Source organism: Shewanella sp. VK101, assembly GCF_056497865.1.
This window is the reverse complement of record NZ_CM151402.1, coordinates 2178089-2293431: the sequence shown is the minus strand read 5'-3', so window position 1 is coordinate 2293431 and position 115343 is coordinate 2178089. Positions and strand designations below refer to the sequence as shown.

Genomic DNA, 115343 nt, shown 5'->3' with positions numbered 1-115343 from the left:
CATGCTTTCTGAACAATCGTTGCAACTTATCGATATTGTTTCTCACCTTGGCAGTTTCACCGCCGCAGCCAACAAGTTGCACAAGGTGCCATCCGCCGTGAGTTATGCCATTAAGCAGATTGAAGAAGAACTGGGAGTCGTGCTGTTTGAGCGTCATCACCGCAGCGTCAGTTTGACGCCCGCCGGGGCTCACTTTGTCAAGGAAGCCAGGATTATGCTCAAGCAACTGGACGACCTGAAACGGGAAACCCAGCGGGTAGCCAATGGTTGGCAGCCGACTCTGTCCATCGCTTTGGACAATATCGTCAGGGCAGACAGGATCAGTGTGTTGATTGCCGACTTCTATCGTCACTTCACCGATGTGGAGCTGATCATCCGTATTGAGGTGTTCAACGGCGTCTGGGAAGCCTTGTCTACCGGTCGCAGCGATGTTGCCATTGGCGCCACCACTGCCATTCCGGTCGGCGGCGCCTACCATCACAGAGACATGGGCGATATCGAGTGGGCATTTCTGGTGAGCAAGTCCCACCCTTTGGCCGCTATCGACCGGCCACTGGAAGATGAAGAGCTCAGGCCCTTCCCTTCTATTTGCCTGGACGATACTTCAAGAGAGATCCCCAAGCGCCACACCTGGTTACTGGACAATCAGCGCCGCTTGGTGGTGCCGGATTGGATCCGCGCCATCAACTGCTTCCGTGAAGGCTTGGGGATAGGTTATATGCCGGTACACCTGGCCAGCCCCTTTATTCGCGCCGGTGCCCTGGTGGAAAAACAGCTGGCCACTCCTCTGGCTGCAAGCTCCTGCTGCCTGGCGTGGAATGCCAACAAGATGTCGCCGGCGCTCAAATGGGTACTGGATTATCTGGGCGATACCGAAAAACTGCACAGAGAGTGGCTCGCCTGACTTTAATTCATAAAAGATTCAGTGTTTAATGGCACAATCTATAACAGGAAACCTGCAGCGGAACCATATACGGTTTAAACTGCTCTAACATGGAAACTAGTCGGGTCGCCAACCCGGGCTATGTCAGTCAACCTTCGGAGAAGCAAATGACTCAGCAAACCCTTTATTCGAGCCAAACTTCCACTATGGAAGTGAACAAAATGCTCAGAAACACCTACATGCTGCTGGCAATGACCATAGGGTTTTCAGCCGTATGTGCCGCCATCGCCATGGCGATGGGGATAGGCCCCATGATGTCACTGGGACTTTCCATCGGTGGCTTGGTGTTGCTGTTCGTCACCCTGAGAAAAGCGGAGTCTGCCGCCGGGATCTTTTGGGTATTTGCCTTTACCGGTATGGAAGGCGCGTCTCTGGGTTATATCCTCAATCATTACGCCGGTATGAGTAACGGCCCTGAGCTGATTATTCAGGCCTTTGGTCTGACATCAGCCATCTTCGTCGCCCTGTCGGCCTATGCCGTGACCACCAAGAAAGATTTTTCCTTTATGCGTGGTTTTTTGATTGCCGGTCTGGTGGTCGTCATTGCCGCTGCGGTGATCAATATCTTTGTCGGTAACGGCGCGGTATTTATGGCAGTCAATGCGGGTATCGCCCTGCTGATGACAGGTTTTATCCTGTTTGATACCAGCCGTATCGTCAATGGTGGTGAGACCAACTATATTCGCGCTACCATTGCTTTGTACCTGGATTTTCTCAACCTGTTTATCAGCCTGCTGCACCTGATGGGTGCCGGTGGTGATGACTGATCCCCTCGGGATGGAAAATAGGTTAAAATGGCCCTAATTCAGGGTCATTTTTTTTGGTATGAGCAAACTTATTATTATGGTGAATGGCAGTGTCTACGGCCCGGCGGCTGGCTTCCATGCACTCAAATATACCCGGGCTGCGCTGCAAGCGGGCCATGAGATTCGCTGTGTATTCTTTTATCAGGATGGGGTGAGCCAGTCCAATGCGCTATGCGCGCCGGCGTCCGACGAATTGGACTTAACTGCCGCCTGGCAGCAGCTGGCAAAGGAGTGGCAGCTTAATCTAGTGAATTGCGTCTCTGCCGCCCTGCGCCGCGGTGTGCTTTCAGCACAGGATGCCAAGGATAACGCCAAAGCGAGTGCCAATCTCGCCGCTGGATTTACCATGGGGGGGCTTGGCGAGTTGGTCACCGGGCTTGAAAAGAGTGATCGTCTGGTGAGTTTTTAATGAAGAAATTAGCCATTATTTTTCGCCGAGCACCGCATGGGTCGGCTTCCGGCCGCGAAGGCCTGGATCTGGCGCTGCTGAGCGCCAGTTTCGAGCAAGAGGTGAGCCTGATATTTACCGATGAAGGCGTGCTTACGCTGCTGAAGCAGCAGCAACCTGAGCTTATCGGTTGCAAGGACTATATCGCCACCTTGGGTGCGCTGCCCCTCTATGACATAGAGACTGTACTGGTCTGCAAACAATCGTTGCAGGAGCTGGGACTTGGCCGCACCGAACTGGTTATTCCTGCCACCATTTGTGATAACGAGCAGATCCGCCAGGCCCTGCTGGATGCCGATGAGGTCATGGTTTTCTGATGATATTACACCAAATACAAACATCGGCGGCGCGCGACACTGCGCTGTCCTGCGCACTGAGATATGCCGGCAAGACAGACGTGTTTCTGCTGGCAGGCGATGCAGTAAGCGCCCTGCTGAAACGTCAATGGGCCATGGCACTGTCCCCCTTTAAAGTGGTGCTGGTGGCCGATGACGTCAAAGCCCGCGGGCTCGAGGACTTTCTTGGTAATTATGAACAGTTGGATTATCCGGCGCTGGTAGCGCTGACATTGGCTCATACAAAGGTTATTTCGTGGTAGATTTCATTCAATTCAATGACAAGCAGATAGCGACCGATCCTCAAGGGTACTTGAAGCAGGTTTCCGATTGGACGCCCGAGCTGGCGCCTGTCATCGCCGCAGGCGAAGAGATAGAGCTGACCGATGCCCACTGGGAAGTGGTTAACTTTGTGCGTAACTTTTATCTTGAATATAAGACCAGCCCGGCTATTCGGGTATTGGTCAAGGCTATCGGCCAGGCACTGGGGCCGGAGAAAGGTAACTCCAAGTACCTCTACACCCTGTTCCCGATGGGGCCAGCCAAGCAGGCAACCAAGATTGCCGGGCTGCCCAAGCCGGCCAAGTGTATTTAAAGCGACTCGATTCTGCACACAAAAAAGCCCCGGTTCTCGGTAATGCCGATCAGTTAAGACAGATCGCTTGACGATCTCACTGAAAGGATCAAAATCCGATGACCCCATGTCATCGGATTTTTTTATGCAACTTTCAGAAGCTTTGGCGCGTACTCATATCAATCGTCTTACCGAATTCACCTGTCTGGCCGATGTACTTGAGCCTGAGTTAATTCAGTCGTGCCTTGATTCACATGGTGTTGCCAGTTTAAGACGACGTAAGTTACCTATGGATGCCATGATTTGGGCGGTGATTGGTATGGCTCTGTTCAGAGGCGAGTCCGTCCGTTCACTCATCAATAAGCTTGATATCGTCTTACCGCAAGAGGTGGATTACGTTGCGCGCAGTGCTGTCACGCAAGCGCGTAAGCGATTGGGCTCTGACGTTGTTCAGGATGTGTTTAAGCGAAGTGCCAAGACCTGGCATGAAAGAGCAGAGCATCCTCATTGGTGTGGGCTCAACCTCTACGGTGTCGATGGTATCGTATGGCGAACACCTGATAGTGAGCAAAACAATCAGGTGTTCGCCAAAACCGCCAACGCTTCTGGTGATGCTGCCTATCCTCAAATTCGCATGGTTTGCATGATGGAGTTAAGTAGCCACTTGGTATTGAACAGTGCCTTTGATTCTGTTGCTGTCAGTGAAATGAGTTTAGCCGCTGAACTGATATCAAGCATACCTAATAACAGCCTGACGCTGTTTGACAGAGGCTTTTATTCGTTGGGACTTTTGCACGCCTGGCAACAGGCTCAACCGAACAGCCACTGGCTGCTGCCGTTGAAGAAAGGGACGCAATATGAAGTGGTACGCTCTTTAGGAAAACACGACCAACTGGTGCAGTTAGCCACCACGCCTCAAGCCAGAAAGAAGTGGCCTATGCTACCTGACAATATTGAAGCTCGCTTACTGACAAAGACGATAAAAGGTAAGTCGGTTTCCATTTTGACCTCATTAACGGACCCATTGCGTTATCCGGGGGCAGAGATAGCGGATTTATATGCCCATCGATGGGAGATAGAAGTGGGCTATCGGGAGATGAAGCAGCATCTTCTGGAGAGTCGCTTTACGTTGCGTAGTCAATTGCCAGAGTTGGTTATCCAAGAATTGTGGGGGGTACTATTGGCCTATAACCTCATCAGATACAAGATGATGTTGATGGCTAAGAGCTTACCGTCGTTACATCCGAACCAATTAAGCTTTAGAGATGCATCGAGTTATATCATTTTTAAACTGACTCAACTGTCATCTCAAACGCCTGGAAATGTCCCGAGAGAGGTCTTGGACATAGTGCGTAATGCGAGGCAGTTCAAGCTTGATGGGAAACGGGATAGAGCCTATCCACGTGCGTTAAAAATGAGTAAAAACAAGTATCCCATTAAGCCTAAGAAAAATGCCGTTCACACTAAGTGAACGGCATTACCGGTTCTCGGGGCTTTTTACTATTTGAATAACTATTTTAAATTCTCATATACCAGCATGGCTGCCTTGCCGAGCGTGGCTAAAAACAGGGCAGAAAAAACTGCGATGACGGCCACGTAGGCAAGCCAGCGCAGGTAGCGCTGACCTTTATCCATATGACCTCACCCATCAACCTATTTTTTCAATGCCACCCATATAGCTGCGCAGGGCTTCAGGTACTGTGACACTACCATCGGCATTTTGGTAGTTTTCCAAAATGGCCACCAGAGTACGACCAACCGCCAGTCCTGAACCATTCAGAGTGTGGATAAGCTTGGGCTTGTTGTCGTCTTTGGCGCGATAACGGGCCTGCATGCGCCGCGCCTGGAAGTCACGCACGTTGGAGCAGGAAGAGATCTCACGGTAGGTATTTTGAGCCGGAACCCAGACTTCAACGTCGTAGGTCTTGGCGGCACCAAAGCCCATATCACCGGTACACAGGACGACAGTTCTGTGCGGCAGCCCCAGCTTCTTCAGTACATTTTCAGCGTGACTGACCAACTCTTCCAATGCAGATTCCGAATCTTCCGGCTTCACCAACTGCACCATTTCGACCTTGTCAAACTGGTGTTGGCGTATAAGGCCGCGGGTATCTTTACCGTAAGAGCCGGCTTCACTGCGGAAGCATGGTGTGTGAGCGGTCAACTTGATTGGCAGCTCGGCTTCATCCAGTATGGTATCGCGGGCCAGGTTGGTCAGCGGCACTTCTGCGGTTGGTATCAGGCTAAGCCCCTGACCTTCCTCTGTGGCCGGTTTGGTGTGAAACAGATCTTCACCAAACTTGGGCAGTTGGCCTGTGCCCTTGAGGCTGGCTTCGTTGACCAGTAAAGGCACATAGCATTCCGTGTAGCCGTGCTCCTGGGTATGCAAATCCAGCATGAACTGCGCCAGAGCGCGGTGCATACGGGCAATTTGGCCCTGCATAAAGATAAAGCGTGAACCCGTTACTTTTACGGCACTCTTGAAATCCAGTCCTTTGAGCTGTTCACCGAGATCAACATGATCTCTTACCGGAAAGTCAAACTCTCTTGGCGTGCCCCAGCGGCGGATTTCCACGTTGTCGTTTTCGTCTGCGCCCACGGGAGCAGATTCATCCGGCAAGTTGGGAATGCTCATGGCAATAGCGTCCAGCTCTTGAAGCAGTGCACTCAGCTCTTGTTTTTTGCTGTCCAACTGGCTGCCGAGATCACCTACCTGCGCCATGATAGGGGCAACGTCCTCACCGCGGGACTTGGCTTGACCTATGGACTTGGAGATGGCATTGCGACTGGCCTGCAGCTCTTCGGTTTCCACCTGCAGCGACTTGCGCTTTTCTTCCAGCTTGGTCAGCCTGTCTACATCAAGGATAAAACCGCGGGTCGCCAAACGCTCCGCAGTTGTTGCGAGTTCATTACGCAGATATTTTGGATCTAACATGTCTACTTGTCTTATCAGTTATACACGTGAAAAAATCAGCTGTTGTCCCAGGTAAACCATGGCCAGGCACAGTCCCAGGTTCAACGCCACATTCAGAAATGCCTTTAGCAACTCACCTCCCTGTATCAGCAGTAAGGTTTCATTTGAGAAAGTTGAGAAGGTTGTCAGTGCACCAAGAAATCCGACACCGACCAGCGCCTTGATCTCAGGGCTGATATGACTGAGTTCCCCCAGTGCATAGATCATCCCCATCAGAAATGAGCCAAGTACATTAACAGCCAGTGTACCAAAAGGAAAACCACTGCCAAATAGCTGGAGCACAAATATCGATATCAGGTAGCGCAAAACTGCGCCGGTTGCACCACCAAGGGCGACAACAGTCAGATTAATCATACCTTTTGTTCTCACTTTGGCTGTCGAGTTGGCAAAGCTGCGCCAACTTATCGCGGATCCGTTTCTCAAACCCCCGCTCGGTCGGATAATAAAAACGGCTATCGGCCAAGGCTTCGGGGAAATAACATTCGCCGGCGGCGTAGGCATTGGCCTCATCATGAGCATAACGATAGCCTTCTCCGGCGCCGATGGATTTCATCAGCTCGGTCGGCGCGTTTCTCAAGTGCATGGGCACAGGCTGCTGGCCGGTTTCCCGAGCCAGTTGTCTGGCCGCTTTAAAGGCTGTATACACCGCATTGCTCTTGGGCGCCGAGGCCAGATAAACAATCGCCTGCGCTATGGCGCGCTCGCCCTCTGCCGGGCCGACCCGGTGGAAACAGTCCCAAGCGTTGAGAGCAACGGTCATCGCGGTAGGATCGGCATTCCCCACATCTTCAGAAGCTATCGCCAGCAGGCGTCTTGCGACATACAGAGGATCGCAGCCCCCTTCCAGCATGCGACAAAACCAATAGAGCGCCGCATCCGGCGCCGAGCCGCGAATCGATTTGTGCACGGCTGAGATCAGGTCGTAGTACTGATCGCCATTCTTATCGAACCCCGCCAACTGCTCACCGGCCACCTGCACCAGCATGGCTTCGGTAAAACTACCGCCATCCGGCAGCATGTCACTCATCAGCTCTACCAGGTTGAGAACCTTGCGGGCATCGCCATCGGCGAGAGTCGCCAACTTGGCCATCAGCTCAGGTGGCATCTGCAACCGGCGTTTGCCTAGGCCACGCTCTTCATCAGCGAGGGCCTGGGTCACTATGGTAGCAATCTCGGCTTCATCGAGACGCTTAATCAGATATACCCGCACTCTGGAGAGCAAAGCGTTATTGATTTCAAACGAAGGGTTTTCTGTGGTGGCGCCGATAAAAATTACTGTGCCATCTTCAATAAAAGGCAGAAAGGCATCCTGCTGGCTCTTGTTGAATCTGTGTACCTCATCGACAAACAGCAAGGTGCGCTGGCCGCGCGATTGCGCCACGTTTTTGGCGTGTTCTATCGCCGAGCGGATCTCTTTCACCCCGGATGTGACCGCAGATATTCGCTCCACGTGGGCGTTGGCATAATGAGCAACCAGCTCTGCCAGCGTAGTCTTGCCGGTACCCGGCGGCCCCCAGAACATCATGGAATGGGCCTTGCCGGCCTCCAATGCCAGTCTCAGCGGTTGCCCAGGTCCCAACAGATGTTGCTGACCGACGTACTGCTCCAGCGTCGCCGGGCGCATTCTTGCCGCCAGGGGCCGAAAGTCGGGGGCAAAATCAAAGCTCAGGCTGGACAAGGTTAACCTTCCTGCCCCGGGCGCTGATCGTCAATGGAAACGCCTTCGGGAACCTCAAATTGGAACAATCTCTTGTCGCTATCTGTCAGCGGCTTTTGTCCACTCAGTTTGAACTGACTGAGATTACCCTGAGTGTCTTTCAGTGCCAGTTGGGTCAAAGTGTTATCGTTGAAACAGACGCTGACCTGTTGTACTCCGGCCTCTTCAGTCTTGGGCGCTATCTGGAAACACTCTTTGTCCAGAGTGATGTTATAGCGAGCCCAACTGGCCTCGTCGCGGCGCACCAAAAGCGTCATGGGCGAAGCGGCAATGGCATTTTCCAGCGCCAGTACGCTCACTTCCTCGGCGAACGGGTTATAAATCCAAACGTCTTTGCCATCTGCGACTATCACAGATTCATCCGGCTGCTGCAGATGCCAGTAAAACTGATTCGGCTGCGCCAAGGCGAGCTCGCCACTGCCTTGCTGAATAAGCTTGCCATTGATATCTGTGACTTGCTGTTGGAAGTCGGCTTTCAAGCCGGCGATGGCATCCAGTTTTTCTCTGAGCACACCGGCATCATCGGCCATTACAGGTAGGCTGACGGCCAGAGCAAGAAACATAATGCTTTTATTCATCTATACCTCAAATCTGTCTTATCTTGGCGGTGGTGGAGCCAATACTTCGCGGTTACCATTATGCCCCTGGGCACTGACCACCCCTTGAAGCTCCATCTGCTCTATGATGCGGGCGGCGCGGTTATAGCCTATCTTGAACTTGCGCTGCACACTGGAGATAGAGCCGCGGCGGGTTTCGGTAACAAAAGCAACGGCTTCATCGTAGAGCGCATCCAGCTCTTCATCGCCGCCTTCAGGTGCTTCACCGGGCAGTAACACCTGCTCGCCGTCGCTGGCACCCTGCAGTATTTCATCAATATACTGAGGCTTACCGCGGGCATGCCAATCGGCAACCACGGCATGCACTTCGTGATCGTCCACAAAGGCGCCGTGAACCCGGTTAGGCACGCCGGTACCAGGGGGCAGATAGAGCATATCGCCCATCCCCAGCAAGGTTTCGGCGCCCTGCTGATCCAAAATGGTGCGCGAATCGATACGGGAAGAAACCTGGAAAGCGATTCGAGTGGGGATGTTGGCCTTGATAAGGCCTGTTATCACATCCACAGACGGGCGCTGGGTTGCCAGAATAAGGTGAATACCGGCGGCGCGGGCTTTCTGGGCGATACGGGCAATCAGCTCTTCCACCTTCTTGCCGACTATCATCATCATGTCGGCAAATTCGTCCACGACAACGACGATAGAGGGCAACTTGTCGAGCTCAGGTGCCGTATCTTCCATGCTTTCATTGGACTTCCACATAGGATCGTAAATCGGCTCGCCGGCAGCCTTGGCCTCGGCGATTTTGGCATTGAAGCCCTTGAGGTTACGTACCCCGAGCGCTGACATCAGTTTGTAACGCCGCTCCATCTCGCCGACACACCAGCGTAGCGCATTGGCGGCCTCTTTCATATCCGTGACCACTTCACACAAGAGGTGCGGAATACCTTCATAGACAGAAAGCTCCAGCATCTTGGGATCTATCATAATAAAGCGCACATCTTCAGGGCCGGACTTATACAGCAGACTGGTGATCATCACGTTGACCCCAACCGACTTACCCGAGCCTGTGGTACCTGCAACCAAAAGGTGAGGCATCTTGGCCAAATCCACCACGACCGGATCGCCGGCAATGTCTTGTCCCAGCACCATGGTGAGATTGGATTTACTGTCCTTGAACGCCTGGCAGTCGAGCACATCACGCATAAATACGGTTTCGCGGAACTTGTTGGGCAGTTCCAGCCCCACATAGGCCTTACCCGGAATAACCTCAACCACCCGCACGCTTTCTGCCAGCAGCGAACGCGCCAAATCTTTGGATAGGTTAGAGATTTTTGAAGCCTTGACCCCAGGGGCCAAGTCCAGCTCAAAGCGGGTAATCACAGGACCTGGATAGACACCAACCACTTGCGCGGTAATGTTGAAGTCTGCAAGTTTGCTTTCCACCAAACGCGCTACCTGATCCAGCTCTTCTTCACTGATAGGGTTTTTCTTGCGGTTGGGCACATCCAGTAGTGAGATACTCGGCAAAGGATCCATGGGTTGCTTACTCTCCTTTGCAGCTCCCTCTTCACCGGGCAAAATGATAATGCCGTTTTCGACTCTGGCCTTCTGGGCCTTCAATTGCCGCTCTTTATGGCTGATGGCACCGGTTGAGACCCGCTTATCAAAGTCGATAGTCTCGCTTCCTTCTGCTTCATCTTGCCAAGGTGGCGTGTCTTCGGCATTGTCCGAAGAAATGCCCGCAGCCTTGGCAGTCGCACTTCCGGCAACACCTGCAGAAAGCACCGGCTCTACCCTGCCCTGACGCTTAGGCTCTATGTCGACTTTGTCATCGGCAATCGCCGCTTCACTCTCTTGAACTTGCTTATCCTTTTTACGGAAACGACTCAGCAGCCCGGGTTTCTTAACGGGGGCTTCAATAACCTCTTCATCGTCATCCTCCTCGAGCAATTCTTCCGGTTCGACTTCATCGCGCTCGCGACGGAACTTGTCCACTACCGACATAAAACCGCGGGTATCTTCGGTTTCTTTCGGGCCTGACAGACGTGCAGGCAACTGCTTGAGCTTGCGAAAACACCAGATAGTTGCCAAGCCGGTGAGCTCGACTATGGTAAGCCAGCTTATTCCCGTCAGCAGGGTAAAACCCGCGCCGACAAAGCAAAGCAGCAGCAGTGTGGTGCCCAACTGGTTGAAGTAAGGCAGCATCGCCTGAGCTATTACATCCCCGGCCACACCACCGGCCGAAAATTCATAGATATCGCCGGCATTCATACTGGCCAAGGCAGCCAGACTCAGCACCATCAACAGAAAGCCAATCAGGCGCAAGCCGACCGAGAAGTAATCCACTTCCAGCAGTCTATGGGCACGCCTGAAGATCAACCAACCGCTTCCGGCAATGATGATCGGAATAAGATAGGCGGTATAGCCAAAGAAATAGAACAGGACATCGGCCAGCCAGGCACCTACGGCACCGGTGACATTTTCGATCTCCCCTTGATAGTTAGACTGACTCCAGCCCGGATCACCGGGATGAAAGCTGCCCAGCGCCAACAATATATAGATGGCGACCATGCAGCACAGAATAAGCCCCCCCTCCAGCAGACGTTGCAGGCCGCTGAGGGTTCTGACGCTATTTCCCTGAGACAAATGCGATTTCCATAAGCAAACGAAAAACAGATGGATTTAAGATACCAGAATCAACCTGAATGTGCAGCGAATAAGCCTTCGAAAGCCCCTAAAAGCAAGTGGATAGCGGCATTTTTTTACGCCGCCTCGCCGCCTGGGATAAAAAATAAACAACCTAGATCAAAAAAGGAGCCATTGTGGCTCCCTTTTACCCTCGTTAACAATCGAGGTTTAGGCTTCAGCAGAAATACTGATGGCTACTTTGCTGGTCTGCTTCACCTCTTCCATTACCACGTAGGTACGGGTGTCGGACACTGAAGGCAGCTTCAGCAAGGTTTCGCCCAGCAATTTACGATAGGCAGACATATCGGATACCCGTGTCTTCAGCAGATAATCGAAATCGCCCGATACCAGGTGGCACTCCTGAATATCATCCAAAAGCTGCACGGCGCGATTAAACTTATCGAAGACTTCCGGAGTATCCCGGTTGAGGGTGATCTCGACAAATACCAACAAGGATGCGCCCAAAAAGTGCGGGTTAACCAGTGCGGTATAGCCGTTAATATAACCTTGTTTTTCGAGACGCTTGACGCGTTCAAGGCAGGGAGTTGGACTCAAACCAACACGTTTGGAAAGCTCAACGTTGGAAATGCGACCGTCAATTTGCAGTTCATTAAGAATGTTACGATCGATACGATCCAAGTCTTTTACAGGACTCTTTTTATTATTTACCATATTTTTAACCTTGTTTTATCACTAAAACAACATTTAATTTTGCGTATGTCGGAAGTTTAGCAGCATAATCTGCCCGGGCAATACTATACTGGACTTTCCTGAATTGATCACGTTCAGGTCACTATAAAATAACAATTATGCCCATTAAAAGTGGGTTTTTTAGTATATTGAGGCTCGAAAATGATAATTGGTGTTCCAAAGGAAATCAAAAACCATGAGTATCGTGTGGGTATGGTACCTTCCAGCGTACGCGAATTGACTATGCATGGTCATCAGGTTTTTATCGAAACGAATGCTGGTAATGGGATTGGGTTTACCGATCAGGACTATATCGATGCCGGGGCGTCTATTCTGGACACGGCCGCCGAGGTTTTTGCCAAGGCTGAGATGATAGTCAAAGTCAAAGAGCCACAGGCCGTAGAACGTGCCATGCTGCGCCATGACCAGATCCTCTTTACCTATCTGCACCTTGCCCCCGATCTGCCCCAAACTGAAGAACTGGCCAACAGCGGCGCTGTTTGTATCGCTTATGAAACGGTTACCGATGACCGTGGTGGCTTGCCTTTGCTGGCCCCGATGTCAGAAGTGGCCGGACGCATGTCCATCCAAGCCGGTGCCATGGCGCTGGAAAAATCCATGGGCGGCCTGGGCATGTTGCTCGGCGGTGTCCCTGGGGTTGAACCGGCTAAAGTTGTGATTATCGGCGGCGGCATGGTAGGTACCAATGCGGCGCAAATGGCGGTGGGCATGGGTGCCGATGTAGTGGTGCTCGATCGCTCCATCGACGCGCTGCGTCGTTTGAATGTTCAGTTCGGCTCCAAGGTCAAGGCTATCTACTCGACGGCCGATGCCATTGAAAAGCATGTATTGCAGGCCGATCTGGTCATAGGTGGCGTGTTGATCCCCGGCGCGGCAGCGCCCAAGCTGGTTACCCGTGAGCACATCAAGAAGATGAAGCCTGGGGCCGCCATAGTGGATGTCGCCATAGATCAGGGTGGCTGTGTGGAAACCTCTCATGCCACAACTCACCAGGATCCTACCTATATCGTCGATGATGTAGTGCATTACTGCGTAGCCAATATGCCGGGCGCCGTGGCGCGTACTTCCACCTTTGCCCTGAACAACGCTACCCTGCCCTACATTCTCAGGCTGGCCCGTCTGGGTTACCGCGACGCGCTCTTGTCTGACAAGCACTTGCTGAATGGTCTTAACGTGATGCACGGTAAGATCACCTGTAAGGAAGTCGCCGAAGCCCACAATATGGCTTATACCGCTGCCAGCGAACTGTTACAGTAAGCAAATCAACTAATCGCTTTAAAGGAGCCTCTGGGCTCCTTTTTTTCGATTAAGTCAATCTTGAAGATTCTATTCCTGGCGCTTTACCCTTAGGGGTAAATTACCTACAATCGCTGCAATTTGCCAAGGCACGGAGAATAAAATGAGCCAAGCCAAACATTGTAATCTTTTGATCCTGGGATCAGGCCCCGCAGGCTATACCGCAGCCGTTTATGCTGCCCGCGCCAACCTCAAGCCTGTGATGATCACAGGTATCCAGCAGGGTGGCCAGTTAACCACTACGACCGAAGTCGAAAACTGGCCCGGCGATGCCGAAGGCCTGACAGGTCCTGCGCTGATGGAACGGATGCAAAAGCATGCCGAGAAATTCGATACCGAAATTATCTTCGACCATATCAATGAAGTTGACCTGCAACAGCGCCCTTTCACCTTGAAAGGTGACAACGGTGAGTACACCTGTGATGCGCTGATCATAGCCACAGGCGCATCCGCCAAGTACCTCGGTCTGCCATCTGAAGAAGCCTTCAAGGGCCGTGGTGTATCTGCTTGTGCCACCTGTGACGGTTTCTTCTATCGTAATCAGAAAGTGGCCGTTATCGGCGGTGGTAACACGGCTGTTGAAGAAGCACTCTATCTTTCCAACATAGCTGCCGAAGTACACCTGATCCATCGCCGTGATACCTTCCGCTCTGAGAAAATTCTTATCGATCGTCTGATGGACAAAGTCGAAAACGGCAACATAGTTCTGCACCTGGACAAGACATTGGACGAAGTGACCGGCGATGCCATGGGCGTGACCGGACTCAAGATGAAGAGCACCAAAGACGGCAGTATTTCCGATTTGGAAGTGGCCGGGGTGTTTGTCGCCATTGGCCACAGCCCCAACACAGGTATTTTCGAAGGCCAGTTGGAGATGAATGGCGGTTATATCAAGGTCGAAAGCGGCCTCAATGGCAATGCCACCCAGACCAGCGTCAAAGGCGTATTCGCCGCCGGCGATGTGATGGATCAGCACTACCGTCAGGCCATCACCTCAGCCGGAACCGGTTGTATGGCGGCTCTGGATGCCGAGCGCTTCCTGGATGCTCAGAAATAAGCTCCGCCGATATACTGAAAAGCCAGTCATTGATGACTGGCTTTTTTGTCTGAGGCATTAAAGCATAGGCAAATCACAGGTATGAAAAAAGGGACCTTAGGTCCCTTTTTAACAGCAACTACAACTTATCTCCTGAGAGATTAGTTTGCCAGTGCTTCCTTCGCTTTTTCTACCAGAGTAGCAAACACTACTTTGTCGAATACAGCGATGTCTGCCAAAATCTTACGATCGATTTCGATAGACGCCTTTTTCAGACCGTTGATGAAACGGCTGTATGAAAGACCATTCTGACGAGAAGCCGCATTGATACGTGCAATCCACAGTTGACGGAATTGACGTTTCTTCTGGCGACGGTCACGGTAAGCATATTGACCTGCTTTGGTTACGGCCTGTACCGCTACACGGAAAGTACGTGAACGGGCACCATAGTAACCTTTGGCAAGTTTAAGAACTTTCTTGTGACGAGCTCGTGCAGTTACACCACGCTTAACTCTTGGCATTTTTCAATTCCTCCTAATTAAGCGTATGGCAGTTGGCGTGCAATCATAGGCACGTCAGCTTTGGCAACTAAACACTTGGCGCGCAGATGACGCTTACGCTTGGTGCTCTTCTTGGTCAGGATGTGACGCAGATGGGCTTGCTTACGCTTGAAACCATTGGCGGTTTTCTTAAAACGCTTCGCTACACCCTTGTCGGTTTTCATTTTAGGCATTACTAAAACTCCGCATTGGGACATTAATAAAACGCAAGGCGAGCAAAGGCCTATAGACCTTTGCTACTTTTCAGGATTGCCCTGCTATTTCTTCTTGGGCGCCAGCACCATGATGGCTTGTCGACCTTCCATTTTCGGGAAAGATTCAACAACCGCATACTCTTCCAGATCACCCTTGATACGGTTCAGAAGATCCATACCCAGGTTCTGGTGTGCCATTTCGCGTCCGCGGAAACGCAGCGTAACTTTCGCTTTGTCTCCATCTTCCAGAAAACGAATCAGGTTGCGTAGTTTTACCTGATAGTCGTTTTCATCAGTACCAGGGCGGAATTTAACTTCCTTCACCTGGATCTGTTTCTGCTTCTTCTTCTGTTCTTTCTGGGCTTTTGCCTTGTCGAACAGATATTTACCGTAGTCCATGATACGGCATACAGGCGGCTCAGCATTAGGACTGATCTCAACCAGATCCAGACCTGCCTCATCGGCTACTTCCTGAGCCTCTTTGATGCTGACGATACCAATGGCTTCACCATCCACGCCATTCAAACGTACCTCAGGTACGCCGGTAATTTCTTCATTGATTCTATTCGGGGCCGCCTGACGGCCTGCTGATTTTTTGATCTTTATGACCTAATCCTCCAACAATTCAAGACTACGGAGTGAAATTTGTTGCTTGACCTTAGCGGCGAAATCATCGATTCGCATCTTGCCTAAGTCCACCCCGTCTCGGGTACGCACAGCGACTTCCCGATTTTCCATCTCCTGATCACCTATGACCAGCAAATAAGGAACCCGCCTCAAAGTGTGCTCGCGTATTTTAAAGCCTATTTTTTCATTCCTCAAGTCTTTAGAGGCGCGTATGCCCTGTTCCTTGAAGAATTCGACTACTTCTTCAACATAATCAGCTTGTTTGTCTGTTATGTTCATAACAACAACCTGCATAGGAGCCAGCCAGGTTGGGAAGCGGCCCGCGAACTCTTCGATGAGGATACCGAGGAATCGCTCCAAAGAGCCCAAAATCGCACGGTGGATCATCACAGGAGTCTGACGGCTGTTGTCTTCGGCGACATAAGTCGCGCCCAGGCGTCCCGGTAAGGCGTAATCGAGCTGCACTGTACCGCACTGCCAGGCGCGATCCAGGCAGTCATGCAGAGTGAATTCGATTTTAGGGCCGTAGAAGGCACCTTCACCTGGCAGTATTTCAAATTCGATATCGTTGCTGCGCAGCGCTTGTTTCAGAGCTTCTTCTGCCCGGTCCCACATGGCATCGTCACCGATACGCTTCTCTGGACGAGTGGAAAGCTTAACTACGATATTACTGAAGCCGAAAGTGGAATAGGTGTCGTACACCATCTTGATACACTTGCTGACTTCGGATTGCACCTGCTCTTCAGTACAGAATACGTGCGCATCGTCCTGGGTAAAACCACGAACCCGCATCAGACCGTGCAAGGCACCCGAAGGCTCGTTACGGTGACAACAGCCGAACTCGGCCATCCGTAGCGGCAGATCACGATAGGACTTGAGGCCCTGGTTGAAAATCTGTACGTGGCCGGGGCAGTTCATCGGCTTGATGGCGTATTCGCGGTTCTCACTGCTGGTTGTAAACATCGCCTCGGCGTATTTATCCCAGTGACCGGAACGCTCCCACAACACGCGATCCATCATCAGCGGGCCTTTCACTTCCTGATAATCGTACTGGCTCAGCTTCTGGCGAATAAAACGCTCAAGCTCAAGGAATACGCTCCAGCCGTCGTTGTGCCAGAACACCATACCAGGAGCTTCTTCCTGCATGTGGTACAGATCCAGCTGCTTGCCGATTTTACGGTGATCACGCTTGGCCGCTTCTTCGAGACGGGTCAGGTGAGTCTTGAGCGCTTTCTTGTCGGCCCAGGCAGTACCATAGATACGCTGCAACATCTTGTTGTCTGAATTACCGCGCCAGTAGGCACCGGCAACATTCATCAGCTTAAAGAAATGGCAGAAACGCATGTTGGGCACATGGGGACCACGACACATATCTATGTATTCTTCGTGGTGATACAGCGCCGGCGTGGCATCACGGCTGATGTTCTCATCCAGGATCGCCATCTTGTAAGGCTCGCCGCGAGACTCGAAAGCATAACGGGCTTCCTGCCAGCTGACCACACGCTTGACCACGTCATAGTTGGTCTTGGCCAGTTCCAGCATGCGTTTTTCCAGCTTCTCCAGATCTTCCTGGGTCAGTTTATGCTCCAGGTCGATGTCATAGTAGAAGCCGTTATCGATAACAGGACCAATCGCCATCTTGGTTTCAGGCCACAGCTGCTTGATCGCATGACCCAACAAGTGTGCGCAAGAGTGACGAAGGATTTCCAGCCCTTCTTCATCTTTGGCCGTGATGATCGACAGTTCTGCATCTGTTTCGATCAGATCACAGGCATCTTTTAACTCGCCGTTGACTCGTCCGGCAATACAGGCTTTCGCCAGACCGGGACCAATATCAGCAGCAACATCGAGTGTAGAGACTGGGTTGGCAAACTCACGTTTGCTCCCATCGGGAAGTGTAATTACAGGCATGAAAATTCCTTGTCCAGTGGTGACCCACACGTAGGGCCACTTGGTTATCAATTAAAAAAGAGTGTTTAGCCCTTGGGTTAAGGCAGTACAGGAGCCTTAAGGTCTCCGCCGGGCAGGCTGGCAATTTTACGGGATAAGCCCTTGCCTGCGCAACCCAAAAACACTCAAGGGACAAGCTTTTGCTCACAGCCTGGGGCTATACTTGAACTGTGTTGTGATATGAGGTTCTATCGTCCAAAGGGCATAACGCTACCGGACAAAGGAGGAAGCCATGCAACTCAAGAGTCAGACTATCTGCTGCCCCCATTGCGGCCACCATCAAAAGGTGGAGCTCGATGCCAGCGGCGGCGATCAGGAGTTCTATAATGATTGCCGGGTATGTTGCAACCCTATCCATATGCGGATGCATATCAATGACCAGAGGCACATGATAGAGCTGTACGTCGATGGCGATGACGAACAGCTCTACTGAAAGCTCTAATGAATATGACAAGCCAGCTTCGGCCCAGTTAATTTTACCGGCTTATACTTGCCTGCTTATATAAGCACAGTCGCCCATAAAGCGTGACAGGTTTTATCAGGCCAGTTGTCGCTGGGCCAGCACCCGCTCAACCGTATCCACTATCGTTTGGGTCTGACTGTCAATTTCGATATTCAGCCAATCCCCTTCCCGATAGTCCTCTAGATTGGTCAGTCTGAGAGTCTCAGGAATGAGATGCAGCATAAAGCGATTGCCTTTGACCTCGCCAACAGTGAGGCTACAACCATTGATACCGATAAAGCCTTTATAGAAGATGTACTTCAACCACTCTTCGGCCACTTCAAGCTGCATATTGTAATGGCTGTCACTGATATCCAGATGTACCAACTGCGCCTGGGTATGCACATGGCCGGAAAGAATGTGACCCCCAAGCTCGGTACCAAACTTGAGTGACCTCTCAATGTTAACCTTGTCACCAACCCTTAGTCCGACCAGATTAGTCACCGCCAGAGTCTCTTCCATTACGTCGAAAAACGCCCTATCATCAGCAAGCTGGGTTACCGTCAGGCAAACACCGTTGTTGGCAACACTCGCTCCTATTTCCAATCCCTCGCGCAAGGCGGGAGGCAGAGCGACTTCGAGGGTATTTAGCCCGGGCTTTTTCTCGATCGCCAAGATTTCACACTTGGCTTGAACAATACCTGTAAACATTTTCTCACTCGCTTAGTTGTTAGGGCTGCTTTCATGAATCACACCGGCTTTCAGGCCAAACGCTTAGTTCAACTGGCTTTACCTGTGCTTATTGCACAACTTACCCAGACAATGATGGGGTTTATCGATACCCTGATGGCCGGCAGAGTCAGTGCTGTCGACATGGCAGCCGTCGCTGTCGGAACCAGTCTCTGGCTACCGGCCATTCTGTTCGTTCAAGGCCTATTGCTGGCATTTACTCCCATGTTTGCCCATCATCACGGTGCAAACAACCAAAAGGCGATTCAACCGCTTGCCTTTCAGGCTGCCTATATTGCCATAACCGGCGCCTTGGGTGTGATGCTGTTTCTGGCATCTGCGCCACATATTTTGGATTGGATGGAACTGGAGCCTGAGCTCAAGCGCCTGACCATAGGTTATCTTGACGGCATTCTCTGGGGGGCACCGGCCTTTGTGCTCTACCAGGTGCTCAGGGGCTGCAGCGAAGGGATCTCCTATACGCTGCCGACCATGATCATAGGTTTTGTCGGCCTGGCGGTGAATATCCCGGCCAACTATATCTTTATCAATGGTCACTTTGGCATGCCCGCCATGGGCGGCGCCGGCTGTGGTGTCGCTACCGCTTTGGTGTTTTGGGCCATGCTACTGGCCATGGCCATCTATATGCAGTGGCATAAACGCTTTAGCGAGTTGGCTCCCTTCAAAGCGTTTCACAAACCCCATTTGCACACCATTATGGAGATGACCAAGTTGGGCATGCCTATTGCCATGGCGCTGTTCTTTGAAGTCAGTCTGTTTGCGGTGATCGCCTTGTTACTGGCGCCTCTCGGTGCCACTGTCGTGGCCGGGCACCAAATTGCGCTGAATTTCTCCTCGATTGTATTTATGTTGCCACTCTCCATCGGCATAGCCGTTTCTATTCGGGTCGGTTATTACCTAGGCCGGGGTCAGAGTGATGTGTCGGCACTGGTGACCAAGGTGGGATTGGCTATCGCCTTTTCTCTGGCCATGCTAACCGCGGTGGCGACTGTGGTATTCAGGTATGAGATTGCCCTGCTCTATAATGACAACCCAGAAGTGGTCACTCTGGCAGGCAGTCTGATGCTGATGGCTGCTCTATATCAGTTGTCAGATTCGGTACAAGTGGTTGCGGCCGGTGCCCTTCGTGGCTACAAGGATACCCGCAGCGCCTTTTTCATCACCTTGTTTGCTTATTGGGCTGTGGGGATGACCCTGGGTTATGTATTGGCGTATACCGATTTTCTGGTACCCGCCATGGGAGCACACGGATTCTGGATTGGGCTTATCGCCGGCTTGACCGTAGCCGCGATACTCTTTGCTATCCGTCTGAGATATATCCAGAAAAGTGGCAAACAGTTCGCGGTTATCTCTGATGAGAGCACGAATTAAGCCGAATGCGATCAAAGCTGCAGCAAGTTGTGCAGCAATTCGCCATTCAATAAAAATTTGTGTTTTTTTACTTGCAACTGGCGGCTGCTCGCCCTTAATATAGCGCTCGTTCGAGGGCGACAGCCTGAAAAACGCAATACACCCGTAGCTCAGCTGGTTAGAGCACTACCTTGACATGGTAGGGGTCGGTGGTTCGAGTCCACTCGGGTGTACCACTCTCTTCAGAGTGCCAAAAATGAAAATCATGCAATACACCCGTAGCTCAGCTGGTTAGAGCACTACCTTGACATGGTAGGGGTCGGTGGTTCGAGTCCACTCGGGTGTACCAAGTAACCTGCTTTAAGCAGGTTTTTTTATGCCTGAAATTCCCCTTTCCCGCCATTCAAGTTCGCGTTTCCTCTTGCTCTTGTCTTTTCATTCCCGTTGAAAGAGTAAACACCTCTACTGCATGGTATTTTTGTAAATCAAGCCCGACTTTTTGCATATTGCTTACTTTCACCGGCCATGGAATCATGGAGCATAGACAAGGTCCTTTGCCGACAGGGAAATTCATGAGCCAACGTACTCTGCACACGCTGTTCAAACCCGGGTCCATCGCCGTCATTGGCGCGTCCAATCGCGACAAGCGTGCGGGCAATGTGGTAATGAAAAACCTGCTCTCGGGGGGCTTTGCCGGGCCAATTATGCCGGTAACGCCCAAGTATAACGCGGTTATGGGCGTGCTGGCCTATCCCAATATTGAGTCTTTGCCGATCAAACCTGACCTGGCCATCATCTGTACCCGCGCCTCCAGCGTACCGGCGATAGTGGAAACCCTGGCACAATTTGGCTGCAAAGTGGCGATCATCATGGCCTCCGGTATGGCCGATGAATTAAACGAACAAGGCGAAAACCTGCTTGAACTGACTCAAGCCAACGCCAGACGTTACGGCATGCGGATCCTCGGCCCCAACAGTTTGGGGATGATGTTGCCGCCCCAGGGACTCAATGCCAGCCTGGCCCATGCCGGTGCCCTGCCCGGCAAAATAGCCTTTGTATCCCAGTCTGCAGCCATCTGCACCACAGTACTCGACTGGGCCAACAACAAAGGGATCGGCTTCTCCTCATTTATTTCCCTCGGTGATGCCACAGACATAGACTTCGATGAGCTGCTGGATTTTCTCGGCCGCGATTCCCGCACCAGCGCCATCATGCTTTATATAGATTCGGTCAATGAGAAGCGCCACTTCCTGTCGGCAGCCAGAGCCGCGGCCCGGCATAAACCTATTTTGGTGATCAAATCTGGCCGCAGCGCCGAGGGTGGCAATGCCGCCAAACTGCACACAGGTGGCATTGCCGGTAATGATGCCGTATATGAGGCCGCCTTTCGCCGCGCCGGTATGCTGCGGGTCACCGACTTGGTTGAGCTATTTGCAGCGCTCGAGAGTCTGGCTCACCTCAACCCGCTCAATGGCGAGCGCCTGTGTATTTTATCAAATGGCGGCGGTCCCGCCGTGCTGGCGGTGGATGAATTGGTGCTCAAGGGTGGCAAGCTAGCACTGTTGTCCGACACCACTGTGGAGAAACTCTCGCAGCTGTTGCCCTCTACCTGGTCCGGGCAAAACCCAGTGGACATCATAGGTGATGCCGGCGCCGAGCGTTACAGCCAGGCGCTGTCGGTATTAATGGACAGTGATGAGCTGGACGCCATCCTGGTATTGCACTCCCCTTCGGCCCTTGGCGAAAGCGTCACCATAGCCGATGCCTTGATTGACACCATCAAACAGCACCCGAAACGTAACCGGGTGAGCATCTTAACCAACTGGAGCGGTGAAGATGCCGCTTACCGGGCTCGAAAACACTTTTCCAAGGCGGGGATCCCAACTTACCGCACACCCGAGGGCGCCGTGCGCGCCTTTATGCATATGGTTGAGTATCGCCGTAACCAAAAACTGCTGCAGGAAGTGCCGCAATCTATACCTGACACTATCCCAACAGACAGCACTACCGCCAGAAGTCTGTTGCAGCAAGCCATAGCCAAGGGCAAACGGGTGCTGGAAACCCATGATGCCCGCAACATACTCAACGCCTATGGCTTGGATACCATAGATACCTGGTTTGCCAGGGATGCGGCCGAAGCCGTGGCCATTGCCGAGAAGGCAGGTTATCCAGTGGCATTGAAAGTGCAATCACCGGATATTTTGCATAAATCGGACGTTCACGGGGTAATGCTGAATCTGACATCGGCTAACGAGGTCAATCAGGCCGCAGCGGCCATAGTCGAACGGGTGCACGCCTCCAACCCTGCAGCCTCGGTGGAAGGCATGATAGTGCAAAAGATGGCGCTGACCGCCGGCGCACAGGAGCTCAGAGTCGCGGTAATCAACGACCCAGTGTTCGGCCCAGCCATCATGCTAGGTGAAGGCGGCTCCGAGTGGGAACCCACCCGGGATGCGGCCGTCGCCTTGCCGCCACTGAATATGGCACTGGCACGTTATATGGTGATCCAGGCGCTCAAGACTCAAAAGATCCGCGATCGTCACTTACCCCAAGGCTTGGATATGCGAGCCTTGTGCCTGATGTTGACCCAGATTTCGCAGCTCATTATCGATTGCCCCGAAATCGAGAGCCTGGATCTTAATCCTGTATTGGCTGCGGGCGAGAAAATTACCCTCTTGGATGTCAATCTGCGCCTGAACCCGGAAGTTACGGATAACGCCGGGCGACTGGCGATTCAACCCTACCCCAAAGAGCTGGAAGAAAAAGCCAAACTGCGTAACGGCCTTGAGGTGATGTTGCGGCCGATACTGCCGGAAGATGAACCCAAGCATCTGGACTTTGACAACTCGCTGACAGATGAAGACAGATACAAGCGCTATTTCGGGGTGCGCTCGCGTATGACCCACGAAGAAATGGCGGTACTGACCCAAATAGATTACGCCCGTGAGATGGCGTTTATCGCCACCATAAGAGATGAAAATGGCGAAGAGGAAACCTTGGGTGCAGTGCGAGCCTCTATCGATCCGGATAACACAGAAGCGGAATTTGCCATGGCGGTTCGCAGTTCCCATCAGGGGATCGGCATAGGTAAGTTATTGCTGGAGAAGCTGATTAACTACTACCGCACCACGGGCACCCAGGTGTTAACCGGTTTCACCATGTTCGAGAACCGCAATATGGCCAGTCTTGCCAAGAGTCTTGGCTTTACTGTCACCTTTGATATGGAAGAACACCTGATCAAGATGCACATGGAACTGGCGGGCAAGGACACATAAGCACCTCCCTATTGGAGGTGAACAATCGCACCTCAAAACCAAGAACCCGGCCAATGCCGGGTTCTTTTGATAATTTGAGCGACTCGCTCAACGGCGACAAAGGGCAATCAAGTCCAACTCAGGCCGGTAAACCTTGCTGCTGACATCGAAGAGCCCCAACAGCGTATCGAACAGGTTGTCGTGGGAAACACTCTTGGCGGCGGCTTCCTTTGCCAGGCAGTCATCATTCAACCCAAGTTGCTGCTTGAATTGCTTGGAAAACCAAGCCATCCAAGGCACCCTGGTTTGTTCACTCGGCGCTATGGCATAGGGTGATCCATGCAGGTACATGCCCTTTTCGCCCAGGGACTCACCGTGATCGGACAGATACATCATTGCCGTATCATAATCGCCACTGCGTCCCTTTAGCTGCTCGACCACCTGAGAGACGATATAGTCGGTATACAGAATCGTGTTGTCATAGGTATTGGTGAGCTGCTCGCGGCTGCAGTTTTGAATGTCACTGCGCTGGCAATCCGGGGTAAAACGGCGATATTGTTCCGGATAGCGCAGATAATAGGTAGGTCCGTGACTGCCGATGATATGCAACACTATCAGGCGATCCTGGCCATTGTTTGGCTGCGACAAGGCTTGTTTGAGCTCATCAAGCAGCACCTGATCCTGACAAAACTGGCCATCACACAGCTTGGGGTCGGCGTTCAGTGCTATCAGCTTGTTTTCCACCCTGTCACACACTCCTTTGCAGCCACTGTCGTTATCAAACCACTGCACTTTCACACCGGCGTGGTTGAGCACATCCACAGCGGTATCCTGAGCCTTGGCGGCGCGGGAGTCATAATCTTCCCGGCTCATTCGGGAAAACATACAGGGTAAAGAAACTGCCGTGGCCGTGCCACAAGAGCTGACATCGCTGAAGATCAGCGGTGAAATCGCCTTGGTGTAGACATTGGTTGGCCTGTCATAGCCATAGTATTGGTAATTTTGCGCCCTGGCGGTTTCACCGACCACCAGCACCATCAGTCTGGGTTTAGTTTCACCGGCTGGTTTTACCTGCTTGGCATCTGTACCCAACTTTTGATATTCGAGCGGCTTTTGCAGGTAGTGCTGATTGATGTATTTGGCCGCCGAGCCGACAAAATAGGTGGGCACAATGTAACGTTTGATTTCATCATTATTGCGACCAAAAGCCAGATAATTCTGCATATAGAAAAAGGCAATTACCACTATGATGAGGACGTTCGCTATGATGTACAGCGCCTTGTACGCCAGCTCCTTGCCCATGGGCTTATAGGCGATCTGGGTACGATACAAGAGCGCTGCCGGCAGCACCCCGGTCAACAGCAGATTTAACATTGATGCCCAGTTCACATAGGTCAAGGCTTCGGCGCTGTTGGTCTGAAAGGTATTCTCTATCATGCCGGTATCGAATACTACGCCATATTTGAACGCGGCAAAAAATACCCCCGATGAACACAGCAACAGCACAATAAAAAACGGTTTGAGAATATATTTAAAGCTGAACAGGGAAAACAGTATCCCCAAAGCCGAGATCAAGAAGATGGGAATGGTAGCCACAAACAAAGGAGCCACATGCGCTTGGTTCTCGAGCCCCTGTTTGACTATGGTAAAAAAAGGCACATTGAACACGGCCACAAAATACAGTGCCAGTACAAAGGTCAGGCGATTGACAGAGATGGGATTCAACACACTCATTCCTAAATGACGGTTAAAATTGATGCAAGGCTCAGCAATTTCAACTTATGGTTAACTAAATGTTAATATAACAATTTTATCTTAAGGTTCCCTTATCGGTTCCGACATCGCTCATGGGGCCGAATTAAGCTTTCAGACTCTGTGCCAATGGGAAAGTTCGCGATGCACCATACGCTAAAACTGCGGTATAAAAGGTTAAAAGAGTCGTTTGATAACTCAAGAGCCGTTTTGCATGCAAATGTCCCGCAATTGTAAGTTGGAGGCGCATTAAGCTTGGCAAACCGGAAGTCGCCAAAATGTCTCTGAGAGTAAATTACGGCAAGTTTTATTGTGCTCTTCCATGTTCCGGAGAAAAAGAAAGCGCCTTTTAAAGGCGCTTTGAGGTTTTATATCAGGGTAAACAATCGCAATTAGAATTCGCTGTTGAGCCGATTGAAGAACCCAAGCAGTTGCTCCAGCTCAGCGTCACTGAATTTCGCGGTCATCTCTCGGGTTAACTGCAAATGCAGGGCATCATGCTCTTTAAACATCTGCTCGCCCTTTTCGGTTAAGGATACCTGGATGGCGCGCCGGTCATTTTCCAGCGGCTGACGTTCGGCCAGGCCCGCCTTAACCAAACGTTCAACCTGCACGGTCAGGGTTCCTGTGGTAATACCGAGCTTTTCCGCCAGTTCCTTCATCTTCATAGGGCCGTGAGCCCCCAGGATCTCCACTGTATGGATCTGCGCCAGTGAAGCGCCTTGGTCTCTGACTACGCTCTGCTCCCATGAGGACAGACGCTCATAAAACTCTATGATGGCGTGGTTGATTGACTGTTGCAGCGAATCCTGCCGCTGTTGCTGTTTCATCTATTCTTGCACCTCAATGATGATGGTGATGATGTCCTGTCTGTGTGTGGCTCGCTTGCTCACATTCTTTGGCTCTCGGCATCGCCGCTTTATCGCAGTCGGCACATTGATTGACTTCAATGGTCAGATGATCTATGCGACTGAAATCCGCCAGCAACTCATGATAATAGTCGGTACTGTGGGGAGCGTGGCTCACCAAAGAGATCATGGCTGCGTGATGATCGGCGCTGACCGGCCACACATGAATATCGGTTACCTTGTGGTCTTTTTCGGCTTCTATCCGTTCCACCAGCTTACGACTGAACTCGGCTTCAACACCTGCGTCAAGCAAAATGGGGCTGGTTTGGCTGATAAGTCCCCAAGCCCAGCGACTGATGATAACAGCTCCGACAATGCCCATCACGGGATCCAGCCAATTCAATCCGAAATATTTACCGGCCAACAGCGCGCCAATTGCCAACAAGGAGGTCAAGGCATCGGCCAATACATGGAAATAGGCTGCGCGCAGATTATGATCTTTGTGTCCGTGGGAATCCCCATGGTTGTGGTCATGTCCGTGCTTGTGGCTATCTGCCTGGCTATGGCTATGTGCATGGTTATGCCCATGACTGTGGCTGTGGCCATGATCGTGACCGTGATGATCCTTGAGCAGAAATACACTGACGATGTTGACGGTTAAACCTATGATGGCCACCAGAATCGCCTGGTCAAAATGAATATCTTCCGGATACAGGAGTCTGGAGCCGGACTCTATCAGCATCAACAGTGCCACCAAACCGAGTGCAATCGCACTGGTAAAACCACCGAGTACGCTGACTTTGCCGGTACCAAAGGCAAATCTCGGGTTGTTGGCATGTTTCCTGGCGTAAGAGTAAGCAAACAATGTCAGCATAAATGCAGCGGCATGAGTTCCCATATGCCAACCATCGGCCAACAACGCCATGGAGCCGTATATAGTACCGGCAACAATCTCGGCCACCATGGTGACCACAGTCAGCAAGAGCACCCACTTGGTACTCTTCTCTCCCTGTTCGTTATGGTGGGTAAAATTATGCTTATGCTGCCAGCGCGTGATGGTGTGAAACTCTGAACTCATAGTTAGCCTGCTGTTATACTTTGATATTCAAACTATTTGATTGACGAAATATCTCTTTTTCCTGACACAATTTCAAGCATTGCGACTGAAAAAAATCACAAGTGTGACCATGGGATTAACAAACTTCATCCTAAAGTCGGGGGATTATGTCTTATTTGTGTCACCTTTCAGTTATCTGGCTGTCATATGGCGTCATTAGTCTTTGCGTCGCATTTGCAATTCCTATAACGAGATAGAAGATCACGGAGTGAAATCTTATGAGCAAGGCGACTTTCGATCCGACGCGTTATAACAAGAGTCAGAACGAACCTTTTGCCCAGGTACTGGATAAACACCTTTCCCGGCGCAATTTTGTAAAAAGTGGCTTGGGCGTCAGTGCCCTGACTGCATTCGGCGGCTTCGGCCTTGCCGGCTGTGGTTCCGACAACAATAACACCTCTGGCACACCGGATCCTGTGCCCCCTACTCCGGTTCCTCCCAGCCAATCCAGTGTTACACTCGGTTTTGAGTCGGTAGCCGGTTCTCGCCTTGATGCAGTGGTTATCCCTGAAGGTTACCGGGCTCAGGTCCTGGCTCCCTGGGGGACTCCGCTGAACAGTAAAGCGGCCGATTGGAAGGCTGATGGCAGTAATACCGCTCAGGATCAGGCCAACTCTGTGGGTCAAAACCACGACGGCATGCATTTCTTCCCGCTTAATGAAGCCGGAACCGATGGCCTCTTGTGTATCAACCATGAATACATTGAACAAGATGCCCTGCACCCCAACGGCCCGACTATGGATGCCGATACCGGCCTGAGAACCCTGGTCGATGAAGTCCGTAAAGAGATCAATGCTCACGGCATGACTGTGGTACGCATCAAGCTTAACGACGGCAGCTGGGAAGTAGTCAAGGACGACAAACACAATCGCCGCTTCACCGGTGCTTCCACCATGGATCTCAGCGGCCCGGTAGCCTACACAGACAAAGTCGTAACCGCCTTCTCGCCTGATGGCAGCCAGACCCGCGGCACCCTGAACAACTGTGGTAACGGTTATACCCCTTGGGGGACTTACCTCACCTGCGAAGAGAACTGGCCCGGCTACTTCGTCAATAAGGGCGAGATGACTCAAGCCCAAAGCCGTATCGGTGTCAGCAGCAGTTCTACCCGCTATGGCTGGGCCGATCTGGCCGGTCATGCCGAAGAGCGACTGGATGAATTTGCCCGTTTCGATGTCACCCCCAAGGCCAGCGATGCCATGTATGACTATCGCAATGAAGATAACGGCTATGGCTATATCGTCGAAGTCGATCCCTACAATCCCAACTCCCGCGCAGTCAAACGCACAGCCCTGGGGCGTTTCCGTCATGAAGGCTGCGCCTACGGCAAGCTGACCGAAGGCAAACCACTGGTATTCTATTCGGGCCATGACTCGCGCTTCGAATATCTGTACAAGTTTGTTTCGGCGGCGCTTTGGGATCCCAAGGATGCAGACAGCAGCAACCGCCTGGCAACCGGTGCCAAGTACATGGATGAAGGTACCCTGTATGTGGCCAAGTTTAACGAAGGTGGCGTAGGTGAATGGTTGCCGCTGACCATGGATGCCATGACAAAGGACGGCAAGACCCTGGCCGATACATTTGCCAGCCAGGCAGATATCATCATCAATACCGCCGGCGCCGCCGATTTGGTTGGCGCGACACCAATGGACAGACCCGAGTGGTGTGTTGTGGATCCTTTCACCGGCAGTGTCTATCTGACCCTGACCAACAACTCCAAGCGGACTGAAGCCAACGCCGCCAACCCAAGGCTTAAAAACAACTTTGGCCATATCATCCGCTGGGATGAAGGTGCCAGTGATACCGAGTTTAGCTGGGATATCTTCCTGTTCGGTTCTCCGGCCGACGGTGACGACGCCACCAACCTCTCCGGCCTGACTGAACTTAACCAGTTGGCCAGCCCGGACGGCCTGGCGTTCGATGCCCGCGGTATTCTGTGGATCCAGACAGATAATGGCGCCAAAGAGGTGACTGAGCACACCAACGACCAGATGCTGGCAATAGTGCCATCCAAGATGGTCGATGGCGACGGCAAGCCTCTGACAGTTACCGCCGACAATCAAACCGAGCTGAAGCGCTTCTTCGTCGGCCCCAATGGTTGTGAAGTCACAGGTTTTGCTATCTCGCCGGACTACACTTCGGTATTTGCCAATATCCAGCACCCGGGGAATTGGCCGGTATCGGCCAATGCCGCCGAGGAAACCCCCATCGGCACCAGCATACGTCCGAGGGCAGCGACCGTGGTACTGCGTAAAGTCGATGGTGGTGAAGTCGGCATTTAAATAAACAGCTGTGTTTAAACGAACAGCCGGTTCACACGAACCGGCCTGAACTGACAACGCCCGCCAGACTGAACCTGGTGGGCGTTTTGCCTCTCGATAACTTGAATTAAGAGCAAGCACATAGCTGGTACTATTTTGATTTGTATAGCAATACAAAATTATTTATGATTTTTTTGAAAATAAATAACCCTTTCTCAGAAGCTGGCCGTTTAACTCTACAGAAGCGCAATCATACACAGCGCCAATCCAATAATTGATTTCAGCCCATAGCGGGCCCATAAGGAGAAAACCTATGCTTAAGTCCGGCAAACTGAAACTGGCACTTATCGCTTCCGCTTTGTTATCTGCCCAGGTTTTGGCAGTCAGCCCGCCGCATCCACAGGGATACAATCAGAACATGATTACTGCAAACCAATTTGATGCCAACAGCTATCAGCCGCAGGATAGCAGCAAGATGTTCCCCGCCCCCAAAGAAGGCATGGTGCAACACATACTGACCCTGCCCCAATTGGAAAACGAAGACGACTACATGGTTGAAATTCAGGTGGGCCAAACCCAGATGGTCGACTGCAACAAGCACGGCCTGATGGGCGAGCTGAAGCAGATGGATCTCAAAGGTTGGGGTTACACCTATTGGGAGTTGGATGAAATTGGCCCGGGACGCTCGACCATGATGGCCTGCTTCGATAAGGCCAAGCATGAAGAGTTTGTTCGCATTCCGGGTGAATACAAGCTGAGATATAACAGCAAGTTGCCTATGGTTATCTATCTGCCTAAAGATGCCGAGCTGCGCTACCGGGTGTGGCGGGCCGAAACAGTGTTCAATTATTCCAAGTAACACAGTGCCTTAAGCCTTCTGGCTGCTCAAATAGAGCTGCAACAAACCTTTTCCCGGCCGGTTGCAGCTTTTTTGCTTTATTCTCGATTGCAGAACCTTATAATCGCTGCAGTTTTCCTTTAGAGCCTTTTTTCGGATGAAACTCAGCTTTGTACTCGTCTCCCCTGCTCGCGCCGCCAATGTTGGCGCTGCTGCCCGCGCAATCAAGACCCAAGGGTTCAATGAACTCATTGTGGTGAATTCGCAAGCTCACCGGGAAGAGGAAGCGGCCTGGGTCGCCTGCGGCGCCGAGGACATACTGGACAACATCCGTGAAGTGGCCAGCCTGGATGAGCTCAGAGAAGAGTTTGAGCTTATGGTGGCCACCACAGCAAGAGAGCGCGGCAGCCCACGACACTATTTAAGCCCGGCAGAACTCGGCGAACAACTGAGTCATCAGCAGGAACAAGTGAAGCGCACCGCCATCGTCTTTGGCTGTGAGGCCAGCGGCCTGAGTAACGCCGACTTGGCAATTTGTGACTTGCTCAGCTACGTACCACTGGCCACCGAATACCCTTCCCTCAATCTGGCGCAAGCCGTGATGGTCTATTCCTACGCTCTGGGTCAGGCTTTGGCTTGTGCCGATGGCAGCCTGGGGCTAAAAAGTGCTCAATCGCCGTTGGCACAACTCAGCGCCCTCAAACAAAAAGCCACCACTCTGCTGGAGCGAGTCGATGCCGCCGATGATGCCAAGTTAAGCCTGTGGTTGAATGAGAGCCTCTCTCGCCTCAGTGACAGAGACGCCAAAATGGCCCACCAACTGCTGGGCGATATACTCAAGAAACTCGACTGAAGTTACTGTGTTCCCTGGGTTAACTCTTTGCCGGTGCGCCGCCACGCAGGGCGCGGTATAGGGCTATCATAGCCAGCAACTTATCGCGTTTTGACTCGCTCAACGAAAGCTCGGCGCTGAAGCGTTGGCGCTGGGCATCCATCAAATCGAGTGAAGTAGCAACACCGTTCTTGTATCTGAGCCGCGCCAAGCGCACATACTCAGAGGAAGCATCGAGCAAGCGTTGCTGCTCTATCAGAGCCTGCTGCGTTCTCTGATAATCATTCATCGCATTGCGTACTTCCATATAGGCGTTCAATACCGTGCTACGATAAGCAAGCATTGCCTGTACCTGCGCCTCGTTGGCTATCTCATATTCGGCGCTTATCTTGCCGGCATTGAAAATTGGCGCCGTGATCCCACCGAGCAGCGACCAGGTGAGCCCCTTTGAGCTGAAAAGGTTATCCAGGTTATTGGATTCGCGACCATATTCGGCAGTAATGGTAAACCCGGGGAAGAAGGCACTCTTGGCTACCCCGACCCCGGCCGTGGCTGCTACCAGAGCCAGCTCGCTGGCGCGTACATCCGGGCGGCGCGACAGTAGCTGTGAAGGCACCCCAACCGCCAGAGATTCGGGAAATTCACTGCTCACCAGTTTGGGAAGCTCCGGCAGGGGGTGATCGTAAGCCCCCAGTAAGATAAGCAACTGATTACGTTTGGCCTTGCTGTCATATTCGAGCTGAGGCAAGGTCACCATGGCGGTTTGATATTCCACTTCCGCCTGGTGTACATCGAGACCCGAGATCATCCCGTTGGCCCGCCTGAGCTTAGCCAGCTGCAGTTCCTTGGCGCGGATCTGAGCCGTTTCCCGGGAGATCTTAAGTCTTTGCTCTATATCGGTCAGCTCGTAAAAGGCGGTGGCGATATCACTGATAAGGCTGATTTTGGATGCCTCAAGCAGCTCTGCCTGCGACAGAGTATTGGCCAGTGCCGCCTCACTGGCCCGGCGGTTGGCACCCCAGATATCCAGCTCCCATGAAGCAACCCCGTTAAGACCCAAGGCCGTCTTGGCACTGGGATCTTTATTGGTAATGGCGCTGCTGAGTGACCGTTTGGCTTCAAACTCCAGCCCAAGCTCGGGCCACAGGGCCGCATCGACCACCCGCCCTTCGGCTCTGGCGGCTCGCAGCCTGCTCTGCATCATCGCCAGGTCGATATTGTTTCCCAGCGCCTGACGAATAAGCGCCTGCAGTTCGGGATTGAGGAAAAACGTCTGCCATTCATCCTTAACGGCTTCATTGGACTCTACTTGCGGCAGCGTCTTATCAAACTGCGCCGGCATGTTGAGCTCGGGGCGCTGATAATCCGGCCCCAGAGTGCAGCCCCAAAGGCCCGAGGAAAGTATCAAAGCGACTAGCGCCGGTCTAGTGCGTTTGCAGCTGACAAGGCTCTTGTTCGGCTTCTCTTGGCTCATGGCTAATACTCGGGTCATCATAAGCCTTCCTCCGTTGCCGGCTTTTGGCTTGCCGAATCACCCTTAACCTTGGCGCGAACCCAACCGGCTGTGGTCACAAAGAACAGCGGCACCAGTATAATCCCTATGCTGGTCGCCAGCACCATGCCGCCAAGGATGGGAATAGATACCGAGTGACGACTGACTGAGCCGGGTCCGGCCGATAACACCAGTGGCAAGACACCGAGAATAAAGGCCATGGAGGTCATCAAAATCGGCCTGAAGCGCATCGCGGCGGCTTCCATTGCCGCCTCCAGTCTTGAACGGCCCTCCCGGTGCAGTTGATTGGCGAACTCGACAATCAAAATCGAGTTTTTGGCTGCCATCCCGATAAGGGCGATAAAGGCGACCTGGAAGAAGAGATTACTCTGCATACCACTGAGCAGTGTCGCCAAAGAGGCTCCCAGCATGGCGACCGGAGCAATAAGCAGCACGGCCACAGGAATGGTCCAACTCTCATACAGCGCCGCCAAAAACAGGAATACAAACACCAAAGCCAGTGTAATGGCGATACTGGTCTGGTTGGCCGAGCGTACTTCCTGGAAGGTAAGCCCGGTCCATTCGTACTTGAATTCGGGCGGCAACATGGGCTTGGCCACTCTGTTGATTGCTTTTATCACATCGCCTGAAGCATACCCGGCTGCCGGAGTGACGTTGATGGAAGCACTGGAGAACAGATTGTAGTGAGTCACAGCCGCCGGCCCCACAGTGTATTCATAGTCGGCCAGAACTCCGATAGGCACCATGACACCATGGGATGACCGGACATAATAATCTTTGATCTGCTGGGGGAACTGGCGATAACTGTCCTCGGCCTGAACCCTGACCTTATACACCCGGCCAAACAGATTGAAATCATTGACTACAGAGGAATCGGTAAAGGTCTTGATAGTGCTGTAAAGATCGGCCACATCCACCCCGATAGCCATCGCCTTGGCTTCGTTGACCGAGAGATACATCTGCGGAATGGAACCCTGCAGCGACATGGCCGCCGCTGCGACTTCCGGTTGTTGTTTGAGCTGCTCCACCAATTCGTTGCTGGTTTCCATCAGCCCCTTGAAATTGGTTCCCGAAGTATCCTGCAGCACCATCTCAACCCCGGAGCCGTTCCCCAAACCGGGCACGGCCGATGGCAGGTAGAGGTTGAACTCTGCCTGCAATACCTGGCTGAGTTCATGTTTCAGCTCTTTCATCACCTTCTGCACTGTGGCCTGGCTTTGCTCCCGCTCCGCCCAGGGCTTGAGGACCACTTCAAACTGGCCGTTGGCCTGATTCGAACCTGAGCGGCGGTTTTCACCGGCCAGGGTGAAGGACCAGGCTACCGCAGGATGGGCCAGCACATGGCGCTCGGCAATCTTGAGTACCTTTTGGGTGCGGTTGACCGTCGCTCCGGCCGGCAATGTCATATCAATAAAGAAACGCCCCTGGTCCTCATCCGGCATAAAGCTCGATGGCAAGTGGCTCATAATGTACCAAACCGCCACCACCATAGCGCCAAACACCAGGTAACTGCGCCGCGCATGTTTGTTGGCGATACCTACCAGGGATACGTATTTGTCGGTCAATTTGGAGAGGTGGTTGTTGAGCCAGAAGAAGAAACCGCTCTTGGCCGCATCGCCCGGACGCAACAACAAGGCGCAAAGTGCCGGACTAAGGGTCAATGCCACCACTGTCGAGATCAGCACGGCCACAGCAATGGCGACAGCAAATTCCCGATACATAATACCTGTGATACCGGCAAGGAAGGACACAGGAACAAACACGGCGCACAGCACCGAACTGGTCGCTATCAGGGCTCCGGATAACTCTTTCATGGCGCTGCGGGTTGCCGCCATTGGGCTCATGCCCTTTTCATTGATAAGTCGCTCGACGTTTTCCACCACCACAATGGCATCGTCAACCACAATACCAATGGCCAAAACCAGTGCCAGTAGGCTTACTGTATTGATGGTAAAACCGAAGGCCAGCATGGCGGCCAGCGTCCCTATCAAAGAGACAGGTACCGCGATCGCCGGGATAAGGGTCGCCCGCAGGTTCTGCAAAAACAGGTACACCACCAACACCACCAACACCAGGGCTTCGATCAGGGTCTGCACTACCTCATCGATAGACTCTTCGATAAACACAGAAGCATCGTAAAACACCTGCCAGTCCATACCGCTTGGGAACTTGGTCGCGAGTTCGGCCATGGTTTCCTTGACCTTACGGGTCACCTCAAGGGCATTGGCACCGGGCAGCAAATACACCTGCAAGATGGTGGCGTTTTCCCCATTGAGTTGTGATTGTAAGGTATAAGCCGAAGAACCCAGTTCTACCCTGGCAATGTCACGCAAGCGAATGAGCGAGCCGTCGGGATTGGCGCGAACTATGATTTCCTCAAATTCCCTGACACTGGACAGACGTCCGCTGGCGGTTATCGGCAAGGTCTGGCTCAAGGCGCTAGTGTTGGGTTGGGTACCCACGGTACCAGCCGGAGTTTCCTTGTTTTGTGCCTTGATGGCATCGATAACGTCTGTGGTAGTCAGGCTGTGACCGGCCAAGGCATCCGGGCGCAACCACACCCGCATGGCATAACTGCGAGCGCCTGTGTTACGAACCCGGCCAACGCCGGGGATCCTTCTCAGTGCCGATTCGATATTGATGGAGGCGTAGTTGGAGAGGTAAATCTCGTCAAAACGGGGATCTTTGGAGGTCAATGACAGCTTGAGCAGTTCCACCGAGGAATCCTTGGAGACTGACACCCCGGCGGTCTGTACATCGATAGGCAAGCTATCGATGGCTTGCTGAGTGGCATTCTGCACATCCACCGCCGCCAGATCCGGACTGGTGCCCACATCAAAGGTAATGGTGACATTGGTGCTGCCGGAATTAGTGCTCTTGGAACTCATATAGATCATATTGGGCACACCGTTGACCTGCTGCTCCAGCGGTGTTGCCACAGACTCGGCGGCTGTAGTGGAAGCTGCCCCCGGATAAGAGGCTGAGATACTCACCTGCGGCGGCGTGATATAGGGATATTGATCCACCGGCAGCTGGAACATGGCTATCAAGCCCAGGAGCACGATAACGATACTGATAACAGCCGAGAATACCGGCCGTCCGATAAAGAACTGAGCCATTTACTTACGCTCCTGTTCTTTTGATTGCTGCTCCAGCGCCTCTTTCTTTTCCTGCTCGTCGAGCCGCTTTTGATACTCTTTGGCATCCAGCGGCTCGGCCAGTTGGCCATGACGCACACGGTGCATGCCTTCGACTATCACACGTTCACCGGCGTTGAGACCGCTTTTAACCACCACGCCTTCCGGGCCCTGGTATTCAATCACGATAAAGCGCCGTTCAACCTTATTGTCCGGCATCACCACCATCACATAGACGCCGCCCTGATCTACCTGAGTCGAGCGCTGCGGGATCACTATGGCATTGTCTATCTCACTGAGTTTGATCCTGACATTGGTGTATTGACCCGGCAATAACTCCTTGTCCGGATTGGGCAGTACCGCCCTCACCTCAAAGGTACCTGTGCTGGAATTGACCTGGGGATCGGTAAAACTGACGTTACCCAAATAGCGATAATCACTGTTGTCCGGTAAGGTGATACGCACAAAGCCTTCAACCGCCTTGCCTTCAGTTTCCGCTTCCTGCTGTTGGTTGTAACTGGTCATTCGCCGTCTGGCATTGAGGTAATCCAGCGCCGACATATTGAAATTCACATAGATGGGATTCACCTGCTTCACCCGTGTCAGCAGCGATTGCCCCTGACTGCCGACCAAGGCGCCGATATCCACCTCAGAGCGGCTGACCAGACCTGCGATCGGCGCTCTTATCTCGGTATAACTGAGTTCCAGCAGCGCCTCTTCCAGCTCGGCGTGGCCGGCGGCCAGGGCCGACTTGGCCTGCGCCAACGCAGATAGGGCATTATCATAATCCAGCTGACTGGCGGCATCCTGCTCATAGAGGGGTTTCAGACGCTTCACATCCCGCTGCGCCTTTTCCAGTATCGCCTGCTGCGACTCGACGTTGGCCTTGAGTCGATTAACCACAGCGTTATAGGGCCTGTTATCTATCTTATACAAGATATCGCCGGCATTGACCGCGCTGCCCTCGGTAAAGAGCCGCTCCTCGACAAAGCCATCGACGCGGGCCCTGACCTCCACATCCAAAGAAGCCTTGGTGATACCGACATAATTACCGTAGACAGGCACAGTCGCCTGTTTGACCTCTTCCACCACCACCAGTTTGGGCGTGATGGCAACGGGTTCGGGGTCACAACCGAGCAATAAAAAGCCACTGACGATAAGCAGTGGCATAGAGAAAAGCGATGCATTTGAACCCTTTCGGGCGAAGACGGTCATTAGCGCAGCAAAGACAGAGGACATAGCAGCTTCCAGCGTTCAATGGGAGATCCTGATTGTTAAACACCCCGACGTTTGGCGACAGGTTGTTCATTTACCAGTGTAAGTCCTTGAAGCTGCGTGTCAATTCCCGACTATTATTAAGGGAAAGCTAATAACTTATTTGAGCCTCAGAGTTTCAACCTGAAAGGCGAACTGCTCTTTAAGTGATTGAATATGCTCGGGCTTATTTTTTATCAAGCGGCTACGTGTTGCCAGACTGCTGCTGATAAAGAGCTTAAACCAAGTATCAAGCGCTTCGGCGCAGCCCTCTTCACCCAGAGACTGCAGCGTTAAAATTGCCACTTCGGCTGTACCCATCTGAAAGTCGCGGCTACCCTTTCTGAGCTGATAGCGAGCCAAGGTTTCGGCGCTGAATGACAACATAGGTAATTGATGCAGGTAAGCACTCTTGCGAAACATCTTCACCGCCTCACGCCAACTGCCATCGAGCAAAATGAACAGCGGTCGCTTGCCTTGCTCCGGATCTCCCTGATTAGCGATCACCTCGCTCAAAGCCTCAGTCACCACCTCTTGCCCCGGTAAGGCATATTCCCCCGGAAACACCAGATAAGGCTGATAATCCGGGTTTTCCAGCAAGGCTAAGAGTTGAGGGTCCGGCTGAGTTCTCGACCAAAGAAAGGCATGGGTATCCGGAATGAGATCGGCTATCAAACGCCCGCTGTTGCTGGGTTTCAATACCTCGGCATCATACATAAGCAAAGCAAACGCCGCTTCGCAGGGCAGAAGGCGCCTGTGCTCACAGGTACAAAAGCTTTGCTCCAACAGGCAACGGCCACAGCGAACAAGATTCTTGCCCCTTGATGCATAAGGCTTGGTCGACAGCGACTGTCGGTATTCATACAGACGGTGTACCGCGTGAGGTTGAATTGACATGAATTTCCCGAATTACAATGACTTAATAACTCTAGTGTACGACTTTCTTACCGCCAGCCTTGATGCTTTGACTGCCGTACGTAAGAGCCGGCGCAGTTTACTGCTGCATCCATGTGGCAGCAAGTCATTTAACCTCACTCTTGCCAGGATAGCCGGCACTTGGTGCTTGTCCATAAGGCCGAATGAAAGAGCCGATGGAAAATAATCCATCATCAAGATTTGTAAACATATCATTCCAATATAGAGACTCAATACAGCAATGAAAGCCCTCTATAGGGCTACAATGGCGCTTTCAAAGGTAAACAACCCCAACTTTTGGGTTATATTCCACCCAAGCAGCGTAAAGATTAAGGTACACAAACTTATTCTATAGAAAATGTTATCAACAGCCTTAATTTTTTTCTTGTATAACAGCGACTTCTGTCATTGAAATTGCAAAATTGCCGAGTATGATAGCGCCCGTCTCGGGAGCTCCCGAGCAGGAAGGGGCAGATACTTATCTCAAGAGGCACTCGCCTTATCGGCATCTTCCCAAACGGTTCTTTAGTTATGGTTCTTTATCAAGGTTATGGGAGTATTACTGTGGTACCTGATGAGAATGTTTCCGGCGTATCCTTGAAGCCTTTATTAATCATGCTGGTGATGATGGTCGCCAGCGGCCAGATTGCCCAAACCATTTTTGTGCCGGCGCTGCCTATGATGGGTGAGCAATTCAGTGTCAGTGCCGGGCAACTGCAGGCGATTATGGGCACTTATCTCTTGGCCTATGGCCTACTGCAATTTGTTTATGGCCCGGTATCGGACAGATTCGGTCGCAAGCCGCTGCTGCTCATCGGTCTCAGTCTTTTCGTCATAGGTGCCATCATCGCCGCCTGCGCCGAGAGCTTTAATACCTTGCTGCTGGCCAGCGCCATTCAAGGCTGCGGCACCGCCAGTGCCGGTGCCCTTTGCCGCTCTATTCCAAGAGATTTCTTCTTCGGCGAAAAACTGGTGCGTTTCAACAGCTATGTGTCCATGGCCGTGGTGTTCTCGCCGCTGCTGGCTCCCTTTATTGGCGGAGTGTTGAGTGTGCATTATGGCTGGCATGCCGTGTATTGGTTCCTGGCTTTTTTCGGTGTCTGCGTGGTGATAACCCTGGCGCTGAGGTTCAAGGAATCCCTCCCCAAGGAGAAACGCCAGCCGCAGTCCATGCTCAAGTCCTATGCCTTGGTGCTGAAGCACAGAGCCTTTCGCGGTTATCTGCTGTCCTTGGTGGCTACCTTCGCCGGGATTGCCGCCTTTGAAGCCATCGCCGGTATACTCTATGGCCAGGTGCTGGCTATGAGCCCCATGATGGTCAGTTGTTATTTCGTGGCGCCTATTCCGGGTTATCTGTTGGGAGCCTGGTATGCCGGCAGACAGGCATCACTGCATAAACTGTTTCACCACGGTGTAGCCCTGCTGGGTGCCGGAGCACTGTTTTTACTGCTGCCCGGCCTGTCAACTTTGGTGATAGGTTGGAGTCTACTGATTGGCTCAGTGCTCTTCTTTACCGGGGCCGGCATATTGTTTCCGGCGCTGACATCGGCGGCGCTTGAACCCTTCCCTCGTCAAGCCGGGGTTGCCGGCGCCCTGCTCGGTGGCTTGCAGAACTTTGCCGCCGGTCTTGCGGCCATGTTGATGTCGCTGGTGCCCATGATGGGGCAACTCAGCATTGGGCTTTTGACTTCGTCCATGGTGGTGCTGGTGGTGTTGGCACTCAACTATGCCAGAACTCATCCGGATATCGATGTGCATACCGCCGGGGACCCGCTCTGATTTCCCTGTCAAACCATTAAGCAAGACCGGCCAGCGGCCGGTCTTGCTGCTTCTACCCCTTACACTTCATTCTCTTCTTTGCGATTCAGACTTTGTCAGCGTTTTAGTTGACTGAGGCATTCGCTTTTGGACGCTATCCTTATGCGCCTTGCCAAACTGCGATCATGACAACAAAGCCAAAACAACCGAATAGCTCAGGCATCAAAAGCGCCCCTAAAGGAGCGCTGGTTTCTAGACCTGAGGGTTAAGCCGCTAGCCAAAACCAACAGCCAAACCAATTTAACCGGTTTGGCGGCTGATTAGGCCGGTTATTCGGCCAGTTCTTTTTCCAGTTGCTGCGCCACGGCTTCGGGCGAACTGGAATGGCGGGCAAACAGTGAATAAGCCACAGGGATGACCAACAGGGTAAACAAGGTGGCCAGCAAAATGCCGGAGAGCACCACCACACCGATGACAAAACGGGTCTCGGCTCCGGCACCTTCGGCGAGCACCAGAGGCACGGCACCGGCGGCGGTGGTTATGCCTGTCATCAGTATGGGTCTGAGCCTTTGGTTGGCCGCCTGCAAAATAGCGGCATCAAAGTCGACACCTTTATCCCTGAGCTGGTTGGCAAATTCAACAATCAGAATACCGTTCTTGGCCGCCAGCCCCACCAACATGATGATGCCTATCTGGCTGTAGATATTCAAACTTTGACCGGTCAGCAACAAACCCACCAAGGCGCCCACGGTTGCCAGCGGCACAGTCAGCATGATCACCATGGGGTGAATATAGCTCTCAAACTGCGCCGCCAATACCAGGAACACTATCCCCAGTGCCAGCAGGAACACGAAGTACATGGAGCTGCCGGACTCCTGATAGTCGAGCGACTGGCCTTTGTAGCTTATCAAGGCTTCTGCCGGCAGATAGGTGTGGGCCAAATCATTGAGATAATCGAGCGCCTCACCCAGGCTGTAACCTTCCGCCAAGCTGGCCTCCAGCGTAATGGCCCGCATCCGGTTGTAGCGGTGGAGCTGACTGGCGTCGGCAAACTCCTCTATGCTGACCAGGTTCGAGAGCGGGATCAGCTGCTTGCTGCGATCTGAGCGCACATAGATATTCTGCATATCCGAGGCGGTGTTTTGGCTGTCGCGGTTCCCCTCAATGATCACGTCATACTCTTCACCGTCGCGCATAAAGGTAGTCACCAGGCGTGAACCCAACATGGACTCAAGCGTGCGCCCTATATGAGCGATGGAAACCCCGAGATCGGCCGCCCTGTCTTTGTCGATAACGACTCTGAGCTGGGGCTTGGTTTCCTTGTAGTCATGATCCAAACCGACGAGATTGGGGTTTTCCGCCGCTTTTTCGAGCATGATGTCGCGCCATCTGGCAAGCTCCTCATAACTGGGGCCGCCAATGACAAACTGCACAGGTTTGCCCACTCCACGGCCAAAGGCCTGACGCATTACAGGAAACGCCCTGACACCGGCGAGATCGGCCAGCCTGGCACGGACATCATTGATGATCTCCTTGGCGGGACGGCGCTGGCCCCAGTCATTGAGCACTATGATCGCCATACCGTTGGAGAAGTTGGCCGAGCCGCCCCAACCACGAGGCGCACGGATCAACAAACGCTTGATTTCGTCGCTGTCGACCAGAGGCATCAAACGTTGCTCCACCTCGTTCATATAGGCTTCAATATATTCATAGCTGGCACCCTCCGGGCCGTTGACCATCAGGAACATAGATCCCCTGTCTTCTTCCGGCGCAAACTCCTGCGGGATCAGTTTAACCATGTAGGCACTGGCCCCAAGAGCTGCTACCACCAACAGGGAAACCAGCAAGGGGTGCTTCATGGCGCCGGTGAGGCTGCGGCTGTAAAAGCCTGCCAGAGCGTTCATTCCCTTGTCGACCTGGCGCATCAACCAGGTATCCTGGCTCGCGGGTTTAAGCAGCTTGGAACACATCATGGGGCTGAGTGTCAGTGCCACTATCGAGGAAAACAACACGGCGGCACTCATGGTGACGGCAAACTCTTTAAACAGCTTACCGAGATCGCCATCGAGGAAGGTGATTGGCATAAATACCGCCACCAACACAGCCGTAGTGGCAATAACCGCAAAGGCCACCTCACGGGCGCCGAGGAAAGCGGCTTTCAATGGACTGTCGCCCTCTTCGATGCGGCGGTGAATGTTTTCCAGCATCACGATGGCATCATCCACCACCATGCCGATAGCCAGGATCATCGCCAGCAGAGTCAAGAGGTTAATTGTGTATCCCAAGGCGTAGAGCACGATAAAAGTGGCCAGCAGGGATACAGGCACAGTCAGCGCCGGGATCAACATGGCGCGCACACTGCCAAGGAACAGGTAGATGACGATGATCACCAGAATAATGGCGATAAACAGCGTCTGATACACTTCATCGATAGAGGCTTCGATAAACACTGAGCTGTCGTAGGAGCGTTTGATCTCCATACCCTGGGGCAGAGTCGGGTTGATCTCATCCACCAGTTTATTCACCGCTCGCGCCACTTCCAAAGTATTGGCGGTAGACTGTTTGGAGACCCCCAAGCCTATCATGGCTTCGCCGTTACCACGGAACATGATCCGCTCTTCTTCCGAGCCGATTTCGACCCTGGCCACATCCCCGAGCTTAACCAGGTAGCCATCGTCCCCTTGGGTCAGCACCAGATTGGCAAAGTCTTCGGCGGTGCGAAAGCTGCGTTCAAGCCGCACGGTAAAGTGACGTTCCTTGGATTCGATGGAGCCGGCCGGCAGTTCGACGTTTTCCGATCTCAGGGCCGCTTCGACGTCGGCTACGGTTAGGTTGCGGGCCGCCAGTGCCTGGCGGTCAATCCAGACCCGCATGGCGTAAACCTTGCCGCCACCGACACGCATATTGGCCACCCCGTCGATGACGGAGAATCTGTCGGTGAGGTAACGGCGGGCATAGTCGGTGAGCTGCAAAGTGGTCATCTGATCCGACACCAGATTAAGCCACATGATCACTTCATCGCCGCCATTGGCCTTTTGCACCTCCGGCGGATCGGCCTCTTCCGGCAAGTTATCCAGCAAACCGGCAATCCGGTCACGGACATCGTTGGCGGCGGCTTCAATATCGCGGTCAATATCAAACTCAAGCACCACAGAGGAGCGGCCATCTGTGCTGGAAGAGTCGATATGACGTATGCCTTCAACGCCACTGATCCTGTCTTCAATCAGTTGAGTGATACGGCTTTCCACCACAGAGGCACTGGCGCCACGGTAGCTGGTATCTATCGAGACTATCGGCGGGTCGATATCCGGGTATTCGCGTAGTGGCAACTTACCGAAGGACACCAGACCGAAAGCGATCAACAGCAGGCTGATGACCGAGGCGAAAACCGGCCGTTTAACGGAAATGTCTGTCAGTATCATGCTGTGGTCTTCGCCTCTTCAGCCGTCAGGAAGCTGAAATGTTCCTTGAACTCCACCTTGACCTTGTCACCGGGACGGACCTTGAGGATCCCGCGAATGATCACCTGCTCACCCAGCTCAACGCCTTCGAGAATTTCCACCCAGCCACGGCTGCGCAGCCCAATAGTAACCTGACGTTGTTCCACCACACCTTCACTGTTGGCCAGATAGATGTAGTGACGGTTTTGAATAGGAATAATGGCCGACTCAGGCAGCAACAACGCCTCACGGTTTTGCTTGATAAGCTTGACCTTCATCAACATGCCCGGTAGCAGTTGACCATCGGGGTTGGGGATTTCGGCGCGCACCACTACTGCCCGTGTGGTTGGGTTAACCCGGCTGTCGATGGAAACAACCTTGCCGCGAAACAGCTTATCCGGGTAAGCGACCGCGCTGGCTTCCACGATTTTGCCCGGCAACAAGTCCTGAATAAAACGCTCGGGAACCGAGAAATCCAGCTTGATCACCGAGATATCATCCAAGGTGGTGATCACCACTCCCGGGGTGACCAGGCTGCCGACCGAGACCTGGCGTAAACCCAGGCGACCATTGAAGGGGGCGGTGATCTGTCTGTCCCGCAGCGCCGCCTGTGCCTGCTCGACTTCGGCTCTGGCACTTTCTATCAGAGTTTGCAGTCGGTCGCGCTCGGTTTCTGCGACTGTCTTGCTGGTGACCAGAGAGCTGATGCGGTCGAACTCGCGGGTATTCTCCCGCACCTTGATCCTGGCCAGTTCCACTCTGGCCTGCTGCTCGGCGTCCTGCAGCTTGGCAAGCAGTTGCCCTTGCTTGACTATCTGACCATCATCGAAGCGAATCGAGGTCACCACATCGCTGACCTTGGGGGTAATGGTGACTGACTCATAGGCTTTGGAAGTGCCAAGGGCCTCCACTTCATCCCGCACAGCCTGAATGGCTGCCTTATACACCACAACATTGGGTACCGGGCGGGCCTTTCTCTCCGCCGGGGCTTGCTGCTGATGCCATTGTTGATAACCAATGGCTGCGGCCGCCAGTAGTACCAAAAGGAGTATTATTTTTTTCATTGATTGTCCGAAGGTACAGAGTTTTATGGGTAAAACAGTTTACTCTGCGACTTATCGGCTTCAATACGTTTTACCTTTTCTTACAAATTACATTTATTTGACACAGATACACACACAGTTAAAACAACTGCATCAAAGCCGCCGAAACAAAGATACAGGCTATAGATTGACTCAAAAACCAAGGACTATTCTGCAAATGACTTTACAAACAGGGAGGCGTTGATTTCATCTCTCGTGCGGTAAAGATGAAGGAGTAGGACAAATATCAAACAAAAACATTATAAATTAAATGGTTATAAATGGCTGGTGCTGAGAAAGCCACAGAACTTCGGTACCGACTTTTGGCACCCAAGGGCAGTAATAGGCTTATGAGGAGATCAAAAAAGGCGCCGAAATCGGCGCCTTTTCAATCACACTCTCTGATATAAACCCGTAGAGCTTAACGCACTTTACGATCTTCGCGCATCAAATCCGCCAGGTTCTGATAGACGGCTTCAATGGTCTCATTCGCGAGCGGTTGGTCGGCCACATCGTGCAGGCGGATCTCAGTCTGCTCTTTGTTGGCGGCACTTTCCTGCAGCAATAAACGATAGCTGCCCTCTTTAAGCGCTAACTTGTTATCGCCCCACAGGGAACTCCAGAAGCCGGAGTTGTCATTCAAGTTAACGTAGAACAAACCTTTGCTTGAGTCCATGTCCACCACTTCCAAACCAAGCTCAGGCAGTACTATCCGCAGACGATCCCAGGTACGCTTGAATGGCGCATCAGCCACCCAGTAGCTCTCGCTGTCGCCGCCCTGATGCAATGACATATCAATACCCAGACTCTGCTTGATACGGTTGGCCTTGATCATCTGCTCCCGTTTGAGGCTCATATAGGCCACGGCGCTGTTGAGCATGTCTATGGTGTAACGGCGCTTATCTTCACCACTGAGCAGTACCGGCAGCTCTGAACCGTCGTAATGCTCTTCGTGATCTATGAGGTTGATCACCAGGTTGCCTGTGCGGCCATGAGGACGAACTTCGACATCGAAACGGAAACGCTGGCGCAGCTGGTAGACTTTATCGCTGCCAAACCAGGAAGAATCGAGCACCTGCTCTGTTTCAATCCAATCTGTTTCGATAGCGCCTTTATCATAATCTTCAGAGACTATGCCATAGCCTTGCTTTTGCAGATAACCCTTAACCGTGCTGAAGATCTCCTGTTTGAGATCAACGCTGTTGTCGATGGACTCAACCACCACTTTGATGTTGTCGCTGCCCTCTTCCACATGGGTGCCTTCAGCCATGGGCAGCACTTGCAAAGGCGGACGAATATCGAGTTTTTCACCAACAAACTCAGCATTACTCTTGGCGCCCGCTTGCGGGATCTCAAACTCTTTACTGAACCTTGGGGTGTCCAATCCTTCCGGGATCACCAAGGGAGCTGAAGTGCCGGCTTCAACATACTCGAAGTTGCCATTGGCCTGACGACGGTCAATCGGCGTACTGCAGGCTGAAACTGCGACAACCAGCACTAAGGGGGAAACTTGCTTTAGCATTAAATTATTCAACCTCTATCCCGGCTTTTTGCATTGCGTTAAGCAACAGACCATGAAACTCCTTGGAAAGTTCAGTCAAAGGCAAACGAATTGTGCCTTCGCTGATGAGTCCCATGCGATGGGCCGCCCACTTAACCGGTATTGGGTTAGCCTCACAAAAGAGTGCACTGTACAGGCCGCTCAGGGGTTCATCCACGGCTTTTGCCTCTGCCGCTCTTCCTTGCAGCGCCGCCTCACACATGGCCTTGAACGCCTTAGGGACGATATTGTTGGCAACCGAGATCACCCCGTTGCCACCAAGGGCCAGGAATTCGCGCGCCGTGGCATCATCACCGCTGAACAGCAGAAAATCATCGCCGCAAAGCTCACGCAGCAGTTTAACCCGTGCGAGATCGCCTGTGGCTTCCTTCACCCCTATGATGTTGGGCACATCACAAAGTTGGGCAACGGTTTCCGGCTTCATGTCAACCGAAGTGCGGCCTGGAACGTTATACAGAATTTGGGGAACATCCGTACTGGCTGCAACCGCTTTATAATGGGCAACCAACCCCTTGGGAGTGGGCTTGTTGTAATAAGGTGTCACCCCCAGCATGGCAGCCACATCGAGTTTCGACAGGCCCTGGGTAAGCTCTATGGCTTCAGCGGTGGCATTGGCACCATTACCGCCTATGACGGGAATACGGCCTGCGGCAAAAGAAAGGGTTTGTGACACCACTTCGAGGTGTTCGCGAATGGGCAGAGTGGCAGATTCGCCTGTGGTACCAACTGCTACTATGGCATCGGTCCCCTGCTCGATATGAAATTCCACCAAACGCTCGAGACTTGCAAAATCCACTGAGCCATCGCCTTGCATGGGCGTAATTAAGGCTACGATGCTTCCGTTTATCATCTTATGTCCCCAAGATTTCAGGATTCGCTATGGTACTGGTGCAGCCAGCCAATGACAAGCACTGTCAGGGCTAACAAATCGAATTAGTTGTGGTAGCATGGTTGACCGCACAAAAAACTCAGCTCAAAGGGGCTGAGTTTTCGCTCTATGATACCGGAAATATGAGGAAAATTCATGACCAACTACCTGGTCGTTACCGCTATGGGGGCCGACCGTCCCGGCCTGGTCAGCAAACTGGCAAGATTAGCCAGTGATTGCGACTGTGACATAGTCGACAGCCGCATGGCGCTGTTCGGCAACGAGTTTACTCTGATTATGATGTTGTCCGGCTCCTGGGCATCCATTACCAAGATAGAAACCAGCCTTCCCAGTCTCAGTGTCGAACTTGAACTGATGACGGTAATGAAGCGCACCTCCAAGCACACGCCGCAAAACTACATCTCGCGCATTGAAGTGACTTTCAACGGTCAGGACCAGCGCGGCACCATGAAGCGCATCTCCCAGTTCCTGGCAGACAGGTCCTTGGATCTCGGTGCGGTGCGCTCCTACTCGGAAGAGCTGCCGGACGGCAGCCAGACTCAGCACGTTTTCCTGGCCATCAATATCCCGGAAAAGGTCGAATTGGATAAACTGGAAACCAGCATCCAGGCCTTGGCCGAAGAGATGTCCCTGACCTGCAACATCAAACGTATGCAGGGTATTGCGGTCCCCAAAGCCGATTGAATCCCACTCATCCCAGATAAAGATCAAAAGGATTGAACGCATGAACACCTTAAAAGCAGGCGACAAAGCGCCACTCTTCACCCTAAAAAACCAAAACGATGAAAATATTTCACTGCAAGATTGCCTGAAAAAAGGCCGGGTACTGGTGTATTTCTACCCCAAGGCGATGACGCCGGGTTGCACAGTGCAAGCCTGTGGCCTGAGAGACAGCAAGGCGGAACTGGACGAATTCAATGTAACCGTGCTTGGAATAAGCACAGATCCCGTGGCGAGACTGGGCAAGTTTATCGATAAGCATGAGCTCAACTTCACCCTGCTCAGCGATGAAGACCACGCAGTAGCCGATGCCTTCGGTGTCTGGGGCGAGAAAAAATTTATGGGCAAAGTTTATGATGGCCTGCATCGCCTGAGTTTCCTGATTGACCAGGATGGCACCATCTGCCACAGGTTCGACAAGTTCAAGACCAAAGATCATCATCAAGTGGTGCTGGACTATCTCAAGGGATAAACCCCACGGCTACTTTGCCGGCTCCTATTGCCGGCATTCACTGCATCCCCAAGCCAGAGACATTAAAAAGCCCGCAATGCGGTAATGCCGATCAGTTAAGACAGATCGCTTGACGATCTCACTGAAAGGATCAAAATCCGATGACCCCATGTCATCGGATTTTTTTATGCAACTTTCAGAAGCTTTGGCGCGTACTCATATCAATCGTCTTACCGAATTCACCTGTCTGGCCGATGTACTTGAGCCTGAGTTAATTCAGTCGTGCCTTGATTCACATGGTGTTGCCAGTTTAAGACGACGTAAGTTACCTATGGATGCCATGATTTGGGCGGTGATTGGTATGGCTCTGTTCAGAGGCGAGTCCGTCCGTTCACTCATCAATAAGCTTGATATCGTCTTACCGCAAGAGGTGGATTACGTTGCGCGCAGTGCTGTCACGCAAGCGCGTAAGCGATTGGGCTCTGACGTTGTTCAGGATGTGTTTAAGCGAAGTGCCAAGACCTGGCATGAAAGAGCAGAGCATCCTCATTGGTGTGGGCTCAACCTCTACGGTGTCGATGGTGTCGTGTGGCGAACACCTGATAGTGAGCAAAACAATCAGGTGTTCGCCAAAACCGCCAACGCTTCTGGTGATGCTGCCTATCCTCAAATTCGCATGGTTTGCATGATGGAGTTAAGCAGCCACCTGGTATTGAACAGTGCCTTTGATTCTGTTGCTGTCAGTGAAATGAATTTAGCCGCCGAACTGATATCAAGCATACCCAATAACAGCCTGACGCTGTTTGACAGAGGCTTTTATTCGTTGGGGCTTTTGCACGCCTGGCAACAGGCTCAACCGAACAGTCACTGGCTGCTGCCGTTGAAGAAAGGGACACAATATGAAGTGGTACGCTCTTTAGGAAAACACGACCAACTGGTGCAGTTAGCCACCACGCCTCAAGCCAGAAAGAAGTGGCCTATGCTACCTGACAATATTGAAGCTCGCTTACTGACAAAGACGATAAAAGGTAAGTCGGTTTCCATTTTGACCTCATTAACAGACCCCTTGCGTTATCCGGGGGCAGAGATAGCGGATTTATATGCCCATCGATGGGAGATAGAAGTGGGCTATCGGGAGATGAAGCAGCATCTTCTGGAGAGTCGCTTTACGTTGCGTAGTCAATTGCCAGAGTTGGTTATCCAAGAATTGTGGGGGGTACTATTGGCCTATAACCTCATCAGATACAAGATGATGTTGATGGCTAAGAGCTTACCGTCGTTACATCCGAACCAATTAAGCTTTAGAGATGCATCGAGTTATATCATTTTTAAACTGACTCAACTGTCATCTCAAACGCCTGGAAATGTCCCGAGAGAGGTCTTGGACATAGTGCGTAATGCGAGGCAGTTCAAGCTTGATGGGAAACGGGATAGAGCCTATCCACGTGCGTTAAAAATGAGTAAAAACAAGTATCCCATTAAGCCTAAGAAAAATGCCGTTCACACTAAGTGAACGGCATTACTTCAGGGCGCGTTTTTTATTGGCTGAATATCGGTTTAGCTACAGATTTTTACGCCGGCTTAAAGGGCTGCACTCTGTCGCAAACCGCGCCGAGCAAAGGTTTGTCGTGAGAGATCACCAGCAAGGTCAATTGCCTATCATGGGCTATCTGCAATAGTTGCTGCCAAAGCCTTTGCTGACTCACCATATCGAGCTGTGCCGTGATTTCATCACAGATAAGCAGCCTGGTTTCCGGCACCAGTGCCCTGAGAATATTGAGCCTTTGCAGCTCACCGCCGGAAAGGCCGCCGGGGCGTGATGCCAGCCAGCGTCTGAGTTCAGACTCGGCCACGCCGAGCATGGGCAAGAGATGAGCATAATCACGCCCCTGCCAACTCTCATTCAAGGATTGCGCCAGGGTCAATCTGGGGTTGAACGCCTGCTCCGGCTGCTGAATAACCCACTGAATGGGTGAAGGACGGCCGCGAACCTGCTTGAGCGCCTGACTGCATTCAAGCTTTCCCGCCGCAAGCGGCATCAAGCCTGTGAGTATCGCCGCCATGGTAGACTTGCCGCAGCCACTGTCACCCCAGATCCCGAGAATTTCGGCGCGATTAATGGCTATCTCAGGCAACTCGATAACCTTGCTACGCCGGTAAGCCAAGCCACCACTGAGTGAAAGCAGCGGCGATAATGATGCAGACGACAAAGGTGCGCTTTCAAGCTCTAAAGCAGAGCCGGATTGAGCCGGTTTTGTTTGCAAAGAATTTAGACTCATGCGCGCCTCCGACAAGGCGAGTTGTTGAAACTATCCAGGCTGTCACCATGGGGCTTTTGTTGACTAGCGGCTTGACTAGCAGATTGGCCAGCGAATTGACTAGTAGACTGGTTATCGAGTCGGCTATTGAGTTGACTCTTGGGCTCGCCATTCGATTCAGCATCAGCCAAGCGACAGCTGCCGGCAGGCCAGTTTTCCGGCAATGCCGCCAGCAAGGAGTGGCTGTAGCTGCCTTCACTTTCACACTTATCTCCCAGCTTATGCCCGGCAAGACTCGCCCGCAGACTGGCGCTATCCGTCACCTCGGCGAGCCGGCCGCGGCGCAGCAGATACAGTTCGGCATCCAAAGCCAATACAGCCCTGAGGTTATGGCTGATAACCAGCACCGCCTTGGGGCTGGCGTCTAAACCCAGCCGCTGCTGCAAGGCGCCGCTGGCAACGTCATTGAGTAAGGCGTAAAGCTCAGTGGCGGCAAGCTCATCCAGGCCGCAGCAAGGCTCATCGGCCAGCAGTAGATCCGGCGCCTGCAGCAGGGCCTGCGCCAGCAACACCCGCCGGGCCATACCGCCGGAGAGCATGGGGGGATAAGCCGCCAGGATCTCAGTTGTGATACCCAGCTCGTCATACAGAGCCTGCCGATAAGGACGCATGGCATCATCACAGTACCAGTCGAGCAATTCGCTTATCTTAATGTTGGCGTCCAGTACCTGGGTACTTTGAGTGCAAAGCGCCGTCTTCTGTGGCCGCATCAAGCCAGAGCATTGCATGACTATCCCCTTTGGCAAACTGCCCATGATAGCCAGCGCCAGCAAGCTCTTACCGGCACCGCTCTCCCCCAGCACTGCGGTAACCTGTCCTGGAACCACCTCAATATTGAGCCCATCCAGCAAGGTTCTGCCATTGCTATCTTTCAGGGTTAAATCTGTCACTTGGGTATGAATAGCGGCGGCGGGGTTAACATGGTTTGAGGAAAATAAATCACTTTTGGACTCCATGGCATTGGTGCCCGGTAACTTAGGCGCAGCCACACCGTTTCTGGCAAACTGGATCAGATTTTCGGCAAGCTTAGACAGCAGCAGAATAAAGCTCAGCAACAAGAGCCCGGGGAACAGCGCCAGCCACCATTGGCCAAGCAACAGATAGCGATTGGCCTCAGCCAGCAGTTCGCCCATGGAGGGCGCGTTGCTGTCGAGGCCAAAGCCAAGAAAGCTCAGCGCCGCGACATGGAGCAAGGCATGCGGAAACAAGTTGAGCCCGCCAATCAGCCACTGTGGCATAATGTGAGGCCATAAGTGGCGCATGCGGGTGCTGAACCTGGAGCCGCCGAAACCCAGAGCCAAACTGACATAGGGCTGAGCCAGGATTTCATCCATTTCCAACAAGAGTAAACGGGTCAGTCTCGGCCAGTGGCTCAAAGCCAGGGCCGCTATCACCCCATATTCCTGGCCGCCAAAGGCCAACGCCAGTAAGATAAGCAGCAACAGATGTGGCAGCGACATACAGAGATCGCAACCGAGCAATACAGCCTGGCGCCATCTGGATCCGGTTTGCGCCAGCAAGGCCAGCAGCAGTGCCAGCGAGCTACTGAGCAATACCGCCAGCGCGCCTATCCACAGACTTTTGAGCATGGCCGCGCCGCTGCGTTCGGCCATATCACGCCCAAGCCAATCCGTTCCCATGGGATGAGCCCAGGATGGCCCCTGACTCTTGGCCAGCAGGTTAAGCTCACTGGCATGGTTGCCAAATAGCACGCAGAGTGCCGTCAGCAAGAGAAGTCCGCAAACCGGCCAAATCCAGATGGCGACGCGGCGGCCATCCTTTACCTGAAGGGTTTTCAAATAGAGCGTTAAACCGCCCATCATGCCTGCACCCCAGCGGCATGAGTCGAACCCCCACTGAGCCTGCCGCGCTGCAATCTGGCGCTGATAAGCTCGGCGGCCAGGTTACCGCAAAACACAAACAGCGCCGAAAACAGGGTGATCCCCATCAGCAAGGGCGCATCGTTGCCGAGTCCTGCCTTGACCAAAGCACTACCGAGTCCGGGGAAGTTGAACACGGTTTCGGCGAGAATAGATCCGCCGAAAAGCTCGGCAAAAGAAGCAAAGTGCAGCACAATCGCAGGTTTCAAACTATTGGCAAAGATATGCTTCTTGAATATCGCAAGACGACCTTTGCCGTGACTTTGGGCATATCCCACATATTCGCTGTGGTAGAGATCCAGTACCTTTTCCCGGGTGTGCAGCACCAAGGGCGATAGCTGGCTCAGCGTCAGGACAGTCAACGGCAAAGCAAGATGCAACAACATGCTGCCAAGGCTCTGCTCGGTAAAACTCAGCCCCAGCGGCGCGGCGCAGCACACGGGTGTCCAGGCCAGAGTGACAGAGAACAGGCTTATCATTATCATTGCCAACCAAAATGACGGAATGCTCGAAAGCAGCCAGGCAAAGCGTCTCAGCCAGCGATCGCAGAAACTCCCTTCGGTGATGGCACACAGCAGTCCTAGGCCATAACCGAGCAGCAGAGCCAATCCCCAGGAGAGCGCCATCAACAGCAGAGACAGCGGCAAGCGCTCGGCAATCACCTCAGAAACGCTCTGGCGAAACACCAGGCTCTGCCCCATATCGCCCCTCAGCAGCGCGGAAAAGTAGCTGCTGATCTGCTGCCAGAGTCCGGTGTCCAACCCCAGCTCGCGGATCATCTGGGTGCGCTGGGCATCGGATACCGCCAGCAGGTTACCGCCAAGGTAGTGGATTAAGGGATCGAGCGGCGATAATGACAAGAGCACAAACGCCAACAAACAAGCAAACAGTAACAACAGTGCAAGCCGTATTGAACGCAGCAAGGCGCCACGCCAGCAGACTGACGACCACTTTTGAGCCACTATCGGCTTGCAGGCTGACGCTGATTTCACGGACATTGCCAGCGCCACTGGTTGATATTATTGGTGATCGGCCAGCCATGGCCATGGGGCTCAACCAAGGGCTGTCCCAGGTACAAACACGGATTGGCGGCATACAGATGCTGCAGATTCACCAACCAGCTCCAGGGCACATCCTGGCTTATCTGCTGCTGCGCCTGCTGCCAGAATGCAATTGCGCTATCAACAGAATCTGCCTCGCGAGCCTTTTCCAGCGCCTTATCGACCAGCGGGTTTTGATAGTAGCCTGAGTTGAAATAGCCTTTGCCGGCATTGCGACTGTCGTAGATAAGCGCCATCTCATTGGCAGAAAGGCTACCAAAGCCAAAGAGTACCGGCGCCTGATGCATCACTCGATAGATGTTTTCCCAGCTGTCCGCCTTGGGCTCCACCTCGAACCCGGCCATTCTGGCCATCTGGGCACTGGCCAGCGCCAACTGCTCGCGAATGCTGTCTCCGGCCAGATAGTAGAGCGGGAATGTCAGCCGTCGCCCATTCTTTTCGCGAATGCCGTCTGCTCCCGGTAACCAACCGGCATTGGCCAAGAGTTCAGACGCTTTGAGTAAACGCTGTTTCAAGTCCCAGTCGGCCCAACCTGGAACCGCGCCGCCCCATGGCAAGTCATCGGCAATTGACCAGGCAGGTCTTGCATACCCTCCCAGCAAGCCATCGACAAGTTGCTGGCGGTCGATCACCATATCGAAGGCTTGGCGCACCGCCAATTCACTGGTGACCGGGTTATCTTCTGCTCGCATCGGCCAGGCAATGCCGCGGTTATCGACGCTGGTTTGTGACCACAGGCGATAATTGCCCTGCTCCATCAGGGCATCGGCATATCTGGGTGCCAGCGCCGAGAGTTGCAACTGCCCGGTTCTGAGCATGGCAAAGCGGCTGTCTTCGTCGGCAAAGACGATGACCAATTTGTCGAAAAAGGGCTTTTTCAGCAACGGGTTGTCGGGATCGGCACTCTGATATCTGGGGTTGGCTTCCAGGATCAACTGCTGCCCCTTATCCCAGCGGCGCATTTTATAGGGCCCCGAGCCTATGGGATGCTGACCATAATCCGGGCCGTAACTGTCGCTTGGCACTATCGCCAACTCTGCCAAGGTATCGATAAAGCCAATATCAGCCTGCTTGAGGGTGAATTCGACTTGCAGTTCAGACTTTTGCTCCACCCAGGCAAGATTGGACAAGTCCTGCATGCCTGCTCCTTTTCTGGCGAGCTCAAAGGTAAAGGCGACATCCTCTGCATTAAGCGGGCTGCCGTCACTGAACACCAGATTGGGCCTCAGGGTTACTGTCCATTTGAGCCTGTCCGGGCTCAGGGTCCAATCACTGGCGAGATCGCCGATAAACTCACCACCGCCGGCGCGGCGCAGCAAGGCAGATTGAATAAGCGGATTATTGTAACGCCCCCAGCCAAGGATGGGGTCAAAGCCACCATCGGGCTCGGCGCCCAGCACCATAACCAAAGGCTTTGGGCTATTGGAAGCATCTACAGAGGAAGGCAATACAGCAAGCAGCGAAGTGCACAATAAAGCGCCCAAACCAAGTAAACGACCAGGCTTTGAGAATGGCTGCCCGTGCCATAGAGGAAGCTTGCCTTGCTCGCGTTGGGAATTGCTTGAAAGAGATGAAAACAACACCTGAGACTCCCCGAAAATGGTGAAACCCTGCCAGTGACGCTTGTTGATTGGCTGGAGCCTTGGTTTGTTGTTATCACCCAAACCGGTAAAACCGGCTTGTTGTTACTCAATCATATAGGTGTAACAAAAGTTAAGGCTGGCAGCCTGGACACGGCCCAAGCCGAATTTGCACGACCGTAAGTTGGATAAGCTGCGATGACCTTGCTCAAAAGTACCTTTTTATTAGAGTCTCTTTATCAAGAAGGTTTGCTCACATTCAAGACAGCCGGTGACTGTGCGGGTTATGTGCAACTTCAACTCCGGGTACCATGGGCTTTTGGCTATCAGGATCTGGAGATTACGGTCTGGATCCGGCCAAATATTACGAATAATTTTTTCGTAACACTACTCCCATTCCCCCCGGTGCAACAGCATAAAAAAACGCCAAAAGCAAAAAGTTTGCTTCAGATCACACCCGCCGAGAAGGAAAAAGACATTTTGTGGCAAAGCTTGTGTAAGCTCTATTGATTAAAGGTGTTTTTCAAAGAGACAGCCATGACAGATGAAACCCAACGCTTTACCGTTTCCCTCCCCCAGTCGTTATTTGAAGAGATAGAAACTGACAGCCGCGAGCGTGGCTATCAATCCCGCTCCGAGTATATCCGCGATCTGTTTCGCGACAGGATAGTCGATAAGCAGTGGAACAACAGCGTGGAAGACGTTGTCGGCGTACTGACTCTGGTATTTGACCATCACCAAAGAGGCCTGACTGAAAAACTGATTGAGATCCAACACCACCATCTGGTGCATGTGCTCTGCAGCACCCATGTCCATATAGATCACCACAGATGTTTGGAAACCATTATCCTCAAAGGGCAAGCCTCTGAGGTGAATAAACTGGTCAACCAAATCGCCGCCCTGAAAGGCGTTAACCTTGCCCGTTTGAGCCGCGCGGGCATCATCTAGTTTCAGCTCTTGGACCTTCTCCAGACACTTTTCCCTAACGCCGGGCAAAACTTCATGCCCGGCAGAAACGTCAGCAACACTGAAAACCCAACCCTTTCCACCCGTTAAACCATAAGCCTGACATGGCAGCAACTTGCAACCGAATCTTGCAACGCTGGCGGCAAGGTCTGAGTATTACGAATATAAAATTTTTCATACTCATTGTTGAGAATTTGATCTGCCTCAACAAATCCCTTGGCTGAGTTTCTATAATCATCGCCGTATTAATAAGCGATGTAACTTAGCGCACTCATACAAATCACACCTTTTTGAATGCGCGGCAATGGAAAGTTAACCCTGTTAACTGTTGCCAAATCTTCACTCAGTCTTTTTAAGGACTATTGAGATGTTTATAAGTTACTCTTTTAAACGGGCACTGCCTTGGTTGCCCTTTGGTATTATTGCCGCCAATACACTGCTGGTGCCGGTTGGCCAGGCCGATGAAGCCATGGAGATCATCGCCGTTAACGGCACCCGCTATCAGGATGATTCCGTATTGGCTCTAAGCCATACAGGTCAGAGTCTGACGGTTATCAGCCGCGACATGATAGTGTCGGCCGGTGCGGTGGACATCAACGAAATCCTCAACCAGTTTGTGCCAGGGCTCTTTGCCAATGGCCGTAATGGCCGCCACACGGATACCGACTACTCGCTTCAGGGCAGTCGCCCTGTGGATATACTCTGGCTACTGGACGGCAATCGCCTCAATAACCGCCTCTATGGCTCCACCTATACCGACAGCATTAACCCCATGATGATAGAACGCATTGAGGTGATCAAAGGCGCTCAGGGTTTGATCTACGGCTCGGATGCCATCGCCGGAGTGGTCAACATCATTACCCGCGACAGTCATGGCGAGCAAGGTGGCGAAGTCAACTTAAGCGCCGATACCCTCACCAGCTATGATCTCGGCGCTTATGTCAGTGGCGGCAGCGATACTCTAAGCTACAGCCTCAGCGGCAGCTCCAGTCAATCGGACGGTTACGCATTCTGGGAAGATGACGAATACTCGCCGGTAGCCGCAGAGGATAAAGACCGGGGTTATCGCATGATGAATATAGGCGGCAAGCTCAATTGGCAACCCTCTGCCCAGCACAAAATCACCCTGTTCGGCCAATATAATAATGGCGTGCTGGAGCGGCCTTTGGCCTACAGTGCCATCGTCTCGGAGAACGAGCGCAAACAGACACTGGCCTGGCTCGGTTGGCAATATCAGGCAACTGATAAGCTGAGCCTGGAGACCCGGCTTCACTATCAAAACTGGGACTCCTATTACTCTGAAATTACCCTGGAGCCGGATGGCAGCATGACTATCCCCTACCGGGATGCCTACTGGGGCTTTACCGACAAGGGCGCCAAGGTCAGCGGTCGTTATCAGGCAGATTCGGGGGACAGCTGGCTCGGCGGCATCGAGTGGCAAAGCTATTATGGCGCCGATGAAGTGATGGAGCTGCAAGCGCCCACCGACGATACCAAGGCCGCCTTTTTGCAATACAAGCCGCATTTTTCCGCCCTGCCCGGCACAGTGCTGGCGTTGGGGCTCAGGTATAACCGCCTGGCCAACAATGAAGATAAATGGGTGGCTTCACTGGGACTTGAACAGGAGCTTGGACAAAATTGGCAACTGAAAGCCGCCGTGGGCAATGGTTTTCGGCAACCCACTTCATCTGAGCTCTGGGCCAAGGTCGGTACCCTGGGCAACCCTGAACTTGAGAGTGAAGAGAGTATCAACACCAATCTGACCTTGGTCTATCAAGGCAACTTTACTTTCAGTGTCGAGGCTTACTGGCGCGAAACCGACAACCTGGTGGATAAACGGGAAATCGCCACCAATGTCTGGCAGTACGCCAACCTGGATGGCAAGGTTCGGGGTCAGGGGGTGGATATTCAATACATCATGAACCCGGCACAGGGCTGGCAACTTGAGCTATCCGGCAGTTATAACCGTGCCCGGGAGCGCGGCAAGGATCAGCAGATAGAGCGGATCCCACAATACATGGGCTTTGCCCGCCTCAGTTGGGATGCCACTGATTCACTGAATCTTTATCTGCAGGGACGTTATGTTGGCGAGTTTACCGATTATGGCCTCAAGGCCGGCGACTATCTGCTGACAGGCATAGGCGCCGACTGGTGGTTGACCGCCAGCCAAAACCAGCAGTTAACACTGCGGATAGATAACCTGTTTGATGAGGACAACACCAGCGCTATTTTCAAACATGGGCACAAGGCCGAGTACCCTATCCCCACTCTGGGCGCACCACGTACGGCGCAGCTAATCTACCGTTATCTGTTCTGAGTATTGCCTTCTTTGAAAGCGAGCCGCAGCCCCGTTGGAGGCTGCGGCTTTCTCTTTCTACTCGGCTGATTACTTATTTTTGCTCGACTAACTCTTAGCCAGGCAAAATGATCCGCACATCCAAGCCACGTTCGATGCCCGGTTGAATACTCAACTTACCCTTATGCAACTCGACGATTTGAGCACTGATAGACAGGCCAAGACCGGCACCGGGAACTGACTCATCGGCAATCCGGAAAAAGCGCTCAGTCAACTGCCGACACTGCTCCAATGGCAGGCCGGGCCCTGAGTCCAGCACCTGGATAACCACTTGTTTGCTCTCTTGGCGCCCCTCTTGCCAGCAACTGACTTTGATTGGCTGATCTTTGCCCGAATACTTACAGGCGTTTTCCAGCAGGTTTTTCAGCACCAGTTTCATATAGAAGGGATCAACACTGACACACACCTCTTCCGGCAATTCCAGCTGCCAACTGTAATCGGCAATCAGCGGCAGCAGTTGATCCAGCACTTCCTGCACCATTACCGCCACCGGCGTTTGCGCCACTTCCAGCTCGGACAGGGATTCCACCCGAGACAGCAACAGCAACTGCTCTACCATATGGGTCATCTGGCCAATGCCTGTGTCTATGGCATTGAGGTGCAGCTGCTGCTCGGCCTCGGTCTTGGCCTGTTGCCAGCCCTGACGGTGCAGTTTAATGACCGCCAACGGGGTTTTGAGTTCATGCGCCGCATCGGCGCTGAAACGCCGCTCCCGCGCCAGATTATCGCTGATACGGGTGATATAGGTATTGAGCGCGTCCTGCACAGGTACCAACTCTTTGGGCAGTTGCAACGCCAGCGGCCGCATATCCGCAGGGCTGCGGAGTTTGAGCCTGGCCGCCAGGCTCTCCAGCGGTTGCAACAACCAATATGAGAGAAACACCATCAGCAACGCCACTGCCGGCACCACCAACGCCGGGCCGATAAAGCTGTTGCCCATGATCTGCTCCACCAGCTCACCGCGCACATCGTCTCTTTGGCCGGTAATGATCCATACGCCCAGATCATCGGAGAAATAGCTGAGCAGATGCCAAAGCTCACCCTGGTAATAACGCTTGTGGTAACCACGCTCGAATGGCGCCATGGGCTCAATGTCGCTGTTATCCGACCTTGCCATCAGTTGTTTGGCCGGGGTCCACATCTGATAGGCGAGTTTCAGCTCATAACTCAGCTCAGTGGCATCGGCCTGCTCGGTAAAGGTATTAACCTTGCCCGGGTTTACACTCAGGATCAGTGGGTTTTCCAACATATCCAGGCGATGATCCCGCCCCTGGGCACCATAGAACATCTCCAGCATCTTGGCACTTTGCAGCATCTGGGCATCGAACAGCTCTTCTATCTGGCGGCGAGAGTCCTGGGTGTTGAGGTAACTGCTGATGCCTACCGAGAGGCAGATGCCAAGCAGCATCAATGCCATCATCACCAGACGCAGGGATACCCGGCTCATTCTACTGCCACCAAGGTATAGCCTATGCCGCGCACTGTCTTGATAAGCTCATTGGCGGTTTTTTTACGCAGGTGATGAATATGCACCTCGATGGAATTACTGCCGACCTCGTCCCAACCATAAGTCAGCTGCTCAAGCTGATTGCGGCTGAGCACCCTACCACTGGACTGGGCCAGTTCAAGCAGTAATTGATATTCTCGCCGCGACACCTGAATATGATGGCCGCGAAACAGCACCTGATGAGCATCCATATCGATAACCAGTGCCCCCACTTCCAAACGGTTTTGATTCAGACCATGTTGCCGTCTGACAATCGCCTTGATTCTGGCCACCAGCTCCCGCACATCGAAGGGTTTGGCCAGATAGTCATCGGCGCCGAGATCCAAGCAGGCAAGCTTGGTATCAAAGTCAGTGTTGGCGGTCAACACTATGGTCGGGGTATCTATGCCACGGCGGCGCCATTGGGTCAGTAGTTGGCGGCCATTGCCATCAGGCAAGCCCAAATCCAGTACTATGGCACTGAAGGTTTCATTAATCACAGCCGCCTCGGCTTGTTTGATACTGGTGACGTGATCCACCTGCATATCCAACTTGGCAAGGCTAAGCAATATCCCCTGAGCCAACAACTCATTGTCTTCTATCAGCAATATTCTCATGGGTATAACATCCGGTTTAGGTTGCCCCTATTTCGCAGCAGCGGCGCGCCTGTGTCAAGCTGAAGGCAAGAATCAAGCGGCCCGAAAAAGCTCAAATGGCAGCATAGTTACAAATAGTCAAAGAGGAGGCTGCTGATTTCGGCAATCGCGCCTCATTGAAGCGGTTATCTGATGACGCTGTACTCCAGCTGCTGCGCCTTGAGAAAATCTTCTGCCGCCGCGCCCTTTAATATGGCAAGGGTCGCCAACATGCCTGCCGTGATGCAGCTCGCGGCCTGAACCGTCACACTACGGAGCGCGCCCTGTACAGGGTAACCGCTGCGGGGATCCAGGATATGACCATAGCGGCGACCCTGATGTTCAATAAAGCGGCGACTGTCACCACTGGTGGCCAATGCACCCATGTTGAGCGATATCAGCTCCGCGGAGCGGTCAAGATTGCTGGGGTCTTCAATCCCCACCTGCCAACATCTGTTACCACTGACGGCGATATCGCCACCGAGATTGACCAGCACCTCGGTGGTTGAGGCCCTGGTCATACACAGCCCGGCAACCCTATCGGCGGCATATTCTTTTACCAGGCCGCCGAAGTCCAACGCCATGACCTCTGGCAGCATGATCCAGGGCGGCTCTGTTATTTCTTGGACGCTTTTGTCTTCGGCCCTGTCATCAAAATGGGGACTGAACTTGAGGTGTTGAAAGCCCACCCGGGACAAGGCATTTTTGATATCAGTCGAGCTCGGTAACGAAGTTTCTGACCTATTTCCCTTTTCAAAACACCAGAGCGCGAGCAGGGGGCCGGCGGTGATATCAAATAAACCCTCACTCAGTTGCCAGCAGCGTTTGGCAAACTGCAGCAACGCCGCCGCCTCGCTGTCCAGCATAAAAGGCGCTCCGGCTGAATGATTGAGCCGCCATAGCCAGTTGCCCGCTAAAAAACGGCTGTACTTCTGCTCAAGCCTTTGGCATTCCTTGATAGCGGTTTGAGTGAGGCTGAGCGCCACACGCTCGTCACCGCTTGCAATCAATAGCTCGCAGGGGCTGGCCATGGCGCGAAAACGGCCACGGAAACCAAAGTCGGTACGGCTAAGGCTCATCTCTGGTGCTGAGGTGTGGCTCTTGGTCAAAGGCTGCTTCCCTCCACTTTCTGTTGATTAAAAGCGGTAGCTGAGCTGGGCAATCACCGCCCTGAGTCTTGGAAACAGCTGCATATTGCCAAGCTCACCAGGCAATAAGGTGCCGTTGTTTTCACTCTGCTGCTGATAATATTCCAGGCGGTAGCTGAGCTCGCGACCCTCGCCGAGCTTATGCCCGAGCTTAACTCCGACCGTATAGGCTTGCAGCTCACCAAGGCGGTGGTCTGCGCTGGCGAATTCAGCTGAATAGCCGGAGATTGAGCCCTCATTCTGGAGCAACAAGGGCCGATAAAAGGACGCCGCACTTTGGCGGTAATAGCGCAGATGCAATTGGCCATAGAAGCCATCAGAGAAATAGTGCCTGAAGTGGCTCTCCAGCGTATGGGAATCCAACTGCCAATCATCAAAAGTGTAGCGCCAGGAAAGGTCCAGCACGCCCCTATTGAGCGCACCCTTGAGCAGCAAAAACAGGCTCTGCTTTTGCCGTGAGTCCGGCCTGGATTCATAAAGGTAACTCTGGGTGACACCCAGATTGTCCACCAGGCTCAGCACCTTGTAGGGGTCTGTCTGGTACCCCTTAACCAGGGAAAAACCATAGTTGCCCTGCAGCAGCCAGCGACGGTTGAGCACCTGGGTAAAACCCAGCAGCAGATCCAGGGTTTGCTTATGATCCGAGCCACCCTCTCTACTGGCCTCAAAGGCTTGTCTGAATGCCGTTTCCGAGTCGTAGTCCACTCTTCTTGCCATGGTTGCAAGCGGCAAAGGTCGGCCGCCGACCGGATCTATGGTATCCAGGCCATAAGCCAACGCCAGGGAAGCGGTACTGTTGTTCTTGTTGAAGCTATGCTCCAGCGCGCCATTGACGCCGAGCGAAGTGTAATCATATTCCCGTGAGCCATAAACGCCGCCGGCCAGCTGCCAGCTATTTTCGAAGAGCTTGTACCAAGCGGCACTCAGTTGCAGCCGCTTATCATCAAAGCTGTCATCCAACACCTGCTCACCGGCGGCTATCTGATATTCGCCGTTACCGGAAGGCCGGGTCAGAGTTTGGCTCTGTTGCTGCATTACGGCGCCCGTGGCTGATGCGCCGCTCAGGCTGTCGAACACCAATTTGATATCCAGGCCGCTGCTATCATCAAATTCGCCTTTGGCCAGCAGTACCCCTTCAAGAGTCGTCACCCTGTCCTGCTCGCCGTAAAACATCAACGCGGCTTCCAACTGCCAATCGGTAGCCTTGTCAGCACTTTTATCCGGGAAGCTGAGGTTATTGTCTGCGGCATACGTCGCACCACTGGCAAGCAGTGAGCTGCTGGCCAGTGTCAGCGCTGCGGCAATATTGGTTTCACCATTTTGCCGCTTCAATTGCATCCGCAGCCTCCTCCGGCGAATGCGCGGCCGCCACTGGCTCCCTCTTTACTGAAGTAGATATGATCGTCCAGCGCCAAGTCCAGCCTTTCGTGTGCCAGCGACATATCCTCTCTCGCCAACTGATCCCGCTCCCAAGGTTCAACCCCGAGTTGAGCACAAGCTGTCAACCCAAGAATGGCAATAAGCGATAAGCCCAATAAACGCATCCTACGCATCTGTTACTCCTTTAACGCACGCTTGAGTTCAGCCTCATACTGGCTTTGTCGCTCGGTGAAAAAACCAACATGGCTACCGAGTAGTTTTCCATCCCGGTCAAATAGAAAACTTGAGGGCATCCCCTGTAAATCCAGTCTGCGCGCCAGTCGCCCTTCAGGGTCATAAAGCACATCAAAGTCGGCATCCAGTTGCTGGAGAAACTCTCTACCTAATTGGGAGTCAGTGTCCAGATTCACCGCGATTATGGCGAGGTCCGTCTCTCGGTATTTGTGATGCATATGCTGCATCCATGGGAACGATTTGCGACATGGCGCACACCACGAGGCCCAGAAGTCCAAATAAATCACCTTACCCTTGTAGTCATTGAGGCTGACTTGAGTTCCATCATCACGGCTTAACGCCAGCGCCAATGGGGACTGCAGCGTTTCTGCCTGTCCCAAACCACAAATAAGCAACATGAGTATCACAAATGACAGTTGCGACAATTTTTTGGCCTTCATCAGTTGGTTCCTCGACGTAAACTTGCAGTCTGTGGCTGCTACTTTAAAAAAACAGCCATAAAACGGATAGATAAGGATTTTAAGTTTGCCAATCAGTAAATCTTAAATGCCCAAAAAGAGATAGTTGGACAATTTGTCCACTATTAACAATAGCCATTTTGATCCCGATCATGTAATGAAAAAGTAAACATATCAAAAATCACACCCAGACAGAAATCTTGATGCATATCAACTTTAATGAGTCAGTTGCGACCTACACTCATAGGCGTGATTTGTGTGAGTTAAAAGCTATTACATTCTTATAAATAAAAGGTTCAACCATGGACACACATGCAGCCCTTTACGAGCAAGGACGGCAACGGCTGGAGAAATTGCGTCAGCTGCCCGCCCGCCAGGACAAATCTTTACAGGAACGTATGCTGGATCACGGCCTGACCCGCCGTGACTTTATGAAGTGGAGTGCATCGGTTACCGCCATGCTGGCGTTGCCCTTGCCCTTCTCCAACCTGGTGGCCGAAGCTGCCGAACTGGCCGATCGGGTACCTCTGATTTGGTTGCATCTGGCCGAGTGCACAGGTTGCTCCGAATCTCTGGTGCGTGCCGACACGCCGAATCTGGATTCGTTGATCTTCGATCATATCTCGCTGGAATACCACGAGACCCTGATGGCTGCCGCCGGCTGGCAAGCAGAAGAGAATCTGGAGCACGCCCTGGAAGCCTACAAAGGCAACTACCTGCTGGCGGTTGAAGGGGCTGTGCCAACGGCCAACAACGGCGCCTTCTTAACGGTCGGCTGTAAGGGCCACACCGGGCTTGAAATCATCAAGCACGCCGCCGAAGGTGCTGCCGCGATAATTTCTGTGGGTACCTGTGCCTCCTTCGGCGGGGTTCAGGCGGCAGCGCCCAACCCAACCGGTGCCAAGGGCGTCCATGAAGTGGTCAACAAGACGGTCATCAACCTGGGTGGCTGCCCACCGAGTGAAAAGAATATTGTCGGCACCCTGATGTACTTCATCATGTTTGGCAAGCTCCCTGCCCTGGACATGTTTAATCGGCCCAAGTGGGCCTATGGTGCCAGGGTGCATGACAATTGCGAGCGCCGTGGCCGTTTCGACGCCGGTGAATTTGTCGAGGAATTCGGCGATACCGGTGCCAAAGAGGGCTATTGCCTCTACAAGGTAGGCTGTAAGGGCCCTTACACCTACAACAACTGCCCGACCGAGCGCTTCAATCACCATACCAGTTGGCCTGTGCTGGCCGGTCATGGCTGCATGGGCTGCTCCGAGCCCAACTTCTGGGATGATATGGCTGACTTTGAAAAACCTCTTGGCAGACAACTGCTGCATGGCCTGGATGCCACCGCCGATACCATAGGCGCTGTCATTCTCGGTGCCACTGTGGTGGGTATCGGCGCCCATGCGGTTGCCAGTCTGTTTGCCGGTTCGAAGGAGGATTAATCAATGAACCAACGTGTAGTCATAGATCCCATTACCCGTATCGAAGGCCACCTGCGTGTTGAGGTGGAAGTCGATGAAAACAATGTGGTGCAAAAAGCCTGGTCCTCCTCCACCCTGTGGCGCGGTATTGAGGTGATCCTCAAGGGCCGTACGCCTATGGATGTAGGCCTTATCGTGCAGCGGATCTGCGGTGTGTGTACCTATTCCCACTATCGCTGCGGCACAGAAGCGGTGGAAAATGCCCTCGGGATGAAAATTCCGCTCAACGCCCGCTATCTGCGCTCCTTGATGCACACTTCACTGTTTATGCACGACCATATAGTGCATTTCTATCATCTGCATGGTCTGGACTGGGTGGATGTGGTTTCCGCTCTCAGTGCCGATCCCGCCAAGGCGGCTCAAGTAGCACTCAAGTACACAGACAAGCCGATTGCCGCCGGTGAAGGTGAACTCAGGGCCGTTCAGGAGAGAGTCAAAGGCTTTGTCGAAACCGGCAAGCTTGGGCCTTTCGCCAACGCCTATTGGGGTAACGGTACTTATAAATTCACCCCAGAGCAGAACCTGATTGCCCTGTCGCACTATCTCAAGGCACTGGAAGTACAGCGGGTTGCGGCAGAGATGATGGCGATTTTCGGCGGCAAGCAGCCTCACCCTCAGTCTCTGGTGGTCGGCGGTGTTACCTCGGTGCGTGACATGCTGAGCCCGGCAAGATTACAGGAGTGGAAACAAAAACATGCCATTGTGGCTGACTTTATCGAGCGTGGTTACAAGGCCGATATCGTGATGGCGGCCGAAGCCTTCGGCGGTGAAGCCTCGGTACTGGGCGGCGTTAACATCAAGAGCTTTATGGCCACCAATGACTTTGTCACAGCCGATGGTGAGTATCTGTTTGAACAAGGGGTTATCCTCAAGGGCGACCTGGCCGGTGTCAGCGATATCAACCCGGATCTGATTGCCGAAGATGTCACCCACGCCTGGTACAAGGCCGACAAGCCGCAACACCCTTACGATGGCACCACAATTCCTGATTACACCGGCTTTGTAGAGCGCGACACGGTTTACGGCAAACTGCCGACCCTGGATGGTGACAACAAATACAGCTGGGTGAAATCCCCCCGTTACCAAGGTGAACCTGTGGAAGTGGGCCCACTCGCCTGCCTGCTGGTGAACTATGCCAGAGGCAATCAAGTGGTAGTCGATGCCGTCAATGGTTTGCTGCAACGTACCGGCTTGCCGATTGAAGCCCTGTTCACCACCCTTGGCCGCACCGCGGCGCGTATGTTGCAAACCTCGATTGTGGCCAAAGAGGGATTGCGCACCTTCGACGCCCTGCTGACCAATATCCAGAGTGACGACAGCACTTATATCAAGCCTGAGCTCGACAGCAACAAAGAGTATGTCGGCCACGCCATGATTGAAGCTCCCCGCGGTATGCTGAGTCACTGGATCCGCATCAAGGGGGGACTGGTGGAAAACTATCAGGCCGTGGTGCCCACCACCTGGAACGCAGGGCCAGTGGATGCCAAGGGACAGATGGGACCTTATGAGGCATCACTGATAGGCTTGAAACTTGAAGATCCCGCCAAGCCGCTGGAAGTGATCCGCATTATTCACTCTTTCGATCCCTGTATGGCCTGCGCCGTACACGTGATGGATTACAAGGGGCAATCCTTGGGCGAATTCCGTATCGATCCCAATGCCCGCTAAGGAGGAAGCGTCATGGCTACATCGAGTGTTTCCTATAAACAGGAGATAGTATTCAGCGCCGCGATCCGGATATTTCACTGGCTCAGAGCGTTGGCGATTTTGGTACTTGTGATGACAGGCTTTTATATCGCCTGGCCATTTCTGGTGGCGCCCGAGTCCAGTGATGTGTTGGTGCAAGGCTGGATCCGCTTTGCCCACCTGATCTTCGGCTTTATCCTCTGTGCCATTACCCTGGCCCGAGCTTATCTGTTCTTCTTCAGCAAGAGCGATATTGAGCGGCGCTCGTTTCGGGATGTGATGAGCTTGAAGAGTTGGATAGTTCAGCTCAAGTCCTATCTGTGGATGGGTAAGCTAAACAAGGCCGGTGTCTATGGCCCTCTGCAGTTTATGACCTATCTGGCAGTGTCTGTAATGGCTGCGGTGATCTGTATTACCGGGCTGGTACTCTATGCCAACGTCTACCATCAAGGTATGGGCGGCTGGCTGTGGGATATCTCCGGCTGGATCACGGCGCAGATGGGTGGCCTGGCCATGGTCAGGATCTGGCACCATTATCTGACCTGGGCCTTTGTCATCTTCGTGGTTATCCACGTTTATATGGCAGTCTGGACAGGTATCCGCTTCAAACATAACTCAGTGGACTCTATTGTCTCTGGTTATGACTATCACCCGGACAAGCACTAGAGGTCAGATGAAGATATTGCTGCTGGGTATTGGCAATGTCCTGTACGCCGATGAAGGTATCGGCGTACATTTTGTCAATTACCTCAATGAAAACTATCAATTTACTCACCCAAGCGACCAGCTCGATCTCCTCGACGGCGGCACCTTGGCACAGGGGCTTACCCCCATCATTGCCAAGTACGACGCTTTGCTCTTGGTCGATACAGTCAATGCCGCAGGCGCCAAACCCGGCGAAGTCTATTTCTTCGACTTCGATAAGGCTCCGCCTGAAATCGATTGGCAAGGCAGCGCCCATGAAGTGGAAATGCTGCAAACCCTGATCATGATGGAGATGCTTGGCGACAGGCCCCACACCATGGTGCTTGGCATCACCCCAACCGTGATTGAACCCATGACGCTTGGGCTCACACCGCAAATTGCCGCCGCCGTGCCCTTGATGGAAACCACGCTTATCAACTATCTGCAGCACCTTGGCTGGCAATGCCAAAAAACCGGTAACACTGACATAGAAGCCCTTATTCCCCACTCCTATCGCCCAAAGCTATCTGTAGCAGCAAAGGTCGATGAAGAAGACAAACTGCCGGAAACATCCCATGAAACTCGTTAGATTCGAATTTGACTGCGCCTCGCAGCAGCCTTGGTATGGGCATTTATGTAACCAATATCTTAATTACGATAAGCTGAATATCACTGTCGCCCTGTTGCCGTTGAAATCCGCGGCCAAGCAAAGCACTGCTGCCGCCCTGGAGCAGAATCATCAGGCGCCAAAGATCATCTGGCGATATATTCTCGAAGCCGAGGGGAGCCAGAGTGAGCTTGAGCAGCTCGCCGATGAGATTGCGGGTGATTTTCTCTTGAGCACCAGCTTACTGGACTCACGTATTTTACTGGCAGAGGAAAGACTCGGCGCCGCCACACCACTGGCTTTAACCGACGTACTTCCCAATGCAGCCACTCGGCCGAGCCTGGCGTTTTGTCAGCACTGCCAGCCACGTTTGGGCGATAACCAACACCCTGATTTTGCCAATATCCGTTTGCCCTGCCCCCACTGCCATGGTGAAGAGGCGGTATTGGCCAAGCCGGAGCTCTGCGCCCTGCAACCAAGCGATATCCGTGCCATGGCCGAGCAACTGCTTGAGGGCAAATCGCTCACGCTCACCGACAGCGGCAATCGGCGCCTAAAACTGAGTCTCAAACAAGATGATATGCCTCAGGGCATACCCAGCGGCCAAACACTTATCTGCTGCAATCCCAATAGCCTCAACGCCCACTTCCTGCTGACCGATGCCGAAGTGCTGGCGCTTTCTTCGATGGAAAAACCTGCGCTGCAATTAAGACCCAGCTCGCAGCACCCCAGGCTCACACAACCCTTGTACTCAGTGGCGTTTGCCGATAGCAGACTGCTGCTGATCATCTGCGAGTATTTGCGTATCAAGGGCTGCGATTATCTGTTTGCGGTCGAGTTATCCCAGCCATCCCGTGTGGAGCTATGCTGGATAGCCGGTCACTATCTGCCGCTCTATGCTCACCAGGCGCGGCTGAGTAAGGCAAGCTCAGGCCATGCCTTGCCGGAAACCCTGCACGATGAGGCAAGGTTCGGCAAATCAGTGGCGACCGTTCAAAGCCTGGGCATCCCAAAAGAGCCGCAAATTGTATTGAGAGCGGCCACGGAGAATGACGCGAATATCTGGCAAGTGGCCACAGATCACGGCGCCGAATGCGCCTTCAACGCGCTGCTGGCCGAATTCTCAGGTATAAAAAAAGCCGCACTGCTCTATTTCAGTGGCTCGAATCCATCTCAGATACGCTATCTGGATAAGGACGGCAAACAAGAGTGCTTCTTTGAGCTGACTCAACTGCCCGCCAGTGGCTATGAGATAGTACACGCGCTGGAGCAAAGCCCGCAGCGCACTGTGGTGCAAAAATTCAAAAGCCAATTCCCCGAGTGTTATAACCGCCTGCTGGATTTTGGCAGTCAGCAGCCATCCGCCTACCCCGGGTTGGATGCGCTATGGGCCGTTATCGCCATCATCAGTGAGCTTGGTCAGCAGGGTCAGTCGGCCACTGAGCTTAAAGATGCCTTTATCGCTGCCGCCATGAGTTACAAGGGCGCCAACGCACCGCGAATCGATTACCCCTTGGCCAAGGGCGAAGCGGTGCGCGGCCTTAACTGGTGCAAAACGCTGGGCACTGTCATGAGTTTCCGCCTCGCCGGTGACACAGATGCCGCCAAGCTCTGCTTCGCCGCCCAGGACTCTCTGGCTGACTATCTGGCCAACTGGGTCGAGCATCTGGATCTCAGCGTTGGTATAGATTGTGTGTTTCTGGCCGGCAGCGCCATGGCCAACCCGGTTCTGAGCAAGAGAATCGCCATCCGCATCGGCAAAAACTTCCCGCTGGCGGCCAGTCAACTGCTCGATCTCGATGGCGCCCTGCTCGCCGCCGGCGCACTTTGGCTCAGGCAAAGGAGGCGCTGATGACAGCGCTTGTTGCCCAAAGCTTCAATATCAAAGGCATAGTCCAGGGGGTGGGTTTTCGCCCCTGGATTTTCCAGTTGGCAAAACGCTTTCAGCTCACGGGCCATGTGCTCAACGATGGCCAGGGCGTCAGCATATTGGTGCAAGGTCCGGAGATGGCGCTGGCAGGATTTCGAGCCGCGCTCGATACCGAGCGCCCGCCGCTGTGCCGCATTGATGAGCTCACCGTCAGCCATGCCCAAGTGCAGGACTTGCAAGATTTCACCATAGCGCACAGCAGTGCGGGGCAAGCGGCGGCCATAGTCACTGTGGGCAGCGACAAGAGCAGCTGCGATGCCTGCTTGGCCGAGATTCGCGATCCCAACAATCGCCACTTCGGTTACCCCTTCACCAACTGCACCCACTGCGGCCCCAGATACACCATTATCCGCAACCTGCCCTACGACAGACACAATACCGCCATGGCGGGCTTTGCCCTTTGTGATGCCTGCCGCCAAGCCTATGAAGACCCTATGGACAGGCGCTATCACGCCCAGCCGGTCAGTTGCCCCAAATGTGGCCCCGAGCTGACACTGCGTGGCGCAGGCGGCGAAATCCTCGCCAAGAGAGAGCAAGCGCTGGCGCAAACCATTGCCCTTATCGAACAGGGCAAAATCCTCGCCATCAAGGGCCTAGGGGGCTTTCATCTGATCTGCGATGCCGGTAATCATGACGCAGTCACTGAACTTAGGCGCCGCAAGTGCCGCCCGGCCAAGCCGCTGGCACTGATGATGCCCTCAATCGAGTTCGCCAAACAGTATGCCGAAGGCTCGAGCGCCGAGTGGCAACTGCTCAGTAGTCAGGAGCGGCCGATAGTGCTTATGGCCAAGAAGCAACACCAGGCTGACGCTCCGGCACTCAGCAGCGCCATAGCGCCGGATATCGATCGGCTGGGTTTGTTCCTGCCTTATACGCCGCTGCATACTCTGCTGCTCGATGGCCTGCAGCGGCCGCTGGTGGCCACCAGTGCCAACCGCTCCGGCGAGCCGATTATCACAGACGGCGACGAAGTGCTGCAGCAACTCGGCAAACCGCCTCTGGCTGTGGTCGATGCTGTACTGGATCATAACCGCCCCATCATCAACGGCTGTGATGACTCTGTAGTGCAGATGCTGGATGATGAACTGCAAGTACTGCGTCTCGCCCGCGGTTATGCACCGCTGAGCCTGCCAAGCAAGAGCTTGGCGAGCATGAACATAGTAAGCAAAAGCTTGGCGAATAGGAGTACAGAAGACAACTGCTCCAACAAGCTGCCGTCGCTATTGGCCGTGGGCCCACAACAGAAAAACACCCTGGCGCTCAATATCGGTAATCAGCTCTATCTCAGCCCCCATATCGGCGATCTTTTCAGTGTTGAGGCCGAGGGCTATTTTGAGCGCACTTTGCAGAATTTCCATCGCCTGTACCACTTTGAGCCCGAGGCCATCATCCGCGATAAACACCCCGACTATGCGTCCAGCCGCTGGGCCGAGCGTCAAGGGGGTCGGCAGCTTGAGGTGCAGCATCACTTCGCCCATCTGCTGGCGGTGATGGCAGCCAATGATTACAGCGGCAAGGTGCTGGGCTTCAGCTTTGATGGCACAGGGCTTGGAGATGACAACCAGCTCTGGGGCGGTGAACTGCTGCTGGCAGACTGTCAGGGCTTTCAGCGCCTGGCAACCCTGAGCCCGATGATGCTGCTCGGAGGCGAGCAGGCCATTCGCGAGCCTTGGCGCCTGCTCTATAGCCTGCTGTTGCAAAACCATGGCATTGAAGAGTTGCAGCAATTGGCGGTCTTTGCCGCCGAGCCTGCAGCCAAGCTGGCCAACCTTGGCAAGCTCGCCAACTGTGGCATAGGCCCCAAGAGCCACTCCATCGGCCGTTTATTCGATGCCGCCGCCGCATTGCTGGCGAACTTGAGACTCAGCCAATATGAAGGCCAGGCCGGGATTATCCTGGAAACCCTTGCCCGCAGAGCCATTGCCGCCGGGAAACAGCAAAGCGCCGAGAAGCTAGGCTTAGAGCTGAAGCTTGAACATGAGCTCGAACCGACAAGCACTCGCGCCGAGCTGGTGCTTGGGCAGTGGCAAAGTGCGCCGTTATTTTCGGCGCTGCTGCTAGCCTGGCGCACCGAGCCGGACAGTGAACTGCTGGCGCTGGCCTTTATTCAGGCCATAGGCAAAGGGATTATCACCGCGGCGCTCAAAGCCCGTAACTGGCTCAAGGCCGAAGGAATAGACGAGCTGCCGCTGGTACTGAGCGGCGGCGTGTTTCAAAGTAGGCTTCTCAGTGAATACTGCCACCGGGAACTCGCCCGGCTTGAATTTCACCGCTTGAAACCCGGCCTGGTGCCGGTCAATGATGGCGGTATCGCCCTCGGGCAGCTCTGGTATGGATTACATCAACCCGGGCTCACACAGAGCTTGGTCGAACGTTGAAATTACTGATTGATATCAAGGCATCTGCCGCCAAAGCGGCGCATGCTCAGATTAAGGAACCAAAGGGAGTTCATTATGTGTAAAGATTGCGGATGTTCACTGCCCAGGGGCAACGGCGGGCATCATTCTCACGAGCATGGTCATTCTCACGGACACGATCACAATCACGGTCACGATCACTTTCATGACCATTCCCATGAGCACTCTCACAGCCATTCTCATAGCCATTCTCACAGCCATGGCACAGTACACACCAACCCACAGCTGAACGACAGCAAGACACTGTCGGTGATCCACAAGATCCTCGACAAAAACGACATCGAAGCTCAGCACAACCGTGAACACTTCGAATCCCACAAGGTGATGGCCTTCAATATCATGAGTAGCCCCGGCAGTGGCAAAACCAGCCTGCTGGAACATCTCGGTGCCTATACAGACAAAAAGTACTGCGTCATTGAAGGCGATCTGGAAACCTCGCGGGATGCCGACCGCCTCAAGGCCAAGGGCATAGAAGCGATTCAGATCCAAACCGGCAGCGCCTGCCACCTGGATGCCTTTATGGTGCACGGTGCCCTGCACCAGCAAGCGCTCGACAACATGGATATCTGCTTTGTCGAGAACGTCGGCAACCTGGTGTGCCCGGCCAGTTATGATGTCGGCACCCACATGAATATTGTGCTGGTTTCCATCCCCGAGGGCGACGACAAGATTGAAAAATATCCTGTGATGTTCCACCGCGCCGATCTGGTGCTGCTGACCAAGTGCGATCTGCTGCCCTACTTTGACTTTGATGTCGCCGAGGCCCGCGCCCAGGTGAGTAAACTCAACCCCAAGGCCGAGGTATTGGAAGTCTCTACCAAAGATCCCGCGAGTTTGACCCGGGTCGCCCAGTGGCTGGATAAGCAGCTCGCCGCCTTTACCGAGCGCACTTCGGAGGCTTGCTGATGTGTTTGTCTATCCCATCCCAGGTAGTGGAGCTGCACCCCGAAAGTCAGAGCGTTACCGTGGAAACCCTGGGGGTTAAACGCACTGTGAGCTGTCATCTATTGGATGAACCGCTTGCCATTGGCGACTATGTGCTTATCCATATCGGCTTTGTGATGAACAAGATAGATGCCGAATCTGCCGCCGAGAGCCTGGCGCTGTACCGTGAGATAGCGGCCAAACTGGAGGCGGAAGATGGCAGAGCTTGAACTCAGGCAACTGTACGACGGCTTTCGCTGCCCGGCCACTATCCGTAATCTGGCCGAGGAAATCACCGCACTGGCTCCCAAGCTGGCCGAGCCACTCAATATCATGGAGGTCTGCGGCGGCCACACCCACACCATAATGAAATATGGCCTGCTGCAGCTGCTGCCGGAAAATATCCATTTCATTCATGGCCCGGGTTGCCCGGTATGTGTCATGCCCAAGGAGCGGATAGATCAGGCCGCCGCCCTCGCCCGCCTCGATGATGTGATCTTGGTGACCCTGGGCGATATGATCCGGGTTCCCGGCTCCAAGGGTTCACTCGCCTCTGTGCGCGCCGAAGGCCATGATATCCGCGCCGTCTATGCCCCGCTCGATGCGCTGAAAATCGCCGCAGAAAACCCGGACAAGACCATAGTCTATTTTGCCATCGGCTTTGAAACCTCCACGCCGATGACGGCGATACTGCTGGAGCAAGCCGAAGCCAAGGGCCTTAGTAACCTCTTGTTTCATATCAACCATGTGCTGGTACCACCGGCAATAGATGCGGTAATGAGCCACCCCGAGACCAAGGTCAACGCCTTTATCGGCCCGGCCCACGTCAGCGTTATCAGCGGCGCCCGCATCTATCGTCCGGCGGTGGAACGTTATCACACCCCTGTGGTGGTCTCGGGCTTCGAGCCAGTGGATGTCATGCAATCCATTCTCGCGCTGGTCAAACAGAAAGTCAGCGGCCGCTGTGAACTGGAAAACCAGTATCAACGCGCCGTCAGCGAACAGGGCAATCTATTGGCGCAGCAAAAGGTAGAGCAGTTCTTTAAGGTACGCCCCAGTTTTCGTTGGCGCGGCCTTGGCCCCATTGCCGACTCGGCACTGATGCTGAAACCCGAATACAGTCACAGGGATGCCGAACGCCGCTTTGCCGAGCGCTTGCCGGTGAAACAGATAGACGATCACAAAGCCTGCCAATGCGGCGATATTCTGCGCGGCATGGCCAATCCCAAGGATTGCAAAGTATTTGGCCGCGGCTGCACCCCGCAAACACCGCTCGGCAGTTGCATGGTCAGCTCTGAAGGCGCCTGCAATGCCTATTACAGATATGCCGGAGTAAACTGATGTCCGATAAACGAGTACAACTGAGCCATGGCGGCGGTGGCCGGGAAATGGCTGAGCTGATCAACAAGCTGTTTTTCGATGCCTTCGACAACCCCATTCTCAGACGCGAAGAAGACGCCGCCTGTTTGCATCTTGGCGGCGATTGCGCCTTTACCACAGACTCATTTACCGTGGCGCCACTGTTCTTCAAAGGCGGCGACATCGGCAAGCTGGCCATTGCTGGCACAGTCAACGACTTAGCTATGATGGGCGCCGAGCCGCAATATTTAAGCTGCGGTTTTATCATAGAAGAAGGCTTTGAAATCAGCCGCCTGAAACAGATAGTCGCCAGCATGGCCGATGCCCTGTCTCAATGCGGAGCCCGCATCGTCTGCGGCGATACCAAGGTAGTGCCCAAAGGCTGCGCCGACGGCATTTTCATCAATACCTCGGGGGTAGGCCGCATTCTCAAGCCGGGCATTTCGGCTCATGCGCTCAAAAGTGGCGATGCCATCTTGCTTTCGCGGGACATAGGGCGTCACGGCGCCGCCATCCTGAGTGCCCGTGAAGGGCTGGAGCTGGAGTCTGAACTCAGCTCCGACTGCGCCGTGCTCTGGAATGTGGTGGAGCAACTGATCGCCGCCAATCTGGAGATCCACGCCATGCGTGACGCCACCCGCGGCGGCTTGTCGGCCGTGCTCAACGAGTGGGCCAAGGCCTCGAGTAAGGGCATTACCCTCAGAGAAACCGCCATTCCCGTCTGTGATGAGGTACGCGGCGTCTGTGAACTCTACGGTTTTGAGCCCTGGGATCTCGCCAACGAAGGCAGCTTTGTCATCGCCCTGCCCCGCGAACTCGCCGAAGGCGCGGTCGAAATCATGCGCCGCTTCGGTCATTGCGACCAGGCCTGCATCATAGGCGAAGTAGGCGAACAACATCCTGGTAAAGTGGTGCTTGAATCGGCCTGGGGCAGTCGCCGTTATTTGGATCTGCCACAGGGCGAGCTGTTGCCGAGGATCTGTTGATGCACGAGTATTCTATCGTCAGCGCCCTGATGGAGCAGTGCCAGCAACTCGCCGCCGAGCACGGCGCCAAGGGCATTGCCCGGGTCGCCATCAAGATAGGCGCCATGAGTGGCGTCGAGCCTGAGTTGGTTCGCACCGCCTTCAACACCTTTCGTGAGCACAGCGTCTGCCACGATGCCGTGCTCGATATCGACATAGCGCCGCTGACGCTCTCCTGCAATCAGTGCCAGCAGCAAAGTACCCCAGAGGAACGTACCGTCATCTGCCCTCACTGCCACAGCCAGGATACCCGGGTCATAGACGGTGAAGATATGCTATTGATGCAACTCGAGTTAATCACAGATTAATCCAGCCCAGGCAAAGCGGCGCCGCTATCTGTGTTGAGCTACACGCTGTAAAACTTAGGGCCAAAGGCTATCGCGTTCGGTAATGCCTTTGGCCATATATCTTTGGCCTTTTCATCACTCCTTCCCCATTACTGTCTTACCGTCAGTAAAAGCCTTTAGAGTCTCATTTCTAAACCATGGCTGCACTTGCGGCTTGTTTCGCCAAGCCAACTTGGTTATTCTAATGATAATTCAATTAGTTATAAAAACAGCCAATACAGGGATGGCTGGCATCATTTCGCCTTCAGGCAAATTCAGGGACGAAGTCAGTTTCGTGCCCGTGCGGTAGCTATGGCGGAAACTTTATAGCAGATAGTTATTTAAGCGCAGACGCGACGCCCTTAATCTACGCGATTAAACTCATTCCTCGCCTGTGATTCTAGCGTGTGAACGGCTTCATGGCCGAGTACTACTTGTTTAAATATGGAGGAGACATGAAAATAAAAAAACTAGTTAATCTTAATCAGGTAAATTGTCCTGATTGTAGCACTCAGATGCCTTCGATAAGAATTCCTGATAACTTCCAACAACTTATATGGGGCGGTTGGGTATGCCCTAAATGTAAATGCGAAATGGATAAGCACGGAAATAAGTTACAAGATTCGAATAAATAGATTTTGCGCGTCATTTCTGTAGTATCAAATTAAAAGCTATAAAGGTAGATGTGTTAAATAATTAGTATATTTTAGGCCTAAAATCGTACATGTACGTTTAGTGTCAGGATTCTGGCCAAACTGTAACAATGCAAACTTACACTCCTCCGAGAATCGAATACGTATGTGTACAATATTATGAAGCTATTGGGATTAACGGTTGGTGAGATAATCGGCGCAATAATTGGGTGGGCGTTTCCTATCGGACTAGATAAGTTGTTCGGTATATCATAGTGCTACATAGTGGGTGAAATCGTATAGCAAAGCTCAAGCTGGATTCGCCAAGCATGCCATTTCTACTATGCGTTGATTTTAGTGATTAGGATGGAATGCGGCGGTATCGGTATTACGTTGCTTACTCCTTAACAGGGCGTTGATATGATTTAATTTACCGAAAGCTCGAGTGTTAGTGAGCAAAGTACCGTAGTAGTTGCACAACTTCGGTAGACTAGTCAAAACCCTAGTCACGTCATTGATTTACTTATGCACGTCCAACCCAATAATAAGCGTGTTAGCTTTAGACATGTCGGCCTCCTATAATTGTTCGCCTATTGGGTCAACAAATAGTATGGCTCTGACTCAATTCATCCGTAAGAAACACGGCAACCGACACTTGCTTTCATAGGGAATCATTATATTTATTGCTATTAAGGAAAGTTTTGAGTATATAGTCGACACCTTAAAACCGTTATTTACTGAATTAGCAAGCAATATATTTAAAGCGCGTATACACCTTTCAACTGCCAAAAGTAGAAATTATGCAATGGTCAAAACTTAAAAAGCGAGTTGAAGAAAATTTTGCTGAATCCATCAAAGGCAGAATTGAAATATTTACAACTTCTTATCGACGACAAGGTGAAATTGCTCGAAGTTGGGTTGTCATTGATGGCAAGCAAGGCATAAGTCTTACTGATTATGAGTCTTGGTCGGAACAAGGGGCATATTTTCATGAGTTAACCCCAACAGATTGCCTGAAACATAAATCAGTAGATGGCTTAGAAAGAACTATGGGGAGTTTATATGAAGCAGGTGAGTTCAGCAGTTATGACTTCAAAATTATATGTTTCGAGTCATTGAGCTTATCCGCTCATGATTGTATTAAATCTGAACATCCGCTATTACGTGTCATAGGTGTTCTTCATCGTAAACTAGGTAAGGCTAAGGTCAATGAAATGCTAAAGGACCCTCATCCAATGGTTGTTTACTTTGCAGATTTTCGTATAAAGGCAGAGGCAGATGACCTTTCCCAATATTTAAAACCATTTCCGGATAACAAGCTAGATACCGCCCTTAAAAACCAGGAAATTCCATGATAGATTTCACCTCTCTACCAGATGAAAACACAAAACGATTTGTCGCCGTACTAAATAAGAAAGTTGATATGGGGCGCCTGTACAATGCCCTGGGTCATATGACGGCCGGACTGGTCGCTGAAGTAAATGACTTAGACAGACTCTGTTTTCTGCAATATCGGGATAAGGAAGAAGGTATTCATCCATCAATATCCCATTATCCATTTATCGTTCTTAAGGCTGACAATTCGAACAAGATCAGAAAAGTCCGTGAAGAACTCCTGCAACGAAATATCCCATTCACTGACTTTACAAACACCATGATAGTAGGAACATCCGCCGAGCAGGTAAAAGCAACGGCTGAGACATCCGAGCAAGATCTGGAATACTTTGGTATTTGTATGTTCGGCGATACGACTGTGCTTAAAGAGTTTACCGGTAAGTTCAGTTTATTCAAATAGTAGGACAGCAGATACGGAGCGCTATACTACAATCTTCAGATTCTGAGGCAGATAAAATCAATGAATTAGCCGACAACGAGGGCAACTTTCATCGGGAATACTGTGTTTAGATTGCCCTATATGAGGCCGCAAGCGAGAGCATTGAAAACAAAAAGCAATATATTTCTGCTAAGTTTAGTATTGCATCTAAGAGATGAACCTTCACCCCCCACAACCCGATTGAACCATTTTGGATAGTAATCGATTGCAAATCGATGTTCAAATTCAGATGGCAGGTTAGATATAAACAACCATTTGAAAATCTAATAGTAAAAGATAATAAGATACATTTTTTGGACTGATATTTTCGATAGCGAATCAAGTCCAAATTTATTAAAAGGAAGTAATATAGTGACAGAAGTAAACCAAGAGATATTATGGGATAACGTATATGATGCTAGAACGGCTGTATTCGAAAAGAAATTTGGCCTGTTCCCAGATGAAATCCTTAAACTGGGTCATATGACAGGTGTATGGCCAGGTGGTGGCTTGTTTAAGTCTAAAGCCAGCGAATTGGGTGACGACCTATGGCTTTACACCACTTTTGGTTTAACCAATCCGGATATGCCAACCCAGTACTTGCCCCAAAACATTAATCAAACAGATGGTAACATTGAGCTGACTCTGACAAAGAAAGAAACAGTTCCTGTCTATCCTGAGCGGCCGGGTTATGGATACGAAATTATAGTACTTACCCAAGGTGAGGCAGATTGGCCACTAGGTTTGTTGCAATGGGCCGTCAATGCGGAAATGCTTAACGATGCAGACCTTTTGGGAATAGTCAAAAAGTACAACGGCCTAACTATTGAAGATGTTGTGGTGGGAGACGGCGATTACGTCAATGTACTTATTACCCAGGCACACAGTCCGCTGCCAGGTAGCTTCACATTACCTAATGGTGAAGGCCAACTACTGATAGCGACTGTGATTACTGACGATGAGATGGCCTGGTCAATGAAAAACGGTCGAGACAAGCTGTTAGCCAAACTCCTTGCATCGAACGATAAGCAAGTCAGTGTCATTAACAGACCTTCGGTGTTAAATCCCGCTTCCATTAACTACTCGGACATCGACAATCGAGAACAGGCAGAAGAGCTCGCAGCTCAAGGTATGTTACGAAAAACCTATCTCTTCCCATTGAAGTTTGGTGGTCAGGACGATCCAATGAATGTGGTCTATCTACCAAAGACGGCCTCACTGAGCAAAAAAGTGTTCGATCAACAGGTCATGGAGCTGGCCCAGCAAGGAAACATAAGTAACTACTCGGCCTCACCGAATTATCAAGCAGATAGTTTTATACCGGAAAGTATCGACATTGTAGCTGATGGCGAAGCCGGGATATCAACTAGAATTGAAGTGTGGTAATAGGTAGCTCTGGCTTTATTTGACTCTTGACACAAGTCGGTTAACAGCCCAGCTACCCGCACTGAAAGTAATTAAGGTGTTCTCATTGAGATACATTGAGGACACCTTATTAACAGCCTGTGCTTGTTGTCAGTGTACCTACTGCGAATGAAGCTTGAGCCTTGAGCCCCGAGGCGCTTGCAGAAGCACAGATGACTGTATCATTGAAATCCAAAGTTAGAATAATTTAGCATTGCCACCAATAGTTGCCAAGTTAAAGACGCTGCTATATTTCACTATCCATATCTCATAAATAAAAACCATGAATAACGAACAATTAATTAACGCTATAAGAAATAAAGAAGCTGATAAATTAAAGTGCTATAGCTATGATGACATGTGGTACGATGTTATTTCCACGCAAATACCAGCTGACTTTGAGCATTTACTAAACAACTACCCGTTTAAAAACAATGAAGAAAAGAAGGTTATCTTTCTTCAACTATTGATGAGTGATATAGAACATTATTTAAAGGAAGACTGCATTGGAGCATTCCTGAATCATTTCCCCCCTGAACAGCTCAAAGTTGATTTCCCTGAAGGGATACTCACAATAACACAGTATGAGAACAGTTTTTATGTTTTCAAAAAACTCGTTGAGAATAAATTTCCACTAGATCACAACATATTCCTACTTATGGGCTGCCGAAATAATCAGAAAGAGTATCTAGAATTTATCACTCAGCATTTTAATGTAACTGATGAGATCTTGGAGCAAGCGCTAGATCAGATCATAAACTCAGATTATTTTGGTGAATCCAGCACAGATGCAACTCAAATTTACTTGATAAAGTACCTGCTAGAAATGTTGAATGTAAATTGCAAGCTACCAGGAACGTCCGACCATGATTGGTTATATCAAGAGTGCTTCGAAAATGTTCCTCCTGCAGCTAAATACTTCTACACTGATGATTTTGATATAGCAATTCTTTATGATCAAGAGTATTGGGAATATATCTCTGAAAACTACCTGGAAGATGAAGACTATGAAAGCCTCTACCTTGCAGCTCTTGATGATATAAAAAACAGTAACCTGGATATAGATTTTGAGCAGATGCAAGCTATATTCATCGATTTGAACATGCCGGCTGCGGCGCAAATATTTTCTCATTAGACAATTGTCAAAGAGGCGCGTTCATATCAGTAAGCAGAGAGCAATTGTTTATTTGGCTCAATTAGATCCATCTTGGAAACGAACTCAACATGAACAACAAGTATAGAGCTCCAGCGAGCAAGTGCAATGGCCTCCCTAAAGATCTGAAGCTGCTAGTTCCTTTTATGCTCCTTATATCGACTCCCTGTACCAAAGCACATGCCGCTGATTGGTATTGCTTCGTGTCTCAAGATGAAGCCCATCCAATATACTTGGCTTTTTCCTTTAGCGATGAAGAGAGTAAAGAGTCCCTGGTTTGGTATAAAAATGGCTCAGATGTCATCAAGCTTGAGCAAACGAGTCTTGAAGGCATAGAAATCACCGAAGGGAGACCCTATGAATATACCTATAAATACCTGGAAAAGATCGATGGAATAACATCTGGAAACTATACCATTGTTGTTCAAGGGGCAAATTTTTACCGTTTTGAATATAAACCGAAAAATAAAAATAAGGTTTATGAATTCAACATGGACCCTGAATCCCAGTTGGACGATACTTGCGTCTGGCAATAACCCTGCCTTCAGGGTTTCTTTGGCCGTAACGGTAAGTTAATAAAGATAAATCAAGTCAAAGGTTGTGCTTACCAGCTATCCTATCAAGCCAACCTATTGCTGCTGAGATTCTAACCTCTTCTAATGCAACACCAGGAACAACAATAATATCGCTCCGGCACTAAATAGATTGGTTTTCCAGAACGAATCTTTGGCAAGAGTGTGCCTAATCAGTACACCACTCCCCCTCAGCCAACCTGCCCAGCAACCGGCTATCAGTGCTTGTAGCATTAAAATAGTCCCCACCACCATATAGGTCAGATCCAACCAACCCTTGGATGGAAACATGGAAGGCAACAGGAGTAATCCAACAATGCCCGCCAAGGCAGCCCAACTGCAACCCACCAGCAATGCCAACAGAGAAGATAATAAAAATCCCTTTAATCCTTGCATCACACTCTCCTTGTTTTCGATGAAATGGCTTCCCTACCTGTAAACCTTTACTATTTTTTATCTATCCCTATGGTGAGAGTCAAGGTGAGTGACGACGTTAAACCTCAGCACAGTTTACCCGCCTATGGAAAAGCTGATCTGAACAATACCTGAAAAAACATCAGAGAAATTATGCGTTGACTCACGCAGTTACTTCAATCCCAGTTGCTGGCGACCAGTTTGATTGAGATAAGGCGCCACGTCACTCAAAGGTAAAAAGAATTCATTTTCGCAGCCGTTACCGCGAGGATATTCCCAGAATCTGAGCCCATCCAGCCCATCCTGGGTTTCCAGAGTTAAGTGGTAATTGCCCTTTGCACCATATTCTGTACTACCACAATCGAACTCGGGATCTTCCTCTTGTTCACCAGTTGGGAACCATTTGGCCTGCAGCCCAGATGGCAACTGATGTGTCTGCTTATCGGGGTCAGTATCGTAAAACCATTGCCAAGGGTGAAAACGCTCACCTGTATTAAGATCAAAATTGGTATAGTTAATCGATATTCCGCTGGCGCCATGCCCTGCGGCCCAACGGTAGAATCTGACACTGAGCCAGGTGTCGTTAGCAAAACTCAGCTCTACACCGGTTTCGTCGCTGAAAGCTGTGCCCATGCGCCCGAGAAAGTCTCTGCGAGTTTCGTAATAGAGTTCAAGCAACTCAACGCTGGTAAGGCGTTGTTTAAGCCAATGATTGATTTTATTCAGCCCGGCTTGCGCGCCCCGAAGTTCAAGCCCCATCTCACCACCGTAGGTAAGCTCACGAAATTCCAAGGCGTTGTTGAAACTTTGCCAGGCACCGCGCTTTATTTGGGGCCGGGTTTCCAAGGCCTGATTATAGGCTTCGCTGCTGCAGTCTGTTGCGCCATCGGCGGCAGTGACTCGGCTGAGGCTGATAGGTAAGGTTTTATCCCTTTGCGCCAGATACCAAGTACCCTGTAACTGATCATCTTGAAGAGAGAGTCGCCAACGACCGCTGTCATCTTGCTCCTGGAAATGGTTGTCTTTGAATTCCAGGCTGATAGGCGTCAAGTATTTCAAATAATAATAGCTACCTGAATCGCCATATTCGTTAATGCAGGCGCGGATCTGCGTCTTTCCCAAAGTGCCCTGCCATACACCTGCCATAAGCCTGCTTTCTTGCTTGGTCATGCCACCTTGACTGGCATAGGCGCAGGTGCTGGCCATTAACAACGCAGAAGCATAAACAAAGGTTTTGACTGCCATCCCTGTTTCCTTATCCTGATGATCGAAAGCTGGCAGCCTAGGGGATGATTCGATGAAAAGCAATGGCTTGCACCTGGCATTCAAGCAAAATGCGAACCTGGGCAAGCTGCGCACGCTTGGGCTTAACTCCCCATGCTGACAGGCACTCACAAAGTGATAGGCCTTGAAAGTGCCTGCTTCGGACTATTTAGGTTATTGCAGACCGGCCTCGAAAGTGAGGAAAATTTCACTGACTGTCTTATCCGCAAGACGAGTGTCGGCGTTAGGTTGCTCGAATGATGCATGCAACATATAGCGGCCGGCCCTGGGCAGTTCAAAACTCACCTTGCCTTCTTTGTCTGAGGTCAGCGTCAATTCCTGTTTCTGGTTACGGTAAAGCGTGCCTTCTTTCACAATCGCAACTTCCACACCGGCAATCACCTTACCCTGGAAATAGAATTGCAGCTCAGTGGGTTCCTGCTCGACTATGTCAGCCGGATGGGTCAAGGGTTTGAGTTCCAGATATTCCCCTTTTACTTCAAAAGCCTTGTCACTTGGCTTGTTGAGAGTGACATAGGACTCGACCCGTGAGAAATACAGCGCCCCTTCGAGATCGTACGCCCCTTTGGGCATCATCGCCTTGGTGGTTTGCTTGTCAGTACGGCTACGGACGCTGTCTTGCTGGCCCTTGAGCTTATAGCGCGACATATATCTTGGCTGGGTCTCTTTCTCGAATCTGTAGGTACCGTCTTCGGTCAGGCGATAGTCAAACACAGACTTACGGCTGCCGCGGTAGCTTGAGGATGGTCGCTCCTTGGTGCCGGACGGCGTGATGATTTGCACATCTTCAGATCCAAAAGGTTTATCAAACAGGAAGACTTCGTTACTGGCGCTGACATCTGAAGTGATCCACACACCTTTGCCGGGATCGGCAGAGACATTGAACTGGCTGGGCAGTATAAATCTGTCATGGGCCTGCGCCGTTTGTGCCAACAGACAGGCCCCCAGGGCCAACAAGAGTTTGCTTGTTTTCATCATCTTTTACTCCACTAGGTATTGAAGGCTAATCGTGCCGGTTTCTATGGTGGGCGCTATTTCAGCTTTGAAAGGCTTGCCGTCGAGCTGAAATTTGTGTCGTACCAAATCCCGGCCACCGTGCTCACGTACCACCTCCACCAGCAAGGTATATTTACCGTTGGCAACCTGGCCCCCTTGGTCATCTTTGAGGTCCCAGCTGATGGGATACTTGCCCGCAGGCCGTGTTGCCGACGCAATGGCATCGACAAAGTTCATGTCATCCCGCCCGGCCTTGCGCCACCAGCGACGAATGTCTTTCAGCCACTTGTACCCCTCGCCTTCCTGCATGACCCAAAGGCTCAAAGTTCGCACGCTCTGCCCTTTGGCATCCTCCACCCACACGGCTGTGTAAGGCCTGTGGTATTGGCCCGTGGTGATTTCCGGCAGTGTCAGATTAATCTCCAGCGAATCGGCTTGGGCCTGTCCCAGGGTTAAGCTGCTACTCAGTAATACCGCCAAGGACAGAGACAATCTGGTTTTCAAAGGTTTGCCACTCATACATTCTCCATTCACAACACACCAAAGGTAGGGGGTACTAGTTCATGCTTTTCCGTCTGTCACTTTGAACTCAGGGAACAAACAGCAGATAGATAAGGGCACAGGCACTGCTGACACCGACCATGGCCAGTAAGGATTTTTTCAATCTACGGCTCTGAGGCAACAGCAGGAAAGCACCGGTCAGGGAAAACAGGATGATGAGAATTGAACAAAGATCCAGCATCCAGACCCACAGGGTGCCACTGTTACGCCCCTTATGCAGATCATTGAGTACTGCGATAAGACCATAATCTATCTGCTCGACATAGGCTTTCCCGTCCAGCAGATCCAGGGTAATGCTCTGATAGCGCCCCGGCCCCTTGTGCACCAGCGCCACTTCATCTTCACTGAACTCGGCACTGTGACCATCCACTCCCCAGTGGCTACTGAGCCAATGCGCAGTGGCTTCGCGCCAATCCGGGTCTTCACTATTCACCGGCAACAAAAATCCCGGCAGGGCTTCTTCCGATGCCAGGCTTTCTCCGCCCTGGCGGATAAACCAATCCGGATGATTGAGAGTAATACCGGTAAAGGCAAAGAACAGCATCAACAGCAGCAGTGCCATGGAAACATAGATATGAACGACGCGGGCGAAATGGAGCGATGACTTGCTGACTCTGAACTTCAATTAAGGTTTCCACATAGCGCAGGCCGCCAGTGGGCTGCCTGTTAATTGACTGTTATTGGCCAATACTAAATAACAATCATTCTTGCCTTAATGCTATTTACCTTATTTACACTCGCCGGCTGTTGCCCAGTCGACATAGCAAACCCGTGCCTCTCCCAAGTCACTGAGGAAGTTGAGCCAGTATATTTGATGATCGGCCAGCTTATCGCCCGGGCCTTTCACTTCAAGCCAACTAATGCGCCCTTCGGCGTCAAATAACACAAGATCCGGATGGCCACTGCGGTAATGCTTGAGATCGCCAAGCATACGTTCAAATACCTGAGCGAGCCTGGCGCCGGAAAGTGCCGCCAGCGTCAGTTCCAGCGCCTGTTGCGGCAGGTTTTCCCAGTAAACCCAATCATTTGCCAGTCCTTGCTTTTGCTGAAAATGGCGCCAAATAACAGCGCCAGGCTCCCGAGCGATTTCATCAAGACGCGCCGTGATGGCCTCTTGACGCCGACTAACAAACTCCTCGGTGAACATATCCCGTGGGCTGCGCTGAAATGGATTATCGAATACCGCCTTAACGGGGGCAAAAATAATGTCCCAAAAGGCGAGTCCAAAGAGGCCACAAAGCAAGGCATTCTCGAGAAAAAACGCCCGGTAACCGAGCGCTTCAAAGTGCGCAGCGACACGCAATTCAACTCGTTCACCATTGGGTGTGAGTTGCAGAGCTATCGCTGGCGGCACACTCAGTCTACCCGGTACATTTTCATTCAGCACTTGCAGCCTTAACATCAAAGAATCAAGCGCCAAGGAATCAGGCGCTTCACTATGGCCTGATGGTGAGGCAAACTTGCTGTCTTTGCCATTTGGCAATTTTTTAAGCAGGCGTTTGCCAATACGTTCTATGATTTGCCACTGACTCTCATTACCGGCAAGGTCGCAAAGGTGCAGCAGCGCATGAGTCAGAGCCCGCCACTGAGCCTGTTTTTCCAGGCAGCGGCACAGGCGTTCCCTTGCTAGCCAATGTTCACACTGCGAATAGACACTGATGGCAAGAGTAGTTTGCCCTTGCCTTTCGGCTTCGCGGCCTATCAGCGTCAGTAGTTTTTGCCGGCGCCGCTCGAGTAAGGGGTTAGCCTCGGGCATCGCTGAAATGGCATTAAGCTGTTCAAGCAGCAATGGAATATCCAGCGGCTGTTTGGCTAGTATCGCCTCTTCTATCTGCTGACTCATATGGCCAAATGCCAACGCGGCGTTAAGCTGCTCTGGGCTGTCATAGGCGCGGTGGGCCTTGTCCAGCACAGTGACTTCAAAGCGCTGTAAGCCCAGATCGCTGAGCACAAACTGGCTCAGATCCTGATAACGGTTGCCAAAATAGAGCAGCAATAGGCCATCGAGAAGCCGCTGGCATTTAAGCTCAAGCCATTCTATGCCCAGCTCAGAGTTCAGTTCGCCAATCAATAACTGTGAGTCTTGGGGCCCGAGCGCCAGCATGGTACGTTTCAGCGTCTCCTTTGAGGCACCATTTATGCTTTTACCTAGATGCAGCGCAATATCGACCAGCCCCCCAAGACTATTCTCGCCCTCCGAGGCTCGACTCTGTTGCAGTTTGAGAAGCGCCCGGCGCAGCTCTGTGAGGGTAACCCCTTTGAGCCATGTTTCAGTATTTGGCAATGATGAAGTGCTAATGAGCTCCGCTTGCTCAAGCCCCTTTATCGCTGGCTCCAGGCCCCCTATTTCCGGGTAGTTAAGCTTATCGGTGCGAAACCACTCGCCCTTGCGGGACAAGAGACGCACCAGCAACATCCGCGAAGGCTTGGTGCAGGCAAGGTACGCCGCGCGTAACCTGGCAAGCTCGCTTGGCAAAATATCCTGATAGCGGCGGCTACCCTCCAGCAAGAGTTCAAAATTGCTCAGGTAATAATCGCTTGCAAGTTCAAGAGTGGCCGGTTTCACTAAGGTTTTTGCCGCTAAGGTTTCTGCCATTAGGGAACTTCGTCTGATTTCACGGTTTTCAGTTCTTCAACCGGCATGGGGCGGGCGAAATAGTATCCCTGCAGCAGGAATATACCGCGCTTTTTGAGGTACTCCACCTGCTCTGCGGTCTCCACGCCTTCGACTATCATCTCAAGCTCTGACTCCATACCAAAGGCGATAATGGCATCCAGCACACCACGCTTGAGATCATTGGTGCCTATGGTATCGGTAAACATCTTATCTATCTTGATGCTGTCGATCCCCAAGGCTTGAATATACTTAAAGCCGCCATATCCGGTGCCGAAGTCATCAATTTTAAAGCTGTATCCCCTCTCTGTCAGCTTGGCGATTTCCTGCTTGGCGGCGTCAATGTCTGCAATGGGCAAGCGTTCGGTGATCTCAAATTTAAGTCTGTCCGGCTCCGGCCAATTATGCTGTTGCAGCACACGACTGACATGAGCCTGCTCCAGATGTTCTGCCACCAGGTTGATACTTACCCAAGTGCCGCTCTCAAGCTCCGGCAGTTGTTGCAGTACCTGCTGCAGCAAAGATTCGGTAATGGGAATGATCAGGCCACAGGCTTCGGCATGCTCTACAAAGGCGGCCGGGGGGATAAACTCCTTGCCCTTCTTCCAGCGCACCAGGACTTCATAACCGACAATTTTGCCCTGATTAATATCGACTATGGGTTGATAGAAAGGGATAAACTCCTGCCGGGCAATTCCCCTTTGGAGCATACTCTTGAGCGAACTGTGGTAACTCAGATAAAGCCAATAAGCCCCGGCCAGCAGCACTCCGAGCAAAATGCTCAAGGATAAACCGTAAACCAAGATCTTTTCTCTGGCGTAATCATCGAGTTTCTTTCCAAACCAGAGTTTTTGCTCCACCTGATGCTGCGTGTCCATCACACTGAGAAAATGCACATGGGATTCTTTGGGTACCGAGGGATTGCCGCGCTCAAATACCAGCCCTTCGGAGCCTGGAGCATGATGCAGAAACTCTATGTAAAAACAATCGCGGCAGGGAAGATTGATAATTTCACGGATCCAACTGCTGTCCAAAATCCAGTAAGCGGTATTGCCATTACTTCTGAAATAAACCAAGAGTTCCTGCTCGGTGTCATGCATGGCACCTGTAGTGGTTAGGCCAAAGCCCTGCCCTATGGGGGTGTCATTGGGAAGATCCGGCAATAGTAAATCCGAGCCAAGCGAACTGCAGCCTATGCCGGTTTTGGTTTTTATCCCCATCACCCGAAAATAGCGATTGTAGTTTTCAGGTGCCCGCAATAATTTTGCGTCTTGCGGGCCACAATCAAAATGAAACTCAGGTACTTGATGGAGAATAATGTCATTGATGGAACGCTGTCTCTGGCTAAGATACTCTTCCATGAGTTTGAACTGATTTTTGACTATTACTGAGGTCACTGGCCTTAGCAATAACTCCGATGACAACAGCAAGAGAACAATAGGTAACAGCAACAGCAGCAAAACCCGTTTGTTCTCGGATACAGCCTTCATGATTATCGTCCTTGTAGAATGTCACTTCCCTTATACCCAGCCAGAGCGCCAGATACAATGACGCAGGCAGCAAATACCCTACGCTGCGGCAAAACCCTTTGCAGCCTGAGCAGGGAAAAACGGCCTGGACAATTTAGGTAAGCCATTGAAATTTATTGATTGACTCTTGTCTCTATCTCAACCTTTGGTTAATTTGGGCGCCTTTGAGTTTGGCATGCCTTTGTGCGCCAAGCCGAAAATTTCGGCGACTAAGACTTTATTATTCGGAGCAGAAAATGAATGAAAATGTCATTCAGGCAATCCTGGTGTTTGCCGCATTTGTGGTGATCAGCCTGATTATCGACCGTTTCCTGAAACAAGTGGCCGCCCGCTTTGACTCGGCGGCCAGCGAATCGTTTCGCTTGATCTCCAACTCCCAGCGCGTGGTACTGATATTTATTGGTGCCGTCTTGGCTTTATCCAAGTTGGGCTTTGATGTTGGCGCCCTGGTTGCCGGACTCGGACTCACCGGCTTTGCTCTGGGTTTTGCCCTCAAAGACGCCATATCCAACCTGATTGCCGGCATTATGATAGTGCTCTATAAACCAATAAAGCTGGGCAATAAAATCGATATTACCGGCTCCAAGGGGACTGTGGTGGATCTCAACCTGCGTTATATCACGGTGAAGGATGAAGGCGTGACGCATCTGGTGCCCAACTCTTTGTTCCTCAACAATAAAGTTTCCATTATTGATGAGGATAAGCAATGACGGCGCAGCTTTGGGATAAAGTTGCCAACCAGGTCAATTTCAATCTGGAGATCGATGTGCAGCGCTTCTGCCACTTGGTGAAGACCGACGCCAGAATACTGGACTTTGGATGCGGTTATGGCCGGATAGCCAAGCAGCTGAAACAGTTAGGCTATCCTGAGGTGCTGGGGGTTGATCCCTCAGCCGCCATGATAAAGCGCGGCCTCAGTCTGTACCCGGACATCAATTTAATTCAGCTGCCACAACTGCCATTGCCTTTTGCCGATGAAACATTCGATGTGGTGCTGAGCTGCGCCGTTTTAACCTGCATGCCATCTGAAATGGCGCAAAAAGCCGCCATATTGGAGCTTAAACGCGTGCTTAAGCCTGGAGGCTTGTTCCACCTGAGTGAGTTTTGCGCCCCCATGGCGAAACGTTTCACCTCAGGGCTGGGTACTCCTATGTGTTACCACACGCCCATGCAGTTGCAGGAGCGGCTGGAAGACTTTGTCGACCTGGAGGATGAAGTCACGGCCTGTAGAACTTTGGCCGGCGATCCGGCTCAATGCTATCGAGCCTTTGCCAGAAAACCGCAGCAGGCTTTAGCTCAATTACGATAAATAGTCTGGATCAGATGAAAACCAAACTGGGTTTTGACCGGACCATGCACTTCGAGCACCGGCTTTTTGAACACCACTTGATCGAACGCCTTGACCATCTGCCCTGGGCCAAACTCCCCGAGATCGCCGCCGCGTTTTTTGGAAGGACACTGAGAGTATTGTTTCGCCAGCTTGCCAAAATCTTCCCCTTTGGCGATACGGGCCTTGAGTTTTTCCGCCTCTTCACGGGTTTTAACCAAAATGTGTCTGGCGCAAGCTCTGGCCATGGGGTGTTTCTCCTGGGTCTATAGGGGTAAATTCGCGGCCGGTATTTTAGCAAACAATCTGTGTTTTATCTGCAATCACTCTCCCTAATCCCCCTCTTTCATCACTCTCACTAATGAAATGGTCATGGCGCCGATGCAGGCTTTATCATCAAACTTGATAATTGAATCGCCCACTATCTCTTCAGCTAATGATGGGCTGTCCGCTGGGTAAATACCGCCTTGCATCTTGGGGAGCCCCCATAAAGACGATAGAATGTTTCGCCGGGCGCTCACCTAAAAATCAGAGGCCCGGCTTTTAAATTCGCGGTGATTTAATGGCAAGCTTTCAGATGGCGGCCAGTCTCACCCACATTAAGGAATATCTATGTGGCATCAGCAACAACTGACCTTAAACGCCAAGCGGCGCGGTTTTCATTTAATAAGCGATGATATTGCCAAGGCTCTTGATGATATGCCTTACGTCAGTTGCGGCCTGTTGCACCTGCAACTACTGCACACCTCTGCCTCGCTGACGCTCAACGAAAACGCCGATCCCACAGTGCGGCAGGATTTTGAGGCCTGGTTCAATCGCGCAGTGGCCGAAGATACCCCTTACTTTCGCCACACCTATGAGGGCGCCGATGATATGCCGGCCCATATTAAATCCAGCCTGCTGGGCACCAGTTTGCTGCTGCCTGTCAGCGCCGGACAGCTGGCACTGGGCACATGGCAAGGGATCTATCTTGGCGAGCACAGAGACAATGGCGGTCGGCGCCGCCTGCTGTTGACCCTGCAGGGGGAATAAAGCGGCAATACTTGGCAAACCGGTAAGAGTGAGCGGCACTGTTTTTGTCGAGATGCTTTTGTTGAGATGCTTTTTGAAGCGGGTGTGAAACCGCCTGTTTAAGTCAATATGACTCAAACAGGCCTGATTGTTACTCGGCTATCCGCTCAAGCCTTGCCAGATAGAAGCCATCGAAACCGGTTTTGGCCGGGCTGATGGTTTCCTCATCGAGTAAGCGGAAATGGCTTTGCTGCTTCAGAAAACGCGCTACCTGCTGCTCGTTTTCCTGCGGCATGATCGAGCAAGTGGCGTAAACCAGGATCCCGCCCACCTTCACCATGCGGCTGTAACTGCCGAGAATATGCTCCTGCAGTTCCATCAGCACCGGCAAGCGCTCAGGGGTATCACGCCATTTGGTGTCCGGGTTGCGTTTCAGCACCCCAAGCCCTGAGCAAGGCACATCCAAAAGTACCCTGTCGGCACTGAGTTTCAAACGTTTGATGGTCTTGCTGGATGCAATAAGCCGGGTTTCCACATTGTGGGCGCCGGCGCGGCGAGCCCGCTGTTTGAGGTTATCCAGCTTCCACTGCTCAACATCCATCGCCAGCAGTCGTCCCTTGCCCTGCATTTTGGCGGCCAGGTGCAGCGTCTTGCCGCCGGCACCGGCGCAGGCATCAATGACCCGCATCCCTGGTTCAACCCCAAGAGCTTCGGCGACATGTTGCGAGCCGGCATCCTGCTGCTCGAACCAGCCCGACTTGAAGCATTCGGTGCGAAACAGCGCTGAATCTGAAATCACTTCAAGAGCGCTGGCAACCTCGGGGACTTCACAAGTCTCGACCCCTTCCTTGGCAAGACGAGCCTTGAGTTCTTCCCGGCTGCACTTAAGCAAATTGGTGCGTAGATAACGTTTGGGGGCCTGAGTCAAGGCATGGCGCTCGGCCGGCCAGTTATCGCCCAGTTGTTCACTCCCTAGCGCTTCGAGCCACTGTGGGCAACCATCGAGCAGCGCAGGCATAGCCTGGGCCTCAGCCATCCGCTGCTCAAGCAGCTCACTGTCCATCTGCAGCGCGTAGCGCATTTTCGGCAGCTCAAGGCCATTGGCCATATGCCAGGCGTTGATGAGTCTCGTGCCTTCACGCTCAATTTGATCCGCTGCAACATCGGCCAGAAAGCTGTAATAACTTAAACGGCGCAAAATATCACCGGTGACCAGAGCAATTCTGGCTTGCTCCCAAGGCTTGAGGCGCTCAGGTGCAAACTGCTTTGAGTAGGCGCGATCCAGCGGCGCACCTTGGGTCAGTACCTGATTGAGAATCGCAATGACCAGCTCACTGGCGTGTTTGCTAAGCGGGGAGTTAAGCATATTTGGGCCTCGGGATGGAAAACCGCTGGATCATAGGAGTTCGCCCCCAGCTCTGCAAGGGGCTTGAGTGGCTTTGGCGGGATTAATCGGTTTTTAACTGAAAGTTTGCTGTATTTGCGCACCGTCTGTAGCGCTCCCCTAGGGCGAGGTAAAAAGCCAGCTCAATTAAGCACGCTGCGAATTTTCTTCAGCAAGGTGTCGGCATTGGTGGGTTTGATAATGTAATCCTCTGCGCCCAACAATAGGGAGTTTTGGAAATGATCCACATCGGCATAGCTGGTGAGCATGATCAGCGGGATTTCCTGCAGCATGGGGGTTTTCTTGCAGACTTTGAGGGTTTCAATGCCGTCAAGTATCGGCATGTCTATGTCCAATAAGATGAGATCCGGCTTGAGGATCTTGGCCTTTAACAGCACTTCTACCCCATTGGTGGCCCTCTCAGCCCGATAACCATGCTGTTCCAGGATAGTAACTATGATTTTCAACACCACATCCTGATCGTCGGCCACCACTATGGTAGCCTTCTTGCCGCTGTCTTTTTTCTCCAATGCCGCCTTTTGCTGCAGCATCTGGTTTGAGAGCTCGTTGAACAATGACTCGCTCTTTTCCTTGAGGCGATTGAGTTGCGGGTTGATGGAGTAACGTTTCAGCTCCTCAATAAACTTGTTGATCTCTTCATCCGGCAGCGAGTGAAATACCCGCCTGAAAGCCTGCATGAAAGCACTTTCAGAGATGGAACTGAGTATTCCGTCAACATCTTGCATTATGCTGGTGATCAGCGACGACTGTTGCTTGCTGGCCACTTTGACTGACTCGTTGAGTCCTTCCAGGCAATCGGCAGTGTTTTGCAGCTCATACTGCATATCCAGATCCTGTTGATCGAAACGCTTGAGCTCGGATTTAAGCGCTATGATCTCAAGCAACTTGTATAGGGTGAGGATGATTTTATTATTGTCATAGATGGGCCGAATGGTGTCGTAACTGTCAAAAGCTTCGCGGCGACACAGTTCAAACGCCTGAGCCCGACAACTTTTTTCACACAACAACATACTCGCCTGTGGCACTGTTCTCAGGGCATTGAAGTGTTCATTGCCCTGGAGAAAACGCTTCAGACTCTCGGCATGGGCCACATCCTGAAAACAATAGACCAATAGCATTCGGGTATGTTTCTCTTTTGAAAGACTCGCCAGTTCCTTGTTCTCCACCCGGATATCCACTCTGAGAACCCGCTCGAAGTAGACATTGACTATGGCTTCCACGGGCTCGACCAGATCCTGATCATCAAAAAACAGTATCAGGCTAGTTACGCTGTCTCTCATCCTTGTTCTCCCGACATACAGGCATTCAGGCCTGGGTAGCTTGTGATTGCGGCATGGCCCGCTTGACCAACGCCGCCTCGTGCTCAATCTGCTGGCGATATTGTGTTGAAGATGTCAATTGCCCTTCGGCGGCCTGTTGCTCCAACTCGGCAAACAGTTTGCCAAGACGCACTGCGCCGGATGAGTTGGCGGCGCCCTTGAGCGCGTGAGCCCGGCGTCTCAGCTCCTGGGCTTCCAGGCTCTCCAGCGCCTCAAACAGCGGCGGCAGTTCCCGCTCAAGTGAAGTAAGAAAGTACTGCACTATGGATTGGATTATCTCGTCATCCTCTGTCCCCAAGATCTCAGCTAACTTGTTGAGATCCAAAGGCGCCTCGGTATGAGCCGAGGGAGAATCGCCGATCATTTCATTCTGGCGGAACTGATTTTGGCCATGCCAGGCCAGTAGTTTGCTTTTGAGGGACTTGAATTCCACCGGCTTGGCCAGATAATCATCCATGCCAGCCGACAGGCAATTTTGCAGTTCGCCGGACATGGCATCTGCAGTGACGGCGATGATCAGGGTATGAGGCAAGTCCTGCTCTTGTTCAAGGCGGCGAATTTCGGCTGTCAGTTCAAAGCCGTCCATTCCAGGCATATGGCAATCGGTAAGCAGCACACTAAAGCCGCCACTCTGCCACATCTTCAATGCTTCGAGGCCATCTTCTGCCAATTCAAAACGGCAGCCCAGCTTCTTCAACTGTAATGAGATCACTTCTCTGTTGGTCTGGTGATCTTCGGCCACCAAGATGGTAAAACCGGCGTCGGTCGCAATATCTGTCTCTGAGACGCTACGGCCAATCCGCGTGGTTTCACCGGGAGCAAACATTTGCCATAACGCTGGATTCTGCCCGCTCAGCATCGCCAGAGCCGCAAGCACAGCCGTGGGTTTGAGCGGATGACAAGAAAGCATACAGACCCTCATATCCGCTTCAACCTTAGAGGTAATCGAGTCTTCATCGAGTAATAACAAGGCACATGGCAGCCCCTTTTCCCCCCGATTGCGATACTGTTTGTAAGCTTGGTAACTGTCGCTGATAAGCAGCTCGGATTCTGCCAAGCAGGCTTGTTCAAATAGGCTGCCTTCAAGTTGCCCGGAATCGAGGCACTGATACTCCAGTTCGAGTTGTTCAACAAGGTGCAACACGGCCACCAGATGTTGTTTGTTGTCGATACAGATAAGCAGTTTGATATTAAGCTCGCTGTAGCGCTGCAGCTCGGTTTCCCGGTATTCATCGGCCGCTTCACAGGGAAGACGGAGCCTGAAGGTACTGCCGGCATCCGGTTGGCTTTCCACCTCGATTTTGCCGCCCATCAAATCAACAAAAGACTTGGTGATACTGAGCCCAAGTCCCGTTCCGCCATATTTACGGGTGGTTGAAGAATCTGCTTGGGTAAAGGGCTCAAATAATTGTCTGAGCTGGGCCTTGGTCATTCCAACCCCATTGTCTATCACCTCGAGGATCATCTCACTGTGGTTGTCATGGCTTTGACGACACTCAGTTCGCAACATAACCAGTCCCTGCTGGCGATTGCTGTGGGTAAACTTGATGGCGTTGCCCACCAAATTGAGCACTATCTGGCGGATACGCACAAGATCCAGGCGGATAAGCACCGGAAGATTCAGATCCGGCAGAATATTGAGAAACACGTTCTTGCTGGCGGCATTGAACCAGAGCACTTCTATGGTCTTCTCCAGAATAGACAGCAAGGAGACAGATTCTATCTCCAGTTCCATCTTGCCGGCTTCTATCTTGGAGAAGTCGAGAATGTCGTTGATGATCTCCAGCAGCGAGAAAGCCGAATCCCGGATGGTGCCTATCATCCGCTGCTGCTCGGCACTGAGACCGGTATCGCGCAGCAAATCTATCATGCCCACGACACCATTCATGGGAGTGCGGATCTCATGGCTCATCACCGCCAGAAAGCGGGACTTGGCCTGGCTCGCCTGATTAGCTTCGGCGCTCTCTCTCGCCAGTGACTGCTGCAGCGCTTTTTCATCGCTAATGTCCTGATTAATACCGAAGAGTTTCACCGCCACACCGTTGCGACGTATGGTGTCACCGGCAGCCTTAACCCAATGGGTCGCCCCGGTGCGCTGATTGATAACCCGAAACTCGGCCCGAAACGGCACCTTGTGATTGATGCAGGCGTTGACATTCGCCTCGGCGTCGGCGATATCTTCGGGATGTACCCGGGCACGCCAATCTCTGAAGGTCAGTTTCTCTGAATTCAGGCCATAGATGCTGCGCATCCTGTTATCCCAGATAAGCTCTCCGGACTCTATGTCCCAGGACCAGTTACCTATTCCACCTGCCTCGGAAGCCAGATCCCGCCCCTTAAGCAACTCCTCCCTTTGTTGCTTGGCCTCCATCAGACCGATTTCAAACTGCTTGCGCTGACTGATATCCTCAAACGCCATTAAAAAATATCTGGGCTGCTCGTGGCTGTCGCGGATGAGGCACACGGAAACATTCAACCAAAGGACACTGTCATCAAGGCGCAAATAGCGTTTTTCATCGCCGTGAAACTTAAGTTCATTGTTGAGCATTTTTTCACTGAAGCGCAGCCATCCATCAAACTGCTTGAGATTGAGCGCCACTTCGGGATCCATACGCGCTATCTGCTCACGGTCACAGCCTGAGATGTCACAGAACTTGTCGTTGACCTCAAGCCACTCGCCACTCATACCTATGCGGGCAAAACCCACTGAAGCCTGCAAAAAGGCCGCCCTATAACCCAGCTCCTGTGCCTGCAAGGTGCGATGCTCTGGCCGCTGGATTAACGGACTGGGCCAGAGCCAGTAGAGCTTTGGCGTCAGGCCATGGCTGGCACGCCATTGCAGATGAAACTCCAGTAAGCGGCCATCTTGATGCTTGAGGATCAAAAGCTGTGGCAAATGTTGTCCTGGAGTCCAAAACGGAGAGATAGAGCCAAAACCCAGTTGCAGCAATTCCTCAGGGCTATAGCCCAGTAGCCCGGCAAACGCCTGGCTCACCTCAAGAATATGATGGTCGTCTTTGAGTAACAGGAAAAGCCCTGAGTAAGGCTCTATATTATTGCCGGTATCCACGCCATTGATGCCTGGGATATTGTCGACGAAGCAACCACTGTCCGAGTCCAATGACACCCTTGGCGCCAAGGCACCCGTAACTGTTATCGCTTCAAGTTCCAATAGGCGAAATCGCACTTCCCCAGCGTCATTCTTAATGGGATAACTGCAAACCCTGGTAAAACGGCCATGGCTCCCCGGCATTCGTACCACAGTCGCGCCCCGACTCCATTTTGGCAGCGACATAAAACCGCCGGGGCTGTCGGCCCTGTCGAGAACAGCAGCCATCGTGAGCCTGGTTTCCGCAGAGTCAAAATCACAGATTTCTGCCAGGTTTTTACTGGCATAAATAATGGTACCCGCATCATCCAGTTCCGTAATAACAAGCGTTCTTGGCAATTGTTCAAGACTGGATTGCCATAATTGCAACTGTTGATTTTGCCGCTCAATCACCATCCAATGCTGCAAACGATTACCCAGATATTCACGAAGTTCGCTAATTTCGCGGCGCATGCCTGACAATGAAACAGCGACAAGATTGAAGCTTTCCATTCCCTGTTCGCGCCCAAGGGCAGTCAGTGTTCTTGCCAGCTTTTCCAGCGGTCTCACAAGGTCGATATAAAGCCAGACAAGGGCGAGCAATAATAGTGTTGTCAGCAGCGCGGCGGGCAAAAGCACTGGATTGGCACTAGGAGGCGGCGTGGCAACAATACTCAGTTGCCAGTCCTGACCATGAAGACCCGTAGCATTGACCGCACGGCTTAACTGCAAGGTTTTTAGCGTTTCATACCCTCTGGCCGGTTGGTTGCCTGCTTCCTCGCCCACCTGAGCAAGCCTCTTCCCTTGAGCGTCCGTAAGCATCACTTCAACCCGGGTAAAACCGGCTGTTTGTAAACGCATGGCTGTAGTATCCAGCAGGGACTCGAAAACTTTGTAATCCAGCGTCGCCAGCCAGTAATAGTTACCGGCTTCCTTGGCTGCTGGAGCATTGCCTTCCTGCTCTTTGAGTCGCAAGCCATCGCCTGAAATCCGGGCAAGGAAGGATACTTGTCTGCCCAATACCGTGTCCTGAGCCAGCAGTGCCACCTGAGGCAGTAACGACAACACAGGTTCGGCCTGTGGCTGCAGTTCGCGCTGAAGTTGCCTCAGGACTGGAGGGGCATTTTCATGTTCCTGGCCGGTTTGCCTATTGGCGGAAGCAAAAATGGGAGTTGAAAGCGCTTGGGATGACAATGCGTATCCCTGGTTATCTATGCTGGTACGGGCAAATATTTGCCCTTGTTCCGACAGGAGCACCAAACGGGTAAAGGCCGGTGTTAGCAGCAGTTGTTCGTCGAGATATTGGGGCAGCTTTTTCTCTTCAGCTTCTGGATGGTTTAAGTAACTCGATAACTGCACAGCCTGGCTTTGGGCAGTTAAGGCGGCGCGCCCCAACAATAATTCAAGTTCCAATTCAGTGGCAGAGGTTTGCTGCTTGAGCTGTTGAAACTGATTGGAATGATGGCGTTCCTGCTGCCCATTTTGGTAGAGGATTAAAATTACGGCCATAGCCAAACAAGCCAGCAGCGCGGCCAGCAGTTGCCGTTTGAACAGACTCACGCCCATCTCCCGCTGTTCCTGGAAATAGGTAATAACCAATAAGCCTGGTACAAATACAAAACCCGGCAGAAACTACTGAGCGGATCATCCTTGAAGTCAGCCATAGCCATCCCTTGGGCATTGAGCCAGAAGCAGAACATCCCCTTTTGCTTTGAATAGCCCTCACTATTGCCGCTATTGCAAAGTCTTGAAGGTAAAATGACCTTAAAGACTATGGCGTGCGACAACTGCAAGCTATTTAGGATAAGCATAGACAATGGATTGAAAAAAAGCGGGAAACTCTTGCCCTATGAGGAGATGGCGATTGAGCTGGCTTTGAATTATATGGATAGTCTAAGGGCCGGGACAATTGCAGAGTAGAAGGGGATAGCCAAGGAAAGAAGCACAACTGAAATGGTTTGGAACCAGCATACCTGAGTCAGCCTGAGGCTTTCGTTACCTAGCATTTCAAACAATGGGATCAAATTATTTGATCTAAAAATGCTCACTATCCACATGTTTTTAAATGTTAAAACCGCAAATCTCACACAGATAACTGATTTTTTTATTGAAATTGATTCACATCAGTTTAGCGCTGTTTGATGACTGAATTTGAACGTAACCCGAAGACAAGGGAAGATACTCAGCCTGGACGTCACGCTATACCATAGCTCCCGTGCCTGAGTTCCAAAAAGAAACCCGACGAGTGTCGGGTTTCTTGAGATAGCTTAATGGTTCAAAAACAGCTGATTAGCGGGCCACGTACTCGCGGGCAATCTCAGCCGCCAGCTTGGCATTGTTGTATACCAGCTCTATGTTGGCGGTCAGGCTGTGACCTTCGGTGATTTCGGCAACTTTGGCCAACAGAAACGGCGTTGAAGCCTTGCCTCCTATGCCTTTCTCATCCATTTCAGCCACTGCGCGGGCGATGGCGCCATCGATCAGTGCTTTATCCAAAGCATGCTCGTGAGGAATTGGGTTGGCAATCACCATACCGCCCTTGAGCCCCATGTCCCACTTGGCTTTCATGGCGGCAGCCACTTCTACCGGCTGCTCCAAGCGATAGTCGACACCGAAGTCACTCTCGCGGGTGTAGAAAGCCGGCAGTTTATCAGTTTGAAAACCAACGACAGGCACGCCTTGCGTTTCCAGATATTCACGGGTCAGGCCCAGATCCAGAATAGACTTGGCACCGGCACAAACCACGGCCACATCTGTGTTGGCCAGCTCCTGCAAATCGGCAGAGATATCGAAAGTTTGCTGAGCGCCGCGGTGCACACCGCCGATACCACCGGTAGCAAACACCTTAATACCGGCCATTGCCGCCAGGATCATGGTAGAAGCAACTGTGGTGGCACCGTCTGCACCTTTGGCAACAATAAAGGGAATGTCACGGCGACTGGTTTTGATAACGGCTTCACCGGCCTTGCCCAGGTAATTGATCTCTTCCTGGCTCATGCCCACTTTGAGGCGGCCCTTGAGAATGGCGATGGTTGCGGGTACAGCGCCGTTATCACGGATGATCTGCTCCACCTTGAGCGCTGTCTCAACGTTCTGCGGATACGGCATACCATGGGAAATAATGGTCGATTCCAGCGCGACCACCGGTTTGCCTTGTTCCAGGGCTGCTTGAACTTCAGGATGAATATCCAGATACTGCTTCAGCATAACGACTCCTTGATAATACGGTTTACAGAGATTTCAGACATATTGGGGTTGATAGTTGCGATATGAGACAGCGCCAACCGGGCCGCGGCCATCGCAAATTCTGTGGTTTCCAGCAATGGCCACTGCTTGAGCCAACCGTGAGCCAATCCGGCCAGGAAGGCATCTCCGGCGCCATTGGCGTTGACCATTTCCACCTGCTTGGCGCTCACCATCTGTGACTCACCGCCATCGCTGACAAATACACCTTCACTGCCCATACTGAGGAAGATCCGCTTGACGCCCTGGTCATGGAACCAGTTAGCGATAGCGCTTAAGTCTTCTTTGCTGCGCATTTCGATGCCGGAGAGGTGCTCGGCTTCTTTGAGGTTGGGTTTGAGGGTGTGGATGGCGTTGAGGTAAGGCTTGATTTTCATCGCCTTGACACAGGAAACCGTGTCAATAAATACCGGAACTTGAGGGAAGTTGCTCAGCAGATAGGATAAAGCGGCTTCGGAAAGGTTGGTATCCAACACCAGCAGTTCAGCGCGGCGCAGCATATCTTCCAGCCCCTTGAGCACTTCAGGGCCCAATCTTTCCAAAATGGCCATGTCGTTGATGGCTACATGCATATCGGCGTCGCCATCCAGTACCGAAAGATAGGTGGAGGTCACCGCGTCTTCGAACTGCAAACTGTTGCCCATATCGACTCCGGCCTGACGACACTGGGCGGTGATCATTTCACCATAGGCGTCTTTGCCTACCGCCGTCACCAGTCGGGTATCTGAACCCAGACGAGCCAGGTTTTCAGCGATGTTGCGCCCAACACCGCCGGGTGAACAACTGACGCTGCCGGGATTGGAATCCCCTACCCTGAGCTTGGAAGCCGGCCGGCCAAGAATATCCATATTGGCGCCGCCTATCACGACCGCAAAGGGATTCTCCGCCAAGATATACCCCTTGCCACGGATCACGCCTTTGTGAGTCAAGTTCATGATATGACCTGCGACTGCAGAGCGGGTTATGCCCAGCTGATCAGCAAGTTTTTGCTGCGGTATCAAAGGGTCAGCTTTAATAAGGGCCAGAATTTCGAGTTCACGTTCTGTCATTGGCGCTTTCCTGTGCAAACATTTGTTCTTGTGACAAACTTTTGTTTGCACAATAAACACTATGTCCGAGGCTGGCAAGCGGAATTTAACCCCTAATTACAACTTCGTGATCTACTCAGCAATTTTTAACAAGTCGAAGTTTTTATAAAAAACCCATCAATTCATATAGATATACTAAATCAATCAGGACATGTCCTGTCATAAAAACAATAAAAGTGGTTGAAGTTAACCGCGGCAAGTTTGAGTGCAACATCTGTTGTATTGTCGTAAACGGCAGGGCTCAGTGTTGCTGAATAGCAGCCCTGCTTGTGCCACGTCTGTGCTAGTGATTGCAACGTCACCCACAAAGACAGGCTGCTCCGCTATTCGCCTGATGGCTTAAATGATAAGTAACTCAAAGGATTGAGTAGCTATAGGGACAAAGTTAATAGAGAAATACTGACCTGGAAAGCGAGAATGAAAGCGCCCTTGACTGAGCGCCTTACAGTGTGTGGAGAGCAGTCGTTATTGCACTGTTCAAAAGCAGGGCCGCGGACAAGCTAACGCCGCCCGCTGACAAAAGGATTGATAACATCACGCCTGAAAATGGTCAGATGCCCAGCTCTTTGAACAGATCGTCAGTGTCATCATCGGCATTGGCGGCCTTAACCCAAGGCGATTCCGGCGCTTTGCCCTGCGCCTGTTGATTGCCGTGGCGGGCCAGCAACAAATCCGGATCAAACTCTTCATCGGTTTCAAACTCGGCCAGGCGGATAAATTCTGTCTTGTCCATGGCAAACTCAAGATAGAAGATATGGTTGTTTTCTGTCTTGAACGACACCCGGCGGGCTATAGGATCATCCAGGTTGGCATCGATAGAGATAGTCAGCTCCTTGTTGATGGTCAACATCTTTGGCTGGCTCTGACTGATGGACGTTTGCAGCTCCTTGGACACCTTACCGATAAAGTCCCCCAGCATCTGATTCATCAATTCGCCCATCACATTGCCCACCTCGTCTGAGGTATGAGAGAAAGCCAACTCCTCCTCCGGCATGCCCATATGCAGCATGTAGCGGCGATAGATTTCCAACGCGGCGGCCGCTGAAAAGTTGATCACCACCAGGCCTGAGAAGCCACCATCAAAAATAGAGAAACACCCAACGTCCGGCTTGAGTCGGGTACGGGTTATCTTTTGCACTATACCTGCGTGGGACAGAGTGCTGGCGGTGGTAGCCGACAAGACATGGGTCACAGAGTGACAGAGTTTCAGCAAAATATCGTCCGAGCTAATGACTTGAGGTGTATTCATGAAGAGAGACCAATAATAGACATAAGGTTAATTCTGAGCCGATTTTGTTTAAAAATCAAAGTGAAAACAACAAATTAGCCCTTTACTTATGACATGTGTGATCCAACACATCTTAAGCTTTTGATATTAGAGCCGATATCCAGAATGCAGCCTCGAAGGCATGAGGCCTGTTTTCCCCTCTGTTGGCAAGATTTAACGCGAACAATGAGCGCGATCAACAAAGCAATACACACAAGGTAAAAAGGTTTCACTTGGTTTTTCCATCGCGTTATAGTCGCTGCCAACTACCTAATAAGAAATAACAAAGGAGTACAAAATGGCATTACTCAGGAAGCTCACCATTCTTCAGCGCCTTATCCTTATGTTGGTTCTGGCCGCGATAGGCACCCTGTGTTTCGCCAGTTTTTCCATCAAAGAACAGTATGACAATCTGATAACCCAGAAATGGCTGCAAAATGATGCCCAGTTGAACACGGCCCTGTCTGTAGTTGCCGCACATCGCACTCAGGCACAGGCGGGTAAACTGACTCTCGAAGAGGCGCAACAGGAGTCGGCCGCCTTGATCGGTCAGATGCGTTATGGCCGTGAAGGCTACTTTATTCTGTTGTCGGATCAGGGCAAGATCATCGCTCACGGCGCCGAGCCTTCGCTGGTGGGTCAAGCCATTGCCGGTTATCGCATCAAAGACGGCAGCAATCCGCTGGCCCAGCTACAACAACAAGCCAAGGCCAATGGCACAGGCAAACTCAGCTATGAGATCCGCAACCCGGCCAGTGGCAATAGCGAAGAAAAGCTCACCGAATCCAGATATGACAAAGATTGGGGCTGGACCCTGCTGACCGGCACATATATCAGCGATGTCAACGCCACCATGAAGTCAGTCTCAATCGATTATTTGATCATTATGATGTTGATTTCAGCGCCGATTTTCATCTTCTTCCTGGTGCTCAATCAATCCATTACCGCACCGCTCAAGACCGCCATCGCCGCAATGGAGGATATTGCCCAAGGTGAAGGCGACCTCAGTAAAAGGCTCGAGGGTCAAGGCCGTGATGAAGTGGCTGCACTCGCCCGTGCCTTTAACAGTTTTGTAGAGAAGATAGGTAGAACCGTCAGCGAACTGCAGCCACTTGGTGCATCGCTGGGCGAGGACGCCGAGCACCTGACAGTTGCAGTCAAAGAGTCCAACCACAGCGCCGATAACATCCACAGAGAAACCGCCAGCGTGGCTACCGCCGTGAATCAGATGCTGGCAACCACACAGGAGATGGCCAACAATACCCAGCAGGCTGCCGATGCCGCTTCCAGCGTCAAACAACAAGCCCTCAGCGGTAAAGAGACCATGGATGCAACACTGGCAAACTGCCAGGAGCTGGTGCGCGAACTGCAGGCTGCAGAAAATCTTACCGAAACCCTGGGTCAGGCTTCAGGCAGAATTGGCGGCATTCTCGACGTTATCCGCACCATTGCCGAACAAACCAACCTTTTGGCACTCAACGCCGCCATCGAAGCCGCCCGCGCAGGTACTCACGGCCGCGGCTTTGCGGTAGTGGCCGATGAAGTGCGCGCCCTTGCCAACCGCACTCAGGACTCCACCAACGAAATACACAAGCTGATCAGTGAAATTCAATCCGGTGTCAGCGCCGTTATGGAGAGTAACAGCCAAACACAGAGCCAATCCTCCGAGCTGCAAAAACAGGCCGAAGCGGCAGGCTCTGCCATGGATCAAATCCTTTCCCTGGTCGCGCAGATAAGCGATATGAATACCCAACTTGCCAGCGCTACCGAAGAGCAATCTTTGGTGACCGAAGAGATCAATCGCAATGTCAGCACCATTTCTGAGCTGACTCAAGTTTCAGTGCAAGCCAATGCCAGCAACCAAAGCGCGGCGATGTCGCTTGAGCAGATCAGCCAGAACATGCGCCGCACTCTGGGACAATTCAAGATCTAACATCTCGAGGGGCAGAACGTATTCTGCCCCTTTCTTATTGTGATAAGCTAATACTGAGTTTGCCATGGCGGTAGGATGACACCGCAGCGGCGGCCATTAGGTCGCCCGGGCGAGAAAAGAGGTATTGGCTTTGCGCATGACATTGGCGGTCTATCCGCAGCTATTCACTATCCACAGTTTCAGCTCAGATACTCAGGTTCCGGCCGAGGTACTCAGCCAGCCGCTGTTTTTTATCGCCAAAACCCGCGAGGAACTCTCGGTTGTCGTCGATTGTAAACTGGAGCTCGATAGCCTGGAGCAGGAAGAAGACTGGCGTTGTCTTGAGCTTTTAGGGCCACTCGGCTTTTCCATGACGGGTATCATGGCCAGAGTCTCGGCGACTCTCGCCGATGCCCATGTGAGTATTTTTACTGTTTCAACCTTCGATACCGACTATATATTGCTGAAGAAAGATAAGTTGGATACCGCCATTCGCGCCCTCAGAAAGCAGCAATATCAGGTTATTGAATATGGCAATTGACGGCTTGTTCGCCGGAGTATTGCAAAACGTCAGCCGTTACCGGATATTATTCAGTTAATTACATGAGTCAAAGAAGTCTATGTACGAAAAAACCGTCACTATTACCGCCAAACACGGGATCCATACCCGCCCTGCCGCACTGCTGGTAAAAGAGGCGAAACAGTACGATTGTGATGTGATGGTTGAGTGCCAGGGCAAACAAGCCAGTGCCAAGAGTCTGTTCAAGTTGCAGACACTGGGGCTCTATCAAGGCGTGTCTGTCAGAGTATTTGCCGAAGGTGAACAAGCTCGCGAAGCCGTTGAACGGGTGTCGGAACTGTTGATCACCTTAAGTTGAGAGGAACACAGATGCGCCTCGCCGGAATTGCAGTCTCATCGGGTATCGCCTTCGGAGAAGCGGTAGTCTACAACCCCTTTGACAACAGCATGGATTACCGCCTGCTGCCACTTGCCAAAATCCCTCAAGAGCTGAATAAGCTCACCCAGGCACTGCAGCGCTTGTGCCAGCAGTTACAGACCAGCCTGGATAAACTGACCGAAGATTCAGACAACTTCCAATTGGTGGAAGCCGATCTGCTGCTACTGGAAGATGCCGAACTTATTCAACAAATTCGCGAGTCCATCAGCGGGCTGCAGTTTTCAGCCACAGCGGCGGTAGAGCGGGTCTTTGCCCACCAGGCCAGTGAACTTGAAGCGTTGGAAGACCCTTACCTTGCAAACCGGGCCCAGGACGTACGCTGCCTCGGCAGACGACTTATCAGCAGTATCAACGGCGCCGATGCCGATGGCCTGGATAAACTCAAACATGACTCCATCTTGTTGGCCCAGGATCTGACACCGGCGGAATTTGCCCTGCTGCCCCTTGAACATATCAAAGGCATCATACTGAAGACCGGTGGCCTCACCAGCCACACGGCTATCCTGGCCCGTGCCGCCGGCATCCCCGCCCTGCTTTCCTGCAACTATCAAACAGGCAATATCAATGCCGGCGATCCGCTCATTCTGGATGCCAACCAAGGTGCCTTATTTGTTCGCCCGGAGCAAACCGAAGTCACAGAGCTTAAGCAGAGATTTGAGCGCGAGCAGGCAAGACGCAGCGCACTGGAGCAATACCGGGACAGGCAGACCCAGACCCAGGACGGCAAACGTATCAGCCTAATGGCCAACGTGGGTAACCTCAATGAGATCTCCCGTCTGCCCCAGGTCGGCGCGGAAGGAATAGGCCTGTTTCGTACCGAATTCATGCTGATGGATGTCAGTTGCATTCCAGATGAAAAGGCTCAGTACAACCTTTATTGCGATGCCCTGCAGCTGCTCAACGGCCAGCCCTTCACCATACGCACTCTGGATATAGGTGCAGACAAGGAACTGCCTTGCCTGGATCAGGCAATAGAAGACAATCCTGCGCTTGGCATGCGCGGCGTGCGCTACACCCTTAAACATCCTGAAATTCTGCAGACACAACTACGGGCCGTATTGCGCGCCGCCAATCATGGTCCGGTTCGGTTGATGCTGCCCATGGTTAATCAGGTTGAAGAGTTGGACGCCGTACTGGATATGCTGGAGCACTGCAAACAGCAGCTCAGCGAGGCCGAGAAAGGCTATGGAGAAATCACCCTTGGCATAGTGGTGGAAACCCCTGCCGCGGTTATGAACCTGCCAACGCTGCTGCCAAAGCTGGACTTTATCAGCATAGGTACCAATGACTTGACGCAATATGCCATGGCGGCGGACAGGACCAACCCTGAATTAACCCGGGATTATCCCTCATTTTCACCGGCGATCCTCAGGCTGATTGCCATGACAATAGCAGACGCCAAAGCGGCCAACATCAGGGTGTCTTTGTGCGGAGAGCTGGCAGGTGATCCGCGCATTGCGCCAATACTGATGGGCATGGGGCTGGACGAGTTGTCGGTCAACCCCGGCTCTGTGCTGGAAGTCAAAGCGGCGCTGTGCGAGGGTAACTTCAGTCAATTTGCAGACCAGGCCAAAAAAGCACTCGCCTGCACTCGATTGTCTGAATTGACATCCTTGATCTCCCTCTGTCATTAAGGCTGTTAATTCAGTATGCTAAGCAAAAATCCCCTTCCCCAACCTGAACGTTGTCGAGGGACTGTTTAACCGGAAACCAGAAGTCATCCGGAAACCAAAAACAAAAAGGACAAAACAACCCATGGGATTTTTAAGCCGGATCCGCCGCATGGTATCGGGGCAGCCCAACATAGAAGGCGGCATAAAAGTTTATGCCCCTATCAGTGGCGATATTGTTGCCATTGAAAAAGTCCCGGATGTGGTCTTCGCCGAAAAGATTGTCGGCGATGGCATCGCCATAGAGCCCAAAGGCCAGTTTATGCTGGCGCCGATTGACGGCACTATAGGCAAAATTTTTGAGACCAACCATGCTTTCAGCATAGAGTCGCCCCAAGGGTTGGAGCTGTTTGTTCACTTTGGCGTTGGTACCATAGAACTTAGAGGAAAAGGCTTCAAACGCCTGGCCCAGGAAGGCCAGGACGTTAAAGCCGGCGAACCTATACTGGAGTTTGACCTCAATTTTCTCAAAGATCAGGTCAACAGCCTGCTCACCCCTGTGGTGCTGGCTAATATGGAAGACGTTAAGTATCTGGAAAAACGCCAGGGTAGCGTCAGCGCCGGCAAAGATGTGATATTTACAGTTCAGGTTTAGATGGCTGGCAAACGGATAACGCTCAAGTGCATTATTTGTCCGAGTGCATTTGAGCTTCTCCAAGGCCACAAAAGCGCATCTGCCCCTTCCAGTACTGATAACCAAGTCTGCAGGCCATGGTAGAGCCACCATGAGACTTATTCAAACCAATCCTGAAGGCTCAACATTGCATCATCTTTCCGCTTATCTCACCTTTTAGTGATTGATTAACCCGAAAATGCTATTTATTGTCTATAAAACTCAGTATGTTAGACATAACAAATTCAAAGGTGGACGCTTGAGCTATTGAACTTGAGCTGAAAAGATTGGAGTCTTTCTCAAATAATACAGAAAAGGTGAACAGGCCATGGGTGAACTGAATGCATTATTCCATAAAGTACTGGGTTGACTCGTCAATGTTAGCTATCGAGTGAATTGCAGCCTGTCTCCCCCATGTCAGAATCCCTTATACCGTAAATTTGCGGGCTCACCTGCAAACTCAGCACAATGGCCAGTACAAAACTTGACCACTAACTATCTGTAAAATTGACAGTTTAGGACTTGAACATGACAACAATCAGTGAAGAATACTATGTTTTATCAAATAACTATTCAAAGGTGAACTTCGTTGTCAATATGGAAGATGATCGAGAGTTTAGCTTGTTGATGGACAAGGAAATATCAACATCTACCCCAGTGAACTTTGAATGCATTAGTTTAAAGAGTTTTGAAAGCATTGCGGCTCCCTTTGATGTATCTGTCAATACAGAGATATTATTTGACTTGGACTTTCTTCCCACTCTATCTGAGTTGGAACTATATCAAACCTCTCTCATTCCCGCTAAAGTTATCAACAAAGACTATATATACCTTCACTGTTACAACATCATAAATATAGAAGAAGAATGTATAGGTTTCGATTTTAGCAAGTTATCCAATATACCGTTAGAGAAGAGGTTAGCCTTTAAACCTTCTTTGGGCGCTATTGTTGTTTTCTTTCACAAATCAATAATGGATAAGCTTAATAGCGTTAAGGAAATGCAATACGTTAAACATAAGAAAGCTTCCGATTGGTCTATAGAATGGGAAATGTCGTGATTCGTAGCAAGTTTACAACTGGCGATATAACGCATCTGGTTTACCACTAACCAAAAAGTGATTGAATTTAAAGCATAATTTTAAAGAATAAGTTGTATAGATACGTTCCTTATCTGAAGGGTTCTCACCCTAAACTGCCCGCTTCAAGTGGTGCTTTCACGACAGCCTAATCAGCTCATTGGTGACAGACTCAGGTTTGGGATCTGAATTCGGGGGAAAGGTCAAAGTCATCCAGTTGACATACAGACATCAGGTTGGTTTTTCTCTTTTGTGGAAAGCCAAACCTCTTCCACTGACCCCGGGGTCACTATGCCTTGGTCACACAAAGCGCCGGCGAGACGTATGAATTGCCCCATCAAGATAGCCCTTTTCATCGGTTTTGCCTTTGTTATACTCGCTGACAATCACGAACTATAAGCAATACAGAGAGACGGACTCGTCATGACAGATAGACTCTATGGGATTAAGAACTGCGACACGGTAAAAAAAGCACGAAAATGGTTGGAGGCCAAGGGCCAGCAAGTGACTTTTGTGGATTTTCGTGAGCAGGAACTATCACAAGACACACTCAAGGCCTGGGTCGAGCGCATCGGCTGGGAGGCGGTGCTGAACAAACGCTCCACCAGTTTCCGTGCGCTGGATGACGCCGATAAGCAGGATATTGATAGTGCCAAGGCGATATCCCTGATGCTGGCCAATCCAACCCTTATCAAACGCCCTGTATTGACCCGAGGTCAAGATGTGATGACCGGTTTTAAAGAAGCCGACTACCAAGCGTGGTTCGGACTATGAGTCAGCAGGTGCTTGAACTTGCCAAGGAGTTGATCTCCAGGGCATCTGTTACCCCTCTGGATGAAGGCTGTCAGGCATTGATGGCCGAGCGACTCGCCAAACTGGGCTTTGCCAACGAGTCCATGGTATTTGAAGATACCACCAATCTCTGGTCTCGCCGCGGTACTGAAGGACCGGTATTTTGTTTTGCCGGCCATACAGATGTGGTACCGCCGGGGGACTTGGCCAATTGGCATACTCCGCCCTTCGAGCCAGTGGTCATCGACGACTATCTTCACGGCCGCGGCGCCGCAGATATGAAAGGCTCGCTGGCGGCCATGGTGGTGGCCACCGAGCGTTTTGTGACCGCCCATCCGAACCATCAAGGCTCTATCGCTTTTCTGATCACCAGCGATGAAGAAGGCCCCTTTATCAACGGCACCACCCGGGTGATAGACACCCTGGAAGCGCGCAATGAAAAGATCACCTGGGCCTTGGTCGGTGAGCCATCCAGTACCCTCAAACTGGGCGATGTGGTCAAAAATGGCCGCCGCGGCAGCCTCACCGGCAATCTCGTCGTCAAGGGTATTCAAGGACATGTGGCCTACCCTCACCTGGCGGATAACCCAGTGCACAAGGCTGCGCCGGCGTTGGCCGAACTTGCCGCCATGCAATGGGACAAAGGCAATGAGTTTTTCCCGCCGACCAGTTTTCAGATAGCCAATATCAACGGTGGCACCGGGGCGTCCAACGTGATCCCGGGTGAGCTTAAGGTAATGTTCAACTTCCGTTACTCCACCGAAGTCACCGCCGAAGAGCTGATTAAGCGGGTCGAGAATATCCTCGATGCCCATGGACTGAATTATGAGCTTGGCTGGATCTTTAATGGCCTGCCATTTTTGACCGGCGATGGCCCGCTGCTTGAAGCGACCCGCCAAGCGATTAAAGAGGTAACAGGCTCAGATACCGACCCGCAAACCTCGGGCGGCACTTCAGATGGGCGCTTTATTGCCCCTACCGGTGCTCAGGTAATAGAGCTGGGTCCGGTGAATGCCACCATTCATAAGGTTAATGAGTGCGTTAAAGTCGCGGATCTCGAGCTGTTGGCCCAGTGTTATCAGCGTATCCTGGAAAAACTGTTGTTGGAGTAAGTGATGGCAAGGGGCGATTTTCTCTACGGCCTTGAGACTGAAGCAGAGCCGCAAAGGACACTGGTTAGTCTAAGCGGCAGTGAAAGCGGTTCAGGCGCTGAAGTTTGGCTGGAAGCCGAGACGGCCAAGGCCTTTCTTGAGATGCAGGCCGCCGCCGAGCAAGATGGCATCGCCCTGGCCATCTGCTCGGGTTATCGCAGCTTTGAGCGTCAACTCGCGATTTGGAATGCCAAAGCCTTAGGGAAGCGTCCTCTACTGGATAAAGACTCACTCCCTGTGGGTGCCATCGGCGCGCTCAGTGATGATGAGTTAGTGGCGCTTATTTTGCTTTGGTCGGCGCTGCCTGGCGCCTCTCGCCACCACTGGGGGACGGACGTGGATCTATTCGACAGCGCCCAAATCAGCAAGCATGAACTCAAGTTAATTAACGCCGAGTATGAACCCCAGGGCCCTTGCTATGAATTGGACCTGTGGCTGGACGAGCGCGCCCTGGATTTTGGCTTCTACCGCCCTTTTCAGGCGGGACTCAGTGGCGTTAGCCCGGAGCGTTGGCATTTGAGTTTCCTGCCAAAGGCCAAAGGGTTTCTCGAGCAGTTTGATAGCGAGCGTCTGCGGCAAATACTCGACCACAGTGACGTCACACTCAAGCAAGGTTTGCTTCGGCGTTTGCCGGAACTGGTCGAGACTTATGTCAGGCACGTTGCCCCCTATCCGGTTGGATTCAAATAAGTACCTTTGAAGTACGTTTGAAAAAGCGAGTTTAAATAAACATCATGCGATTTCGCGCTCAGATCCTAAGCCGGCAAACTTGGGGTATCCTGTGTCCCAAACAATAAATCCGGGATACCTTTCAACAATGACTGACTTCAATCAATATCGGCAGCAAATCGAGCTCAGAGGCGAAATCCTCAGCTATTTGGATATAGGCCAGGGCCCTGTGCTACTGCTCGGCCACAGCTACCTTTGGGACGCCACCATGTGGCAACAGCAACTGCCTGTACTGGCGAAACACTACCGCTGCATAGTGCCGGATCTCTGGGGCCATGGACAGTCAGGCGCGATTCCCGCGCATACCGAGAGCCTGGCGGATATCGCCACCGATATGTTGACCTTGATGGATAAACTCAGCGTCGATGAATTCACTGTCATCGGCTTGTCGGTCGGCGCCATGTGGGGGGCCGAGCTGGTTCTGAAGGCGCCTTCAAGAGTCAAGGCGTTGGTGATGATGGGCAGCTTCCTCGGCTTTGAGCCCGAAGTTACCCGCAACAAATATATGGCCATGTTGGATGGCATCAGCCAATTGGGGCAAATTCCTGCGCCCATGGCCGAGCAGATAGCACCTATGTTTTTTGCCGTAACCACAGCAAGTCTACGGCCGCAACTGCTGAGTGATTTCGCCAGCGCCCTGCAAAGTATTTCACCAGAGCGTATCCCTGATACCGTCGCCATGGGCAAACTGATTTTCAATCGCCGTGACGCCATGGAAGATGCCGATAACTTGACCCTGCCCTGTTTAATCATGTCAGGAGTAGAAGACACGGCGCGCACTGTACTGGAATCCTTTTTAATGGTCGATGCCATAGACGGCGCCGAGATGGTGCAGATACCGGCAGCCGGCCATATTTCTGTGTTGGAACAGGGCGATTTTATCAACCAAGCCCTGCTGACGTTTCTTGAAAAGCATCACTGAAATCCGGCCGCGATGGATAGACCAGCGCGGCTTTATTTTCTGATACACTGCCGGAAATAAACCGGACACTGTGGTGTTCCCATAAGCTATTTTGTGAGCCTGAATGAAAATACTGAAACCGCTTTTTGAAAACAACCGCCGCTGGGCAGCCAGAATAAGCACAGAAAACCCACAGTTTTTCGAGCAACTGGCCAAACAGCAAAACCCCGAATATCTGTGGATAGGTTGTTCCGACAGCCGGGTACCCTCTAACCAGATCATAGATCTAATGCCGGGGGAAGTATTTGTACATCGCAATATCGCCAACATGGTGATCCACACAGATCTCAACTGTTTGTCTGTTCTGCAATATGCGGTCGATGTCCTCAAGGTGAAACATATCATGGTGGTGGGCCACTACGGCTGCGGCGGCGTCAGGGCCGCCATGGGTACCGACAGACTCGGGCTTATCGACAACTGGCTGGGGCATCTCAGGGATATCTACCGCCTGCACCATCAGGAGCTTGAACACCTCAATGACAAGCAGAAGTTTGACCGCCTCTGTGAGCTCAATGTGATTGAGCAGGTCGCCAATGTCACCAGCAGCAACATAGTCCAGGAAGCCTGGGCCAAGGGACAAAATCTGTCGATACACGGCTGGATATATGGAATAGACAATGGGCTTTTGACCGATCTTGACGTCACAGTGGATGGCGGACATCAAAGGGTGGAATGATCCAAACAGACAAGGGGCGCAGCAGCGCCCCTTGCTTTATCGGTGAAATTTTACGCAGTTGGATTTTTTCCGAAAGAAAGCATCGCAGTATGTTGGCCACCCCGTTATAATTCTGCAGTTAACACGGGTGCTCAGTCATCCGGTCACCCGGCGCATTTCGCGTGACAGCCTTATGGCATAAGGCCTTTTCTGGCGTGACCCTCCCAGAGCACAACACTATCTAAGGAGACACCTTCCATGCCCGGTTTTGAATTGTTTGGTCCTGAAGAAAAACAGGAAGTAGCAGACGTCATGGAGAACGGATTCACCTTCCGTTACAACTTTGATGCCATGCGTAATGATCGCTGGAAAACCCGCGATATGGAGCAGCTCTTATGTGACAAGATGAATGTCAAGCATGCTCACCTGCTCTCCAGCGGTACTGCCGCCCTGCAAACCGCGCTGGCCGCCGCCGGTATCGGCGCCGGGGATGAAGTGATTGTTCCTCCTTTCACCTTTGTCGCTTCTGTTGAGGCAGTATTCATGGCCGGCGCCATTCCGGTATTTGCCGAAATCGATGAGACTCTGTGTCTGTCACCAGAAGGAATTGAAGCCGCCATCACTCCACGCACCAAGGCGGTAAACCTGGTACACATGTGCGGTTCCATGGCCAAGATGGACGAAATCAAAGCCATCTGTGAAAAACACAATCTGGTACTGCTGGAAGATGCCTGTCAGGCTATCGGCGGCAGCTACAAAGGTCAGGCACTGGGTACCATAGGTGCTGTAGGTTGTTTCTCTTTCGACTCGGTTAAAACCATCACCTGTGGTGAAGGTGGCGCTGTGATCACCAATGATGAAACCATCTACAACCACGCCCACATGTTCTCTGACCACGGCCATGATCATATAGGTAATGACCGCGGCGCCGAGTCTCACCCTATCATGGGTCTCAACTTCCGTATCAGCGAGATGAACGCCGCCCTGGGTCTGGCTCAGCTGCGCAAACTGGACACCATAGTGGAGATCCAGCGTCGCAACAAAAAGCTTATCAAAGACGCCATGGCCGATATTGAAGAAGTTACTTTCCGCGAAATTCCGGATCCTGAAGGCGACAGCGCCGGTTTCCTCAGCTTTATGCTGCCAACCGAGCAGCGCACTCAGGAAGTCAGCAAGTCGCTGGCTGCCAACGGTGTAGATGGTTGCTTCTACTGGTATGTCAACAACTGGCACTACCTGAAGAACTGGCATCACATTCAGCAGCTCAAGAGCCCTGCTGCCCTGCCGATCACATTAATCGAAGATCGTCCGGATTATACTAAGGTTTCTGTGCCCAAATCTGACGCTATCATGAGCCGGACCATTTCCATGCTAATCAAGCTGTCCTGGACTGAAGAACAGATTGCCGAGCGCATTGCCAACATCAAGAAAGCATTTGCCCAATAACCTAAAGGGAGCTGGTTGCTATGAGTTTCAAGAATTTTAAAGTCGTCCCCAAAATGATCTTTGGTCGCGGTTCTTTTGTCCAACTGGACGAAGTGCTGGCCGCCGAGCGCAAAGAAGCCAACGATTTCGTGGTTTTCGTAGTGGATGACGTTCACAAGGGCAAGCCACTGGAAGGCCGTTTGCCTTTGAAAGAGCAAGATTTCTTGCTGTGGGTCAATGTCGATGACGAGCCAACCACAGAGCAGGTTGACAGCCTTACCGAGCAGGTTCAGGCATTCAACAGCAAACTGCCAGTGAGTGTAGTCGGTCTTGGCGGCGGCGCCACCATGGACCTGGCCAAAGCCGTATCTTTGATGCTGACCAACCCAGGCGGTTCTGCCAAGTATCAGGGCTGGGATCTGATCAAGAACCCTGCGATTCACCATATCGGTATCCCTACCATTTCCGGTACAGGTGCCGAAGCTTCACGTACTGCGGTGCTGTGCGGCCCTGAGCGTAAACTGGGTCTGAACTCTGACTACACAGTATTCGATCAGATCATCATGGACTCCGAGCTGATTGCCGGCGTACCCACAGACCAATGGTTCTACACAGGTATGGACTGCTATATCCACTGTGTTGAGTCTCTGCAAGGTACCTTCCTGAACGAGTTCTCCCGCGCCTACGCCGAGAAGTCCATGGATATGTGCCGTGAAGTCTTCCTGGGCGATCACCCTGAGAAAGACGACAAGCTGATGATGGCCTCCTTCATGGGCGGTATGAGTATCGCCTATAGCCAGGTAGGTGCCTGTCATGCGGTTTCTTACGGTCTGTCTTATATCCTGGGTTATCACCACGGTATTGGTAACTGTATCGCCTTCGACGTACTGGAAGAATTCTACCCTGAAGGGGTTGAAGAGTTTCGCGCCATGATGAAGAAGCACAACATCCAGTTGCCTAAAAACATCTGTAAAGATCTGCCGGACGAAACCATTGCCGCCATGGTTAAAGTCACCAAGAGCATGGGTCCTTTGTGGGCCAACGTCTATGGTGACAGCTGGCAGGAAAAAGTCACAGATGAGATGCTGACCAAGCTGTTCCGTCGTATCTAAGCCGGTAAATGACTGCTATGATTAGGGCTCTTTATGAGCCCTTTCTTCT

102 protein-coding genes and 2 tRNA genes are annotated in these 115343 nt (G+C 52.1%); 56 read left to right on the top strand and 48 right to left on the bottom strand.

Annotated features, from left to right (window positions below; genetic code table 11):
- The first annotated feature begins 1 nt into the window (after position 1).
- The 7 genes from punR (at position 2) to ACSHSR_RS10415 (ending at position 4577) form a co-directional block, all read left to right on the top strand.
- Positions 2-904, top strand: a complete 903-nt coding sequence (punR, locus tag ACSHSR_RS10445) for a DNA-binding transcriptional activator PunR (protein ID WP_028779875.1) — start codon at positions 2-4, stop codon at positions 902-904.
- A 146-nt stretch (positions 905-1050) separates the two neighbouring features.
- Complete coding sequence (locus ACSHSR_RS10440; RefSeq protein WP_025009742.1) at positions 1051-1710, top strand: Bax inhibitor-1/YccA family protein; 660 nt, start codon at positions 1051-1053, stop codon at positions 1708-1710.
- 58 nt (positions 1711-1768) lie between these two features.
- Positions 1769-2158 (top strand): sulfurtransferase complex subunit TusD, encoded by a 390-nt coding sequence (gene tusD / locus ACSHSR_RS10435; RefSeq protein WP_071238146.1) that lies wholly within the window; start codon positions 1769-1771, stop codon positions 2156-2158.
- Positions 2158-2514, top strand: coding sequence for a sulfurtransferase complex subunit TusC (gene tusC / locus ACSHSR_RS10430; RefSeq protein ID WP_025009740.1), 357 nt, complete (start codon positions 2158-2160; stop codon positions 2512-2514). Before tusD ends, tusC begins: the two co-directional genes overlap by 1 nt.
- Positions 2514-2795, top strand: coding sequence for a sulfurtransferase complex subunit TusB (gene tusB / locus ACSHSR_RS10425; RefSeq protein WP_025009739.1), 282 nt, complete (start codon positions 2514-2516; stop codon positions 2793-2795). The genes tusC and tusB overlap by 1 nt, the downstream gene beginning before the upstream one ends.
- A complete protein-coding gene (locus ACSHSR_RS10420; RefSeq protein ID WP_025009738.1) occupies positions 2789-3127 on the top strand; it encodes a TusE/DsrC/DsvC family sulfur relay protein in 339 nt (112 codons plus the stop codon). The genes tusB and ACSHSR_RS10420 overlap by 7 nt, the downstream gene beginning before the upstream one ends.
- Before the next feature lie 124 nt (positions 3128-3251).
- A complete protein-coding gene (locus ACSHSR_RS10415; RefSeq protein ID WP_479631479.1) occupies positions 3252-4577 on the top strand; it encodes an IS4 family transposase in 1326 nt (441 codons plus the stop codon).
- Positions 4578-4618: 41 nt separating this feature from the next.
- Here ACSHSR_RS10415 and ACSHSR_RS10410 read toward each other — a convergent pair whose 3' ends face one another.
- The 7 genes from ACSHSR_RS10410 to lrp all read right to left on the bottom strand — a co-directional run bounded on the left by ACSHSR_RS10410 (position 4619) and on the right by lrp (position 11714).
- A complete protein-coding gene (locus ACSHSR_RS10410) occupies positions 4619-4741 on the bottom strand; it encodes a hypothetical protein (RefSeq protein WP_025009737.1) in 123 nt (40 codons plus the stop codon).
- Between the two features lie 13 nt (positions 4742-4754).
- A complete protein-coding gene (gene serS, locus ACSHSR_RS10405; RefSeq protein ID WP_117200682.1) occupies positions 4755-6041 on the bottom strand; it encodes a serine--tRNA ligase in 1287 nt (428 codons plus the stop codon).
- An 18-nt stretch (positions 6042-6059) separates the two neighbouring features.
- Positions 6060-6434: a fluoride efflux transporter CrcB gene (gene crcB, locus ACSHSR_RS10400; protein ID WP_025009735.1), complete on the bottom strand. Its 375-nt coding sequence runs from the start codon at positions 6432-6434 to the stop codon at positions 6060-6062.
- Positions 6427-7758: a replication-associated recombination protein A gene (locus ACSHSR_RS10395; RefSeq protein WP_071238144.1), complete on the bottom strand. Its 1332-nt coding sequence runs from the start codon at positions 7756-7758 to the stop codon at positions 6427-6429. The genes crcB and ACSHSR_RS10395 overlap by 8 nt, the downstream gene beginning before the upstream one ends.
- A gap of 2 nt (positions 7759-7760) precedes the next feature.
- Positions 7761-8375 carry an outer membrane lipoprotein periplasmic chaperone LolA gene (lolA, locus tag ACSHSR_RS10390; RefSeq protein ID WP_101058794.1) on the bottom strand — a complete coding sequence of 205 codons (615 nt, stop codon included), beginning with the start codon at positions 8373-8375 and terminating at the stop codon, positions 7761-7763.
- Between the two features lie 18 nt (positions 8376-8393).
- The gene (locus ACSHSR_RS10385) at positions 8394-11000 is read right to left on the bottom strand and encodes a DNA translocase FtsK (protein ID WP_479631478.1); all 2607 of its coding nucleotides are present in this window, start codon (positions 10998-11000) and stop codon (positions 8394-8396) included.
- A 210-nt stretch (positions 11001-11210) separates the two neighbouring features.
- Entirely contained in the window at positions 11211-11714 is a 504-nt protein-coding gene (gene lrp, locus ACSHSR_RS10380; protein WP_025009731.1) for a leucine-responsive transcriptional regulator Lrp, read from the bottom strand.
- A 180-nt stretch (positions 11715-11894) separates the two neighbouring features.
- Between lrp and ald the strand changes: the two genes are divergently transcribed.
- Both ald and trxB read left to right on the top strand, forming a co-directional pair.
- On the top strand, positions 11895-13010 hold the full coding sequence (ald, locus tag ACSHSR_RS10375; protein ID WP_479631477.1) for an alanine dehydrogenase: 1116 nt from the start codon (positions 11895-11897) through the stop codon (positions 13008-13010).
- A gap of 142 nt (positions 13011-13152) precedes the next feature.
- The gene (trxB, locus tag ACSHSR_RS10370; RefSeq protein ID WP_044734469.1) at positions 13153-14106 is read left to right on the top strand and encodes a thioredoxin-disulfide reductase; all 954 of its coding nucleotides are present in this window, start codon (positions 13153-13155) and stop codon (positions 14104-14106) included.
- A 140-nt stretch (positions 14107-14246) separates the two neighbouring features.
- Here trxB and rplT read toward each other — a convergent pair whose 3' ends face one another.
- The 4 genes from rplT to thrS all read right to left on the bottom strand — a co-directional run bounded on the left by rplT (position 14247) and on the right by thrS (position 17377).
- Positions 14247-14606 (bottom strand): 50S ribosomal protein L20, encoded by a 360-nt coding sequence (rplT, locus tag ACSHSR_RS10365; protein WP_025009729.1) that lies wholly within the window; start codon positions 14604-14606, stop codon positions 14247-14249.
- Between the two features lie 17 nt (positions 14607-14623).
- Positions 14624-14818 carry a 50S ribosomal protein L35 gene (rpmI, locus tag ACSHSR_RS10360; protein WP_025009728.1) on the bottom strand — a complete coding sequence of 65 codons (195 nt, stop codon included), beginning with the start codon at positions 14816-14818 and terminating at the stop codon, positions 14624-14626.
- An 84-nt stretch (positions 14819-14902) separates the two neighbouring features.
- On the bottom strand, positions 14903-15445 hold the full coding sequence (gene infC, locus ACSHSR_RS10355; RefSeq protein ID WP_037436578.1) for a translation initiation factor IF-3: 543 nt from the start codon (positions 15443-15445) through the stop codon (positions 14903-14905).
- 3 nt (positions 15446-15448) lie between these two features.
- A complete protein-coding gene (gene thrS, locus ACSHSR_RS10350; protein ID WP_479631476.1) occupies positions 15449-17377 on the bottom strand; it encodes a threonine--tRNA ligase in 1929 nt (642 codons plus the stop codon).
- A 271-nt stretch (positions 17378-17648) separates the two neighbouring features.
- Between thrS and ACSHSR_RS10345 the strand changes: the two genes are divergently transcribed.
- Complete coding sequence (locus ACSHSR_RS10345) at positions 17649-17849, top strand: CPXCG motif-containing cysteine-rich protein (RefSeq protein WP_025009725.1); 201 nt, start codon at positions 17649-17651, stop codon at positions 17847-17849.
- A 105-nt stretch (positions 17850-17954) separates the two neighbouring features.
- Here the strand turns inward: ACSHSR_RS10345 and ACSHSR_RS10340 are convergent, their stop codons facing one another.
- Entirely contained in the window at positions 17955-18569 is a 615-nt protein-coding gene (locus ACSHSR_RS10340) for a riboflavin synthase (RefSeq protein ID WP_044734467.1), read from the bottom strand.
- A 33-nt stretch (positions 18570-18602) separates the two neighbouring features.
- On the opposite strand from ACSHSR_RS10340, the gene ACSHSR_RS10335 reads away from it, so the two are divergent.
- From ACSHSR_RS10335 to ACSHSR_RS10320, 4 genes are all read left to right on the top strand, one after another.
- Entirely contained in the window at positions 18603-19979 is a 1377-nt protein-coding gene (locus tag ACSHSR_RS10335; RefSeq protein ID WP_025009723.1) for an MATE family efflux transporter, read from the top strand.
- A 138-nt stretch (positions 19980-20117) separates the two neighbouring features.
- Positions 20118-20194, top strand: a tRNA-Val gene (locus ACSHSR_RS10330).
- A 36-nt stretch (positions 20195-20230) separates the two neighbouring features.
- Positions 20231-20307: transfer RNA gene (locus tag ACSHSR_RS10325), tRNA-Val, on the top strand.
- Positions 20308-20530: 223 nt separating this feature from the next.
- The gene (locus ACSHSR_RS10320) at positions 20531-23233 is read left to right on the top strand and encodes a bifunctional acetate--CoA ligase family protein/GNAT family N-acetyltransferase (protein WP_096141749.1); all 2703 of its coding nucleotides are present in this window, start codon (positions 20531-20533) and stop codon (positions 23231-23233) included.
- Between the two features lie 87 nt (positions 23234-23320).
- On the opposite strand, the gene ACSHSR_RS10315 is transcribed toward ACSHSR_RS10320, so the two are convergent.
- The 3 genes from ACSHSR_RS10315 to dmeF form a co-directional block, all read right to left on the bottom strand.
- Positions 23321-24946, bottom strand: a complete 1626-nt coding sequence (locus tag ACSHSR_RS10315) for a phosphoethanolamine transferase (RefSeq protein WP_479631475.1) — start codon at positions 24944-24946, stop codon at positions 23321-23323.
- Between the two features lie 410 nt (positions 24947-25356).
- Positions 25357-25794: a MarR family winged helix-turn-helix transcriptional regulator gene (locus tag ACSHSR_RS10310; protein WP_025009721.1), complete on the bottom strand. Its 438-nt coding sequence runs from the start codon at positions 25792-25794 to the stop codon at positions 25357-25359.
- 13 nt (positions 25795-25807) lie between these two features.
- Positions 25808-26890 carry a CDF family Co(II)/Ni(II) efflux transporter DmeF gene (dmeF, locus tag ACSHSR_RS10305; RefSeq protein ID WP_479631474.1) on the bottom strand — a complete coding sequence of 361 codons (1083 nt, stop codon included), beginning with the start codon at positions 26888-26890 and terminating at the stop codon, positions 25808-25810.
- Between the two features lie 257 nt (positions 26891-27147).
- Between dmeF and ACSHSR_RS10300 the strand changes: the two genes are divergently transcribed.
- The 3 genes from ACSHSR_RS10300 to ACSHSR_RS10290 all read left to right on the top strand — a co-directional run bounded on the left by ACSHSR_RS10300 (position 27148) and on the right by ACSHSR_RS10290 (position 30881).
- Complete coding sequence (locus tag ACSHSR_RS10300; RefSeq protein WP_071237664.1) at positions 27148-29211, top strand: PhoX family protein; 2064 nt, start codon at positions 27148-27150, stop codon at positions 29209-29211.
- Between the two features lie 292 nt (positions 29212-29503).
- Positions 29504-30049, top strand: coding sequence for a serine protease inhibitor ecotin (gene eco, locus ACSHSR_RS10295; protein WP_044734463.1), 546 nt, complete (start codon positions 29504-29506; stop codon positions 30047-30049).
- Between the two features lie 136 nt (positions 30050-30185).
- Complete coding sequence (locus ACSHSR_RS10290; protein WP_044734462.1) at positions 30186-30881, top strand: tRNA/rRNA methyltransferase; 696 nt, start codon at positions 30186-30188, stop codon at positions 30879-30881.
- A 19-nt stretch (positions 30882-30900) separates the two neighbouring features.
- On the opposite strand, the gene ACSHSR_RS10285 is transcribed toward ACSHSR_RS10290, so the two are convergent.
- The 4 genes from ACSHSR_RS10285 to ACSHSR_RS10270 form a co-directional block, all read right to left on the bottom strand.
- A complete protein-coding gene (locus ACSHSR_RS10285) occupies positions 30901-32355 on the bottom strand; it encodes an efflux transporter outer membrane subunit (protein ID WP_144437592.1) in 1455 nt (484 codons plus the stop codon).
- Positions 32352-35492, bottom strand: a complete 3141-nt coding sequence (locus ACSHSR_RS10280) for an efflux RND transporter permease subunit (RefSeq protein ID WP_479631473.1) — start codon at positions 35490-35492, stop codon at positions 32352-32354. The genes ACSHSR_RS10285 and ACSHSR_RS10280 overlap by 4 nt, the downstream gene beginning before the upstream one ends.
- Positions 35493-36749: an efflux RND transporter periplasmic adaptor subunit gene (locus ACSHSR_RS10275; protein ID WP_392468590.1), complete on the bottom strand. Its 1257-nt coding sequence runs from the start codon at positions 36747-36749 to the stop codon at positions 35493-35495.
- Positions 36750-36884: 135 nt separating this feature from the next.
- Positions 36885-37661 carry a tRNA-uridine aminocarboxypropyltransferase gene (locus ACSHSR_RS10270; protein ID WP_479631472.1) on the bottom strand — a complete coding sequence of 259 codons (777 nt, stop codon included), beginning with the start codon at positions 37659-37661 and terminating at the stop codon, positions 36885-36887.
- A 549-nt stretch (positions 37662-38210) separates the two neighbouring features.
- On the opposite strand from ACSHSR_RS10270, the gene emrD reads away from it, so the two are divergent.
- The gene (gene emrD / locus ACSHSR_RS10265; RefSeq protein ID WP_208157734.1) at positions 38211-39458 is read left to right on the top strand and encodes a multidrug efflux MFS transporter EmrD; all 1248 of its coding nucleotides are present in this window, start codon (positions 38211-38213) and stop codon (positions 39456-39458) included.
- Between the two features lie 308 nt (positions 39459-39766).
- Here emrD and ACSHSR_RS10260 read toward each other — a convergent pair whose 3' ends face one another.
- From ACSHSR_RS10260 to dapA, 4 genes are all read right to left on the bottom strand, one after another.
- Positions 39767-42859 (bottom strand): efflux RND transporter permease subunit, encoded by a 3093-nt coding sequence (locus ACSHSR_RS10260; protein ID WP_479631471.1) that lies wholly within the window; start codon positions 42857-42859, stop codon positions 39767-39769.
- Complete coding sequence (locus tag ACSHSR_RS10255) at positions 42856-43941, bottom strand: efflux RND transporter periplasmic adaptor subunit (protein ID WP_025009714.1); 1086 nt, start codon at positions 43939-43941, stop codon at positions 42856-42858. Before ACSHSR_RS10255 ends, ACSHSR_RS10260 begins: the two co-directional genes overlap by 4 nt.
- A 439-nt stretch (positions 43942-44380) precedes the next feature.
- A complete protein-coding gene (gene bamC, locus ACSHSR_RS10250; protein ID WP_025009713.1) occupies positions 44381-45481 on the bottom strand; it encodes an outer membrane protein assembly factor BamC in 1101 nt (366 codons plus the stop codon).
- A 4-nt stretch (positions 45482-45485) separates the two neighbouring features.
- Positions 45486-46370 carry a 4-hydroxy-tetrahydrodipicolinate synthase gene (gene dapA, locus ACSHSR_RS10245; RefSeq protein ID WP_479631470.1) on the bottom strand — a complete coding sequence of 295 codons (885 nt, stop codon included), beginning with the start codon at positions 46368-46370 and terminating at the stop codon, positions 45486-45488.
- Between the two features lie 174 nt (positions 46371-46544).
- Between dapA and ACSHSR_RS10240 the strand changes: the two genes are divergently transcribed.
- From ACSHSR_RS10240 to ACSHSR_RS10230, 3 genes are all read left to right on the top strand, one after another.
- Complete coding sequence (locus ACSHSR_RS10240) at positions 46545-47093, top strand: glycine cleavage system transcriptional repressor (protein WP_025009712.1); 549 nt, start codon at positions 46545-46547, stop codon at positions 47091-47093.
- A gap of 40 nt (positions 47094-47133) precedes the next feature.
- A complete protein-coding gene (gene bcp / locus ACSHSR_RS10235; RefSeq protein WP_025889755.1) occupies positions 47134-47601 on the top strand; it encodes a thioredoxin-dependent thiol peroxidase in 468 nt (155 codons plus the stop codon).
- Between the two features lie 166 nt (positions 47602-47767).
- A complete protein-coding gene (locus tag ACSHSR_RS10230) occupies positions 47768-49093 on the top strand; it encodes an IS4 family transposase (RefSeq protein WP_208184440.1) in 1326 nt (441 codons plus the stop codon).
- Positions 49094-49151: 58 nt separating this feature from the next.
- On the opposite strand, the gene ACSHSR_RS10225 is transcribed toward ACSHSR_RS10230, so the two are convergent.
- The 4 genes from ACSHSR_RS10225 to ACSHSR_RS10210 are packed head-to-tail and all read right to left on the bottom strand — an operon-like array spanning position 49152 to position 54311.
- The gene (locus ACSHSR_RS10225; protein WP_208184773.1) at positions 49152-49859 is read right to left on the bottom strand and encodes an ATP-binding cassette domain-containing protein; all 708 of its coding nucleotides are present in this window, start codon (positions 49857-49859) and stop codon (positions 49152-49154) included.
- Entirely contained in the window at positions 49856-51721 is a 1866-nt protein-coding gene (locus ACSHSR_RS10220; protein ID WP_208184774.1) for an ATP-binding cassette domain-containing protein, read from the bottom strand. Before ACSHSR_RS10220 ends, ACSHSR_RS10225 begins: the two co-directional genes overlap by 4 nt.
- Positions 51718-52776 (bottom strand): ABC transporter permease, encoded by a 1059-nt coding sequence (locus ACSHSR_RS10215; RefSeq protein ID WP_107004852.1) that lies wholly within the window; start codon positions 52774-52776, stop codon positions 51718-51720. Before ACSHSR_RS10215 ends, ACSHSR_RS10220 begins: the two co-directional genes overlap by 4 nt.
- The gene (locus ACSHSR_RS10210; RefSeq protein WP_232785995.1) at positions 52767-54311 is read right to left on the bottom strand and encodes an ABC transporter substrate-binding protein; all 1545 of its coding nucleotides are present in this window, start codon (positions 54309-54311) and stop codon (positions 52767-52769) included. Before ACSHSR_RS10210 ends, ACSHSR_RS10215 begins: the two co-directional genes overlap by 10 nt.
- A 306-nt stretch (positions 54312-54617) precedes the next feature.
- Here ACSHSR_RS10210 and ACSHSR_RS10205 point away from each other — a divergent pair, with 306 nt between their 5' ends.
- From ACSHSR_RS10205 to ACSHSR_RS10195, 3 genes are all read left to right on the top strand, one after another.
- On the top strand, positions 54618-54929 hold the full coding sequence (locus ACSHSR_RS10205; RefSeq protein ID WP_101058742.1) for a hypothetical protein: 312 nt from the start codon (positions 54618-54620) through the stop codon (positions 54927-54929).
- A 27-nt stretch (positions 54930-54956) separates the two neighbouring features.
- Positions 54957-55367: a nickel-responsive transcriptional regulator NikR gene (gene nikR / locus ACSHSR_RS10200; protein WP_025010297.1), complete on the top strand. Its 411-nt coding sequence runs from the start codon at positions 54957-54959 to the stop codon at positions 55365-55367.
- 385 nt (positions 55368-55752) lie between these two features.
- Positions 55753-57702 carry a TonB-dependent receptor plug domain-containing protein gene (locus ACSHSR_RS10195; protein WP_082813096.1) on the top strand — a complete coding sequence of 650 codons (1950 nt, stop codon included), beginning with the start codon at positions 55753-55755 and terminating at the stop codon, positions 57700-57702.
- A gap of 94 nt (positions 57703-57796) precedes the next feature.
- Here the strand turns inward: ACSHSR_RS10195 and ACSHSR_RS10190 are convergent, their stop codons facing one another.
- The 6 genes from ACSHSR_RS10190 to ACSHSR_RS10165 all read right to left on the bottom strand — a co-directional run bounded on the left by ACSHSR_RS10190 (position 57797) and on the right by ACSHSR_RS10165 (position 63064).
- On the bottom strand, positions 57797-59188 hold the full coding sequence (locus tag ACSHSR_RS10190; RefSeq protein ID WP_144164238.1) for an ATP-binding protein: 1392 nt from the start codon (positions 59186-59188) through the stop codon (positions 57797-57799).
- Positions 59185-59844, bottom strand: a complete 660-nt coding sequence (locus ACSHSR_RS10185) for a response regulator (RefSeq protein WP_025887320.1) — start codon at positions 59842-59844, stop codon at positions 59185-59187. The genes ACSHSR_RS10190 and ACSHSR_RS10185 overlap by 4 nt, the downstream gene beginning before the upstream one ends.
- Before the next feature lie 164 nt (positions 59845-60008).
- Positions 60009-60941, bottom strand: coding sequence for an FAD:protein FMN transferase (locus ACSHSR_RS10180; protein WP_479631516.1), 933 nt, complete (start codon positions 60939-60941; stop codon positions 60009-60011).
- A gap of 57 nt (positions 60942-60998) precedes the next feature.
- Positions 60999-62348, bottom strand: a complete 1350-nt coding sequence (locus ACSHSR_RS10175; protein WP_479631469.1) for a DUF3570 domain-containing protein — start codon at positions 62346-62348, stop codon at positions 60999-61001.
- Entirely contained in the window at positions 62339-62563 is a 225-nt protein-coding gene (locus tag ACSHSR_RS10170; RefSeq protein ID WP_219012873.1) for a DUF4266 domain-containing protein, read from the bottom strand. The genes ACSHSR_RS10175 and ACSHSR_RS10170 overlap by 10 nt, the downstream gene beginning before the upstream one ends.
- A 3-nt stretch (positions 62564-62566) precedes the next feature.
- Positions 62567-63064 (bottom strand): TlpA disulfide reductase family protein, encoded by a 498-nt coding sequence (locus tag ACSHSR_RS10165; protein ID WP_037436893.1) that lies wholly within the window; start codon positions 63062-63064, stop codon positions 62567-62569.
- Positions 63065-63384: 320 nt separating this feature from the next.
- Between ACSHSR_RS10165 and hyaA the strand changes: the two genes are divergently transcribed.
- From hyaA to ACSHSR_RS10085, 16 genes are all read left to right on the top strand, one after another.
- On the top strand, positions 63385-64521 hold the full coding sequence (hyaA, locus tag ACSHSR_RS10160; protein WP_062793451.1) for a nickel-dependent hydrogenase small subunit: 1137 nt from the start codon (positions 63385-63387) through the stop codon (positions 64519-64521).
- Between the two features lie 3 nt (positions 64522-64524).
- On the top strand, positions 64525-66228 hold the full coding sequence (gene hyaB, locus ACSHSR_RS10155) for a nickel-dependent hydrogenase large subunit (RefSeq protein WP_044734538.1): 1704 nt from the start codon (positions 64525-64527) through the stop codon (positions 66226-66228).
- A gap of 12 nt (positions 66229-66240) precedes the next feature.
- Positions 66241-66912, top strand: coding sequence for a Ni/Fe-hydrogenase, b-type cytochrome subunit (cybH, locus tag ACSHSR_RS10150; protein ID WP_044734539.1), 672 nt, complete (start codon positions 66241-66243; stop codon positions 66910-66912).
- 7 nt (positions 66913-66919) lie between these two features.
- The gene (locus ACSHSR_RS10145) at positions 66920-67519 is read left to right on the top strand and encodes a HyaD/HybD family hydrogenase maturation endopeptidase (RefSeq protein ID WP_025887315.1); all 600 of its coding nucleotides are present in this window, start codon (positions 66920-66922) and stop codon (positions 67517-67519) included.
- A complete protein-coding gene (locus ACSHSR_RS10140; protein ID WP_479631468.1) occupies positions 67506-69389 on the top strand; it encodes a NiFe hydrogenase in 1884 nt (627 codons plus the stop codon). The genes ACSHSR_RS10145 and ACSHSR_RS10140 overlap by 14 nt, the downstream gene beginning before the upstream one ends.
- Positions 69389-71845 (top strand): carbamoyltransferase HypF, encoded by a 2457-nt coding sequence (gene hypF, locus ACSHSR_RS10135; protein ID WP_479631467.1) that lies wholly within the window; start codon positions 69389-69391, stop codon positions 71843-71845. The genes ACSHSR_RS10140 and hypF overlap by 1 nt, the downstream gene beginning before the upstream one ends.
- A gap of 75 nt (positions 71846-71920) precedes the next feature.
- Positions 71921-72790 carry a hydrogenase nickel incorporation protein HypB gene (hypB, locus tag ACSHSR_RS10130; RefSeq protein ID WP_025887314.1) on the top strand — a complete coding sequence of 290 codons (870 nt, stop codon included), beginning with the start codon at positions 71921-71923 and terminating at the stop codon, positions 72788-72790.
- Entirely contained in the window at positions 72790-73038 is a 249-nt protein-coding gene (locus tag ACSHSR_RS10125) for a HypC/HybG/HupF family hydrogenase formation chaperone (protein WP_025010286.1), read from the top strand. Before hypB ends, ACSHSR_RS10125 begins: the two co-directional genes overlap by 1 nt.
- Positions 73025-74149 carry a hydrogenase formation protein HypD gene (gene hypD / locus ACSHSR_RS10120; protein WP_025887312.1) on the top strand — a complete coding sequence of 375 codons (1125 nt, stop codon included), beginning with the start codon at positions 73025-73027 and terminating at the stop codon, positions 74147-74149. The genes ACSHSR_RS10125 and hypD overlap by 14 nt, the downstream gene beginning before the upstream one ends.
- Positions 74149-75153, top strand: a complete 1005-nt coding sequence (gene hypE / locus ACSHSR_RS10115) for a hydrogenase expression/formation protein HypE (protein ID WP_107352072.1) — start codon at positions 74149-74151, stop codon at positions 75151-75153. Before hypD ends, hypE begins: the two co-directional genes overlap by 1 nt.
- Entirely contained in the window at positions 75153-75500 is a 348-nt protein-coding gene (gene hypA / locus ACSHSR_RS10110; protein WP_025887310.1) for a hydrogenase/urease nickel incorporation protein HypA, read from the top strand. Before hypE ends, hypA begins: the two co-directional genes overlap by 1 nt.
- A gap of 1450 nt (positions 75501-76950) precedes the next feature.
- Positions 76951-77505: an SF0329 family protein gene (locus ACSHSR_RS10105; protein WP_025887308.1), complete on the top strand. Its 555-nt coding sequence runs from the start codon at positions 76951-76953 to the stop codon at positions 77503-77505.
- Positions 77502-77945 carry a DUF2000 domain-containing protein gene (locus tag ACSHSR_RS10100; protein WP_044734545.1) on the top strand — a complete coding sequence of 148 codons (444 nt, stop codon included), beginning with the start codon at positions 77502-77504 and terminating at the stop codon, positions 77943-77945. The genes ACSHSR_RS10105 and ACSHSR_RS10100 overlap by 4 nt, the downstream gene beginning before the upstream one ends.
- 390 nt (positions 77946-78335) lie before the next feature.
- The gene (locus ACSHSR_RS10095) at positions 78336-79349 is read left to right on the top strand and encodes a suppressor of fused domain protein (protein WP_479631466.1); all 1014 of its coding nucleotides are present in this window, start codon (positions 78336-78338) and stop codon (positions 79347-79349) included.
- A 301-nt stretch (positions 79350-79650) separates the two neighbouring features.
- On the top strand, positions 79651-80502 hold the full coding sequence (locus tag ACSHSR_RS10090) for a hypothetical protein (RefSeq protein ID WP_144131088.1): 852 nt from the start codon (positions 79651-79653) through the stop codon (positions 80500-80502).
- Positions 80503-80723: 221 nt separating this feature from the next.
- Positions 80724-81056 carry a hypothetical protein gene (locus ACSHSR_RS10085; RefSeq protein ID WP_479631465.1) on the top strand — a complete coding sequence of 111 codons (333 nt, stop codon included), beginning with the start codon at positions 80724-80726 and terminating at the stop codon, positions 81054-81056.
- Positions 81057-81176: 120 nt separating this feature from the next.
- On the opposite strand, the gene ACSHSR_RS10080 is transcribed toward ACSHSR_RS10085, so the two are convergent.
- From ACSHSR_RS10080 to ACSHSR_RS10050, 7 genes are all read right to left on the bottom strand, one after another.
- On the bottom strand, positions 81177-81488 hold the full coding sequence (locus ACSHSR_RS10080; protein WP_025887295.1) for a hypothetical protein: 312 nt from the start codon (positions 81486-81488) through the stop codon (positions 81177-81179).
- Positions 81489-81677: 189 nt separating this feature from the next.
- Positions 81678-82751, bottom strand: coding sequence for a hypothetical protein (locus tag ACSHSR_RS10075; protein WP_219013555.1), 1074 nt, complete (start codon positions 82749-82751; stop codon positions 81678-81680).
- Positions 82752-82943: 192 nt separating this feature from the next.
- Positions 82944-83768, bottom strand: coding sequence for a DUF4198 domain-containing protein (locus tag ACSHSR_RS10070; RefSeq protein WP_232785993.1), 825 nt, complete (start codon positions 83766-83768; stop codon positions 82944-82946).
- A 3-nt stretch (positions 83769-83771) separates the two neighbouring features.
- Positions 83772-84305, bottom strand: coding sequence for a DUF2271 domain-containing protein (locus tag ACSHSR_RS10065; RefSeq protein ID WP_025010275.1), 534 nt, complete (start codon positions 84303-84305; stop codon positions 83772-83774).
- Between the two features lie 70 nt (positions 84306-84375).
- Positions 84376-84909 carry a PepSY-associated TM helix domain-containing protein gene (locus ACSHSR_RS10060; protein ID WP_371873312.1) on the bottom strand — a complete coding sequence of 178 codons (534 nt, stop codon included), beginning with the start codon at positions 84907-84909 and terminating at the stop codon, positions 84376-84378.
- Between the two features lie 165 nt (positions 84910-85074).
- Complete coding sequence (locus tag ACSHSR_RS10055; protein ID WP_219013554.1) at positions 85075-86943, bottom strand: VRR-NUC domain-containing protein; 1869 nt, start codon at positions 86941-86943, stop codon at positions 85075-85077.
- A complete protein-coding gene (locus ACSHSR_RS10050) occupies positions 86943-88451 on the bottom strand; it encodes an EAL domain-containing protein (RefSeq protein WP_219013553.1) in 1509 nt (502 codons plus the stop codon). Before ACSHSR_RS10050 ends, ACSHSR_RS10055 begins: the two co-directional genes overlap by 1 nt.
- Positions 88452-88726: 275 nt before the next feature.
- Here ACSHSR_RS10050 and ACSHSR_RS10045 point away from each other — a divergent pair, with 275 nt between their 5' ends.
- Together ACSHSR_RS10045 and ACSHSR_RS10040 are read left to right on the top strand one after the other, a co-directional pair.
- The gene (locus ACSHSR_RS10045) at positions 88727-89200 is read left to right on the top strand and encodes a mechanosensitive ion channel family protein (protein WP_219013552.1); all 474 of its coding nucleotides are present in this window, start codon (positions 88727-88729) and stop codon (positions 89198-89200) included.
- Complete coding sequence (locus tag ACSHSR_RS10040; protein WP_219013551.1) at positions 89197-89799, top strand: class I SAM-dependent methyltransferase; 603 nt, start codon at positions 89197-89199, stop codon at positions 89797-89799. The genes ACSHSR_RS10045 and ACSHSR_RS10040 overlap by 4 nt, the downstream gene beginning before the upstream one ends.
- On the opposite strand, the gene ACSHSR_RS10035 is transcribed toward ACSHSR_RS10040, so the two are convergent.
- Complete coding sequence (locus tag ACSHSR_RS10035; protein ID WP_025010268.1) at positions 89787-90065, bottom strand: peptidylprolyl isomerase; 279 nt, start codon at positions 90063-90065, stop codon at positions 89787-89789. The genes ACSHSR_RS10040 and ACSHSR_RS10035 overlap by 13 nt on opposite strands.
- A gap of 84 nt (positions 90066-90149) precedes the next feature.
- The gene (locus ACSHSR_RS10030; RefSeq protein ID WP_156019597.1) at positions 90150-90290 is read right to left on the bottom strand and encodes a hypothetical protein; all 141 of its coding nucleotides are present in this window, start codon (positions 90288-90290) and stop codon (positions 90150-90152) included.
- 139 nt (positions 90291-90429) lie between these two features.
- Here ACSHSR_RS10030 and ACSHSR_RS10025 point away from each other — a divergent pair, with 139 nt between their 5' ends.
- The gene (locus tag ACSHSR_RS10025) at positions 90430-90849 is read left to right on the top strand and encodes a secondary thiamine-phosphate synthase enzyme YjbQ (protein WP_028779979.1); all 420 of its coding nucleotides are present in this window, start codon (positions 90430-90432) and stop codon (positions 90847-90849) included.
- A gap of 130 nt (positions 90850-90979) precedes the next feature.
- Here the strand turns inward: ACSHSR_RS10025 and ACSHSR_RS10020 are convergent, their stop codons facing one another.
- The 6 genes from ACSHSR_RS10020 to ACSHSR_RS09995 all read right to left on the bottom strand — a co-directional run bounded on the left by ACSHSR_RS10020 (position 90980) and on the right by ACSHSR_RS09995 (position 102220).
- Positions 90980-92194: an RsmB/NOP family class I SAM-dependent RNA methyltransferase gene (locus ACSHSR_RS10020; RefSeq protein WP_219013550.1), complete on the bottom strand. Its 1215-nt coding sequence runs from the start codon at positions 92192-92194 to the stop codon at positions 90980-90982.
- Positions 92195-92355: 161 nt separating this feature from the next.
- Complete coding sequence (locus ACSHSR_RS10015; RefSeq protein ID WP_051472708.1) at positions 92356-93513, bottom strand: response regulator; 1158 nt, start codon at positions 93511-93513, stop codon at positions 92356-92358.
- A 25-nt stretch (positions 93514-93538) separates the two neighbouring features.
- The gene (locus tag ACSHSR_RS10010) at positions 93539-98200 is read right to left on the bottom strand and encodes a PAS domain S-box protein (protein ID WP_219013549.1); all 4662 of its coding nucleotides are present in this window, start codon (positions 98198-98200) and stop codon (positions 93539-93541) included.
- 729 nt (positions 98201-98929) lie between these two features.
- Positions 98930-99847: a pseudouridine-5'-phosphate glycosidase gene (locus ACSHSR_RS10005; protein ID WP_025010261.1), complete on the bottom strand. Its 918-nt coding sequence runs from the start codon at positions 99845-99847 to the stop codon at positions 98930-98932.
- A complete protein-coding gene (locus ACSHSR_RS10000; RefSeq protein WP_071237420.1) occupies positions 99841-100932 on the bottom strand; it encodes a PfkB family carbohydrate kinase in 1092 nt (363 codons plus the stop codon). The genes ACSHSR_RS10005 and ACSHSR_RS10000 overlap by 7 nt, the downstream gene beginning before the upstream one ends.
- Before the next feature lie 589 nt (positions 100933-101521).
- A complete protein-coding gene (locus ACSHSR_RS09995) occupies positions 101522-102220 on the bottom strand; it encodes a DUF3334 family protein (RefSeq protein ID WP_025010259.1) in 699 nt (232 codons plus the stop codon).
- 316 nt (positions 102221-102536) lie between these two features.
- On the opposite strand from ACSHSR_RS09995, the gene ACSHSR_RS09990 reads away from it, so the two are divergent.
- From ACSHSR_RS09990 to kdnB, 13 genes are all read left to right on the top strand, one after another.
- Positions 102537-104171 carry a methyl-accepting chemotaxis protein gene (locus ACSHSR_RS09990; RefSeq protein ID WP_037474479.1) on the top strand — a complete coding sequence of 545 codons (1635 nt, stop codon included), beginning with the start codon at positions 102537-102539 and terminating at the stop codon, positions 104169-104171.
- Positions 104172-104301: 130 nt separating this feature from the next.
- Positions 104302-104691, top strand: coding sequence for an ACT domain-containing protein (locus tag ACSHSR_RS09985; protein ID WP_025010258.1), 390 nt, complete (start codon positions 104302-104304; stop codon positions 104689-104691).
- Between the two features lie 79 nt (positions 104692-104770).
- Entirely contained in the window at positions 104771-105028 is a 258-nt protein-coding gene (locus tag ACSHSR_RS09980) for an HPr family phosphocarrier protein (RefSeq protein WP_028779985.1), read from the top strand.
- Positions 105029-105039: 11 nt separating this feature from the next.
- Positions 105040-106743 carry a phosphoenolpyruvate--protein phosphotransferase gene (ptsP, locus tag ACSHSR_RS09975; RefSeq protein WP_028779986.1) on the top strand — a complete coding sequence of 568 codons (1704 nt, stop codon included), beginning with the start codon at positions 105040-105042 and terminating at the stop codon, positions 106741-106743.
- 121 nt (positions 106744-106864) lie between these two features.
- Positions 106865-107374 carry a PTS glucose transporter subunit IIA gene (gene crr, locus ACSHSR_RS09970; RefSeq protein WP_144128426.1) on the top strand — a complete coding sequence of 170 codons (510 nt, stop codon included), beginning with the start codon at positions 106865-106867 and terminating at the stop codon, positions 107372-107374.
- Positions 107375-107920: 546 nt separating this feature from the next.
- Positions 107921-108451, top strand: a complete 531-nt coding sequence (locus ACSHSR_RS09965; protein ID WP_208123423.1) for a hypothetical protein — start codon at positions 107921-107923, stop codon at positions 108449-108451.
- A gap of 441 nt (positions 108452-108892) precedes the next feature.
- Positions 108893-109243, top strand: a complete 351-nt coding sequence (locus ACSHSR_RS09960; protein ID WP_025010255.1) for an ArsC family reductase — start codon at positions 108893-108895, stop codon at positions 109241-109243.
- Positions 109240-110373 (top strand): succinyl-diaminopimelate desuccinylase, encoded by a 1134-nt coding sequence (dapE, locus tag ACSHSR_RS09955; protein WP_208138677.1) that lies wholly within the window; start codon positions 109240-109242, stop codon positions 110371-110373. Before ACSHSR_RS09960 ends, dapE begins: the two co-directional genes overlap by 4 nt.
- 3 nt (positions 110374-110376) lie before the next feature.
- Positions 110377-111102: a M15 family metallopeptidase gene (locus ACSHSR_RS09950; RefSeq protein ID WP_101058725.1), complete on the top strand. Its 726-nt coding sequence runs from the start codon at positions 110377-110379 to the stop codon at positions 111100-111102.
- 127 nt (positions 111103-111229) lie between these two features.
- Positions 111230-112063, top strand: a complete 834-nt coding sequence (locus ACSHSR_RS09945; protein ID WP_101058724.1) for an alpha/beta fold hydrolase — start codon at positions 111230-111232, stop codon at positions 112061-112063.
- Positions 112064-112166: 103 nt separating this feature from the next.
- Positions 112167-112778: a carbonate dehydratase gene (can, locus tag ACSHSR_RS09940; protein WP_044734561.1), complete on the top strand. Its 612-nt coding sequence runs from the start codon at positions 112167-112169 to the stop codon at positions 112776-112778.
- 237 nt (positions 112779-113015) lie between these two features.
- Positions 113016-114203 (top strand): 8-amino-3,8-dideoxy-alpha-D-manno-octulosonate transaminase KdnA, encoded by a 1188-nt coding sequence (gene kdnA / locus ACSHSR_RS09935; RefSeq protein WP_096141905.1) that lies wholly within the window; start codon positions 113016-113018, stop codon positions 114201-114203.
- A 20-nt stretch (positions 114204-114223) separates the two neighbouring features.
- A complete protein-coding gene (gene kdnB / locus ACSHSR_RS09930) occupies positions 114224-115294 on the top strand; it encodes a 3-deoxy-alpha-D-manno-octulosonate 8-oxidase KdnB (protein ID WP_025890026.1) in 1071 nt (356 codons plus the stop codon).
- Positions 115295-115343 lie beyond the last annotated feature (49 nt).

Excerpts from the sequence above, each read along its gene's own strand:
- punR (WP_028779875.1), top strand. The coding sequence starts at position 2 with ATGCTTTCTGAACAATCGTTGCAACTTATCGATATTGTTTCTCACCTT.
- ACSHSR_RS10440 (WP_025009742.1), top strand. The coding sequence starts at position 1,051 with ATGACTCAGCAAACCCTTTATTCGAGCCAAACTTCCACTATGGAAGTG.
- tusD (WP_071238146.1), top strand. The coding sequence starts at position 1,769 with ATGAGCAAACTTATTATTATGGTGAATGGCAGTGTCTACGGCCCGGCG.
- tusC (WP_025009740.1), top strand. The coding sequence starts at position 2,158 with ATGAAGAAATTAGCCATTATTTTTCGCCGAGCACCGCATGGGTCGGCT.
- tusB (WP_025009739.1), top strand. The coding sequence starts at position 2,514 with ATGATATTACACCAAATACAAACATCGGCGGCGCGCGACACTGCGCTG.
- ACSHSR_RS10415 (WP_479631479.1), top strand. The coding sequence starts at position 3,252 with ATGCAACTTTCAGAAGCTTTGGCGCGTACTCATATCAATCGTCTTACC.
- ACSHSR_RS10410 (WP_025009737.1), bottom strand. The coding sequence starts at position 4,741 with ATGGATAAAGGTCAGCGCTACCTGCGCTGGCTTGCCTACGTGGCCGTC.
- serS (WP_117200682.1), bottom strand. The coding sequence starts at position 6,041 with ATGTTAGATCCAAAATATCTGCGTAATGAACTCGCAACAACTGCGGAG.
- crcB (WP_025009735.1), bottom strand. The coding sequence starts at position 6,434 with ATGATTAATCTGACTGTTGTCGCCCTTGGTGGTGCAACCGGCGCAGTT.
- lolA (WP_101058794.1), bottom strand. The coding sequence starts at position 8,375 with ATGAATAAAAGCATTATGTTTCTTGCTCTGGCCGTCAGCCTACCTGTA.
- lrp (WP_025009731.1), bottom strand. The coding sequence starts at position 11,714 with ATGGTAAATAATAAAAAGAGTCCTGTAAAAGACTTGGATCGTATCGAT.
- ald (WP_479631477.1), top strand. The coding sequence starts at position 11,895 with ATGATAATTGGTGTTCCAAAGGAAATCAAAAACCATGAGTATCGTGTG.
- trxB (WP_044734469.1), top strand. The coding sequence starts at position 13,153 with ATGAGCCAAGCCAAACATTGTAATCTTTTGATCCTGGGATCAGGCCCC.
- rplT (WP_025009729.1), bottom strand. The coding sequence starts at position 14,606 with ATGCCAAGAGTTAAGCGTGGTGTAACTGCACGAGCTCGTCACAAGAAA.
- rpmI (WP_025009728.1), bottom strand. The coding sequence starts at position 14,818 with ATGCCTAAAATGAAAACCGACAAGGGTGTAGCGAAGCGTTTTAAGAAA.
- thrS (WP_479631476.1), bottom strand. The coding sequence starts at position 17,377 with ATGCCTGTAATTACACTTCCCGATGGGAGCAAACGTGAGTTTGCCAAC.
- ACSHSR_RS10345 (WP_025009725.1), top strand. The coding sequence starts at position 17,649 with ATGCAACTCAAGAGTCAGACTATCTGCTGCCCCCATTGCGGCCACCAT.
- ACSHSR_RS10340 (WP_044734467.1), bottom strand. The coding sequence starts at position 18,569 with ATGTTTACAGGTATTGTTCAAGCCAAGTGTGAAATCTTGGCGATCGAG.
- ACSHSR_RS10335 (WP_025009723.1), top strand. The coding sequence starts at position 18,603 with ATGAATCACACCGGCTTTCAGGCCAAACGCTTAGTTCAACTGGCTTTA.
- ACSHSR_RS10320 (WP_096141749.1), top strand. The coding sequence starts at position 20,531 with ATGAGCCAACGTACTCTGCACACGCTGTTCAAACCCGGGTCCATCGCC.
- ACSHSR_RS10315 (WP_479631475.1), bottom strand. The coding sequence starts at position 24,946 with ATGAGTGTGTTGAATCCCATCTCTGTCAATCGCCTGACCTTTGTACTG.
- ACSHSR_RS10310 (WP_025009721.1), bottom strand. The coding sequence starts at position 25,794 with ATGAAACAGCAACAGCGGCAGGATTCGCTGCAACAGTCAATCAACCAC.
- dmeF (WP_479631474.1), bottom strand. The coding sequence starts at position 26,890 with ATGAGTTCAGAGTTTCACACCATCACGCGCTGGCAGCATAAGCATAAT.
- ACSHSR_RS10300 (WP_071237664.1), top strand. The coding sequence starts at position 27,148 with ATGAGCAAGGCGACTTTCGATCCGACGCGTTATAACAAGAGTCAGAAC.
- eco (WP_044734463.1), top strand. The coding sequence starts at position 29,504 with ATGCTTAAGTCCGGCAAACTGAAACTGGCACTTATCGCTTCCGCTTTG.
- ACSHSR_RS10290 (WP_044734462.1), top strand. The coding sequence starts at position 30,186 with ATGAAACTCAGCTTTGTACTCGTCTCCCCTGCTCGCGCCGCCAATGTT.
- ACSHSR_RS10285 (WP_144437592.1), bottom strand. The coding sequence starts at position 32,355 with ATGATGACCCGAGTATTAGCCATGAGCCAAGAGAAGCCGAACAAGAGC.
- ACSHSR_RS10280 (WP_479631473.1), bottom strand. The coding sequence starts at position 35,492 with ATGGCTCAGTTCTTTATCGGACGGCCGGTATTCTCGGCTGTTATCAGT.
- ACSHSR_RS10275 (WP_392468590.1), bottom strand. The coding sequence starts at position 36,749 with ATGTCCTCTGTCTTTGCTGCGCTAATGACCGTCTTCGCCCGAAAGGGT.
- ACSHSR_RS10270 (WP_479631472.1), bottom strand. The coding sequence starts at position 37,661 with ATGTCAATTCAACCTCACGCGGTACACCGTCTGTATGAATACCGACAG.
- emrD (WP_208157734.1), top strand. The coding sequence starts at position 38,211 with ATGGTTCTTTATCAAGGTTATGGGAGTATTACTGTGGTACCTGATGAG.
- ACSHSR_RS10260 (WP_479631471.1), bottom strand. The coding sequence starts at position 42,859 with ATGATACTGACAGACATTTCCGTTAAACGGCCGGTTTTCGCCTCGGTC.
- ACSHSR_RS10255 (WP_025009714.1), bottom strand. The coding sequence starts at position 43,941 with ATGAAAAAAATAATACTCCTTTTGGTACTACTGGCGGCCGCAGCCATT.
- bamC (WP_025009713.1), bottom strand. The coding sequence starts at position 45,481 with ATGCTAAAGCAAGTTTCCCCCTTAGTGCTGGTTGTCGCAGTTTCAGCC.
- dapA (WP_479631470.1), bottom strand. The coding sequence starts at position 46,370 with ATGATAAACGGAAGCATCGTAGCCTTAATTACGCCCATGCAAGGCGAT.
- ACSHSR_RS10240 (WP_025009712.1), top strand. The coding sequence starts at position 46,545 with ATGACCAACTACCTGGTCGTTACCGCTATGGGGGCCGACCGTCCCGGC.
- bcp (WP_025889755.1), top strand. The coding sequence starts at position 47,134 with ATGAACACCTTAAAAGCAGGCGACAAAGCGCCACTCTTCACCCTAAAA.
- ACSHSR_RS10230 (WP_208184440.1), top strand. The coding sequence starts at position 47,768 with ATGCAACTTTCAGAAGCTTTGGCGCGTACTCATATCAATCGTCTTACC.
- ACSHSR_RS10225 (WP_208184773.1), bottom strand. The coding sequence starts at position 49,859 with ATGAGTCTAAATTCTTTGCAAACAAAACCGGCTCAATCCGGCTCTGCT.
- ACSHSR_RS10220 (WP_208184774.1), bottom strand. The coding sequence starts at position 51,721 with ATGATGGGCGGTTTAACGCTCTATTTGAAAACCCTTCAGGTAAAGGAT.
- ACSHSR_RS10215 (WP_107004852.1), bottom strand. The coding sequence starts at position 52,776 with ATGTCCGTGAAATCAGCGTCAGCCTGCAAGCCGATAGTGGCTCAAAAG.
- ACSHSR_RS10205 (WP_101058742.1), top strand. The coding sequence starts at position 54,618 with ATGACCTTGCTCAAAAGTACCTTTTTATTAGAGTCTCTTTATCAAGAA.
- nikR (WP_025010297.1), top strand. The coding sequence starts at position 54,957 with ATGACAGATGAAACCCAACGCTTTACCGTTTCCCTCCCCCAGTCGTTA.
- ACSHSR_RS10195 (WP_082813096.1), top strand. The coding sequence starts at position 55,753 with ATGTTTATAAGTTACTCTTTTAAACGGGCACTGCCTTGGTTGCCCTTT.
- ACSHSR_RS10190 (WP_144164238.1), bottom strand. The coding sequence starts at position 59,188 with ATGAGCCGGGTATCCCTGCGTCTGGTGATGATGGCATTGATGCTGCTT.
- ACSHSR_RS10185 (WP_025887320.1), bottom strand. The coding sequence starts at position 59,844 with ATGAGAATATTGCTGATAGAAGACAATGAGTTGTTGGCTCAGGGGATA.
- ACSHSR_RS10180 (WP_479631516.1), bottom strand. The coding sequence starts at position 60,941 with ATGAGCCTTAGCCGTACCGACTTTGGTTTCCGTGGCCGTTTTCGCGCC.
- ACSHSR_RS10175 (WP_479631469.1), bottom strand. The coding sequence starts at position 62,348 with ATGCAATTGAAGCGGCAAAATGGTGAAACCAATATTGCCGCAGCGCTG.
- ACSHSR_RS10170 (WP_219012873.1), bottom strand. The coding sequence starts at position 62,563 with ATGCGTAGGATGCGTTTATTGGGCTTATCGCTTATTGCCATTCTTGGG.
- ACSHSR_RS10165 (WP_037436893.1), bottom strand. The coding sequence starts at position 63,064 with ATGAAGGCCAAAAAATTGTCGCAACTGTCATTTGTGATACTCATGTTG.
- hyaA (WP_062793451.1), top strand. The coding sequence starts at position 63,385 with ATGGACACACATGCAGCCCTTTACGAGCAAGGACGGCAACGGCTGGAG.
- hyaB (WP_044734538.1), top strand. The coding sequence starts at position 64,525 with ATGAACCAACGTGTAGTCATAGATCCCATTACCCGTATCGAAGGCCAC.
- cybH (WP_044734539.1), top strand. The coding sequence starts at position 66,241 with ATGGCTACATCGAGTGTTTCCTATAAACAGGAGATAGTATTCAGCGCC.
- ACSHSR_RS10145 (WP_025887315.1), top strand. The coding sequence starts at position 66,920 with ATGAAGATATTGCTGCTGGGTATTGGCAATGTCCTGTACGCCGATGAA.
- ACSHSR_RS10140 (WP_479631468.1), top strand. The coding sequence starts at position 67,506 with ATGAAACTCGTTAGATTCGAATTTGACTGCGCCTCGCAGCAGCCTTGG.
- hypF (WP_479631467.1), top strand. The coding sequence starts at position 69,389 with ATGACAGCGCTTGTTGCCCAAAGCTTCAATATCAAAGGCATAGTCCAG.
- hypB (WP_025887314.1), top strand. The coding sequence starts at position 71,921 with ATGTGTAAAGATTGCGGATGTTCACTGCCCAGGGGCAACGGCGGGCAT.
- ACSHSR_RS10125 (WP_025010286.1), top strand. The coding sequence starts at position 72,790 with ATGTGTTTGTCTATCCCATCCCAGGTAGTGGAGCTGCACCCCGAAAGT.
- hypD (WP_025887312.1), top strand. The coding sequence starts at position 73,025 with ATGGCAGAGCTTGAACTCAGGCAACTGTACGACGGCTTTCGCTGCCCG.
- hypE (WP_107352072.1), top strand. The coding sequence starts at position 74,149 with ATGTCCGATAAACGAGTACAACTGAGCCATGGCGGCGGTGGCCGGGAA.
- hypA (WP_025887310.1), top strand. The coding sequence starts at position 75,153 with ATGCACGAGTATTCTATCGTCAGCGCCCTGATGGAGCAGTGCCAGCAA.
- ACSHSR_RS10105 (WP_025887308.1), top strand. The coding sequence starts at position 76,951 with ATGCAATGGTCAAAACTTAAAAAGCGAGTTGAAGAAAATTTTGCTGAA.
- ACSHSR_RS10100 (WP_044734545.1), top strand. The coding sequence starts at position 77,502 with ATGATAGATTTCACCTCTCTACCAGATGAAAACACAAAACGATTTGTC.
- ACSHSR_RS10090 (WP_144131088.1), top strand. The coding sequence starts at position 79,651 with ATGAATAACGAACAATTAATTAACGCTATAAGAAATAAAGAAGCTGAT.
- ACSHSR_RS10080 (WP_025887295.1), bottom strand. The coding sequence starts at position 81,488 with ATGCAAGGATTAAAGGGATTTTTATTATCTTCTCTGTTGGCATTGCTG.
- ACSHSR_RS10075 (WP_219013555.1), bottom strand. The coding sequence starts at position 82,751 with ATGGCAGTCAAAACCTTTGTTTATGCTTCTGCGTTGTTAATGGCCAGC.
- ACSHSR_RS10070 (WP_232785993.1), bottom strand. The coding sequence starts at position 83,768 with ATGATGAAAACAAGCAAACTCTTGTTGGCCCTGGGGGCCTGTCTGTTG.
- ACSHSR_RS10065 (WP_025010275.1), bottom strand. The coding sequence starts at position 84,305 with ATGAGTGGCAAACCTTTGAAAACCAGATTGTCTCTGTCCTTGGCGGTA.
- ACSHSR_RS10060 (WP_371873312.1), bottom strand. The coding sequence starts at position 84,909 with ATGGCACTGCTGCTGTTGATGCTGTTCTTTGCCTTTACCGGTATTACT.
- ACSHSR_RS10055 (WP_219013554.1), bottom strand. The coding sequence starts at position 86,943 with ATGGCAGAAACCTTAGCGGCAAAAACCTTAGTGAAACCGGCCACTCTT.
- ACSHSR_RS10050 (WP_219013553.1), bottom strand. The coding sequence starts at position 88,451 with ATGAAGGCTGTATCCGAGAACAAACGGGTTTTGCTGCTGTTGCTGTTA.
- ACSHSR_RS10045 (WP_219013552.1), top strand. The coding sequence starts at position 88,727 with ATGAATGAAAATGTCATTCAGGCAATCCTGGTGTTTGCCGCATTTGTG.
- ACSHSR_RS10040 (WP_219013551.1), top strand. The coding sequence starts at position 89,197 with ATGACGGCGCAGCTTTGGGATAAAGTTGCCAACCAGGTCAATTTCAAT.
- ACSHSR_RS10035 (WP_025010268.1), bottom strand. The coding sequence starts at position 90,065 with ATGGCCAGAGCTTGCGCCAGACACATTTTGGTTAAAACCCGTGAAGAG.
- ACSHSR_RS10030 (WP_156019597.1), bottom strand. The coding sequence starts at position 90,290 with ATGCAAGGCGGTATTTACCCAGCGGACAGCCCATCATTAGCTGAAGAG.
- ACSHSR_RS10025 (WP_028779979.1), top strand. The coding sequence starts at position 90,430 with ATGTGGCATCAGCAACAACTGACCTTAAACGCCAAGCGGCGCGGTTTT.
- ACSHSR_RS10020 (WP_219013550.1), bottom strand. The coding sequence starts at position 92,194 with ATGCTTAACTCCCCGCTTAGCAAACACGCCAGTGAGCTGGTCATTGCG.
- ACSHSR_RS10015 (WP_051472708.1), bottom strand. The coding sequence starts at position 93,513 with ATGAGAGACAGCGTAACTAGCCTGATACTGTTTTTTGATGATCAGGAT.
- ACSHSR_RS10005 (WP_025010261.1), bottom strand. The coding sequence starts at position 99,847 with ATGCTGAAGCAGTATCTGGATATTCATCCTGAAGTTCAAGCAGCCCTG.
- ACSHSR_RS10000 (WP_071237420.1), bottom strand. The coding sequence starts at position 100,932 with ATGACAGAACGTGAACTCGAAATTCTGGCCCTTATTAAAGCTGACCCT.
- ACSHSR_RS09995 (WP_025010259.1), bottom strand. The coding sequence starts at position 102,220 with ATGAATACACCTCAAGTCATTAGCTCGGACGATATTTTGCTGAAACTC.
- ACSHSR_RS09990 (WP_037474479.1), top strand. The coding sequence starts at position 102,537 with ATGGCATTACTCAGGAAGCTCACCATTCTTCAGCGCCTTATCCTTATG.
- ACSHSR_RS09980 (WP_028779985.1), top strand. The coding sequence starts at position 104,771 with ATGTACGAAAAAACCGTCACTATTACCGCCAAACACGGGATCCATACC.
- ptsP (WP_028779986.1), top strand. The coding sequence starts at position 105,040 with ATGCGCCTCGCCGGAATTGCAGTCTCATCGGGTATCGCCTTCGGAGAA.
- crr (WP_144128426.1), top strand. The coding sequence starts at position 106,865 with ATGGGATTTTTAAGCCGGATCCGCCGCATGGTATCGGGGCAGCCCAAC.
- ACSHSR_RS09965 (WP_208123423.1), top strand. The coding sequence starts at position 107,921 with ATGACAACAATCAGTGAAGAATACTATGTTTTATCAAATAACTATTCA.
- ACSHSR_RS09960 (WP_025010255.1), top strand. The coding sequence starts at position 108,893 with ATGACAGATAGACTCTATGGGATTAAGAACTGCGACACGGTAAAAAAA.
- dapE (WP_208138677.1), top strand. The coding sequence starts at position 109,240 with ATGAGTCAGCAGGTGCTTGAACTTGCCAAGGAGTTGATCTCCAGGGCA.
- ACSHSR_RS09950 (WP_101058725.1), top strand. The coding sequence starts at position 110,377 with ATGGCAAGGGGCGATTTTCTCTACGGCCTTGAGACTGAAGCAGAGCCG.
- ACSHSR_RS09945 (WP_101058724.1), top strand. The coding sequence starts at position 111,230 with ATGACTGACTTCAATCAATATCGGCAGCAAATCGAGCTCAGAGGCGAA.
- can (WP_044734561.1), top strand. The coding sequence starts at position 112,167 with ATGAAAATACTGAAACCGCTTTTTGAAAACAACCGCCGCTGGGCAGCC.
- kdnA (WP_096141905.1), top strand. The coding sequence starts at position 113,016 with ATGCCCGGTTTTGAATTGTTTGGTCCTGAAGAAAAACAGGAAGTAGCA.
- kdnB (WP_025890026.1), top strand. The coding sequence starts at position 114,224 with ATGAGTTTCAAGAATTTTAAAGTCGTCCCCAAAATGATCTTTGGTCGC.